Origin of the sequence: Edaphobacter flagellatus (assembly GCF_025264665.1) — a bacterium.
In the GTDB taxonomy this organism is placed as follows: domain Bacteria; phylum Acidobacteriota; class Terriglobia; order Terriglobales; family Acidobacteriaceae; genus Edaphobacter; species Edaphobacter flagellatus.
Map to the genome: position 1 here is coordinate 2,823,067 of NZ_CP073697.1, position 114,431 is coordinate 2,937,497.

Annotated in this window: 98 protein-coding genes and 2 tRNA genes (2 of these 100 only partly in view); 55 read left to right on the forward strand and 45 right to left on the reverse strand. The window is 58.0% G+C overall.

Features of this window, described 5'->3' with window-relative positions:
- Positions 1-611, reverse strand: the 5' portion of a protein-coding gene (locus KFE13_RS11815; protein ID WP_260703326.1) for a hypothetical protein. Its footprint begins 133 nt before the window's first position; only the first 611 of its 744 coding nucleotides appear in the window; the start codon lies at positions 609-611; the stop codon falls past the left edge of the window.
- A gap of 92 nt (positions 612-703) precedes the next feature.
- Positions 704-2,023, reverse strand: a complete 1,320-nt coding sequence (locus KFE13_RS11820) for an MFS transporter (RefSeq protein WP_260703327.1) — start codon at positions 2,021-2,023, stop codon at positions 704-706.
- Between the two features lie 58 nt (positions 2,024-2,081).
- Here KFE13_RS11820 and KFE13_RS11825 point away from each other — a divergent pair, with 58 nt between their 5' ends.
- The gene (locus KFE13_RS11825; protein WP_260703328.1) at positions 2,082-3,569 is read left to right on the forward strand and encodes a Cif family virulence factor; all 1,488 of its coding nucleotides are present in this window, start codon (positions 2,082-2,084) and stop codon (positions 3,567-3,569) included.
- An 84-nt stretch (positions 3,570-3,653) separates the two neighbouring features.
- On the opposite strand, the gene KFE13_RS11830 is transcribed toward KFE13_RS11825, so the two are convergent.
- Complete coding sequence (locus tag KFE13_RS11830) at positions 3,654-4,115, reverse strand: peroxiredoxin (RefSeq protein WP_260703329.1); 462 nt, start codon at positions 4,113-4,115, stop codon at positions 3,654-3,656.
- Positions 4,116-4,159: 44 nt separating this feature from the next.
- The gene (fabD, locus tag KFE13_RS11835; protein ID WP_260703330.1) at positions 4,160-5,164 is read right to left on the reverse strand and encodes an ACP S-malonyltransferase; all 1,005 of its coding nucleotides are present in this window, start codon (positions 5,162-5,164) and stop codon (positions 4,160-4,162) included.
- A 197-nt stretch (positions 5,165-5,361) separates the two neighbouring features.
- Between fabD and KFE13_RS11840 the strand changes: the two genes are divergently transcribed.
- Positions 5,362-6,417 carry an NAD(P)-dependent alcohol dehydrogenase gene (locus tag KFE13_RS11840; protein WP_260703331.1) on the forward strand — a complete coding sequence of 352 codons (1,056 nt, stop codon included), beginning with the start codon at positions 5,362-5,364 and terminating at the stop codon, positions 6,415-6,417.
- Positions 6,418-6,428: 11 nt separating this feature from the next.
- The gene (locus tag KFE13_RS11845) at positions 6,429-7,457 is read left to right on the forward strand and encodes an AraC family transcriptional regulator (protein WP_260703332.1); all 1,029 of its coding nucleotides are present in this window, start codon (positions 6,429-6,431) and stop codon (positions 7,455-7,457) included.
- A gap of 9 nt (positions 7,458-7,466) precedes the next feature.
- Here the strand turns inward: KFE13_RS11845 and KFE13_RS11850 are convergent, their stop codons facing one another.
- The 4 genes from KFE13_RS11850 to KFE13_RS11865 all read right to left on the reverse strand — a co-directional run bounded on the left by KFE13_RS11850 (position 7,467) and on the right by KFE13_RS11865 (position 12,909).
- Complete coding sequence (locus tag KFE13_RS11850; RefSeq protein WP_260703333.1) at positions 7,467-8,510, reverse strand: serine hydrolase domain-containing protein; 1,044 nt, start codon at positions 8,508-8,510, stop codon at positions 7,467-7,469.
- An 82-nt stretch (positions 8,511-8,592) separates the two neighbouring features.
- Positions 8,593-11,586 carry a ligand-binding sensor domain-containing diguanylate cyclase gene (locus KFE13_RS11855; RefSeq protein WP_260703334.1) on the reverse strand — a complete coding sequence of 998 codons (2,994 nt, stop codon included), beginning with the start codon at positions 11,584-11,586 and terminating at the stop codon, positions 8,593-8,595.
- Positions 11,587-11,779: 193 nt separating this feature from the next.
- On the reverse strand, positions 11,780-12,031 hold the full coding sequence (locus KFE13_RS11860; RefSeq protein ID WP_260703335.1) for a hypothetical protein: 252 nt from the start codon (positions 12,029-12,031) through the stop codon (positions 11,780-11,782).
- Positions 12,032-12,255: 224 nt separating this feature from the next.
- Positions 12,256-12,909: a DUF4230 domain-containing protein gene (locus KFE13_RS11865; RefSeq protein ID WP_260703336.1), complete on the reverse strand. Its 654-nt coding sequence runs from the start codon at positions 12,907-12,909 to the stop codon at positions 12,256-12,258.
- A gap of 107 nt (positions 12,910-13,016) precedes the next feature.
- Here KFE13_RS11865 and KFE13_RS11870 point away from each other — a divergent pair, with 107 nt between their 5' ends.
- A complete protein-coding gene (locus KFE13_RS11870; protein WP_260703337.1) occupies positions 13,017-13,418 on the forward strand; it encodes a DUF1801 domain-containing protein in 402 nt (133 codons plus the stop codon).
- Positions 13,419-13,466: 48 nt separating this feature from the next.
- Here KFE13_RS11870 and KFE13_RS11875 read toward each other — a convergent pair whose 3' ends face one another.
- Positions 13,467-14,045, reverse strand: coding sequence for a TetR/AcrR family transcriptional regulator (locus KFE13_RS11875; protein WP_260703338.1), 579 nt, complete (start codon positions 14,043-14,045; stop codon positions 13,467-13,469).
- A 129-nt stretch (positions 14,046-14,174) separates the two neighbouring features.
- Here KFE13_RS11875 and KFE13_RS11880 point away from each other — a divergent pair, with 129 nt between their 5' ends.
- On the forward strand, positions 14,175-15,083 hold the full coding sequence (locus tag KFE13_RS11880) for an alpha/beta fold hydrolase (protein WP_260703339.1): 909 nt from the start codon (positions 14,175-14,177) through the stop codon (positions 15,081-15,083).
- A 248-nt stretch (positions 15,084-15,331) separates the two neighbouring features.
- Here KFE13_RS11880 and KFE13_RS11885 read toward each other — a convergent pair whose 3' ends face one another.
- Together KFE13_RS11885 and KFE13_RS11890 are read right to left on the reverse strand one after the other, a co-directional pair.
- Positions 15,332-16,684, reverse strand: coding sequence for a Gfo/Idh/MocA family protein (locus KFE13_RS11885; RefSeq protein ID WP_260703340.1), 1,353 nt, complete (start codon positions 16,682-16,684; stop codon positions 15,332-15,334).
- Between the two features lie 189 nt (positions 16,685-16,873).
- The gene (locus tag KFE13_RS11890) at positions 16,874-18,550 is read right to left on the reverse strand and encodes a CTP synthase (protein ID WP_260706947.1); all 1,677 of its coding nucleotides are present in this window, start codon (positions 18,548-18,550) and stop codon (positions 16,874-16,876) included.
- Positions 18,551-18,762: 212 nt separating this feature from the next.
- Here KFE13_RS11890 and KFE13_RS11895 point away from each other — a divergent pair, with 212 nt between their 5' ends.
- The 4 genes from KFE13_RS11895 (at position 18,763) to KFE13_RS11915 (ending at position 22,136) form a co-directional block, all read left to right on the forward strand.
- Positions 18,763-19,071, forward strand: a complete 309-nt coding sequence (locus KFE13_RS11895; protein WP_260703341.1) for an ABC transporter — start codon at positions 18,763-18,765, stop codon at positions 19,069-19,071.
- A gap of 43 nt (positions 19,072-19,114) precedes the next feature.
- The gene (locus tag KFE13_RS11900) at positions 19,115-19,645 is read left to right on the forward strand and encodes a hypothetical protein (RefSeq protein ID WP_260703342.1); all 531 of its coding nucleotides are present in this window, start codon (positions 19,115-19,117) and stop codon (positions 19,643-19,645) included.
- A gap of 110 nt (positions 19,646-19,755) precedes the next feature.
- On the forward strand, positions 19,756-21,420 hold the full coding sequence (locus KFE13_RS11910; RefSeq protein WP_313900641.1) for a c-type cytochrome: 1,665 nt from the start codon (positions 19,756-19,758) through the stop codon (positions 21,418-21,420).
- A gap of 92 nt (positions 21,421-21,512) precedes the next feature.
- Positions 21,513-22,136: a DUF998 domain-containing protein gene (locus KFE13_RS11915; protein ID WP_260703343.1), complete on the forward strand. Its 624-nt coding sequence runs from the start codon at positions 21,513-21,515 to the stop codon at positions 22,134-22,136.
- A 217-nt stretch (positions 22,137-22,353) separates the two neighbouring features.
- Here the strand turns inward: KFE13_RS11915 and KFE13_RS11920 are convergent, their stop codons facing one another.
- Both KFE13_RS11920 and KFE13_RS11925 read right to left on the reverse strand, forming a co-directional pair.
- On the reverse strand, positions 22,354-22,854 hold the full coding sequence (locus KFE13_RS11920) for a DinB family protein (RefSeq protein WP_260703344.1): 501 nt from the start codon (positions 22,852-22,854) through the stop codon (positions 22,354-22,356).
- Positions 22,845-23,432, reverse strand: coding sequence for a YraN family protein (locus tag KFE13_RS11925; protein ID WP_260703345.1), 588 nt, complete (start codon positions 23,430-23,432; stop codon positions 22,845-22,847). The genes KFE13_RS11920 and KFE13_RS11925 overlap by 10 nt, the downstream gene beginning before the upstream one ends.
- Positions 23,433-23,546: 114 nt before the next feature.
- Here KFE13_RS11925 and KFE13_RS11930 point away from each other — a divergent pair, with 114 nt between their 5' ends.
- The 7 genes from KFE13_RS11930 to KFE13_RS11960 all read left to right on the forward strand — a co-directional run bounded on the left by KFE13_RS11930 (position 23,547) and on the right by KFE13_RS11960 (position 34,237).
- Positions 23,547-24,035, forward strand: a complete 489-nt coding sequence (locus KFE13_RS11930) for a hypothetical protein (RefSeq protein WP_260703346.1) — start codon at positions 23,547-23,549, stop codon at positions 24,033-24,035.
- 302 nt (positions 24,036-24,337) lie between these two features.
- Entirely contained in the window at positions 24,338-27,934 is a 3,597-nt protein-coding gene (locus KFE13_RS11935) for a TonB-dependent receptor (RefSeq protein ID WP_260703347.1), read from the forward strand.
- A 473-nt stretch (positions 27,935-28,407) separates the two neighbouring features.
- Complete coding sequence (locus KFE13_RS11940; protein WP_260703348.1) at positions 28,408-29,658, forward strand: GumC family protein; 1,251 nt, start codon at positions 28,408-28,410, stop codon at positions 29,656-29,658.
- 51 nt (positions 29,659-29,709) lie between these two features.
- Positions 29,710-30,906: a glycosyltransferase family 4 protein gene (locus KFE13_RS11945; RefSeq protein WP_260703349.1), complete on the forward strand. Its 1,197-nt coding sequence runs from the start codon at positions 29,710-29,712 to the stop codon at positions 30,904-30,906.
- Positions 30,907-31,112: 206 nt separating this feature from the next.
- Positions 31,113-32,360 carry a hypothetical protein gene (locus tag KFE13_RS11950; protein WP_260703350.1) on the forward strand — a complete coding sequence of 416 codons (1,248 nt, stop codon included), beginning with the start codon at positions 31,113-31,115 and terminating at the stop codon, positions 32,358-32,360.
- Between the two features lie 9 nt (positions 32,361-32,369).
- The gene (locus KFE13_RS11955) at positions 32,370-33,107 is read left to right on the forward strand and encodes a glycosyltransferase (protein WP_260703351.1); all 738 of its coding nucleotides are present in this window, start codon (positions 32,370-32,372) and stop codon (positions 33,105-33,107) included.
- A complete protein-coding gene (locus KFE13_RS11960) occupies positions 33,104-34,237 on the forward strand; it encodes a glycoside hydrolase family 99-like domain-containing protein (RefSeq protein ID WP_260703352.1) in 1,134 nt (377 codons plus the stop codon). Before KFE13_RS11955 ends, KFE13_RS11960 begins: the two co-directional genes overlap by 4 nt.
- A gap of 287 nt (positions 34,238-34,524) precedes the next feature.
- Here the strand turns inward: KFE13_RS11960 and KFE13_RS18700 are convergent, their stop codons facing one another.
- From KFE13_RS18700 to KFE13_RS11980, 4 genes are read right to left on the reverse strand one after another with little or no spacing between them, the layout of a single operon-like run.
- Positions 34,525-35,442: an NAD-dependent epimerase/dehydratase family protein gene (locus tag KFE13_RS18700; protein WP_390891558.1), complete on the reverse strand. Its 918-nt coding sequence runs from the start codon at positions 35,440-35,442 to the stop codon at positions 34,525-34,527.
- A 2-nt stretch (positions 35,443-35,444) separates the two neighbouring features.
- The gene (locus KFE13_RS11965) at positions 35,445-36,269 is read right to left on the reverse strand and encodes a class I SAM-dependent methyltransferase (protein WP_260703353.1); all 825 of its coding nucleotides are present in this window, start codon (positions 36,267-36,269) and stop codon (positions 35,445-35,447) included.
- Positions 36,259-36,834 (reverse strand): acyltransferase, encoded by a 576-nt coding sequence (locus KFE13_RS18610; RefSeq protein WP_313900642.1) that lies wholly within the window; start codon positions 36,832-36,834, stop codon positions 36,259-36,261. The genes KFE13_RS11965 and KFE13_RS18610 overlap by 11 nt, the downstream gene beginning before the upstream one ends.
- A 15-nt stretch (positions 36,835-36,849) precedes the next feature.
- The gene (locus KFE13_RS11980) at positions 36,850-37,791 is read right to left on the reverse strand and encodes a hypothetical protein (protein ID WP_260703354.1); all 942 of its coding nucleotides are present in this window, start codon (positions 37,789-37,791) and stop codon (positions 36,850-36,852) included.
- A gap of 233 nt (positions 37,792-38,024) precedes the next feature.
- Here KFE13_RS11980 and KFE13_RS11985 point away from each other — a divergent pair, with 233 nt between their 5' ends.
- Positions 38,025-39,353: a flippase gene (locus tag KFE13_RS11985; RefSeq protein ID WP_260703355.1), complete on the forward strand. Its 1,329-nt coding sequence runs from the start codon at positions 38,025-38,027 to the stop codon at positions 39,351-39,353.
- 81 nt (positions 39,354-39,434) lie between these two features.
- Here the strand turns inward: KFE13_RS11985 and KFE13_RS11990 are convergent.
- Positions 39,435-39,510, reverse strand: a tRNA-Ile gene (locus KFE13_RS11990).
- Positions 39,511-39,723: 213 nt separating this feature from the next.
- Between KFE13_RS11990 and KFE13_RS11995 the strand changes: the two genes are divergently transcribed.
- The 4 genes from KFE13_RS11995 to KFE13_RS12010 are packed head-to-tail and all read left to right on the forward strand — an operon-like array spanning position 39,724 to position 41,625.
- Positions 39,724-40,572: a tyrosine-type recombinase/integrase gene (locus KFE13_RS11995; protein ID WP_260703356.1), complete on the forward strand. Its 849-nt coding sequence runs from the start codon at positions 39,724-39,726 to the stop codon at positions 40,570-40,572.
- The gene (locus tag KFE13_RS12000; RefSeq protein WP_260703357.1) at positions 40,569-40,961 is read left to right on the forward strand and encodes a hypothetical protein; all 393 of its coding nucleotides are present in this window, start codon (positions 40,569-40,571) and stop codon (positions 40,959-40,961) included. Before KFE13_RS11995 ends, KFE13_RS12000 begins: the two co-directional genes overlap by 4 nt.
- Positions 40,961-41,227, forward strand: coding sequence for a hypothetical protein (locus tag KFE13_RS12005; protein ID WP_260703358.1), 267 nt, complete (start codon positions 40,961-40,963; stop codon positions 41,225-41,227). The genes KFE13_RS12000 and KFE13_RS12005 overlap by 1 nt, the downstream gene beginning before the upstream one ends.
- Positions 41,224-41,625: a hypothetical protein gene (locus tag KFE13_RS12010; protein WP_260703359.1), complete on the forward strand. Its 402-nt coding sequence runs from the start codon at positions 41,224-41,226 to the stop codon at positions 41,623-41,625. The genes KFE13_RS12005 and KFE13_RS12010 overlap by 4 nt, the downstream gene beginning before the upstream one ends.
- Before the next feature lie 403 nt (positions 41,626-42,028).
- On the opposite strand, the gene KFE13_RS12015 is transcribed toward KFE13_RS12010, so the two are convergent.
- Positions 42,029-42,199 (reverse strand): hypothetical protein, encoded by a 171-nt coding sequence (locus KFE13_RS12015; RefSeq protein WP_260703360.1) that lies wholly within the window; start codon positions 42,197-42,199, stop codon positions 42,029-42,031.
- Positions 42,200-42,473: 274 nt separating this feature from the next.
- A tRNA-Ile gene (locus KFE13_RS12020) sits at positions 42,474-42,551 on the reverse strand.
- Positions 42,552-42,708: 157 nt separating this feature from the next.
- On the opposite strand from KFE13_RS12020, the gene KFE13_RS12025 reads away from it, so the two are divergent.
- A complete protein-coding gene (locus KFE13_RS12025; RefSeq protein ID WP_260706948.1) occupies positions 42,709-44,040 on the forward strand; it encodes an MFS transporter in 1,332 nt (443 codons plus the stop codon).
- A 48-nt stretch (positions 44,041-44,088) separates the two neighbouring features.
- On the opposite strand, the gene KFE13_RS12030 is transcribed toward KFE13_RS12025, so the two are convergent.
- The 3 genes from KFE13_RS12030 to KFE13_RS12040 all read right to left on the reverse strand — a co-directional run bounded on the left by KFE13_RS12030 (position 44,089) and on the right by KFE13_RS12040 (position 47,229).
- Positions 44,089-44,874: an SDR family NAD(P)-dependent oxidoreductase gene (locus tag KFE13_RS12030; RefSeq protein ID WP_260703361.1), complete on the reverse strand. Its 786-nt coding sequence runs from the start codon at positions 44,872-44,874 to the stop codon at positions 44,089-44,091.
- Between the two features lie 155 nt (positions 44,875-45,029).
- A complete protein-coding gene (locus tag KFE13_RS12035) occupies positions 45,030-46,067 on the reverse strand; it encodes a galactitol-1-phosphate 5-dehydrogenase (protein WP_260703362.1) in 1,038 nt (345 codons plus the stop codon).
- 85 nt (positions 46,068-46,152) lie between these two features.
- Positions 46,153-47,229, reverse strand: coding sequence for a class I SAM-dependent methyltransferase (locus KFE13_RS12040; protein ID WP_260703363.1), 1,077 nt, complete (start codon positions 47,227-47,229; stop codon positions 46,153-46,155).
- 252 nt (positions 47,230-47,481) lie between these two features.
- Between KFE13_RS12040 and rfbB the strand changes: the two genes are divergently transcribed.
- Genes rfbB through KFE13_RS12060 form a run of 4 tightly spaced genes read left to right on the forward strand, consistent with a single transcriptional unit; the run spans position 47,482 to position 50,964 of the window.
- The gene (rfbB, locus tag KFE13_RS12045) at positions 47,482-48,600 is read left to right on the forward strand and encodes a dTDP-glucose 4,6-dehydratase (protein ID WP_260703364.1); all 1,119 of its coding nucleotides are present in this window, start codon (positions 47,482-47,484) and stop codon (positions 48,598-48,600) included.
- A complete protein-coding gene (gene rfbA, locus KFE13_RS12050; RefSeq protein WP_260703365.1) occupies positions 48,597-49,472 on the forward strand; it encodes a glucose-1-phosphate thymidylyltransferase RfbA in 876 nt (291 codons plus the stop codon). The genes rfbB and rfbA overlap by 4 nt, the downstream gene beginning before the upstream one ends.
- A gap of 2 nt (positions 49,473-49,474) precedes the next feature.
- Positions 49,475-50,395 carry a dTDP-4-dehydrorhamnose reductase gene (gene rfbD / locus KFE13_RS12055; RefSeq protein WP_260703366.1) on the forward strand — a complete coding sequence of 307 codons (921 nt, stop codon included), beginning with the start codon at positions 49,475-49,477 and terminating at the stop codon, positions 50,393-50,395.
- Positions 50,392-50,964, forward strand: coding sequence for a D-glycero-alpha-D-manno-heptose-1,7-bisphosphate 7-phosphatase (locus tag KFE13_RS12060; protein ID WP_260703367.1), 573 nt, complete (start codon positions 50,392-50,394; stop codon positions 50,962-50,964). The genes rfbD and KFE13_RS12060 overlap by 4 nt, the downstream gene beginning before the upstream one ends.
- An 83-nt stretch (positions 50,965-51,047) precedes the next feature.
- Here the strand turns inward: KFE13_RS12060 and rfbC are convergent, their stop codons facing one another.
- The gene (rfbC, locus tag KFE13_RS12065) at positions 51,048-51,611 is read right to left on the reverse strand and encodes a dTDP-4-dehydrorhamnose 3,5-epimerase (RefSeq protein ID WP_260703368.1); all 564 of its coding nucleotides are present in this window, start codon (positions 51,609-51,611) and stop codon (positions 51,048-51,050) included.
- A gap of 415 nt (positions 51,612-52,026) precedes the next feature.
- On the opposite strand from rfbC, the gene KFE13_RS12070 reads away from it, so the two are divergent.
- From KFE13_RS12070 to KFE13_RS12095, 6 genes are all read left to right on the forward strand, one after another.
- Positions 52,027-52,770, forward strand: coding sequence for a sugar transferase (locus KFE13_RS12070; RefSeq protein WP_260703369.1), 744 nt, complete (start codon positions 52,027-52,029; stop codon positions 52,768-52,770).
- 95 nt (positions 52,771-52,865) lie between these two features.
- Positions 52,866-53,135 carry a DciA family protein gene (locus tag KFE13_RS12075; protein ID WP_260703370.1) on the forward strand — a complete coding sequence of 90 codons (270 nt, stop codon included), beginning with the start codon at positions 52,866-52,868 and terminating at the stop codon, positions 53,133-53,135.
- Between the two features lie 11 nt (positions 53,136-53,146).
- The gene (gene gatC, locus KFE13_RS12080) at positions 53,147-53,464 is read left to right on the forward strand and encodes an Asp-tRNA(Asn)/Glu-tRNA(Gln) amidotransferase subunit GatC (RefSeq protein ID WP_260703371.1); all 318 of its coding nucleotides are present in this window, start codon (positions 53,147-53,149) and stop codon (positions 53,462-53,464) included.
- 26 nt (positions 53,465-53,490) lie between these two features.
- A complete protein-coding gene (gene gatA / locus KFE13_RS12085) occupies positions 53,491-54,939 on the forward strand; it encodes an Asp-tRNA(Asn)/Glu-tRNA(Gln) amidotransferase subunit GatA (RefSeq protein ID WP_390891561.1) in 1,449 nt (482 codons plus the stop codon).
- 538 nt (positions 54,940-55,477) lie between these two features.
- Positions 55,478-57,901, forward strand: coding sequence for an SLBB domain-containing protein (locus KFE13_RS12090; RefSeq protein WP_260703372.1), 2,424 nt, complete (start codon positions 55,478-55,480; stop codon positions 57,899-57,901).
- Positions 57,902-57,920: 19 nt separating this feature from the next.
- Positions 57,921-58,967 carry a glycosyltransferase gene (locus KFE13_RS12095; RefSeq protein ID WP_260703373.1) on the forward strand — a complete coding sequence of 349 codons (1,047 nt, stop codon included), beginning with the start codon at positions 57,921-57,923 and terminating at the stop codon, positions 58,965-58,967.
- 20 nt (positions 58,968-58,987) lie between these two features.
- Here the strand turns inward: KFE13_RS12095 and KFE13_RS12100 are convergent, their stop codons facing one another.
- Together KFE13_RS12100 and KFE13_RS12105 are read right to left on the reverse strand one after the other, a co-directional pair.
- Positions 58,988-61,585, reverse strand: a complete 2,598-nt coding sequence (locus KFE13_RS12100) for a capsule assembly Wzi family protein (RefSeq protein ID WP_260703374.1) — start codon at positions 61,583-61,585, stop codon at positions 58,988-58,990.
- A 540-nt stretch (positions 61,586-62,125) separates the two neighbouring features.
- Positions 62,126-62,320 (reverse strand): hypothetical protein, encoded by a 195-nt coding sequence (locus KFE13_RS12105; protein ID WP_260703375.1) that lies wholly within the window; start codon positions 62,318-62,320, stop codon positions 62,126-62,128.
- Between the two features lie 209 nt (positions 62,321-62,529).
- Between KFE13_RS12105 and KFE13_RS12110 the strand changes: the two genes are divergently transcribed.
- Positions 62,530-62,823 carry a hypothetical protein gene (locus tag KFE13_RS12110; RefSeq protein ID WP_260703376.1) on the forward strand — a complete coding sequence of 98 codons (294 nt, stop codon included), beginning with the start codon at positions 62,530-62,532 and terminating at the stop codon, positions 62,821-62,823.
- Positions 62,824-62,911: 88 nt separating this feature from the next.
- Here the strand turns inward: KFE13_RS12110 and KFE13_RS12115 are convergent, their stop codons facing one another.
- Positions 62,912-63,547, reverse strand: a complete 636-nt coding sequence (locus KFE13_RS12115; RefSeq protein ID WP_260703377.1) for an FmdE family protein — start codon at positions 63,545-63,547, stop codon at positions 62,912-62,914.
- Positions 63,548-63,648: 101 nt separating this feature from the next.
- On the opposite strand from KFE13_RS12115, the gene KFE13_RS12120 reads away from it, so the two are divergent.
- Complete coding sequence (locus KFE13_RS12120) at positions 63,649-64,308, forward strand: MarC family protein (RefSeq protein ID WP_260703378.1); 660 nt, start codon at positions 63,649-63,651, stop codon at positions 64,306-64,308.
- A 26-nt stretch (positions 64,309-64,334) separates the two neighbouring features.
- Here the strand turns inward: KFE13_RS12120 and KFE13_RS12125 are convergent, their stop codons facing one another.
- The 3 genes from KFE13_RS12125 to KFE13_RS12135 form a co-directional block, all read right to left on the reverse strand.
- Positions 64,335-65,273: an NADP-dependent oxidoreductase gene (locus KFE13_RS12125; RefSeq protein ID WP_260703379.1), complete on the reverse strand. Its 939-nt coding sequence runs from the start codon at positions 65,271-65,273 to the stop codon at positions 64,335-64,337.
- A 176-nt stretch (positions 65,274-65,449) separates the two neighbouring features.
- The gene (locus KFE13_RS12130; RefSeq protein ID WP_260703380.1) at positions 65,450-65,965 is read right to left on the reverse strand and encodes a DUF7674 family protein; all 516 of its coding nucleotides are present in this window, start codon (positions 65,963-65,965) and stop codon (positions 65,450-65,452) included.
- A 109-nt stretch (positions 65,966-66,074) separates the two neighbouring features.
- Complete coding sequence (locus tag KFE13_RS12135) at positions 66,075-67,001, reverse strand: Type 1 glutamine amidotransferase-like domain-containing protein (RefSeq protein WP_260703381.1); 927 nt, start codon at positions 66,999-67,001, stop codon at positions 66,075-66,077.
- Positions 67,002-67,136: 135 nt separating this feature from the next.
- Between KFE13_RS12135 and KFE13_RS12140 the strand changes: the two genes are divergently transcribed.
- Together KFE13_RS12140 and KFE13_RS12145 are read left to right on the forward strand one after the other, a co-directional pair.
- Positions 67,137-67,463 carry a PadR family transcriptional regulator gene (locus KFE13_RS12140; protein WP_260703382.1) on the forward strand — a complete coding sequence of 109 codons (327 nt, stop codon included), beginning with the start codon at positions 67,137-67,139 and terminating at the stop codon, positions 67,461-67,463.
- A gap of 11 nt (positions 67,464-67,474) precedes the next feature.
- Positions 67,475-70,108 (forward strand): ABC transporter permease, encoded by a 2,634-nt coding sequence (locus tag KFE13_RS12145; protein ID WP_260703383.1) that lies wholly within the window; start codon positions 67,475-67,477, stop codon positions 70,106-70,108.
- A 12-nt stretch (positions 70,109-70,120) separates the two neighbouring features.
- Here KFE13_RS12145 and KFE13_RS12150 read toward each other — a convergent pair whose 3' ends face one another.
- Positions 70,121-70,321, reverse strand: a complete 201-nt coding sequence (locus KFE13_RS12150; RefSeq protein ID WP_260703384.1) for a YqaE/Pmp3 family membrane protein — start codon at positions 70,319-70,321, stop codon at positions 70,121-70,123.
- 42 nt (positions 70,322-70,363) lie between these two features.
- Positions 70,364-71,065 (reverse strand): hypothetical protein, encoded by a 702-nt coding sequence (locus KFE13_RS12155; protein ID WP_260703385.1) that lies wholly within the window; start codon positions 71,063-71,065, stop codon positions 70,364-70,366.
- Positions 71,066-71,482: 417 nt separating this feature from the next.
- Here KFE13_RS12155 and KFE13_RS12160 point away from each other — a divergent pair, with 417 nt between their 5' ends.
- A complete protein-coding gene (locus KFE13_RS12160; RefSeq protein ID WP_260703386.1) occupies positions 71,483-71,995 on the forward strand; it encodes a bactofilin family protein in 513 nt (170 codons plus the stop codon).
- Between the two features lie 179 nt (positions 71,996-72,174).
- Here KFE13_RS12160 and KFE13_RS12165 read toward each other — a convergent pair whose 3' ends face one another.
- Both KFE13_RS12165 and KFE13_RS12170 read right to left on the reverse strand, forming a co-directional pair.
- A complete protein-coding gene (locus KFE13_RS12165; protein ID WP_260703387.1) occupies positions 72,175-72,567 on the reverse strand; it encodes a DUF2752 domain-containing protein in 393 nt (130 codons plus the stop codon).
- A 2-nt stretch (positions 72,568-72,569) separates the two neighbouring features.
- On the reverse strand, positions 72,570-73,259 hold the full coding sequence (locus KFE13_RS12170; RefSeq protein ID WP_260703388.1) for a DUF4339 domain-containing protein: 690 nt from the start codon (positions 73,257-73,259) through the stop codon (positions 72,570-72,572).
- Positions 73,260-73,377: 118 nt separating this feature from the next.
- Between KFE13_RS12170 and KFE13_RS12175 the strand changes: the two genes are divergently transcribed.
- Positions 73,378-74,010 carry a class I SAM-dependent methyltransferase gene (locus KFE13_RS12175; protein ID WP_260703389.1) on the forward strand — a complete coding sequence of 211 codons (633 nt, stop codon included), beginning with the start codon at positions 73,378-73,380 and terminating at the stop codon, positions 74,008-74,010.
- On the opposite strand, the gene KFE13_RS12180 is transcribed toward KFE13_RS12175, so the two are convergent.
- Positions 74,007-75,653, reverse strand: coding sequence for a rhamnogalacturonidase (locus tag KFE13_RS12180; protein WP_260703390.1), 1,647 nt, complete (start codon positions 75,651-75,653; stop codon positions 74,007-74,009). The genes KFE13_RS12175 and KFE13_RS12180 overlap by 4 nt on opposite strands.
- Before the next feature lie 120 nt (positions 75,654-75,773).
- On the opposite strand from KFE13_RS12180, the gene KFE13_RS12185 reads away from it, so the two are divergent.
- Positions 75,774-76,184 carry a response regulator gene (locus KFE13_RS12185; RefSeq protein ID WP_260703391.1) on the forward strand — a complete coding sequence of 137 codons (411 nt, stop codon included), beginning with the start codon at positions 75,774-75,776 and terminating at the stop codon, positions 76,182-76,184.
- Positions 76,185-76,244: 60 nt separating this feature from the next.
- On the opposite strand, the gene KFE13_RS12190 is transcribed toward KFE13_RS12185, so the two are convergent.
- The 3 genes from KFE13_RS12190 to KFE13_RS12200 form a co-directional block, all read right to left on the reverse strand.
- Complete coding sequence (locus KFE13_RS12190) at positions 76,245-76,793, reverse strand: DUF2059 domain-containing protein (protein WP_260703392.1); 549 nt, start codon at positions 76,791-76,793, stop codon at positions 76,245-76,247.
- Positions 76,794-76,798: 5 nt separating this feature from the next.
- A complete protein-coding gene (locus KFE13_RS12195) occupies positions 76,799-79,054 on the reverse strand; it encodes an OPT family oligopeptide transporter (RefSeq protein ID WP_260703393.1) in 2,256 nt (751 codons plus the stop codon).
- An 83-nt stretch (positions 79,055-79,137) separates the two neighbouring features.
- A complete protein-coding gene (locus tag KFE13_RS12200; RefSeq protein WP_260703394.1) occupies positions 79,138-79,725 on the reverse strand; it encodes a hypothetical protein in 588 nt (195 codons plus the stop codon).
- A 243-nt stretch (positions 79,726-79,968) separates the two neighbouring features.
- Here KFE13_RS12200 and KFE13_RS12205 point away from each other — a divergent pair, with 243 nt between their 5' ends.
- The 5 genes from KFE13_RS12205 (at position 79,969) to KFE13_RS12225 (ending at position 87,742) form a co-directional block, all read left to right on the forward strand.
- Positions 79,969-80,823 (forward strand): ComF family protein, encoded by an 855-nt coding sequence (locus KFE13_RS12205; RefSeq protein WP_260703395.1) that lies wholly within the window; start codon positions 79,969-79,971, stop codon positions 80,821-80,823.
- Between the two features lie 48 nt (positions 80,824-80,871).
- Complete coding sequence (locus KFE13_RS12210; protein ID WP_260703396.1) at positions 80,872-81,531, forward strand: HNH endonuclease; 660 nt, start codon at positions 80,872-80,874, stop codon at positions 81,529-81,531.
- Positions 81,532-81,596: 65 nt separating this feature from the next.
- Positions 81,597-83,537, forward strand: a complete 1,941-nt coding sequence (gene pabB / locus KFE13_RS12215) for an aminodeoxychorismate synthase component I (RefSeq protein WP_260703397.1) — start codon at positions 81,597-81,599, stop codon at positions 83,535-83,537.
- Positions 83,538-83,632: 95 nt separating this feature from the next.
- Positions 83,633-84,685, forward strand: a complete 1,053-nt coding sequence (locus KFE13_RS12220) for a DUF1338 domain-containing protein (RefSeq protein ID WP_260703398.1) — start codon at positions 83,633-83,635, stop codon at positions 84,683-84,685.
- Positions 84,686-84,784: 99 nt separating this feature from the next.
- A complete protein-coding gene (locus KFE13_RS12225) occupies positions 84,785-87,742 on the forward strand; it encodes an FAD-binding and (Fe-S)-binding domain-containing protein (protein ID WP_260703399.1) in 2,958 nt (985 codons plus the stop codon).
- Here KFE13_RS12225 and KFE13_RS12230 read toward each other — a convergent pair.
- Positions 87,739-88,881: an alpha-amylase family glycosyl hydrolase gene (locus KFE13_RS12230; RefSeq protein ID WP_260703400.1), complete on the reverse strand. Its 1,143-nt coding sequence runs from the start codon at positions 88,879-88,881 to the stop codon at positions 87,739-87,741. The two genes, KFE13_RS12225 and KFE13_RS12230, sit on opposite strands and share 4 nt — an antisense overlap.
- A gap of 525 nt (positions 88,882-89,406) precedes the next feature.
- Between KFE13_RS12230 and KFE13_RS12235 the strand changes: the two genes are divergently transcribed.
- Entirely contained in the window at positions 89,407-92,703 is a 3,297-nt protein-coding gene (locus KFE13_RS12235; RefSeq protein WP_260703401.1) for a TonB-dependent receptor, read from the forward strand.
- A gap of 114 nt (positions 92,704-92,817) precedes the next feature.
- Positions 92,818-94,353, forward strand: coding sequence for a M20/M25/M40 family metallo-hydrolase (locus KFE13_RS12240; protein ID WP_260703402.1), 1,536 nt, complete (start codon positions 92,818-92,820; stop codon positions 94,351-94,353).
- A 71-nt stretch (positions 94,354-94,424) separates the two neighbouring features.
- Here the strand turns inward: KFE13_RS12240 and amaB are convergent, their stop codons facing one another.
- Entirely contained in the window at positions 94,425-95,933 is a 1,509-nt protein-coding gene (gene amaB, locus KFE13_RS12245) for an L-piperidine-6-carboxylate dehydrogenase (RefSeq protein WP_260703403.1), read from the reverse strand.
- Between the two features lie 158 nt (positions 95,934-96,091).
- Between amaB and frr the strand changes: the two genes are divergently transcribed.
- Positions 96,092-96,676, forward strand: coding sequence for a ribosome recycling factor (gene frr / locus KFE13_RS12250; protein WP_260706950.1), 585 nt, complete (start codon positions 96,092-96,094; stop codon positions 96,674-96,676).
- A gap of 53 nt (positions 96,677-96,729) precedes the next feature.
- Here frr and KFE13_RS12255 read toward each other — a convergent pair whose 3' ends face one another.
- From KFE13_RS12255 to KFE13_RS12265, 3 genes are all read right to left on the reverse strand, one after another.
- On the reverse strand, positions 96,730-97,674 hold the full coding sequence (locus KFE13_RS12255; RefSeq protein ID WP_260703404.1) for an MBL fold metallo-hydrolase: 945 nt from the start codon (positions 97,672-97,674) through the stop codon (positions 96,730-96,732).
- Between the two features lie 74 nt (positions 97,675-97,748).
- Positions 97,749-98,228, reverse strand: coding sequence for a YybH family protein (locus KFE13_RS12260; protein ID WP_260703405.1), 480 nt, complete (start codon positions 98,226-98,228; stop codon positions 97,749-97,751).
- A gap of 44 nt (positions 98,229-98,272) precedes the next feature.
- Positions 98,273-98,875, reverse strand: coding sequence for a TMEM175 family protein (locus tag KFE13_RS12265; protein WP_260703406.1), 603 nt, complete (start codon positions 98,873-98,875; stop codon positions 98,273-98,275).
- 45 nt (positions 98,876-98,920) lie between these two features.
- Between KFE13_RS12265 and KFE13_RS12270 the strand changes: the two genes are divergently transcribed.
- The 3 genes from KFE13_RS12270 to bamA all read left to right on the forward strand — a co-directional run bounded on the left by KFE13_RS12270 (position 98,921) and on the right by bamA (position 105,253).
- Positions 98,921-101,053, forward strand: a complete 2,133-nt coding sequence (locus KFE13_RS12270) for a molybdopterin-containing oxidoreductase family protein (RefSeq protein WP_260703407.1) — start codon at positions 98,921-98,923, stop codon at positions 101,051-101,053.
- A 72-nt stretch (positions 101,054-101,125) separates the two neighbouring features.
- Entirely contained in the window at positions 101,126-102,106 is a 981-nt protein-coding gene (locus KFE13_RS12275) for a threonine dehydratase (protein ID WP_260703408.1), read from the forward strand.
- A gap of 336 nt (positions 102,107-102,442) precedes the next feature.
- Positions 102,443-105,253, forward strand: a complete 2,811-nt coding sequence (gene bamA, locus KFE13_RS12280) for an outer membrane protein assembly factor BamA (RefSeq protein ID WP_390891620.1) — start codon at positions 102,443-102,445, stop codon at positions 105,251-105,253.
- A 253-nt stretch (positions 105,254-105,506) separates the two neighbouring features.
- Here bamA and KFE13_RS12285 read toward each other — a convergent pair whose 3' ends face one another.
- Positions 105,507-106,922 carry an RDD family protein gene (locus tag KFE13_RS12285; RefSeq protein ID WP_260703410.1) on the reverse strand — a complete coding sequence of 472 codons (1,416 nt, stop codon included), beginning with the start codon at positions 106,920-106,922 and terminating at the stop codon, positions 105,507-105,509.
- 205 nt (positions 106,923-107,127) lie between these two features.
- Between KFE13_RS12285 and KFE13_RS12290 the strand changes: the two genes are divergently transcribed.
- The 4 genes from KFE13_RS12290 (at position 107,128) to KFE13_RS12305 (ending at position 112,896) form a co-directional block, all read left to right on the forward strand.
- Positions 107,128-109,638 (forward strand): LPS-assembly protein LptD, encoded by a 2,511-nt coding sequence (locus tag KFE13_RS12290; RefSeq protein ID WP_260703411.1) that lies wholly within the window; start codon positions 107,128-107,130, stop codon positions 109,636-109,638.
- A gap of 49 nt (positions 109,639-109,687) precedes the next feature.
- On the forward strand, positions 109,688-110,686 hold the full coding sequence (locus tag KFE13_RS12295; RefSeq protein WP_390891562.1) for a DsbA family protein: 999 nt from the start codon (positions 109,688-109,690) through the stop codon (positions 110,684-110,686).
- A 34-nt stretch (positions 110,687-110,720) separates the two neighbouring features.
- The gene (locus KFE13_RS12300; protein ID WP_260703413.1) at positions 110,721-111,815 is read left to right on the forward strand and encodes a SurA N-terminal domain-containing protein; all 1,095 of its coding nucleotides are present in this window, start codon (positions 110,721-110,723) and stop codon (positions 111,813-111,815) included.
- A gap of 79 nt (positions 111,816-111,894) precedes the next feature.
- Positions 111,895-112,896, forward strand: coding sequence for a Gfo/Idh/MocA family protein (locus KFE13_RS12305; RefSeq protein ID WP_260703414.1), 1,002 nt, complete (start codon positions 111,895-111,897; stop codon positions 112,894-112,896).
- A gap of 18 nt (positions 112,897-112,914) precedes the next feature.
- Here KFE13_RS12305 and KFE13_RS12310 read toward each other — a convergent pair whose 3' ends face one another.
- Positions 112,915-114,048: a DUF5715 family protein gene (locus tag KFE13_RS12310; protein WP_260703415.1), complete on the reverse strand. Its 1,134-nt coding sequence runs from the start codon at positions 114,046-114,048 to the stop codon at positions 112,915-112,917.
- A 161-nt stretch (positions 114,049-114,209) separates the two neighbouring features.
- Between KFE13_RS12310 and KFE13_RS12315 the strand changes: the two genes are divergently transcribed.
- A protein-coding gene (locus KFE13_RS12315) for a PGPGW domain-containing protein (RefSeq protein ID WP_260703416.1) crosses the window boundary here: on the forward strand, positions 114,210-114,431 show its 5' portion. It continues 63 nt past the right edge of the window; the window shows 222 of its 285 coding nt (coding positions 1-222); the start codon lies at positions 114,210-114,212; its stop codon lies off the right edge, out of view.

A 114,431-nucleotide genomic window follows, 5' to 3' on the forward strand; every position in this document is an offset into this window, starting at 1 on the left:
AGCGCCATCTGCACCTGCCGTTCGTTCATCCCCAGAATCACCTGGTGCGAATCGACCGCCTTCCAGATCTCCGGCCCCCAGTGCTTGTACAACTCGTGCGGGTCGTCGTAGAAGAAGATCTCGTCCAGATAGAACGTGTACCCGCCATTCTCGTGATACCCCACCGGCACACCGTAGACCTTGTCGGGCGTCTGCGAATTCGGCAGCGAGAACAGCATGACCACCTGCCGATCTCCTGGCGGGATGCGGCTGGCAACGGCCTTCGGCTTCACCTGCTCCACAAACCCTTTGACATCCAGCTTTTCCGCGCCCAGCAGCGTGCCCGAAACCTTCGAGAAATCAACATGCTTGCCGCTTGCCGGATAGTAGTCCATCTGGCCGCCGGCCGAAACCCACAGCGGCTGGCCCACCAGCTCCTTCGTGTCTTCCATCTTGTCCTGGCGCTTGTGCTTCAGGTAGACCAGATCGTCGTCGGCGATCTTCTCGCGTGCCGGAGCGGCAACGGGCTTCTCGGGAGCATTGCGTTCGCGATAGATCATGCCGACGCGAACGCCGATAACCGCAAGAAATAGCAGCGTTCCGCCAAGTGCAGCCTTCTTTCCGTTTTCCAATGTCCCTCCGCAGGCTGTTTAGCCGTCGCTCCGACGCTAATTGATGGAGCATTGTCTCTTCAAGTCCGCACAACGCTACGCGCCGCCGATACTCAATCCACCGGCTCAGCCGTAGCCAGTTCGCGTTCGGCCTCCATCAGCGCCTCGGCGGTCAGTTTGTCAGCCCGGCGCAGCCTGGGGAAGAGCAACGCCGTAGACACAGTGACCACCAGCGAGCCGATGCCACCGACCACAACGGCAGGCACCGCTCCCCACCAGCTTGCTGTCACGCCGCTCTCGAATTCGCCAAACTCATTCGAAGCTCCCACAAACAGCCAGTTCACCGCAGAGACGCGTCCGCGCATCTCCGGCGGCGTAGCCAGCTGCAGCATCGACGAGCGCACCACCACCGAGACCATATCGCTCGCACCCACAACAAACAGTGCCGCCAGCGACAGCCATATGTTGCGCGACAAACCGAAGAGAATCGTCGCCGCGCCAAAGATTCCGACACACATCAGCATCGTCGCTCCGGCCCGTCTTCGGATCGGCCGTACCACCAGCAGCAGCGAGACGAACAGCGCCCCCACCGAGGGCATCGCGCGCAGCATTCCCAGCCCGCGCGGCCCGGCATGCAGAATCTCCGTAGCGAAGATCGGAAGCAGCGCCGTCGCACCGCCGAGCATCACCGCGAACAAATCCAATGAGATGGAGCCGAGCAGCAGCTTTGTGCGCCACACATACTCCAGCCCCGCGAGCATGGTGCGCAGGTTGAACGCCGTCGGCTTCCTTTCTATCGGAACTGCCCGAATCATGCCGATCAGCACCAGATAGCCGCACAGCATCAGCAGCGTAAAGACATAGACGACAGGCGCTCCCCGTAGCGCTCCCGTGAAGGGCAGCGTAAACAGGATGCCTCCAACCGCAGGCCCCGACATGTTGGCGATCTGATAAACCGTCGCTCCCCACGTCACGGCGTTGACGAAGTGATCCTTCGGCACAAGTGACGGAAGCAGCGCGCTTGTCGCCGGTCCGCTAAACGCGCGGCCAATGCCGATGCCAATCAGGACGGTATAAATCGGCCAGACGCGCCCTCCTGCCAGCGCCCACCGGCTGAGCGAAAGCCATAGCAGCCCTGCCGTGCAGATGGCCTGCAGCCCATAGCAGCACAGGATGATGCGTCGGCGGTCGTAGCGGTCGGCAGCATGGCCAGCGGCCAGCATGCAGAGAATGCCGGGGAGAAACAGTGCCAGTCCGGTCAACCCAAGCTTCATCGCAGAATGCGTGATCTGGTAGACCTGCCACGCGACCGCGACCGATTGCGCCTCCGCGCCGAGGATCACGATCAGCCGTGCCCCCTGGTACAGCCTGAAGTTACGCGAACGAAATGCGTCGGTCGCCCGCAGGGGCGTTCGACTCTCTCCTTCTGCCATACCTCTATGCTGTCATACTTTCTTTAAGGCGTACGATGCCGAGCGGGAGAGGCTGCTTTTGAGATTTCGTGCATACGAGAGAATTGCCGGTGAGGACGCCAAGCGAGTGCTGGCTGCGCTCGAAGCTGTTCTGCGTACCGAGGTCGCCGACGTCGAGCGTCGCAGCAACCGGATCACCGTGCTCGGACTTGGCCCGGGCCCAACGCGCCGCGTCAACCGCCGCGACATGACCGTCATCTACGTTATTGATGATGACGGCACCACCGTCATCGATGCTGACGTCAGCTACCAGGCCTCGGCCTTTCTGGGTAACGTCAGCCAGGACGAGGTGATGCGTGAGCGCCTTATGGAGATATTCGCGCAGATGCGCGAGCTGCTCGCGTCAACGCCACCCACGCCTCCACAGGAACGCCAACCTGTGTCTTCGCAAGAGGCGGTTGCGATGGATCAGCCTGTGGCTCCGCACGAACCTGCCATTGCAGATCGAGTTGCGGCCCATCCAGAAAGTATTGCGTCGGAGCAGCTCGCGTCTCCCCCGGAAAGTGTCACTCCAGGCGAAGGCGAAGTCGTAGCCGAGGAACCCCCGCATTTTGTTTCTGCCGCAGAGCCCGCTGAGAAACAGGAAACACGCATTGCCGACCCTACCGCAGCACCCTCTGTACCGGAGCCAGCGCCGCAGACGCTCGAAGCAGCGGCCGAAGCGGCCGGAGACCCCGTCTCTGCTGTCCCCGAGCCCGTCGTCATCGACGAAAACGCTCCGCCGGACTGGGTCGTGCCTGCAGCAAAGGAGTCGAAGATCAAGCCAGTGGAATGGAAGCTCGAGCCTGTACCCGAGCCGGTCGTGACAAGCATACCTGCGCCCGTGGAGGCTTCAGCCGCCGATATTCCGAAGGCCCACGCAAAGGACGAAGCCGTTGCTCCAATTAAGGAGGCTCCTCCGACAGACGCAGAGACGACTCCCGCGGAAGAGCCTATAGCGGTGGAGGAAGAAGACGACACGGAGACATCCGGAACACAGCGCTGGTGGATCGTGCTCGCTGTCCTCGCAGCGTGTCTTGCCGCGGCGCTGCCTTTTGGCATGCACTATCTCTCGTCACGAAACGGCGGCCAGCAGAACCAACAACAGGCCGACCAGAAGAGCGCTCCCAGTGCTGCATCCGAGCAGCAGGCAGCCGTCGCGAAGCCAGAGGACCTGCTCCGCCAGTGGGAGGAGTCGATGCGCACCACCGATGCGGATACGCAGGCCTCGTACTACACCGACCCGGCTGAGCACTACATGTGGCGAGCCAATGCCACCCGCGCTCAGATCGCTGCCGATAAAAAGGCTGAGATCGCCAAACGCCATGGTGAGTGGACCTTCGCCATCGAGCAGCTGCAGATCGACCAGCAGGGCGATGCCGCCACCGTCAACCTCGTCAAGCACTATACCGAAAAGCAGCCAGACCGCCCGCAGCGCCAGTGGTATGTGCCGGCGGAGCTCAAGCTGAAGTATCAGTACGGCATCTGGTGGATCACCTCGGAGCGCGACCTTTCGCAACCTAAGTAGGAAGTGTCATTCCGAGCGAGCCGAAGGCGAATCGAGGAAGGCCCCGCATTCTTGGCAGGATGCTTCGCAGGAAAACCTGCATCCCTACTTCTGCTTCTTCAGCAGAGCAAGTACCTCTTCGGCGTGGCCCTCGGGCTTAACGTTCTCAAAGATGTGGATCAGCCGCTGGTCCGGCCCGATGAGATACGTGGTCCGCTTTACGCCTTTCACCATCTTGCCGTACATATTCTTTGGCTTGATCAGATCGTAGCGGTCGATGAGCGTCATTTTGTCGTCGGCCAGCAGGTCGTAAGGCAGGTCGTACTTGTCCTTGAACTTCTTCTGCGCGGCAACGGTGTCGCGCGAGATGCCGAGTACCACGATGCCCGCCTTCTTGAACTTGGTAAACGCATCGCGAAAGCCGCAGGACTCAATCGTGCAACCCGGCGTGTCGGCGCGCGGATAGAAGAAGAGAACGACAGGCGACCCCTTATAGTCCGAAAGCGAAACGTCTTTGCCGTCCTGATTCTTGAGTGTGAAGTCTTCTACGAGATCGCCGGGATTCATTCATTCTTCCTTGTGAATATTTGTTGGTTGCTTTGTCAGGATCGCTAGGCATTCACTGGATGCGCCAGGGTCTCCAGGGCCTTTTCCATCGAAACCACGTCATCGATATGCATTGCCGGAATCGTCGAGTCCTTCCCGAGAATCTGCCGATTCAAGCCAGTCAGCACCTTGCCCGGACCGACTTCGAACAGATGTGTCGCTCCCTGCGCAACCAGCAGGTGGACGCATTCGACCCAGCGCACCGTGCCGGTCACCTGGCGTACGAGACAGTCGCGCACATCGGCTCCCTGTGTCACCAGACGGGCATCGGCGTTTGAAGCCACGGGAATCGTCGGGTCATGAAACGTGATCTGCGGAAGATCGGCGGCAAGCCGGTCCTGCGCTGGCTGCATGAGCGGGCAGTGGAACGGTGCGCTCACATGCAGCATCACCGTCTTCTTCGCTCCGGCCTCTTTACACATCGCGGCAGCATGTTCTACGGCTGCAAGCGCGCCGGAGATGGCCGTCTGCGCGGGAGAATTAAAGTTCGCCGGGGCGACAATGGCAAGCTTCGGGTCAAAGTTCTTCGCATCCGGGCCGGGCAAAGGGGTCATCTGATCCTCGACCTGCTCGCAGATCTGGCTGATGAGTACGGAGTCAAGCCCCAGGATCGCCGCCATGCCGCCTTCACCCGCAGGCACGGCCTCCTGCATGTAGCGGCCGCGGTTACGCACCGTGCGTACGGCGTCGGCAAAGGAGATGGTTCCGGCAGCGACGTGCGCCGACCACTCGCCGAGTGAGTGTCCGGCAGCAAGGGCAGGCGTCACGCCATGCTCGGCGAGCACACGCGCCATCGCGACGGAGACCGTAAGTATTGCCGGCTGTGTATGTTCCGTCAGTTTGAGCTGGTCTTCCGGGCCTTCAAAAATCAGTTTGGAGAGGGGGAAGCCGAGGGCGTCATCTGCTTCTTCAAAGACGCTGCGGGCTACGGGATGGGTGTCGTACAGATCGCGCCCCATACCTACAGTCTGCGAACCCTGACCTGGGAAAAGAAAGACAATCTTGTTCATTTTGCTGCTCCATTTTACTTATGTCGTCTTAATTGCTGCTCCATCCTAAATGGTTAGAGCGGTATTTGTTGCCCGGGGTTGGGTCGTTTTTGAGCCTGCATTGCAGGCCGGTTAAATCGGCATCGCTGGCGTGTTTTGCATACGGTTTGGCGTGTTTTGCCTATCACGCTGCGTCGGCTGGGAGCTAGAGTAGACCCATGCCTAATGCAAAAGCTTATTCCGCTGCCAGTGCGACATCGCCGCTTGCTTCCTCCACGATCGTGCGGCGCGATCTAACTCCTGACGATATTCAGATTGAGATTCTCTATTGCGGCATCTGTCACTCCGACCTGCACCAGGCACGGAACGAGTGGAAGGATGTCTTCGCAACGGTGTATCCCTGCGTTCCCGGGCATGAGATTGTAGGCCGCGTGGCGAAGGTTGGTTCGGCTGTGACGAAGTTCAAAGTGGGCGATCTTGCGGCTGTGGGCTGCATGGTCGACTCGGACGGGACCTGTCCGGATTGCAAAGAGGGGCTGGAGCAGTTCTGCCCAAACTTCACGCTGACCTACAACTCGCCGGACAAGCACCTGGGTGGCGTGACGTATGGGGGCTACTCGGAGAGCATCGTCGTGCGGGAGAAGTTTGCGCTGAAGGTTCCGGCGAATCTTGACCTCGCGGGTGTGGCTCCGCTGCTGTGCGCGGGTATTACGACTTACTCGCCGATGCGCCACTGGGGTGTCGGGCCGGGTAAGAAGGTCGGCATCGTCGGCCTGGGTGGTCTGGGTCACATGGGCGTGAAGTTTGCGCATGCGCTGGGAGCGCACACGGTGGTCTTTACAACTTCGCCAGGCAAGAAGGAGGACGCGCTGCGTCTTGGTGCGGATGAAGTGGTCATCTCGAAGAACCCTGAGGAGATGCAGAGGCACCTGTTCAGCTTCGACTTCATTCTGGATGCGGTCTCGGCCGAGCACGATGTCAACGCCTATCTGCAGCTGCTGAAGCGCGACGGTCACATGGTGCTGGTGGGCGCTCCGGAGAAGCCTTTGCAGGTCGCGGCGTTCAACCTGTTGTTCGGACGCAAGAGCCTTTCAGGCTCGCCCATTGGCGGGTTGAAGGAGACGCAGGAGATGCTGGACTTCTGCGGCGAGAAGGGCATCACGTCGGACATCGAGCTGATCCCGATCCAGAAGGTGAACGAGGCGTATGAGCGTCTGCTGAAGAGCGATGTGAAGTATCGCTTCGTGATCGACATGGCTTCGCTGAAGGGGTAAGAGACAAGGCGATGAGCAAGCACTTCAGAGTTCCGGCGCGGAAGTTGACGAAGCTGAAAGAGGCCGGGATTCGTGCGTCGGATGTGTTGCGGGATGCGGGGCTGCCGATTGGATTGTTAGAGCAGCCTCGCGTCCAGCTGACCACCAACGAGTTCTTCGCGTTCTGGAAGGCAGTGAAAGAGGCAAGCCCCGATCCGACGGTGGGGTTGAAGCTGGGCACCGAGAGGCGCGTGGAGCAGCACGATCCGATTGGGCTGACGGCGCTTTCGGCGGCGACGTTTGGTGAGGCGATGCGTTCGGCGGCGCGATATAAGCAGATCACCTGCCCGGAGGAGATTGTCAGCGAGATCAGCGGCGGTGAGTGGACGCTGCGGTTCAACTGGTTGCTGGCTGCAGAGGAAGAGCCTCCTGTCCTGATGGATGTGTGCTTCGCCTGGGTGCTTTCGCTGGCGCGGAACGGCACGGGCGAGGAGATTATTCCGCTCCGCGTGGAGTATATGCAGCAGCGCGAGCATGTGCGGCTGTTCGAGCGGCACTTTGGCTGCAAGGTGATGACGGGCTGCAGCCGGAACGCCATCGTTTTTCGTGCGGAAGATGCTGCGCGTCCGTTTATAACGCGCAATGCAGACCTGCTGGCGATTCTGGCGCCGCAGCTTGACGAAGACCTGCGGCGTCAGCGCGAAGACCTGAGCTTTCCTGACCAGATACGGGATGCGATCCACCGCAGGCTGACGGGGCGGCGGCCGAAGATGACGGATGTGGCGCGCGAGATGCGCCTGAGTGTGCGCACGCTGCAGCGCCGGTTGCAGGAGAGCAGCCTGAATTTTCAGCAGATGCTGGAAGAGGCGCGGCACGAGTCGGCGCGTCACTATTTGAAACGTTCACCGCTGGAGCTGAACGAGGTGGCGTACATGCTGGGGTATGAGGACTCGAGCTCGTTTGTGCGCGCGTTTCGTGGGTGGGAGGGGATACCGCCTGCGCAGTGGCGTGAGTCGGAGCGGGCGAAAGAGGTTGTGCCGGTTCTGGATCAGGCTGTGTGATCTGGCTCTTCAGGGCTGCGGCTCGCCCGGTTTGTTTTCCATGGCGATGGCGGCGAGTTTACTGGCGATCTCGGGAGCGGGTGCGCCTCCCAGATTGGAGAGCACGATGACGATGGTTTTACTGTCGGGATAGTAAGCCATCTGTGTACTGAAGCCGGAGATGGTGCCGTTGTGCGCGATGAGTTTATGTCCGCCTTCGGTTCCGGTTGCGAGCCCCAAAGCATAACCGTTTTTGAAGGGTTTGGTCATGGCCTGTACGGAAGCCGGCGAGAGAAAGGTCCCGAAGAAGAGCGCCTGCTCCCAGCGGAGAAGGTCTTCGGTGGTGGAGCAGATGGCTCCGGCTGCGTAGGACATGGTGAAGCTGGGAGATGGCGTCTGAAGGGGTCCCTGGGGGCTGAGAGCATAGCCGGTCGCAAACTGCGGCATGATGGCTGTATCGGAGCCGAAGCGGGAGTGTGCCATGCCGAGCGGCTGGAAGATGTTCTGCTGGACGAACTCGCCATAGCTTTGGCCGGTGATGCGTTCGATGAGATAGCCGAGCAGGGCGTATCCGGAGTTGGTGTAGAACCACTTTTCGCCTGGCACGAAGTCGAGCGGGCGGTTCCAGAAGCGCGCGACGAGCTGCATGGGCGTGATGGGAAACGGATTGAGCATCTGCTGGTCTGCAAAGGTGGAGTAGTTGGGAATGCCGCTGGTGTGGGTGAGGAGATGGTAGATGGTGATCTTGTCCCAGGCTGGCGGCGCGTCCGGAAGGTACTTGCGGATGGGGTCGTGAATGTCGAGCTTGCCGCGCTCCTGAAGCAGGAGGATGGATGCGGCAGTGAACTGTTTGCTGAGAGAAGCGAGGCGATAGACCGTCGTGGGCGAGTCGGGAACCTGCCATTCGAGGCTCGCGTAGCCGTAGCCCTTGTTCAACAGAACGTGGTTATCGCGAGCTACGAGAACGGAGCCCATGAAATTACCGGACGCGACGTAGGTGGCGACGGTCTCGTCCATGCGGACGGCTGTGGAGTCTTGAGCCAGGCAGGAACCGGCGAGGAGAAGCAAGGCCAAGGCGTGAAGGATCATGGAGGGGACGATATACGAATAAAATCGTAGATGTCAACGAAGAATTTCGTAGATGGAGTGAGGGGAGCTATGCCTTGTACTGATCCTGGGGTTCTTCACAGGGCTCGTTGTAGAAGACGATGCAGTCGCGGCCCTGCGCTTTGGCCTGGTAGAGGGCTTCGTCGGCGCGGCGGATGAGGTCTTCGATGGTGGCGATGGTGGGTTCGAGCCAGGCGACGCCGAAGCTGGAGGTTACCTGAATCGAGCGGCCTTCGCAGGTGAAGGGTTTGCCGGCGATGGCCTGCTGCAACTGGTTCAGGCGGGTGTGCGGATCTTCGTAGGGCAGGCCGGGCAGGACAAGAAGGAATTCTTCACCACCGTAGCGGCCGAGGTAGTCGGAGGGACGGATGTTTTCTTCCATGCGCTCGGCGGCGTCGCGGAGGATGGCATCGCCGGTGAGGTGGCCGTAGGTGTCGTTGATCTGCTTGAAGTGGTCGACGTCGGCGAGCACGATGGCGAGCGATGCGCCGGAGCGGTGAGCGCTGTCCATCTCGCGGATGAGGATGTCGATGATGGCGGGACGGTTCCAGAGGCCGGTGAGGGCGTCGCGCGTGGCCTGCTGGCGAAGAGCTTCGCGGGCGGTGAGCAGCTCGGCTTTTTCGGCTTCGAGCTCGCGGGTGCGTTGGGCGACGAGCTGGCGGAGGATGCGCTGACGCTGAATGAGTCTGCGCTCGCGCAGGTGCCAGACGAGGATGGAAGCGATAAACGTGAGTACAGCGAGCACGAAGTAGAAGGGCGGGGTCCGCCACCAGGGCGGGCTGACGGTGAAGCTGAAGGAGGTAATGGCGGATCGTAGCTGACGGTCGAGGTCGACGGCCTGGAGCTCGAAGCGATAGTCGCCGGGAGGAAGCGCGGCGTAGTGCAGCGCGTGCAGGGTGGTCTCGTTCCAGGAGGATTCGAGGCCGGTGAGGCGATAGCGGAAGCGAAGCGCTCCGTTGCGGTGGAAGTTGAGCGAGGTAAAGCGGAGATCGAGCGGAGCGTCGTGCCAGCGCGCGAGCGTGTTGGAGGTGAGTGCAAGCTGGGAGCCACCGAGGCTGGCGGAGGTGATGCGCAGATCGAGCGGCGAGGTGTCGAAGATCTGTTCGGGGTGCAGGATGTGCATGGCGCCGCCGTTGGCGCCGATCCAGACGGAGCCGTCGCGGTCGGCGAAGAAGGCGCCTTCGTTGGTGTCGTTGGAGACGAGGCCGTCGCGCTGGGTGAGGAGTCTCCACTGTTTGCCGTCGAAGACGTTGATGCCGAGGTCGGTGCCGATCCAGAGCCAGCCACGCTGGTCGAAACGCACGATCTGCACATCACCGGAGACGATGTCGGGCGCGGTGACGGAGTCGAGCGTTTTGGCGTTGTTGCCTTCGATGCGCAGGTGCAGCAGAGCCGGGATGCCTCCGCCGATCCAGAGCGTGCTGTCGGGTGCGATGGCGAGGTTGCGCATCTGGCCACGTGTGGCGGTGTGGTCGAGCGCGATTTCGGTGTAGCGGTTGTCGGTGTGCGACAGGCGGTAGAGATGCTGGTCGGAGAGGAACCAGAGGTCGTGGTTGGGGCTCTCAGCAATGTCGGCGAAGCCATCGCTGGAGACGAGCGGGTCGCTGATCTTTTCGATTGCGGGGGCATTGGGGGTACGGATGACGTAGAGGCCATCGTTGCCGGCGATCCAGATGCGTCCAGCGGAGTCGGTGAAGGTGCGGAGGAGGCCGGAGACTTTGCCACGGAAGGTGACGCGGTCGATGGAGGGATCGTAGCGCTGCACTTCGCCGGTGATGAGGAAGGCCCAGAGCGCGCCGTCGGTGGATTGCTGCATGCCGCTGCCGTGCAGCACGGGCGTGCGCTCGAAGACGGGCGGCGTGACGAGACGGTGCGTGGCGTCGTCGAGGCGCGAGGCCTGGAGCTGGTCGTCGACCCAGAGGCGTCCCTGATGATCGCGGAAGATGAGCCAGGCGATGTCGTCATGCAGGCCCTGCGCGGTGGTCCAGTTTTCGACCTGGTCGTAGCCGAGCCAGCGGAAGACGCCGTGCCCGCGCGTAGAGAACCAGGGGCTGCCGTGGCGGTCGAAGAGGATGGTGCTGACGTCTTTGAAGGCGAGTCCGTTGTCGTGATCGAGGATGCGCCAGGCGGAGCCCTCCCAGCGGGCGATGCCGTTACCGGCCTGCGTGAGGATGCGGCCTGCGGGGTCTTCGGCGAAGGTGAGAATGCCGGAGCGGTGGTAAGCGGCGAGGTCGCCGGGGAGATCGCGCAGGTGGAAGGTATTGCTGTGTGCAGGGAGGATGGCGGTGTGGTCGAGACTGCGCGCCCAGAGGTTGCCGTGTGAATCGGCGAAGAAGCGCAGCCAGAGCCCGGCGGCTATGCCTTGCGGCTCGGCGAAGATTTCGACATGAGCGTGTGCGGGGTTGGCGGCGTCGCTGAGGTGGCAGATGGCGTCTCCGCAGCCAAGCCAGAGGCTGCGATCGGGAGCGACGAAGACGTTGTGCAGATGCGCGAGGTCGGGATGGGCGGCGAGCTGTGCCGTGTCGACGAAGGCACGCGAGGTCCAGTGCGTGCCTGAGTGTTCGATCAGGCGGAGCGAGCCGCGGGCGAGGAACAAGAGATGGTCTGCGTCGAGCGATGCGATGCGTTGTCCGGGGCCGAGTTGTGCGGGCTGGTCGCTGAAGGGGACGTCGATGAGGCGCGAGTTTTCGACATAGTAGAAATGGTCGTTGGTGTTGACCCAGATGCGGCCAGCAGGGTCTTTGTACAGGCCGAGGACGAGCGGCTCGCCGAGGCCGTCTTCGGGGCCGAAGCGTTGGAAGCCGGAGCCGTCGTAGCGGAAGAGGCCGTTTTCCGTGGCGAGCCAGAGCAGGCCGGAGTTGTCTTCGACGACGCTGAAGACGTCGAGATTGCGCAGGCCCTCGTCCTGCCCGTAGTGCGCGAAGGTGAACTGTTGTGCGGCGGTGAAGCGGGTTAGGAAGAGAAACGCGGCGAGGCAGGCGGCGAAGAGCGGTGTCCGGCGAGAGAATGCGTGTCTGTACCTGCTGGTCGGCGTACTGCTCAACGGGATCACCTGGGCCGTAGTTCGGAACCGCAATGATTCAGGACGGCTGCCGAAGAAGTCTGTCTGTTCTCAGGATGGTCTGAGGTGAAAGATCGCCGCAGGAGGACACGGCCAAGGCATTTCCAAAAAACACAATTCGGCTATGACACACAGCTATCGGTCTTGTACCGCGACGCTGCCGGTCGTGCGCGGCTTAAATCCCAAGGCCAAAATCAACGTCCTGTTGTTTGTCATCTCCGGAGTGCGAGTAGAAGTCGTACGGTGTGCGGCGATTGAACTTGTAACGCTGACGCAGCTCGCGGCCAAGGAACAGTCCAAGCGCAACTGCGCCCAGACCGGCCGAGATCCAGCCTACGGTCTTGATCAGCGTCGACTCTTCTTCGTGCTCCGGGAAGGGAAGGACGTTTGAAACGGGTGTTGCAGAATCTGTAGCAGCGGACTTCATGCTAAGGATGATAGCGCAGTACAGGCCCGACTGGCAGATAGCACCATCGGGGTATCTAAGGTGACTCCCATGTAAATGAGGTCCGGAATGGGAATTGATTGGTTCTTCAGAGGCATTCTGCATGGGCATCTGACTGGATGGACACCCCGGCACCCGGCTGCGCGACTTCGTCGCTTTGCTCGGAATGACGCATTGAGCGGTTTTCGATACGTATCTATTGGGACTTAGAGGACGTCTACCTTCTGGAAGCCCAGTCCGTAGAGGAGGGTGGCAATGGAGGCACGGGCGTTGCGGGTGGCGGCGTCGAGGATGCCGTCGGAGAGCGCGTTTTTTTGCAGCTGTTGCTCGGCCTTGGCGCGGGTTTCGGATTCCAGGTTCTGGTCGACGGGGACGAGGATGCCGGTGGAGCGGGCGTAGACGCGTGTGTGCTGGTTGTCGAGCGTGGTGGAGAAGAGCTCAGAGGGCGGCAGGTTGACGTGGATGGTGCGGACACCGTTGTTATCGGTGGTGATCTTGACGTCTTCGGGCTTGAGCTTGGCGAGGTCGATGCCGGCGATGGATTGGCCGTGGACGACGAGCAGGATGCGGTCGCCAGCGAGGAGATCGGGGAGCACGGCGCTGGACCTGGAGCCTTCGACGATGGTGTCGAGCGAGTAGACGACGGTTTCGAGCCGGCTGAGCCGCTGGATGCGCTGGACGACGGCGGGAACCGAGGTATCGAACGTGGTGGTACGGCCAATGATGCGGTCGGCGACGCGCTCCATGAAGCCGTTGGTGGCATGGCGGAGAAAGACGGCCATTGCGGCGGCGCCGAGGACAAGGGCGAGCAGGAAGACGAAGAAGCCTCCGGAGCGGCGTTCGTTATATTGCGTCGTCATAGCTGATTGGAATGGTACTTGAGGAGGCGCCGGCTGTCGTCTTCCCATGCGGGGTACTTTCGTTGGATGTTTCGTAACGGTATTGACTTCAGTATTCTGTGGCGGCGATGAAAACGGAGCTACTGCGATTCAACGGAACTGTCGAACGGGATCCTGCTATCGATGCGTGGATGCGTGCGCATGCAGGTGCCCTGGGATCGATTGCGGAAGAATGGTTTGCGGTGATGCGTCGCTGTGGGGACGAGGTTCGGGAGGCTTTGCATGACGGCTGTCCGGTGGCATGCCTGGGCGATGCTCCCTTTGGCTATGTGAATGTGTTTACGGCGCACGTCAACGTCGGATTCTTTCATGGTGCTGCGCTGCCGGATCCGGCCCGCATGTTGCAGGGTACTGGCAAGTTTATGCGTCATGTAAAGCTGCGGGCGGGAGAAACGACGAACGCCGCAGCGCTGGGAAGGCTCATCGATGCGGCGTTCGTGGATATCAAGGCGCGGGTGGAAAACGGTTAGTTCGACGATGGAGAACCGCCGATACTTCGACTCGCTGTGAGAGGCCATTCACTGAAACGCGCCGAGGGCGACGCGTGCGACCTGTTCGAGGGCCTTTTTGTCGGAGTCGAGCCGGGCCATGGCTCTCATGCCCTGGATTGTGACCACGAAGAAGCGGGCGAGGGCTGCGGGGTTGGCTGGGCGGGAGAGCTCTCCCTGTTTCTTCGCTCGCCGGAGCGCCTGAACGAAGATGGCTTCGACTCTGGCCTGGTTATCGCGCAGGAATGCGGCGACTTCCTCGTCTCCCGGATCGCGCTGCAGGTTGGCGCTAAGCAGGAGACATCCCCGCTCGTGCTGCTCCCGGGTTTCGCCTGCGAGGCCGTAGAGCAGCTTCGCGAATCCCTCTTTGATGGATGGAGCGGCCTGGAGCATGTGCTCCATCGCGCCGTTGGTCTGATCGCGGTAGTAGGCCAACGCCTTCAGGTACAACTGGCGTTTGTCGCCGAAGGTGTCGTATAGACTCTGCTTGGCAATGTCCATCTCTTCCATCAACAGCTCGATCGAGGTCTTCTCATAGCCGTTTCGCCAAAAGACATGCATGGCCTTGGCTAAGGCGCGTTCCGGGTCAAATTCCTTCGATCGGGCCATATCTGAAGCATCCAGTTTACGATCGCGGGCTTGACAGTGGTTATTCCAGACCGTATAGTCTGGAATCAATTTTGACTATAACCGGGATCGCCCGAAATCGCCAAGCATGATGTTCAGGAGGCAACGGTAATGAAATCTGCTCTTCGAGCTGGAATTGTCTTTGTTCTCTCCGCCGTATTCTTCTCGATCCTGCCGCGTGCGACGGCGCAGGTCGCAATCGACTCGCGCTCAGCCGAGGTGGACGGCGTAAAGCTGCACTATCTGGTGGCGGGCAAGGGGCCTGCGGTGATCCTGCTGCATGGCTATACGCAGACTTCCCGCATGTGGCGACCGCTAATACCGCGACTTGCGGAGCGGTTTACGGTGATTGCTCCCGACCTGCCGGGGATCGGTGATTCAGAGATTCCGAAGGATGGTCTTGATATGAAGACGGCTGCGATCCGCATCCATGCGCTGGCAAAGTCTCTGGGGATCGGGAAGGCGCGGGTGGTGGGGCACGATATCGGCCTGATGGTCGCCTATGCGTATGCGGCGCAGTTTCCGTCGGAGGTTGAGAAGCTGGTGGTGATGGACGCGTTTCTTCCGGGAGTCGCCGGATGGGAGCTTGCCTATGACAGCCCGGACTTCTGGCATTTCCGGTTCCATGGCCCGACGCCGGAGGCTCTTGTAGAAGGGCGTGAGAAGGTTTATTTTGCCTACTTCTGGAACGACCTGGCAGCGGACAAGACGCACTCACTTCCTGTCGCCGACCGGGAGGCATATGTCGCGGCGTATGCGCGCAACGGTCGGATGCGCGCAGGCTGGGCTTACTTCGCCAGCTGGCCAGAGACGGCGAAGCAATTTGCCCAGATGGCGCAGACGAAGCTGACCATGCCGGTTCTCTCCATTGCGGGCGAGAAGGCGAGCGCGGCGATCCTAAATCCGCAGATGAAGCTGGTCGCGACCGAGGTGAAGGTGATCGAACTGAAGGACACTGGGCATTGGCTGATGGAAGAGCGTCCAAAGGAGACGATGGATGCTCTGGTCGATTTTCTATAACGGGGTTGCGAACAAATGGCCCCGCATCTCAGAAATCGAGATGCGGGTTTACGGAAGACAATGCGTTCTTCACGTTTTTGCATAGCTTCCAGAGAGTATCGACCTGCGGTTTGGCTGTACGAGCAAGGCGGTTTCCATCAGGATCGTGCAAAAACGCAGGTTCCTCGGCTGTGCCGCTTCTTCATTGAAATAGTTGACAAATTGAAACGAGCCGCAAATCACTGATTCCGATCATTAGTCGATACAGCCTATGACATGGTGGCGATGGCGGAGGCGGTGCGTGTCTTCCAGGCTCCGCGGGTGAAGTCGGGGAAATCGAAGGGGGCAGAGCCTTTGGCGATGGAGGAGACACTGAGCGGGCCGACGGAGGCCCAGGCAGCGGCGTCGTAGACGTCCATGTCGGGTGGGAGTCCTTCGCGGACGCATTGGAGGAGGCGGTAGAGCATGAGGAAGTCCATGCCGCCGTGGCCGCCGGACTTTTTGGCAACCTCGCCCATCTTCGCCCAGAGGGGGTGGATGTATTGCTCCTTGTACTGGTCGAGTGAGGTGTAGGCCTCGTTCTTGTCGCCGTCGAAGTAGATGCGCGGTGGGTAGTCCTCGAAGATACCGTTGGTACCGGCAATCATGTTGACGCGGCTGTAGGGGTTGGGCAGCGAGACACAATGCTTGACCGTGATGGTGAGTCCGTTAGCGGTTTTGATGAGCGAGGTGTTCATGTCGCCGCAGACGTACTTTTCGGCCATGCGCGGGTCGTTGGGCTGAAGGTGGGCCTTGCGATAGGCGTCGAGGCCACGCTCGGGCGTGCTCATGGAGACGATGTAGCCGAAGCGGTCGCCGCGGTTGATGCTCATATAGTTGGCGACGGGGCCGAGTCCGTGAGTGGCATAGAGATTGCCGTTGCGCTTGGTGTGTTCGTCGCGGCGCCAGAGGCCTTCGCCCTTGTCGGAGAAGAGTTCGCTGCGGAGGTCGTGGCGGTAGGCTCCCTCGCCGTACATCAGATCGCCGAAGCGGCCCTGGTTGGTCATGCGCAGGACGAGGGTTTCGTTGTAGCCGTAGCAACAGTTCTCAAGCATGATGCAGTGCTTGCGCGTCTTTTCGGAGGTGTTGACGATGTTCCAGCAGTCTTCGAGAGTGACGACGCCGGGAACCTCGATGGCGACGTCTTTGCCGTGGGTCATGGCGAAGAGAGCGACAGGAGCATGCCAGTCCCAGGGTGTGGCGGTGATGGCGAAGTCGATGTCGTTGCGCTTGAGCATGTTCTCGAAATCATGCGGGCCGGAGGTGTAGAGATCGGGGCGCTTTTGGCCATCCTTTTCGACGAGGTTGGCGGCGTTCTCGGCCTTTTCTTTGACGAGGTCGCAGACGGCGACGATCTGTGCGTCGGCGGCGAGGAGGTTCTTCAGTAGCGAGGTGCCGCGGCCTCCGACACCGATCATGGCGATACGGGGGTTCCGCTTGGCAAAGGCGACGTTGATCATGGTGGCGTTGCCGGTGGGTGCGGCTGCGGCCTCAAGGGCAGGGTTGATGCCGGCGGCGAGAGCGCTGGCGGCTCCCAACTGTACGAACCTGCGACGCGACCAAGGATTGCTGCCGAGAGTCATGAATGCCTCACTGGATGGGGATTTACTGAATGGAAGACACTATAGCGATTGTTTTAGATCGTTTTCAACTTAAAACAAGATATTTCGTAAATATTCGAAACTGAAAGGTCGATGACTGTTTTAAGACAGAAAAGACGCCGCTGCTATAGAAGCGAGCCTGCGGCGTCTTTTGTGGAGGGTTTGGAGAGCTTATGCGTTGTGAGCCGGAACGTGCGCTTGCGATTCGGAGGAGGCGGTGGCGCGGGTGCCGCGGTTGCGGTAGCTGGCGGCGACGAAGTCGCGGAAGAGCGGGTGTGGCTCGAGCGGTTTGGATTTGAATTCGGGGTGGAACTGGCAGCCGAGGAAGAAGGGGTGGCCGGGGATCTCGACGATCTCGACGTAGGTGGCGTCGGGGGTGGTGCCGGTGAGGCGCAGGCCGGCTCCGGTGAGGATGGCCTCGTACTCGCGGTTGAACTCGTAGCGGTGGCGGTGACGTTCGGAGATTTCGGTGGTTCCGTAGGCCTTGGCGGCGAGTGAGCCGGGTTCGAGGACGCAGGGCCACGCGCCGAGGCGCATGGTGCCGCCCATTTCTTCGACGCCGGTCAGCTCGCGGAGCTTGTAGATGATGCGGTGCGGCGTGGCAGGGTCGAACTCGCCGGAGTTGGCGTCCTTGAGGCCGGCGACGTTGCGGGCGTACTCGATGCAGGCGGTCTGCATTCCCAGACAAATCCCGAAATAGGGCGTTCCGGTTTCGCGGGCGAAGCGGATGGCGTTGAGCATGCCTTCGATGCCGCGCTTGCCGAAGCCGCCGGGGACGAGGATGCCATCGAATCCGGTGAGCTGGTGGGCGAACTCAAGCGTGGGCCGGCCTTCTTCGTCGCGGGTCTCGAGGCCCTCGGCTTCGATCCAGGTGACGCGGAGCTTGAGGTTGTGGGCGAGCGCGCCGTGGACGAGGGCTTCCTTGAGCGACTTGTAGGAGTCTTCGTACTCGACATACTTGCCGACGATGGCGATGGAGACTTCGTCCTGCGGATTGTGGGCGCGGTAGACGATGTCCTGCCATTTGGAGAGGTCGGGTGCAGGCGCGTTGATGTGGAGGTACTTGAGCGCGAGCGCGTCGACGCCCTCCTGCGCGAAGTTCAGCGGGACCTCGTAGATGCTGGGGACGTCTCGGGCGGCGATGACGGCGGCCTCTTCGACGTTGCAGAAGGCGGCGATCTTCTGCCGCATCTCGCGCGGAACGGCGCGGTCGGTGCGGCAGAGGAGGATGTCGGGCTGGATACCGATGGAGAGCATCTCCTTAACGGAGTGCTGCGTTGGCTTGGTCTTGAGCTCCTGCGCGGCGGCGATCCAGGGGATGAGCGTGACGTGGACGAAGACGGTGTTTTCACGGCCGAGGTCCTGGCGCATCTGGCGGATGGCTTCGAGGAAGGGGAGCGATTCGATGTCGCCGACTGTGCCGCCTATCTCGACGATGGTGACGTCGGTGTCCTGCGCGACCTTGCGCATGGCGTTCTTGATTTCGTTGGTGACGTGGGGGATGACCTGAACAGTTTTGCCGAGGTAGTCGCCGCGGCGTTCCTTGGTGATGATCTGCTCGTAGATGCGGCCGGTGGTGAGGTTGTTGTCGCGGGAGAGCTTGGCGTGGGTGAAGCGCTCGTAGTGGCCGAGGTCGAGATCGGTTTCGGCGCCGTCGTCGGTGACGAAGACTTCGCCGTGCTGGAAGGGCGACATGGTGCCGGGATCGACGTTGAGGTAGGGGTCGAACTTCATCAGGTTGACGCGGAGTCCGCGGGCCTCAAGCAGGCAGCCGATCGAGGCCGCCGCGAGCCCTTTTCCTAACGAAGACACAACACCGCCCGTTACGAAGATGTACTTTGCAGACATTTCCGCGACCTCTTGAAATGGATTGGAAGTTTGTGCGTGGTGTGCACGATTAAGTATCGCAGGGTTGAAGGCTGGAGGCAAGGGTGGATAGATGGTCGGCGATTGAAGGAGCAGGAAAGAAAGATTGGGTGGTATGGTCAGGTGGGAGTTAATCGTCCGATCGAACTTATTGGAGGGGGTAGTCATAGCTTCCGATGTACTTGGAACTGGCCATGAGATACCAACTTGTTTTACAGTTCTGTGCTTCAAGCAAGGAAGACTTCGATGATTTAGTGGCTCTCGAAAAACTGCTCGTCGATAAGCTGCCTCTTGATGCCGAGGTCGACGGTCATGACTTTGGTTGTGACGAGTTCAACATCTTCGTGTTGACTGCTTATCCGAAAGAGACCTTCAATGCTGCCGAAACAATCATTCTGCAGCAAGGCCTTCAGCAGCAGGTAAGGGCTGCCTACCGCGAACTCAATAATGATGACTTTGTCCTACTTTGGCCTCCCAATCTGCGTGAGTTCAAGGTTGTTTAGCGAGTGAGGTTGTAGACACGTGGATGGTAAAGACAGAGCGAGGGTGATTCGGCGGATTCGTATCTGGCTGAGTGTGGTGATTGTTGCTTTGTTGGTGAGTGGAGTGACGGCTTTTCCGTTGGAGACGGAGCTTAGCTGGATTGTCCGGCATGTGGGCTGGGTGCCGTTGCCGGGGCTGGTGGCATGGCTGGAGCGAGTGTACGGCGCGCTGGCGGCTACGAATCGGGAGTATCCGTTTCTGGCATATGGAACAGACTGGCTGGCGTTTGCGCATCTGGTGCTGGCGGTGCTGTTCCTTGGGCCATGGGTTGATCGCCTGCGGCGGGGTTCTGCTACTGGCTCTGATTGCAGGGCCTGTGCGGGAGATTCCGTTCTACTGGCGGCTGATCGATTGCAGTTTTGGCGTGTTTGGCGCATGGCCTCTGTGGGTGTGCCTGAGGGATATTCGCGAGCTGGAACGGGAGTAGATTGGCAAAGTGCGCCAGATGCAGCCTGGAGGCGTGCTTTTACGTCCTATATCCAGCTTTCGGAAAAATTTGTAGGACCCTTGGCTTATGCCGACGGTGGCTTCTAGCTGATAAAGTGGCTGGTGAAATCTTCCGGGGATGTTTCCCGAACAAATTGGTAGGACTTCAGCTCCATTCTGTTTCGCAAACGGCTTTAACTTAGCAAAGAGAGGGACACTTGAAATCGAGGACATCTGTCTCAGTACTGGCCATCGCCGTTTTTGCGGCGGTTGGCTCCCTGTCGGCCCAGAGCTTCCATAATGCTCCGGCCGATGCTGACGCCAAGGAACCGCCGAAGGTTTCTCCTGCGGATGTGGATGCGGGCAAGGCTACCTATGCGCAGCGTTGCGCGGCCTGTCATGGCGCGACGGCCAAAGGGCAGGGAAATATTCCGGCACTGGCGACCGGGCCGACGCAGACGGCCAAGCCGGGCGAGGTCTTCTGGTACATCACGAAGGGCGACCTGATGAACGGCATGCCTTCGTGGGCCGGTGTACTGACCGACGAGCAGCGCTGGCAGGTGGTGGCGTATCTGAAGTCGTTGGGCAGTGGAGGGGGAGCTGCTGCTTCTTCTTCAAACGGCAAGAGCGCGGTGAGCGATGTGCCGTTCGAGGCTCCGGCTCCGGTGGCTCCGTTTACGGATTTTCGTTATGAGAAGCCGGGCCTGACGCGCAAGATTACGGTGGCCGATCTGCCGCAGCCGTTTGCGACGGAGTCGGCGGGCAATCCGCCGAAGCTGGTGGACCGGCCAGAGGGTGCGTGGCCCGTGGCTCCCGAAGGTTTCAAAGTGGAGCTTTACAAGACAGGGCTTGAGAATCCGCGTCTGATCCGCACCGCTCCGAACGGCGATTTGTTTGTGGCGGAGACGGCGAAGGGACAGATTCATGTCTTCCGCGGCATTACCGCAGACGGCAAGCCGAAGGAGGAAAGCGTATTTGCGACAGGGCTGAATCGTCCTTTCGGCATCGCGTTCTATCCGCAGGGGGCGAACCCGAAGTGGGTGTACATCGGCAACCTGGATTCGGTGGTGCGCTTTGCGTACAAGAACGGCGACCTGAAGGCTGCGGGTGCACCGGAGCACATCGCCGATATTCCCGGAGGGCGCGGGCATACGACGCGCGATGTGCGTTTCTCGCTGGACGGCAAGAAGATGTGGGTGTCGGTGGGCTCGGGCTCGAATGTGGATGACCCGGACACGACGCCTGCGGAGAAGAACCGCGCCGACGTGCTGGAGTTCACGCCCGAGGGCAAGAACATGAAGGTGTATGCCTACGGCATTCGCAACTGCGTGGGGGAAGAAGTCAACCCGAAGACGGGCGAGCTGTGGTGCTCGGTGAATGAGCGCGACGCGTTGGGCGACAACCTTGTTCCCGACTACATTACGAGCGTGAAGCCAGGCGGTTTCTACGGTTGGCCGTGGTGGTATATGGGGCCGCACCAGGACCCGCGTCATGCGGGGAAGCATCCGGAGCTGAAGGACAAGGCGATTGTGCCGGATGTGCTGCTGAACCCGCATAACGCGTCGCTGGAGATCACGTTCTATAACGGCAAGCAGTTTCCGTCGGAGTATGACGGCGACATTTTTGCCGCGGAGCATGGCTCGTGGAACCGGTCTGCACGTGTGGGGTACGAGGTGATTCGCGTGCCGCTGCATGGGACGGGGCATGCGTCGGGTGAGTACCAGGACTTCCTGACGGGCTTCGTGCTGCCGAGCGGGCAGGTGTGGGGACGTCCGGTAGGCGTGACGACGGCACAGGATGGTTCACTGATGGTGACGGACGATGGCACGAACTCGATCTGGCGCGTGAGCTACACGGGAGCGGGGAAGGGTTCGGGCAGGTAAGTATTCTGCAAACCCATTCGATTTGTTGAGGGCCCGGCTTTGAGCCGGGTCTTTTTTGGGCAAGACTATACTTGACGCACCGAGAGCCGACCATGAGAACGCACAAAGTTGAGAGTACGTCTGTCTTCTTCGCGACCACATCAATTGCGTGCTTCACGTACGCCGTCCTCGCGCTGCTCCTTTTGCATATACTTCGGCCTGATTATGCTCCGGCCCATCACATGATCAGCGACTATGCAGTCGGCCGCTATGGCTGGGTCATGACGACTTGCTTCCTGGCTATGAGTTGCGGATGCCTGATGTTGCTGCTTGGACTGCTTCGCAGCGGCCCCGTTGTGATCGCAGCTCGTATCGGCGCGTTGCTGTTGGGAGTCGCGTCGGTCGGCCTGGTGGTTTCAGCGATCTTCCCGACCGACGTCCAGCTGCCACAGACCCGCGCGGGTGAGATTCATGACATGAGCTTCCTTGTGAACATCGGGAGCACCGTCCTTGCAATCGTACTTCTGTCCGCGAGTTTCGGGAGTCAACCACGTTGGCGCCCTTATCGACGCACCGCCTTGGTACTAGCCGGACTGGTTGTACTCTCTGTCGTTCTCCAGTTCCTTACGCTTCACAAGGGCGCGCCCTACGGTCTCGCGAATCGGCTGGCTGTGACTATGCTTTTCGCGTGGCTACTCGGAACCTCGATCCGATTGCGTGCAGTGGCGCGTGACTGAGTGTGTTTGGGCGGAGCCGGTCCGAGGCTGCTACGCATCAAACTTTAAGTGGGTGAGTCAGGTATGTTGCCACCTTTTTTTGTCAGGTCGGATGCGGGAGGTTTTATGCTCCATCCTGGAGCAGGAGTACAGCTACAGGCAAAATGCGGGGGTTCCTCGACTCGCTGCGCTCGCTCGGAATGACACTCTTCTGGCCGATCCGGCTTCACTTGGAATGTCAGGCTTCGCCGGGGGTGATCCAGGTTTTGAGGGCGAGGAGATGGTGTTGCATGTGGGCGATGTAGTCCTCGATGAGGAAGCCGAGGGTGAGGACGGAGCCGGCGACGGAGGCCTGGTTGGAGAGGGCGCGTTGCGGGATGTGGCGGACGGTCCAGACGATGTGTTCGTTGAGGGCGAACCAGAGGGCGAGGACTTCGGCCCACTCGCGCTGTCTATAGTGCTGGATTTCGACCCAGGCCTCCTGCGCGTAGCCGGGCATGCGTTCGGGGCCGATCTGCATGCGAATGATGCGGGAGAGGTTATTGATGGCGGAATCGGTGAGGTGGCCGATGGTTTCTTTGGCGGACCACTTGCCCTCGCGCTCGGGGAGGCTGGAATCGGCGTTAGAGAGGGTGACGAGCCAAGGGACGGCGTTGCGGAGAGTCGTGGCGAGGTGTTCGCTGAGTGCGGTGGGATCGAGACGTTCCGGGTCGGTTGGTTGTGTATAGGTCAGGCCCATCCGAAGGCTCCTTTGTTAAGAATGATGCTGGGGTCGGAGTGGGGAGATGGTTGCGGGTGTCTTTCTTGTACTGATTCAGAGATGCGGGTTTCGGGTTGCTTGGGAGCGCCATCGAGGTATATGGAGAGGACGTCGAAGCGTGCAGGGACACCGCGTGCAGCGGGCGGGAGACGGCGAATATAGGAGCGGGCGAGCTTGCGGAGGGTCTGCTGTTTGTCGGCGTCAATGGCGGCTTCAGCTGGGATGGCGTCATGGCGGGAGCGTGTCTTGATTTCAATGAAACAGAGCGTGGGGCCTTCCCAGGCGATGAGGTCGAGATCGCCGCGGAGCTTGGGGTTGCGCCAGCGGCGGGCGACGATGGTGTAGCCGTGCAAGCGGAGAAAGAAAATGGCTTCGCGTTCGCCGTCGATGCCGGTGACGAGATGTGCGGGCGCATGTCGGCGACGGCGTGCGAGCGTGGCGAGGCGGCGCAGGGCGCGGGCCTGGAGGCCGATCCATGCGCGGCGCACGAGGCCAGGCCGGGAAGAGGAGATTGGTAGTGAAGAGCCTGGCCGTGCGGTGTGCGGCGAGGAGTCCATGGGCCAAGGATATCGCAAGAAGGTTTCGATACGAGTGTATTGGAGGCGCGCGGGAACGTTTTGATAGCGGGGAAGCGTCTAATATAGCGAGGAAAGGATTGAGGTGGAGAGACGATGACGCTGCTGAATGCTCCGAAGTATGACGCGGGAAGCGAGAGACGAAGGACGGGCCTGATCTTCGGAGGCATTGGTGTGGTGTTGCTGGCTGCCGTGGTGGGCGTGCTGGGGTTTCTGCTGGGGCATGGGTGGTTCTTCACCAACCTGGGAGCGGAGCATACCGTCGACCGATTTTTCACGGCGCTGGAGCAGAAGGATTACAGCGCGGCGTATGCGATCTGGATGAACGATCCGGACTGGCAGAAGCATCCGGAGAAGTATGACTACACGCTGAAGCGCTTCACCGAAGACTGGACGACGGAGAGCCCGGTGGGGCCGATCACGTCACATCATGTCGACATCTCGAAGACAGACGGTACGGGGACGTTCGGGACAGGCATCATTGTCGCGGTGCGGGTGAATGGCGGGAAGAAGATTTTTATGTGGTACGAGAAGAAGGATAAGACGCTGACGTATCCGGCGCCGCATGAGCTGGAATACAACTGAGCGCGATCTAGTTACAGAGATAGGTTTAGCGAACGCTGCAGGAACGGAAGCTCGCCCGGGCGGGTTTGTGGGCCTCCGTGCGTGCGAGGCATTTGTCCTAGCTGTTGTTAGGGCGATACGTGATTTTCTATGTTTCACGTGATGAAAAGCCGCTTTCATACTTGACAGTGATGTATCCGGTTACATAATTTGCCGAGCTGAAAGATTTCTGCGACAACTGCGTGGCTCAAAAGAGTTTGGCCTTCGAGATTGCGATGGACTTCGCGACGCGCTGTGCAGGGTCTTCCATTCAGGGAGGCGTAATGCGATACCACAGAATGATCTCTTGGTTTCTTTCCTTCGTCGTTGTTGTCGCTCTTACGACGAGTACGCTGCTGGCTCAGCGTACGACCGGCGTTATTAACGGAACGGTCAGCGATCCGGAGACGCGCGTGATTGAGGGTGTCGCCGTCACGTTGACGAACCAGGACACGAATGTTGTCAGCCGGGCTACGACGAACGGCAGCGGTTCCTTCGTTTTTCTGAATATCGACCCCGGTCCGTATGTATTGAAGTTCGAGCGGCAGGGATTCAAAACGTTGACGGTGCCCACGTTTACTCTCACGGTTAACCAGACGCTGACCGAGAACGAGACGATGGTGGTTGGCGCTACGACGGAGACGGTCGAAGTAACGGCCGATCAGGTTGGCATCATGCTGCAGAAGAGTAACTCAGAGCTGGGCAACGTGATTCAGGCCAAGGAGATTCAGCAGCTCCCGCTGAATGGAAGAAACTTTACGTCGCTGCTGGTGCTGTCGCCGGGCGTGACACCGGTATCGACGGCGCAGGGATCGGGCATCAGTACGACGGACGCCGGCATCAGTGCGATTCCGGGAACGCAGTTCTATAAGGTTTCGTTCTTCGGGCAGCAGAACCGCGAAACGCTGTATCTGATGGACGGTATCGTCAACACCGACCTGCGCGGAGCAATCTACGGATTTCTGCCGATCATCGATGCGATGAGCGAGTTTAAGGTGCAGTCGCACATTGACAGCGCCGAATATGGTGTCGTGACGGGCGGCATCGTTAACATGCTGTCGCGGTCGGGAACGAATAAGTTCCACGGCTCGGTGTGGGAGTTTGTGCGCAACAACCTGTTCGACGCGCGCAACAGCTATACCGACTTCTGCTCGACAGGGCGCTGTGCACCGGGGACTCCGACGACAACGCCTGCTGCGCCAGGGCACTATACGCAGAACCAGTTTGGTGCGTCGCTGGGCGGCCCTATCTTCAAGGACCGTGTCTTCTTCCAGGGAGCCTACGAAGGCTGGCGTTACACGAAGCCGACGCTTTCGACGACGCTGGTTCCGTCTGCGCAGGAGCTTGGCGGGGACTTCACGAACAGCTTCTACACGCAGAAGTTCTACAACCCATATTCGACGGTATGCGCCGGAGGCAACTGTACGGTGCAGCAGTTTCAGTGCGACACAGCGGGAAATCCGTTAGCCGCTTCCAACAATATTCAGCCCGCAGGCGTTCCGTGCGCCAAGCTTCCCGCGTCCATGCTGAACCCAACGATGCTGAAGTACATCCAGACGTACTACCAGGCAGCGAACTCTCCGACGACGTTGTCGGCCGGTTATAACTTCGTGGAGAACCGGGCCCAGATCGATAACAATAATTCCTATCAGGCGCGTATCGACTTTCACCTGAGCGACAAGAACTTCGGCTTCGGCCGTATCAGCCAGATGTGGGTTTATGACTCGCAGCCTGTAGCCGGAACGATCGAATCGAACATCTCCAACTATCACGCGTATAACTTCGGCGGAGGCTTTACGCATGTGTTCACCCAGAATCTTCTGCTGGATGTACGCGGTGGCGCCATGTTGAAGCCATACACGTTCAACTCCACCGTTTCAGCGGCGGGAGCTCAGGGTGCTGCGAGTGCTGGTTTTCAGAATGTGACGCAGTATGGCGGCATGTATATCAATCTGGGTTCGCCGTATTCGACTGCAAACGCTGGAAGCTCCGGAGATTCGCAGCGCGGCAATCCTGTTGCGAATGGAGGCGGCAGCGTCTCGTGGATCCACGGCCGTCATACCTTCAAGGGCGGCATCGATTATCTCTACCAGAATCGGTTGCAGCGCAATCTCTACCAGCAATTTACCTTTAGCGATGCTGTCACAAGCAACGTCAACCGTCAGGATCCGGTGACCAAAAAAGCGACGGGTAACTCGCTTGTGTCCGCTCTTCTTGCGGCGCCAGCAACCTTTACCGCGCAGACGCCGATCAATGCCGAAGTGTTCTTCAACATGCAGCTCTGGTCGGGCTATGTGCAGGACAGCTGGAAGGCCACACCGAACCTGACATTGAACTTCGGCATTCGGTATGAGTATCTGCCCAGGATCCAGATGCTGGACAACCGATTGGCGAACCAGCTCGACTTCCCCAACCAGACCTATACCATCTCTGCCAAGTCGGTTCCTGCCTGCACGACGACTTTTGTGAATCCATGCATTCCGGGTGGGATCGCATCTGTGCCGTACAACAGCAATATCAAGTTCGGCAACGGGGACCCGCTCTCCGGGCCGTCGATCAACGACAATATCGGGCCGCGATTCGGCTTCGCTTATGCATGGGGTGAAAAGACCGTCATCAACGGTGGCGTAGGCATGTTCTATGACACCATCACGGCGCGCAGCCAGTGGGTTCAGAACAATATCGAAGGCCCGACGTGGCCGTGGACAACAGGCATTTCGAATCAGCAGACCAATATCCAGACGAGCGGAAACTGGCCTGGCAGCCCACAGAATCCTGTGACGTTGATTACGAGTCTCGAAGGCAACTTCCCGAATCCAGTCGTCGCTGCAAGCCCCTGGCTTGTCGCCGGAGCCTATACTTCGAAGCCCAACTATAAAGATCAACGCGCCGTTGAGTGGAACCTGCAGGTGCAGCAGCAGCTTGCTCCAACGACACTGTTCTCGTTGGGTTATGCAGGATCGAAGAGCACTCGCCTGAACTATACGGGCTTTGCGAACACGGGGCGCAATGCGTCGAATTCGGCAACAACGACCGCATCTCAGGTCGACGCAACGAAGTACATCCCCTGGATGGCTCCGACATGGCACTACTCCACCGACACGGGCTATGCCAATTATCATGCGCTGCTGGCAAGCTTCCAGAAGCGGTTTGCTAACTCGCTGAACACGATCGTTTCGTATACCTGGTCGAAGTCGCTCGACAACAGCAGTGGATGGTTCGAAGCGGAGAACGGTACCGGCGGAGGCTCTGTGGTGCAGAACTACTTTGACCCGCGGAATGCCTATGGCACTTCGTCGTACGACATACGCCACTTCTTTTCGTGGAGCACGGTATACGCACTTCCGTTTGGCCGCGGGCAGAAATGGTTGCAGACCGGCATTGCCTCGTATGTACTCGGCGGCTGGAAGACAAACTATCTCTTCCAGACTCGCTCTGGGCAGCCTTACAACCTGAATGTCAACGGTGATCCGGCGTTCATCTCGGGCAACAACGGCTCGGTTAGCGGCTACTCGCGGCCGAACGTTGTGGGCGATCCACGCACGGGAACCTGCGGCGCAACTCCAGTTGGCAAGCGTGGTCCGGGCGGGTTCTGCATGATCAACCCCTCCGCGTTCTCGGTGCCTGTCGCTTCGTTTGGCAATATGAGCAAAATGGCTTACCGTCTCCCTGTTTCGAATAACCTCGACTTTTCACTGGTCAAGGAAACGCCGATCTGGGAGAACGTGAACCTCGAGCTGCGCGCCGAGTCCTTCAACCTCCTGAACGTCGTACTGCCGGGGAATCCGGGAACGACGATCGGCAACGCTTCCGCAGGATTGGCAACAACACAAGGCAATAGCCCACGGCAGCTTCAATTGGGAGCGAAGATTCTGTTCTAAGGGGAGGTTACGGGCATCGGTTGCAGGATCTTCTGGATAACGTATGCCGGGAGATTATGAGTCGAATTAGTATTTCTATCGATGCATACGTAAATGGTTTAGGATTCCACTCAAGTACTAACCTAATCGATTTGGGCCAAGATAATCATGGGATTGCGATTTGCCACGGATCGTCGGCCGGCCTGAAAACTAGAGTCATGTTCAGTCCCCTGCTCAACAGTGCTCGTGATCAGGATAAGCACTATTGTACGTAGGCTGCGTGCTCAGTCGTGGGCGTTATTTATCTCAAGAGGCAGTGCGATCAATAAGTTATAGGCTTTTGTTCGCAGGGGGATGCACTTTGCGTCGCAGCTTGTTCTATCCTGAATTGGGTTGATCGCTAATTCTAGATTTGATAGGAGAAGACGGCCCAATCGTAAACTCGTTTGGGATAGCAATTGCTGCAGCTAGCGGTGTCTTTAGGAAATAAAATTATGTTGCAAGAACCAGTACTGAGCCATCTCGACTCGCCTACCAGCGGAGAGTCAGCTTTTAAGACGCAACAGCCAGGCTTGGAAGAACCCCCAAAAATCGACCCATTAAAATTATCCCTGATACTGTTGCAGGGTAAGAAAACAATCTTGCGATTTGCGCTGGTCACAATAGTGCTAACCGCTGGTTTGGTGTTTTTCGTCTTGAAGCCCACTTATACTGCCGAAGCCGTCTTTCTTCCACCACAAAACTCACCGGGTAGCAGTATGGCTCAAATAGCAAGCCAACTGGGCTCACTCGGAGCCATCGGAGCGTTAGGAGGATTGAAGAGCCCAGGAGATTTATATATTGGGATCCTTGGTAGTCATACGATTGCGGATACGCTTGTAAAGCGGTTTAACTTGCAAGAAGTTTATAAAGCTAAGAGACTTAGTGATGCCGAAAGAGTACTCAGAAGCAATAGCAAATTTGTTTCCGGCAAAGATACGCTAATTACGGTATTGGTGGAAGATCATGATCCCAAACGCGCTTCTGATATTGCAAACGGTTATCTAGATGCTTTGTATGAACAAAATGGTCGGCTTGCACTAACCGAAGCAGCGCAGAGAAGAGCCTTCTTTGAGGAGCAGCTTCAGCATGAGAAGAATGCTTTGGCAGATGCTGAAGTTCAGCTGAAAATTACACAGGAGCAAACCGGTCTGATTTCTCCGGTTGGTCAGGCTCAAGCAGAGATCCAGGCAATTGCGGAATTGCGGGCTCAAATCACTAGTCGCGAGGTTGCCCTCGGCTCTTTGAAGCAAGCGGCTACAAGCCAAAATCCAGAAGTAGTTCGATTGCAGACAGAGATTTCTGGGTTACAAAATCAGCTTCAAAAGCTTCAGAACGACAACCAGAAATTCCAGCCGGGCGACATACAACGACCAACGGCTAAGATACCTCAACTGGCCTTGGAGTATGTACGCCGACAACGAGAAGTTAAATATCACGAAGTTTTATTTGAACTAATTGCAAAGCAATACGAAGCTGCGCGACTAGACGAATCGCGGGAATCCCCGTTGTTGCAAATCGTTGATCGAGCAAGAATTCCAGATAGAAAGTCAGGACCGCCAAGGATGCTGCTTCTTTTAGCCGGAGCCTTTTTCGGAATCGCTTTGGGGGTGATTTATGTTCTCCTGCGACACGCATTTCGAACGATGCAACAAGATCCGGTAATGGCAGAACAACTTAAGGCGTTGCGCCAAGCGGCCTTATAAGCTAGACCAGATCTAAGGCAGACAAACATGTCATGCCGACAAGGAATTCCAATGAACACGGACAGATACTATAGAGTAGGGTTCGTTCTCCATTCTAATCTCTGGGTTGGCGGACAGAATTACCTGAAAAATCTGTTTGCGGCAATTCATGCTCTACCATACAGTGTGATCAAGCCAGTAGTGTTTACTGGCACGAAGGCGGATATAAAGTTTGCCGAGTTCCCACGAGTTGAAGTAATACGAACACGGATCCTTGATCACAAGGGTTCCGCTTGGTTTCTTCGTGAAGGAATTGGGAAGGTCACCAAGTACGATTTTTGGCTGCGAAGGCTCTTGCGTCGCCATCATGTGTCTGCACTTTCGCACCTTTTTAGCCTGCGCTCCCGATTGCCGGTTCCAACAATAGGATGGATACCCGATCTCCAACACGTCTATCTCCCAGAGTTCTTTAGCGTTGAGGAACGTAAACGACGAGATCGAGAGTTCATGGAGTTATGTGTGAATTGCGACAAGGTAATTGTCAGTAGCGAATGCGCAGGAATTGATCTGCAGTCCTTTGCTCCGGAATATACATATAAGACAGAGTTGTTGCGATTTGTAGGCAGTCCAGTCCTACCTCAACAGTCCATCCATTTACAGGAACTGCAGAAGATATATGGTTTCGAAGGCCCCTACTTCTTGCTGCCCAATCAATTTTGGGCGCATAAAAATCATCGCGTCGTTATTAGCGCACTGAATCTTTTGAAGAGTAAAAACAAGCGGGTGTTAGTTCTCGCCACGGGATCGACGCAAGACTATCGCCACCCTACCTTCTTTTCGTCTCTTATGCAATATGCCGGAGAATGCGGTGTGCTGGACGCGTTTAGGGTTTTAGGACAGATTCCGTACGACCACCTCGTAGCTCTTATGCAACATGCAATTGCTTTAATCAACCCATCTCGATTTGAAGGATGGAGCAGTACTGTCGAGGAGGCTAAATCCATTGGAAAACAGATTGTGTTATCGGATATACCGGTGCATCGAGAGCAAGCCCCGCAACGTTGCTTTTTCTTTCCCCCAGATGATCCTGACGCTTTGGCAGATCAAATCCTCGCTGCTTTGAATCAATTTGACCAACGTCATGAAGCCCTAATGCAGGAAGCGGCTAGCGCTCAGTTCTCTGCCAGGCAAAAGGCTTACGGAGAGAGGTACGAGCAGATTGTCTTAGATGTATTGAAGAATTTAAATTCTAATTCATCAATGAGTTAGATCGTTCCAAACCTTGTGTGCGAAGACATAGAATACCCATGATTGTACTTTTAGAGATGGCAGCATGAGCTAAATAGTCAGTTAGTTATCTGATAAATGACCACATGATTGTCAGGAAGCCAAATGATTGCTCGGCCCGGAGTCGAAGCATCCCTAATGCTTGCGCATAATGCGAGCGAGCACGCCAGTAATCCAAGTAGAAATAAATGTTGATAGCCTATCACAGTATATTCCAAGGGATACCGTATATCGTTCTTGTTATCGCGGTGTTATCCCTCACTTCATTGATCTTCCAAAAGCGTTCTTCGATCGCTAGATCAATTTTGTTTTCATTTGGTTTTTGGTTGGCGCCTTTATTCTACCTGACGTACGTTGTTTTAGTGCATCAACTATCAATAGAGATAGCTGGTGCCTTCATTGTAGAATTTGTAATTCTTATTAGTTACCTAAGCTTATTTTCAAGATTACTAACGATCGTTAGCGAGGGTAAGTCGATAGATACCAATCTAATGATGAGATGGCTCAAAACTGGTCTTATCGTGATTATTATTCTCGCCAGCCCGTTGCTCCTTACAGGGAGTTTTGGAATCTTCTCAGAGACATCGAGAAATGATTACTTAGCAGATTCAAGGTGGTATCTGTACTCTCTCTATGCATCAATTTTGATACAGGCGGCAATGGTTCCTGTTGTTGCATCAATTCTAAATAGTCAAAGACGATGGAATAAACTTGTTATATTTTATCTGGTCATAATATCAACGTTCTTGTTGCTTGGAGGATCCAAAGGAGGGGGGATTTTATCGTTTATCGCGATATTTAGCTTGGTTAGACTGCAAAGTCTAAGAGAGTACGTCAGATTTTTCCGAGTACCGTTGCTAGGTATGGCCGCTGTCGTCTCTTTGTCAGTTTTTGTGTTGGGAAAATTTCTTGCTCTAGACCCAATTCAGATGCTCTTGCTGATGCTTTCAAGGATATTTATAAATAATGATGCAAGGGCCTTAGCGATTGATCTTTCGGGCTCTCCTAATTGGCATAGTGTCTCGCTCTTTAGAGAATCTTTCCGATCCTACGCAACGCTTCTCGGAACTTCTCCGGCTTATCCCCCGTTGGGGCAATATCTGTATATGTGGGCATTCCGAAGTAATGGTTTCGTTGGCGCAAACACTTCCAGTACCGCTTTAATGATCTTATATGGGAGTGGAGTTGAAAAAATTATATTTTCTATCGGGATATGCATGCTAGCTCTTGGAATTTGCCTGTTCTCGCGCATACGTGGCCAGTATTCAATTATCAGACTTGCTATCGGTATTTTCCTGCTATCTTCACTGTCACAAGACTTTCTAGCATTTCAATTAGCGGTAAACATTCTAATGTTAGTAGCCATTCTATTCCTTCTATTTAGTTTCGGCAGATATTTACTTATTTATTGTACGAAACCAAGCTTGGTCTCATGAAGGTTGTTCGTGTCTAAATTATCTGCGGCAGTACCTCAAGTTTCTATAATCCTACCTGCATTGACGGTGAATAGTGACTACCTTCGTTGCCTATATTCAATTCGCGCCGCCCTCTCGGGAAAAGTTAGCTACGAAATCATCAGTATCGTTCGCGATATAAAAGCATTCACTAACTTGGCAAGTCCCGATCTACGCATCTTTTTAGAAGAAGGCCCTGGAATCTACCGCGCCATGAATCTTGGTATCGATAGAGCTGCAGGAGAATATATCTATTTCATCGGGCAGGACGATATTTTACTGCCGGATGCAGCCGCATCTGTCGTTCGAGGTAGCGCAAGAGAAGCAGATGTGATTCTTGCTAACGTGTTCTGGGGCAGTGGGCGGATTCATAGAAATTATGTGCTAAGACAATCTCTCGTGTGGACAAACTGGTGTCATCAGGGTGTCTTCTATAAACGGACCGTATTCGTGAAAATCGTCGGGTCATTTCCTTTGGAGTACAAGGCTCAGGCAGATCACTATTCAAACATTGTTTTGAGTACGAATCGAACAGTGAGAGTCGTTAAATATAATGGGTGTATAGCTTGGTATTCAGCCACCGGATTTTCCACGCAGTCGCCGGACCTTGTTTTTAGAGCAGCTTTTCCTGGGCTCGTGCGCGAGCACTTTGGATTAATATCGTACTGCTCGGTAAAGCTGAGGCGAGCTTTGTTGAAATGTATTAAGCTCATGCTGAAGGCCAAATGAAACGATACGCAATTTTCTTTCCACAGTTTCATCAAGTCAAAGTCAATGATCTTGCCTGGGGGCATGGATTTACGGATTGGGCACTCGTTGCTGCAGCCAACGCGTTCAATAACTGGATACGTCGTGCTCCGGCTTGCGGTTTTTATGATCTATCTAAGGTCGATGACATTAGAGATAGGCTCGAAACTGCAGCGGCTGCTGGATTAGACGGTTTTGGGATATACCACTACCGATTTGATGACGGCCCGGAGCTCGATGCGGTCGAGAGGTATCTACGTCAATTTCCTACGCCTGCCGGATTCAACTATTTTTTTATTTGGGCTAATGAAGACTGGTCTAAGCGGTGGGTAGACAACGATACTAAGATTCTCAAGTCTATGCCAACTGAACTTAGTAGAGAACAAGTTGCCGATCATGTGGCTTACCTTAAGCCATTTATGGAATCCGAGGCGTATACGAAATTGGCGAATAAGCCTATGTTCGTTATATACAGACCCGACTGGTTTAAAGATACAGCTACCGTCGTGAACCTCTACAGGCAAGAATTCGAACGTACTGGGTTGAATGTGTCGATAGGGTTCTTCGCCAAAAATACACTTGACGCGGAATATTCGAAACTCTTCGATTTTTGCTATATCTTCGAGCCTAGAATGTTCTTTAATTTTCAAGGACTGCGAAAAAATGTAACTCTAATCGGTATCTACAGTAGATTACTCAAGTTAATGCCACGCGAGAGAGGTGAGTGGCTTTCTGAACATATCAACCGATTCTCGAGAAAAAGGTCTAACAAGTTTTCATTTGCAGATTTTTTGTCATACTTTAAGTCAAACGAGCGCCAACAATTCATTCGTTCGATTGATTGCCCTGTGCAAAATATTTTGACCGCTGGCTGGAACAATACGCCACGATATCGTCAGTACTTTACTCAAGTGGATGTCCCCAGTGCTGAACAATTCTCGTCTATGCTTAATTGGTCTCTCGGTGATCGCCAGTACTCCGAAGACATTCCATTGTTATGCAATGCATGGAATGAATGGTCGGAAGGTGCGGCAATTGAGCCATGCGCTTATCTAGGAGATGTGTTGCTGAAAAACTACCTTGAAAGTGCCGAGGAGAACCCACTGGTCTAAATACGTACGTATAGATACACCGGTAGCGCAGCGGATTTATAGGAGGGGATTTGAGGACGTCGAGACTAGGAACTTCCCAAGCCGCCTCCACTCACTACGATGGAATGTTGGATAACTTCGACCTTATAAAATCTCCAGAAACTGCTTCAGTGTTTCCTGTGAAACTATGGAAGTCAATGGATTTCTTGTAGCGTACGGATAGCAACAAAATCGCACACAGTTTTGTTTGCCAAGCAATCTATTGCGGTCAAGAATTAATCTGATCCGCGTCCTCTCCCCTCCTGGAATCATAGGAAGTTCCTCTTCCACCATGTGACATATTCCTCTACGCCCTCTGCCCACTGACGTGTCGGTAGCCATCCCCATGCCTTTGAACCCTGTGTATCTGCAATATACCGGGTGGGGTCGCCTGTCCTCTGTGTTCCCGAAAAGGTCGGCACACCTTTAGTTTGAAGGATGCTGGTCAAGTGCAGGAGTACATCACGTACGGTGACTCCGTGTCCGCTTCCCCCATTAACTGTCGGGCATGTGGGGGAGGCATGTTCGGTTGCCGTCATAAGAAGTGTGGCAGCGTCTTCCACGTGAAGCAAGTCTCGTACTTCGTTGCCAGTGCCCGTAAAGACATAATCATTATTTGAAAACTTGCGGCAAGCATCCCACAACAGTTGTTTACGCAAACCACACCCATATACAGAGAAGAGGCGCACAATGGCTGCGGATGTTCCGAACTGTCGAGAGTAAGATGTCACCATCTGTTCAGCCATTAGCTTGTGGGTCCCGTACTGCGAAATAGGAACCGTGGGGCACACCTCTCGTATGGGAATGGTTTCCGCATTTCCATAAACGCTCGCGCTGGAAGGGTAAACAATCCGGCAAGAAGGTGCAGACGTACGGACATACTCGAGGACATGTGCTGTGGTTTCAACTGTTCGCTCAAAGTCGGCAAGTGGGTCTTGGATGGAGAAGGGCACTGACCCGCTACCTGCGCAATGAACGATGGCCGATGGCTCTCCAGCATATTGCTTAAGCGCCTGAAGCGTAACATCGGAGCGTTTCCACTCGCTCAGGCCCCAGAATTTCCAGTCTTCTTGTAACCATTCTCCGTGGCCTATCCCCAGAACAATATGGCCTTGTTTGGAAAGACAACGAGCCACGTGACGTCCAAGAAATCCGTAAGCTCCAGTAACAACTATCGTTCTACCCATATCTAGATATCGAGTTTGTGGCCAAAAAATGTGTATAGTCGTCCGGGTTGATTCATTAGAGTGCCTCTCAAGGAAAGCAGGGAATCCGGAACGAATTTGGCGGCAGAAGGTATTCGAAGCTTTCGGGCTATCTGGGCTTTCACCGAATTGCGTGTCTCAGGATATAGATTAATATCGGATGAAAGCGGATTCAGCACCTTAGAGAGCTTTATGCCAGCGCCTTCCATGGCATCGAGATAGTCTTTAAGCAAAAACGCATTTTCCCCGCCGTAAAGAGCATGCAGGGGATGGCGGTTGAGGAATTCTTTTAAGTCCCGCCGATGTGAGAGGACATGTTCACGCGTGGCGACCATCATGCCCCCAGGCTTGAGTACGCGCCCAATTTCACGGCAAAGCTGGGTCAAATCACGAGCGTGATGTAGAACCTGCCTTGCATGTACCAGATCGAACGACCCATTCTCGAACGGTAGCGATTCACCCCAGGTCTCGACCACATCAATGTGAACGCCACCCTCTGCAGCGACCCTGCGTATCGCTCCCGTGCCCACGACTTGGCTTCTGTCGGGTTCAAGTGCGACGGTATCCCACCCATCCTTCGCAAGCGCAAAAGACGAAATGCCTCTACCGGCGCCAATATCCAAAGCCCTTCCTCGAGCGCTGCCAATGAGTTTCTGGATAGCATTCCATTCGGTACTCGAATAAAAACGCTCAGCAGCTGCAAGGAGCGGATCATCATAAAAACATGCTTTGACTAAAGCATCTTGATCCGGTTGGGATTTGAGCCATAGTACTGCTTGCTCCCAGGTGAGTTGCCTGTTACCGCTCATTACTGGGAATCTCCCGAATCACTTTCGCGGGGTTGCCGCCAACAATAGTCCACGCCGGTACGTTCTTGACCACGACGGAGCCAGCAGCCACAATCGCACCCTCCCCAATTTCTACACCTTTCAAAATTATCACGTTCAATCCCAGCCATGACTTATTGCCAATCTTGACTGGTTTGATTTCGACAGGAGTCCAATCCTTCTTGCCATCGTACCAATCCCTGACATCATGCTTACGCTGCGTCCAGCCGATCGCATGCGAGTTGTGATCTACGATAGTACAGCCCCAAGAAATAAGGACATCGTCGCCAATCTCAATTCTTGTGGCGCTAGCAACGATTGAGGAGCCAATGAAAGTATTCCGTCCAATAATGATTGTCGCCCCTTCTCGTTCGGCGACCAGGCTTCCTTCAACAATACTGCCAGCCCCAATCTCCAAGCTGGATTCGGGACGGAATCTCACGCCCCTGAAATTCACTTTGGCCGTCGCATCGATTTTGACTCCTGAGCATTGCATCAAGAGCCTTCGCGCTCTATATTGAAGAATTCGAACGATCAGCTTGCGCACGGATAATTTGAAGTCCTATGAAATTTTACGGTTGATAATTCGTTTAGAAATGCTCGCAATTTTTGCGGCAATTCGATCAGTGATAGATGACGTACGCAGATCCTGAAGAATGCGGTCCATACTTCTTAAAGGGATGAAGCTAACTGGATGTCGGAGCGGCAAGTCAATTGGGTTTGTCGGCAAGCTCAATCGAGCATTCTCGCTTTTGGTGTGGGTCGCGTCCAGCCCAAAACCAATATTGGTAACCAAATTGACGCGGGGGACGATCGCGAGTGAATTGTTTTTCAAATGAGTATATAGCCACTGATAATCCCAAGCATTCCGGCCATTATTTTCGTACATGTCATCGAAAATTCGGGTCCAGTACGTAACCATCTTCGGTTCTTCGAAAATCTCTGAGAGAGCTCCTGCGTGCTTAAGCTCGGGCCATTCTTCCATATGCCTGTCAAAGCGTTGCCATTCAGATCTCCAGGTCGCCCATCCCCAATTGCCTCCAATTTGGGAGAAAAAATAACTCGCATCTGTATTATGCAGATAATCAGCAATCAGGTTAGTGCCGGAGATCGAGGCTACGCGGCTATCTCCTCGATATCTTGCTAGCAGTTCCTGACAAAAAGGGAAGAAGGATGGATCCGGAAGGCAATCATCTTCGAAGATAATTGCTTCTTCGACCAAGGAAAAAACCCAATCCAAACCACTGATAACGCGCTCTTGGCAACCAAGATTGTTATCCGCAAAATTCTGCGATACATTGCATGGCCAATCGATACGGCTAATAATTTCACGCACTTGTCGGCAAGCATCTATCTCGCCCGCCTTGTCAAGTCTTGGCCCATCCGCTATAAGCAGCAACCTTGCAGGTCGAATTTTGGCAATGGCTTCGAACACTCGACGGGTAGTGTGAGGTCGGTTAAAGACGAACAATGCCACCGGAGTTTCAAATATTTCTGTCTGCATCAGCTGAAGTTGCTAACCTGTCTGCAGTAAGGGTGCGCAAGCTTTAGTGCGATTAACTATCGCAATAGTCGAAAACTAGATTAAGCGTCCCATCGCAGCTTTAGGATAGTATAAGGCTGCAAGAGACGTTGACGCCAGTATGGTCTTGATGAGATGGAAATATCTCCTTTTGGCTAGCGTATAGCTTGGATTAGTGGTATTCCTCCGATCAACGCGATTGAAGGGCGCAGAGTTTGAAGAAGCAGGCGCTTGGCGCACGCATATCAAGAGAGCTAGACAAGATTGGCCCCGGTCTCCGCAAGATCATTGGGAATACGGGCTGGCTGTTCGTTGATCGCGTTGTGCGTATGGGAATGGGACTGTTCGTTGGTGTGTGGGTTGCACGGTATCTCGGCCCAAACCAATTTGGCAGCCTGAATTTTGCTCTTTCATTTATTGCGTTGTTTAGTACTGCGACGACCCTTGGTCTGGAAGGGATCGTAATTCGAGAGCTGCTGCATAATCCAGAAGGTAAACGAGAAATTCTAGGTACAAGCCTCGCACTTCGTGGCTTCGGTGGGCTTCTGTCAATTTTTGTATCGGTTGCCATTCTCCTGCTGATTCAATCCCATGATAAGCAGTCACTCCTGCTGGTCAGCATCCTTTCGCTCACGCTCGTCTTTCAGGCCTTCGATACGATTGATTGTCTTTTTCAATCGGAAGTCCGTTCCAAGATAACGGTATGGGCAAAGAATTCGGCTTTTCTCATTTTTGCGGGTATCAGGGTGGTGCTTATCCACCTAAAAGCCCCCGTTTGGGCATTTGCTGCGGCGTATACAGGCGAAATCGCTCTTGGCGCGATCGGTCTGGTATTTGGGTACCGATTGTCAGGCGGTCGAATATTCTCATGGCGTGTTCAAAAAACTACGGCCGTTCAACTTCTCAAGGAGAGTTGGCCAAACATCTTCTCCGCATTGGCCATTATGGTTTATATGCGACTTGATATGGTCATGCTCAAGATGATGCAGGGAGATTTTGCGGTTGGTCTATATTCAGCAGCAACCAGAGTGTCGGAGGTCTGGTATTTCATCCCGATGGCGATCGTCTCCTCCGTCTCTCCGGCTATCATGCGAGCAAAGGATACTCCGGAACTCCTCTATGACAGGCTTCGTAAGCTCTTTTCCCTGATGACTGTTACAGCCTATGGCACGGGCTCAATCATGGCACTCGCTTCTCCCGTGATCATCCGAATTCTCTATTCGAAGAGCTATAGCGGTGCCGCGCCCGTTCTCGCTGTTCACGCCTGGGCATCAATCTTCGTTTTTTTGGGAGTTGCGCAATCACCGTGGAACTTGTCCCAGAATCTGCTGAAGCAATCCCTGTACAACACTCTCGCGGGTGCAATCATCAACTTCGCAATGAACCTGTATCTGATTCCACGATATTCGGCGATGGGGGCGGCTATCGCAACGGTTGTTTCGTATGCGATTTCGGGGGTATTTGCAAACGCGTTCAGTAGTCGGATGAGACCTATTTTCTATATGCAGGTAAGGGCACTTATTCCAGGACGCTTTTGGGTCTAAAGATTGCGAGGGGTGTTAAGTGCCGCCCCATGCAGTATCGCAATCCGGTACTGTACTTCAAATCTGTGCGTTTTGTAGCTTTGGTGGGCCCGGAGGGATTTGAACCCCCAACCAAGGGATTATGAGTCCCCTGCTCTAACCGTTGAGCTACAGGCCCGTAATTTCTTGAGTTTAGCAGACACTCGGATGCCGATATAGGTGTCCAGGAGTGTCCAATGTACGAAAAAAAAGGCATGTACTTTGCAGACTGGCGCGATAAGAAGGGCGTCCGTCATCGCAAATCGTTCGCAACCGCAGAGGCCGCTCTGCTCTATGAGGCGGCGCAGAAGCCGAAACGCCTGGGAAAAACGGAGGGCCGTCCGGTCTTACCGTGGCGGCCAGAGTCCAGCAATATCGAATCGCGCCTGGCACTCATCACGGATGGGCTGCGCGCGCTCTGGTCGGAGCTTGTGGAAGTCTGCGGCCTTCTCAACTCACCGCCCGAGTCGTCCGCCTCGTCAACGGCCACATCGAAAACTCAGACAACCACTTCACCCGAAAGAACCGCTCCAACGCTGTCCGCTGGCTCCTCCGCAAGCTCGAAAACGAAGGTGCCCCACCCCTCGCGCAAGAAGTCGTCACCGTCAACCAACCAAGGCCGCGCAACGTCACATCCACCGAAGTCGAGCGGCAACGTATCCTGAGCGCCGCGCCGCCGCATCTTCGGTGCTGGCTGTTGCTCTGCTCGGACTTGGCCATCCGGTCAGGCACGGCGGCGCGGCTGACGCCGGAAAACTACGACCCGGTACGGCGCGAACTGATCTTCACCACGAAGTATCAGGCCCGCCAGCGGCTACCAGTCACGGCGGAACTCGCAGCATTGCTCGACCGCTGCAAAGAACCGGCCGTGCCGTTCGTCGCGCAGCTTCCTCGCTCAACGGCAACGCACCAACAGCCGCTCCACGCTCTCGGCCACATGGACGCGAATTCGCTACGCAAGCTGTTCGCCAAGCTGCGGCAGAAGCTAGGCATCAGGCGCAAACTCACCGCTCACGACCTCCGCCGCACAACAGCGACGCGCGTCTACGACGCGACGCGCGATGTGCGACTGGTGCAAGCCCTCCTAGGGCACGGCGATCTGGGTTCGACGCTGTGGTATCTCGATCACCATCTGACGCCAGTTCCAGTGTCCGCGCTCGAACTCGCCAAACTCAACACGGAAACGGAGACGATTCAATGACGCAAAGAGACAGAAAGATTGCGGGCCTCGTGCATGATCTGCGCGCAGTGCTCGACGGCAGAAGGGTAGTAACGCTGATGGCGTCGAGCGGCGAGTTGTCGATGGTCGTCGCAGTCGAAGACGCCATTCAGCATTGTGTTCGCACCGCCAAGAGCACGTACGACGCCAGCATCGCGGATCACAAGTCCGAGATTGACGCAAAGACGGAGGCGGCAGAGGCGTACGTCTTCGCGCTGCCCGAGTTGAACAACGTGGCCAGCGTCCGCTGCTTCATCGCGGCAGTCGCTGCTGGTGTGCGGCGCGGCTTCATCCCGGGCCAGCAGGCGCGTTTGCTGCTCTATACCGCGCAGCTTCAGCTAGCGGCCATGACGCGGAAGGTGGTGGCCTGATGCTCACAGTCACAGCGTCTCTTTGGTTCGTCACCAACTGCGCCGAGTGCTGCACTGAGGTCGAGAAGGTGACACGCGCCGCGATACGCGACGCGCAGGTTACCAAGCTCACCATCTCTGCCGGGCACAAGCACTGTCACCCGGTCGAAGAGAGCAAAGGCAAAGACCTAGCGCAGCCGCCTTCGGCGGCCGCGCTCGAAGCTGCCGGGCAGCAGACGCTACCCGGCACACTCGACGGCTCGTTGCCCTACGTGGAGGGCCAATGATTCGCGCCGTGCTGCCAATCGATCTGCCGGAGTCGCTGGCGCGTCTGGTGGACGCGACCGATGACGTAGTCACGGCAGCGGAGAGTGTGGCGAACAGCTACAGCGCAGGCGGCGGTTACACCGCCAATCTGTCGCTGAACCTGCGACGGCTCGAAGCCGTTGTGCGTGTGTGGCGGGCCGCGCTTGAGGCCATGTCGCTCGACTCTGACACCAACGGTTTCGACCGTTCAACGAGGTATAGCAATGGGCAAACTTTCGACGCTGCAAGCAGCGACAGTGAGGGTGGAGAAACATCCGGCGAGCGGTGGGCCGAAGGAACGGCCACCACGGAGCGCAAGCCGCCGCACCGCGCATCAACCCGCGCGTCCGCACAACCGCGCGGCTCCGGAGCCACGTAGTAAGGTGCACAAGCCCTGACCATCAGCCCTGCCCCACGGCAGGGCTTTTGCTTGGACGCATCGCAGGGCCTATGGAAAGTGAGCAAGCGCGTGGCGGGCCATCAGGGCGCGAATACAGAGGGGCGCTCGCACACTTCCCACAGGCCCGACGACGATCTCACTCGGCATCGGTGGCGACCGAAGCGAGCCGGGACACATCCGTGGGCGGACTCGCGCCGCGCTGTCGCCTGTGGCGAGGACACAGTGTCAGCAAAATGTGCTCCTCCTTATCTCCGCTGCGCTTGCGCTCCGCTCCGTTCGTCGTCGGGCATCGCCGCCAGCGCGGGGCCCCTGCCCCGCCCACGGCAGGCCACGCGCCACGGCCAAGTGCGCGCCGTGTCACGCGTCCCGCGTGGGCCCTGCGCTACGCTCCGGTCGCTGGCGGCTCCCGGCTGCGGCTGTGCCTCCGCTGCGTGGCACACAACGCCACGCGCTCCGGTGCCCGCGCTCGCGGTGCTCGCGCGGCTACGCCGCTGCCGGGCCGGGCGCGCTGGTTCCGCGTGCCTGCGGCAGCGCGGTGCGCCCGTCCCGTCACCGCCCTCCCGCTTCCGCGCGGGGGCGCGTGGGCCGCAAGGCCCCCCACGCGCTCAACTGCCCGCGCGTCCCCCTTCGGGGGCCCCGCGCAAAAACACCCCACCCCACCCCAAAGAAAAACGGCGGCGATGAGGTATCCGCTGCCTCACCAACCGCCGCCGCGCGTGACTCACTGCCGGAAAGAAATGGGAACCGCCAGTGCTGAAATCGAGCCTAGCAGAGAGAGAAAAAACGCAGGTGTCCACTTTCTTTTGGACACTAGCGCGAGTACGAAGTTATAAAAGGAATCGGCAGATGTCCGGGTGTCCCCCAACCAAGGGATTATGAGTCCCCTGCTCTAACCGTTGAGCTACAGGCCCTTTGATTTTCGCTGCGCTTGTAAGGCGGGTCGAGAGCCTTTGGTGCAGAGTTCGGCTCTTCATCGATTGTAAATGTTTCCTGCTAGCTGGCTTGCGGCGATATGCTGGCAGCGATGATTCTTGATGGAGTGGGTGGGTTCTGATGCCGCAGATGCGTTGGGATGAAGCTCGCGGCGTGGGTGCGATGCGTGGTGTTCCTGGGCGGCGATGGGGGATTGCGTGGCTGCTGGGGATCGGCGTGCTGGTCAACTACCTGGACCGCGTGAATCTATCGGTATCGCATGCGGCGTTGTACTCGGCGTTTGGGATCTCGAATATCACGTTTGGATATCTATCCGGTGCATACAACTGGACGTATGCGCTGTGCCAGCTTCCGATCGGCGTTTTGCTGGATCGCTTCGGCGTGAAGAAGGTAGGGCGCATTGGAACGTTTCTGTGGAGCATCGCGTCGTTTCTTGCTGCGGCTGCACCGAGCATTGGCTGGCTGTTTGGGGCGAGGCTGTTGCTGGGTGTAGGCGAGGCACCGACGTTTCCTGCGAATGCGAAGGCAGTCGGTTCCTGGTTTCCGCCGGAGGAGCGCGGGTTTGCGACGTCGATCTTCGATGCGGCGGCGAAGTTTGCCTCGGCGGTGGGCGTGCCGGTGCTGGGCGTGCTGCTGCTGAAAGCGGGCTGGCGGTGGAGCTTCTTTATCACGGGCCTGGTGAGTCTTGCGTACTTTGGTCTGTTCTGGAAGCGGTATCGCGATCCGGGCGAAGACCCGGAGTTGAAGCGAGCGGAGCTGGAGCATATTCGCGGCCGCTTTCTTACGGACCCCGGTGCGCCTTCATCGCTGCTGCCAGAAGAGAGCTCATCGCTGAGTTATTTGCTGACGCGGAAAAAAGTGGTTGGATTGGCGCTGGGGTTCGGATCGTACAACTACGTCTTTTATCTGTTGCTGACCTGGTTGCCGACCTATCTCTCGACGGAGCTTGGTATCGATCTGCTGCACTCGTTTCTGTACACGGGCGTGCCGTGGCTGTTTGCGACGTTGACGGATCTTGCAGGCGGATGGACGGCAGACAGACTGATTCAGAGCGGCCGCGATGCGAGTGCGGTGCGCAAGGCGTTTCTGGTGGCTGGGCTGGCATGTGGAGTGGGGATTGTTGGTGCAGCACATGCGCATACGGCGATGCGTGCATTGCTGTGGATCAGTATCTCGCTGGGTGGGTTGGCGGCTGCGGCTCCAGTGGGCTGGTCGGTGCCGTCGCTGATTGCGCCGCGTGGAAGTGTGGGCTCGGTGGGCGGGATTATCAATCTGTCGAATCAGCTTTCGGGGATTTTTGCCCCGATCATTACGGGGTATGTCGTGACGAAGACGCACGCCTATGCGTGGGCGTTTGGGATCGCGGCAGCCTATCTGCTGGTGGGGATTGCCGGGTACATCTTCCTGCTTGGACGGATTGAGCAAGTGCCGGCGGAGGGTTCGAGCTTCGCTCGAACTTGAAAAGCAGATTCCTCGACTTCGCCGGAATGACAAAGGGTGATGAACGAACTACTTCTTCACGGTGGCGCGGGTTGAGCCGGTGGTGATGCCTCCGTCGACTAACAGCGTCTGGCCGGTGACGTAGCGGCTGGATTCGGAGGCGAGGAAGACGACGGCTCCGTCGAGGTCGTTGGGTTGGCCGGGTCGCTTCATGGGAATGCGGTCGACGAGGTACTCGACCCAGCCCGGGTCTTCGTACATGACGGCGTTCTGCGCGGTCTTGAACCAGCCAGGGGCGAGGCAGTTGACGGTGATCCCGTGTTTTCCCCAGTCGTCGGCGAGGCTCATGGTGAGCTGCTTAATGCCGCCTCGGCTTGCGGTGTAAGGAGCGAGACCCGCGTAGCCAAAGACACTGGTGACGGAGCCGATGTTGATGATGCGTCCGTAATTGTAGGGGACCATCTGGCGTGCGATGTGCTGCGCCACGAAGAAGGCTCCACGCAGGTTGGTGTCGAGGATGAGGTTCCAGTCGTCCCAGGTGACTTCGAGCGCGGGCTTGCGCACGTTGCAGCCTGCGTTGTTGACGAGGATGTGAATCTGCGGGAAGGCCTTTGCAGCCTCGGCGGCCATGGATTCGATGCTGTCTTTGTCGCGTACATCAAGTGAGAGAGCGACGGCTTTGCGTCCGAGCGATTCGATCTCGGCGACGAAGGCGTCACAGTCTTCTTTATGGCGAGCGGTGACGATAAGGTCGGCTCCGGATTTGGCGAGTGCGCGGCCGAGGTACTGGCCGAGTCCGCGGCTGGCTCCGGTGACGAGGGCGACCTGGCCGGTGAGGTCGAAGAGCGGGTTCATGGGTGGGTGATCTCCGTTAGAGGTCGTGGCTGGTTAGGTACTGTAAAAATGCGGGGGTTCCTCGACTCCGCGACTGCGTCGCTTCGCTCGGAATGACACATCCAAAAACATCAAATGGGACATCAAGAACGTCGAAGACACATCAAAAAACTGCATCAGGCGCGTGGGTCGAGGACGATCTTCATCAGGTTGGGCTCGCGCGCGTGCAGGCGGTTGAACCACGATGGGCCGTCGGCGAGTGGAGCGATGGCGGTGATGAGCGGCGCGACTTTGATCTTTCCGTTCGCGATCAGCTCGATGGCCTGCGGGTATTCGCCTGCGGAGGCGCAGGAGCCTTGCAGGCGGATCTGGCGCGAGACGACCTTCTGCAAGGGGAGCGAGACGGTGGGCGTGATGTTGCCGACGAGAGCGACGGTTCCGCCCTTGCGTACAGAGTCGATGGCGGTGGCGATGGTCTCGTCGCGGCCGACGGCTTCGAGGACGACGTCGACGCCGGTGCCGCTTGTCAGCTCGAGAATCTTCTGGGTGAGGGTTTCGCCTGAGGCGAGCAGCGTCTGGTCGGCACCGAGGGAGGCGGCGAGCTTGAGGCGCGTCTCATCGATATCGGCGATGAAGATGCGGGAGCATCCGGCGGCGCGTGCCGCCTGCAGCAGGAGAAGGCCGATCATGCCTGCGCCGATAACGAGTGCGGTCTCGCCGCCTTTGATTTCGCTGACGGCAACACCGTGCAGCGCGACGGAGACTGCTTCGAGCATGGCGGCGTCGGCGAAGTTGAAGTTGTCGGGAAGGCGATAGGCGATGTGTGCGGGAATGGCGAGATACTCGGCGAAGGCCCCGTGGCGGCGGTACTCGCCGCAGGAGACGCCGATGACCTGGCGCGCGTTGCAGAGGTTGACCTCGCCGCGTTTGCAGAATTCGCACGTGCCGCAGTAGACGGTGGAGTCGAAGGTGATGCGGTCGCCGGGTTTGTAGCCAGTGACGCCTTCACCGACGGCGGCGACGATGCCGGCGGCTTCGTGTCCCATGACGATGGGCGGGATGCGGCGGCCGGAGGAGCCATCATAGCCGTGAACGTCGGAACCGCAGATGCCGCAGGCGGCGACCTCGACGAGCAGCTCGCCGGGCTGGGCGACGGGAGCAGGTATCTCGGTTAGTTCGAGATGGTTGTAGCTGGAGAGCAGAAGCGCCTTCACGAAGTGTCTCGACTTTCGTTTGGACTACTGCTCTCTATGGTAGGGCCAATGGAGCCACGCCGTCATTTGACGTGATGCAGGTTCTTCAGGCGCGTGCTTCAAAGACGAGGTTGAAGGGAGTTTGCGCGGCGCGGCGGAAGGTCCCGAAGCCTCCTTCTGTGACGACCTCGCGCAGGCGAGCTTCTCCCGCTTGCGCGCCTAGCGCGAGGCCGACCTCTTGGGAGCAGGATGCAGGGGTACAGAGCATGGTGGAGGCCGAGTAGAAGACGCGGCCTACAGGGTTGAGGTTGTCTTCGACGTTGTCGCCGGCGAAAGGCTCGACGATCATCCAGGAACCTCCGGGTGCGAGCGAGGAGAGGACGTGCGCGGAGGCGCCGACGGGGTCGCCCATGTCGTGCAGGCAGTCGAAGAAGGTGACAAGATCGTAGTCTTTGCCGGGATAGGTTTTGGCGGTGGCGGTGTGGAAGGTGATGCGGTCGCCGACACCGGCTTCTTTAGCGGCCTTCTGCGCCCACTCGATGGAGGCAGGGTGGTAGTCGAAGCCGAAGAAGGTGGAGTTGGGATAGGCCTTCGCCATCAGGATCGTCGATGAGCCGTGTCCGCAGCCGACATCGGCGACACGGATGCCGGACTTCAACTTGTCTTCGATGCCGGTGAGCGCGGGAATCCACTGCGAGATGAGATTGGCGGCGTAGTTCGGGCGGAAGAAGCGTTCGGTGCCCTGGAAGAGCTCAGGGTCATGCTCGTGCCAGCCGACGCCGCGGCCGGTGCGGAAGGCGTCGATGATGGTGGGCGCGTCGCGCATCATGGCGCTGATGATCTGGAAGGCTCCGGGAAGGAAGGCGGGGCTGTCGTCCTTGGCAAGCGCGAAGGCCTGTTCGGGCGGCAGCGTATAGGTCTTCGTCGCGGCGTCGTAGGTGAGATAGCCGCTGGCGGCATTGGCGTTGAGCCACTCACGTACGTAGCGCTCACGTGTGCCGGTTTTAGCGGCGAGCTGCTCGGGTGTCAGCGGGCCGGCTCCGGCCATAGCTTTGTAGAGGCCGAGTTTGTCGCCGACGAGGACGAGAGTGGCGTGCATGGCGGCGCCCATGTCCATGACGGCTTGATTCATGAAGGCATTGAGCTTGGTTTCATTGAGGGGAGAAGTCGCTAGGGTGGCCATAAAATCCCTTCCTTCTACCTTGGTTTGGCAAGGTCATCGCTGGAATAGGCCCGATTTTGCAGCGCCGACCATCTTGCTCCCGCGGCAAGAGATTTGGCAAGAAGAAGGCAGGACAGCCCGGGAAGTTGTCCGGGAAAAGAAGGCGGTTGCGGTACTCTTGTGGTGGTGCAAAAAGGGGATTGCTGGCCCTGTACGCGACTCAGCGATGATGGATTTGGTTGGCTTTTGTGTGAGGGGAGTTCAGGACAAGCGATGGATTCAAAGCAGGCAAACAATGTGAAGGCTCCGATTCTGGTGACGGGCGGAGCGGGGTTTATCGGCTCGAACTTTGTGCTGGAGTGGATTGCTGCTGGCAAAGGGCCGCTGGTGAATCTGGACAAGCTGACGTATGCGGGGAATCCCGAGAATCTGATCTCGGTGGCCGATAACCCGGCGTACACCTTTGCGCACGGCGATATCTGCGATGCGGAGTTTGTCGGCAAGCTGCTGCGCGAGCACAGGCCGCGCGCGGTGGTGCATTTTGCGGCGGAGAGCCATGTGGACCGGTCGATTCATGGGCCGGAAGCGTTTCTTAAGACGAACATCGACGGCACTTTTACGCTGCTGAAAGAGGCACGAGCCTACTACGACGGGTTGGAAGGCGAGGAGAAGGTGCAGTTCCGCTTCCTGCACGTCTCAACCGATGAGGTGTATGGGACGCTGGAGCCGAACGATCCGGCGTTTCACGAGGATACGCCCTATGCGCCGAACTCGCCGTACGCGGCTTCGAAGGCGGCGAGCGACCATCTGGTGCGGGCATGGGTGCACACGTATGGGCTGCCCGCGATGATTACGAACTGCTCGAACAACTATGGGCCGCACCACTTTCCGGAAAAGCTGATTCCGCTGATGATCGCCAATGCGCAGAAGGGCAAGCCGCTGCCGGTGTATGGCGACGGGCAGCAGGTGCGCGACTGGCTCTATGTTGTCGATCATTGCAAGGCGATCATGACGGTGCTCGAGAAGGGCAAGCCCGGTGAGACGTACAACGTGGGAGGCGGCAACCAGCGGACCAATCTGCAGGTGGTGAACACGCTTTGTGCGCTGCTCGACGAACTGGTGCCGGATTCGCCGTACAAGCCGCACGCGCAGCTGATCAAGTATGTTGCGGACCGCCCCGGTCATGATCGCCGCTATGCGATCGACGCGCGCAAGATTGAGAGTGAACTGGGCTGGAAGGCCGAGGAAAGCTTCGAGACGGGGCTGCGCAAGACGGTGGAGTGGTATCTGGCCAACAAGGATTGGGTAGAGCATGTCACGAGCGGCGCATATCAGCAGTGGGTGGACAAGAACTATGGCTCGCGCGAAGGCGTAGCTGGAGGTGCTCGATGAAGGGCATCATTCTGGCTGGAGGCTCGGGGACGCGGCTGCATCCGGTTACGCAGGCGGTGTCGAAGCAGCTGCTGCCGGTGTACGACAAGCCTATGATCTATTACCCGCTGAGCGTGCTGCTGCTGGCGGGGATACGCGAGATTCTCATCATCTCGACGCCGGAGGACACGCCGCGATTCAAGCAGCTTCTGGGCGATGGCAGTCAGTGGGGAATCAGCCTCGAGTATGCCGTCCAGCCCTCGCCGGATGGACTGGCGCAGGCCTTTCTGATCGGCAAGGAGTTTCTGGCCGGGGGGCCGTGCTGCCTGGTGCTGGGCGACAACATCTTCTACGGGCATGACATGGTGAAGATGCTGCGTTCGGCGGCAGCAAACAAGGACGGCGCGACGGTCTTTGCGTATCCGGTGCATGATCCGGAGCGGTATGGCGTGGTCGAGTTCGACGCGAACCGCAAGGCGATTTCGATTGAAGAGAAGCCGGCGAAGCCGAAGTCGCGGTATGCCGTGACGGGCATCTACTTCTATGACGCACAGGTGGTCGGAATCGCCGAGAACCTGAAGCCTTCGCCGCGAGGCGAGCTAGAGATCACGGACGTGAATCGCTGGTATCTGGAGCGCGGCCAGCTGAAGACTGAGGTGCTGGGCCGCGGCATGGCATGGCTGGATACCGGCACGCATGACTCGCTGCTGGAGGCGGCAACGTTCATCCACACGATCGAGCAGCGGCAGGGGCTGAAAGTGGCTTGTCCGGAAGAGATTGTCTACCGGCTGGGATACATTAACGCCGACCAGTTGAAGGCGCTGGCGGGCAAGATCGCCAAGAGCACCTATGGGCAGTACCTGCTGCGCCTGCTGGAAGAGACGGTGTACTAACGATGGCCGAAGCGGAGAGCAACAGACGCATCCTGCTAACGGGAGCTTCGGGACAGGTCGGCGGCGAGCTTCTGCGCACGCTGGAGCCGTTGGGCGAGGTCGTTGCTCCTGGACGTGACGCGATGAATCTGGCCGATGCGGATGCGGTGCGGCGTGTCGTTCGCGAGGTGCGTCCCCGATGGATCGTGAATCCTGCGGCCTATACAGCGGTCGATAAGGCTGAAAGTGAACCGGAGCTCGCTTACGCCATCAACGAGCATGCGGTAAGGGTGCTGGGTGAGGAGGCGCGGAAGATCGGCGCCGGGGTGATCCATTTCTCAACCGACTATGTGTTTGAGGGCATTGGCACGAGGCCGTATGTCGAAGACGATGCGACGGGTCCGGTGAGTGTCTACGGGGCAAGTAAGCTGGCAGGCGAGAAGGCGTTGGCAGCGGCGGGAGCAGGGCACATGATCTTTCGCACGAGCTGGGTCTATGGGGCGCAGGGGAAGAACTTTCTGCTAACGATTCTGAAGCTGGCCCGCGAGCGCGAGAAGCTGCGGATTGTGGCCGATCAATATGGCGCTCCGACGTGGAGCCGCGACCTGGCGCGGATGACGCAGCGGGTGATCGACAGGGCGGAGGCTTCGGCGCGAGGCCGGGAGCTGAGCGATGCACTGACTGGGGTATCGGGGATCTATCATGCCGCAGGCTCGGGCGAGACGACCTGGTATAGCTTTGCGGCTGAGGCGGTAAGGCTGGCGAAGGAGCGCGAGCCGGGAATACGGTTCGCCGAGTTGGAGGCGATTACGACAGCGGAATATCCGACTCCGGCGAAGCGGCCTGCGAATTCGCGGATGAGCGGCGCAAAGCTTGAGGATCGGTTTGGCTGGCGGATGATGGACTGGAAGGAATCGCTCGAGAGGGTGATGGCCGAGCTATGAAGGATGGGCTGACGCCGATCAATGGGCCGCAGCGGGCGCTGTTTCTGGATCGCGATGGGGTGGTGAACGAGGAGATCGGGTATCTGCACAAAGCTGAGGATGTGCGGTTTGTGCCGGGGATCTTCTCATTGTGCCGGACGGCCATGCAGCTGGGTTATCGGCTGGTGGTAGTCACCAACCAGGCGGGGATCGCGCGGGGGTACTACACAGAGGCCGACTTCGAGGCCCTGATGCAATGGATGCGTGAGGAGTTACGAGCTGAAGGCGTAGAGCTGGATGCGGTGTACTACTGCCCGTACCACCCTGAGCATGGCATTGGAGAATATCGACGTGAGCATGAGGACAGGAAGCCGGGAACCGGGATGCTGCGGCGGGCGGTGAAGGAATTTGGAATCTCGCTGGTAGATAGCGTGATGGTGGGGGATCGGTGCAGTGATATTGTTGCTGCGAACAGGGCCGAGTTGAGGCAGGTATTTCTCGTTGCAGGTATAGAGTCGGGTTGCGATGGCAACTACTTGAAGGTGAACGGTTTAGATGAGATAGAACAGTGGCTGCTGACTCAGGGGTGAAGATTCAGCTAGTCCTAGAAAGATCAAAAGCCTTCCCATTTCAGGAAAGCTCTTAATGATTTCCTGAAAACTTGTGCCTTGGATTAAGGCAGTTCTGCCGAGAGGAATGGTTGGCCCTGGGCATCCTTTGCACTGACAGAGGGAGTCATGCCGGCAAGGGCATCGAGCGGCCAGCCGATATTGAGAGTGGGATCATCCCAGAGGATAGAACGCTCACCTGCGGGGTAATAGGTATCTGTCGTCTTATAAAGGACTTCCGCAGTTTCTGAGAGAACAAGAAAGCCGTGGGCAAAGCCTTCAGGTATCCAGAGCATCTCAAGTTCACCGGTGTCGGTATGGGGCTTGAGGTGAAAGCCGGCCCATTTGCCGAAATCGGGGGAGTTGCGGCGGAGGTCAACGGCGACGTCCCAGATATGCCCGGAGAGAACGCGTACGAGCTTTCCCTGAGGTTTACCAAGCTGATAATGCAGGCCGCGGAGCACTCCGCGGGCAGAGAAGGATTGATTGTCTTGAACAAAGGTAGAGGGCAGGCCGAGAGAGGCAAAGGTGTTGGTATTGAAAACTTCAGTGAACCAACCGCGACTATCCCCAAAGCGTCGGGGTTGAATCAGTTTGACGTCGTTTAAAGGGGTATGGATGACCTGCATTCTGCGATTCTAACGGATGCCAGATGAACGGGGTTGACCAGGTGATAACGTTTGTGCTGGTCGGAATGTGTTACAGAGAATTTGCTGTAAGTATGATAAAAGGGAGTGGTTAGTGTAGGGTTGAACGGTTATAGATTTCCCAGGGATCGAGGTATCGCGCGACAGGCAAAGCAGGATCGAGAGCCGCTACAAAGGGCCGAAAAGAGTCACATAGAGTCTTGATGATGAAGAAGTAGACGCCGAGTATTTCTGAAAAGACGCATCCAAGCATGGAATTGGCTGTAGGACTGGATTTGTAGAACTGATTATTTCCTATGAGGTTACTGCCGCAATCCAACCACGCACGATCAACCGTATGACGATGGCCAGCTCATGGATTTGAGCGAGGGTAAAGTTATACAGACACGGGATTTCAATGCAGGCTGAATATCAATCTCCCGAATCGCGCAACGTCGCGGTGATCGAAGATTCTTATTCTTATGTCGAAACGCTGGAAAGCACTCCATCGCGCTTTCGTTCGCGCGAGCAGTTTCCGGCGCACCTGTTTCGTTACAGGGTGATCAAGCGGTGTCTTGACGTTGCTCTGATTTTGCTGGCTTCTCCTTTCTTGTTGTTGACGATGGGGGTGGTGGCTGTCGTGGTGATGCTTAGCTCGCCCGGGCCCATCTTCTATTCGCACCGCCGGATACGCAAGGACGGGGCATTCTTTTCCATGCTCAAGTTTCGAACGATGTGTGTGAACAGTACGGAAGTACTGGAAGAGTACCTGACACGCCATCCCGAGGCACGTGCGGAATGGAACAAGACCCACAAACTGCGTCATGATCCACGAATTACCGCGGTGGGTTCGTTTTTGCGCCGCTACAGTCTGGATGAGCTTCCCCAGATGTGGAACGTTCTTCTCGGGCATATGACTCTGGTCGGTCCGCGTCCGATTGTTGCGGCTGAGGTTGAAAAGTACGGCGATTCGTTTGAGTGCTACTGCAGGGTCAAACCAGGCCTAACGGGTTTGTGGCAGGTCTCGGGGAGAAGCGAGCTGTCCTATGGAGAGCGTGTTGCTCTGGATTGCCAGTATGTTAATCAGTGGTCGCTGGCGAAGGACTTCAAGATTCTGGCAAAGACCGTCAATGTAGTTATCCATCAGGATGGCGCTTTCTAAATCTTTTCTCGTAATCAGGGTGTGAACCTCGGTGTGCGGCTGGCTTTCGCTTCTGCTGCTTCTAACTCAAAGGCGGGAGGTTAGCTATGGAGGCCATGCGTGATCTTTTGAAGACCAGCATGGGGAGAAGCCTGCGTGCGTTGAGCGAGAAGGACAGGCTGGAGGCAGCGTGGCTGATTGCCTGTGGCCGTATTCTGGCTGAACACGGCTCGATCGTGAGCTATGAAGCAGGCAGGGTGGAGGTCGAAGTCCACAGTGGGGCTTGGCTGGAACATCTGACAAATACGAAGGCCCATCTTGAGAGTGAGCTGGCGAGGATCGCCGGTGTGCCCGTAACCGGGATACACTTTGTAGTGAAGAGGTAAAAAGCAAGCAGATGAGTGGAGTCACGATTGAGGATGTGCGGCGTGTGGCGGAGTTAGCCAATCTGGAGCTGACGGCCGAAGAAGAGCCGCGGATGCAGCGCGACCTGAACTCGATTCTTGGGCATATTGCGCAACTGAATGAGTTGGATACGAGTGCAGTTGCTCCGATGGCGCAGGTTGGCGAAGTGCTGGGCAGCACAGTTCATTATCATGGCGAGACGCTGCGTGTGGATCTGGTGCAGCCTTCGATCAACCGGGCCGACGTGATGGCCTCGGCTCCGGAAACGGATGGACGGTTCTTCAAAGTCCCGAGGGTGATTGAGCGGTAAGTTGCCGGTAGGCCAAGCGGAAGAGGATGAGTTTGACGGTAGACGGATTGACGATCGATGACGTGCGTTCGGCGGTGGCTGCAGGCAGCACCACTGCTACGGCGCTTGCGGAAAAGCACTACGCGAAGATTGCCGATGGCGATGCGAAGATCAACAGTTACCTGTCGCTGAGCAGGGAACGTGCGCTGGAACAGGCGGCGAAGATCGATGCTATGGCGCAACGCGGTGATGTACTGCCTTCGCTGGCAGGTGTCCCGGTGGGCATTAAGGATGTGCTGACGATGCGAGGCGCTCCGGCTACGGCTGGCTCGCTGATTCTGAAGGGCTACAGGCCGCCGTATGATGCGACCTCGGTGTCGAAGCTGGAGGCAGCAGGCGCTGTCCTGTTGGGCAAACTGAATTGCGACGAGTTTGCCATGGGCAGCTCAAATGAGAACTCCGCGTATGGTCCCGTGCTGAACCCGCGGGCGCTGGATCGGGTGCCGGGAGGCTCGAGCGGCGGCTCAGCGGCAGCGGTGGCAGCAGATTTTGCGGTGGCTTCGCTGGGGACGGATACTGGTGGTTCCATTCGTCAGCCTGCCGCGTTCTGCGGTGTAGTGGGTGTGCTGCCGACCTACGGCCGTGTGAGCCGGTATGGATTGATTGCATTTGCTTCGTCGCTGGATCGTGTGGGGCCGTTCACGAAGAATGTCAAAGACGCAGCAACGATGTTGGAGGTGCTGGCAGGACACGACGCGATGGATGCGACCTCGTCGGACCAGCCGGTGGCCAGCTATGTGAAGGCTTTAGAGCAGCCGGTGGAAGGGCTACGGGTCGGAATTCCCGAGGAGTACTTCGGCGAAGGCCTTGACCTGGAGATACGGGCAGCGATCGAGAGAGTTCTGGACAAGTTAAAGGCTGCCGGTTGTGTGCTGAAGAAAGTAAGCCTGCCGCATACGAAATATGCGATTCCGACCTACTATGTGATTGCGACGGCTGAGGCTTCGTCGAACCTGTCGAGGTTCGATGGAGTACGATACGGGCTTCGCGATGCAGAGGCGAAGTCGCTGTCTGCGATGTACCGCAAGACACGCGATGAAGGCTTCGGTCCTGAGGTAAAGCGCCGCATCCTACTGGGGACCTATGCTCTCAGTGCCGGTTACTACGACGCCTATTACAAAAAAGCACAGCAGGTTAGAACGTTGCTGACACAGGACTTCCTGTCGGCCTTCAACGAGGTGGATGTGCTGGTGGCTCCAGTGACACCGACGCCAGCATTCAAGCTGGGCGAGAAGACGGATGACCCGGTGAAGATGTATCTCGAGGACATCTACTCGGTGGCGGCAAGCCTGGCAGGTATCTGCGGAGTAAGTGTGCCATGCGGAGTAACCAAGGGAGCTCTGCCGATCGGAGTACAGGTGTTAGGTAAGCACTTCGATGAGGCTACGATGCTACGGGTCGCCAAGGCTGTTGAAGAGGGGCAACGCTCAGTCTAGTGAATTCCTTTGCAGGGGTATCGGGGAAGCTGCGTCCGATAGCTTTTTGCTGGCCTCCGGATGGTGTTTCAGTATGCTGGAATCAATGATTTCTGGGGAAATCTGCGGTGTCGAGAGTGGAGCCCAGGTTTATGCGCGGATTCCTGATTGCGGCAAGATTAGGCTAGAAGTTTTACAAGATTGAGGATGACGGCAGATGCAGTCTGGTGTAGTTAGAAGCTCCCTTGTTATTGGTGCGATTTTGTTGGTTTATGGAGCGGGAACCGCTTCAGCGCAGCTGTCGTCCCCCCTACTTACTCAGGGGCTCGGTGGGAACGGCGGCCAGCAAAGCACTTGCAGCCCTACCGATCCAAGCTGCTCGGATTACAATACGACGCGTCCTGCGGCACCGGTGCCTGATACGCAAAACCGATCGGGCATCAATCTTAATAATCAATCCGGGCAAGGCACAAATACACAGATTCAAACTCAGCCGCAACAAAACGCACAGTTGCAGGAAGTCAATCTTCCACTGGATCCCCCTACAGAATTTCAGCAGATGGTGGCGAACTCTACGGGCAAGATGCTGCCTATTTATGGTTCAAAACTATTCCGTACTTTACCTTCAACCTTCGCGCCGGTGAACCAAGTTCCAGTAACGCCGGATTATGTGATTGGTCCAAATGACGAGCTTCTGATTCAGTCCTGGGGCCAAGTTACGTTGAACAATCGCTTCGTCGTCGATCGCTCGGGCGGAATCTATATTCCTCAGGTTGGAAACATTCATGTAGCAGGTGTTCGATTCGATCAGTTACAGCCGTTTATCAAGTCTCAGATGAGCAGGGTTTTTCGCAACTTTGATCTGAGCGTCAATATGGGGCAGTTGCGTTCGATTCAAGTTTTTGTCGTCGGCCAAGCACGTCGGCCCGGTACATGGACTCTAAGCTCCTTGAGCACGCTGGTAAACGCGATCTTTTCTTCGGGCGGCCCCGCACCGCAAGGAAGCTTACGGCATATTCAATTGCGTCGTGGCAATCAAACAATTGTCGACTTTGACTTGTACGATCTGATTCTGCATGGGGACAAGTCGAAGGATGTGGCGCTGCTTCCTGGTGATGTGATCTACATCCCACCCGTGGGCCCGCAGGTAGCCGTTGCAGGCAGTGTCAACACTCCAGCTATCTATGAGCTGAAATCAAACGGAGACACGACAGTCGGAGAAGCGCTGGAACTAGCTGCCGGTCTGTCGACCGTTGCCTCGGGTGGAAAGATACGTCTGGAGCGTGTGGATGAACGCCGGCAACGTAGCATCGTCGAAGTGCCGCTTACGGCAGAGGGCAAATCGACGCTCCTGCGGGATGGCGATCTGGTCGAAGTGGTTGCCGTTGCAAGTGTGTACAAGGATGCCGTTACGCTACGGGGCAACGTAGCAAACCCTGGCAGGTATGCATGGAAACAGGGAATGCATGTTCGAGATCTTCTGCCGAACAAAGAAGCGCTAATTACGCGTGATTACTGGTTGAAGCGTAGTCAATTAGGCCAGCCAACGATGACCTATGTACCTACCTGTCAGCCGTCGACACCATACGGCATTCCAGGCTTGCGATATGGCATCCCCGTCGGGGATGAAGGGGATGACCCCTATTGGCGTTATTCCTCCGTGAGGAGTCAAGGATCGACGAAGTTGTTGGGCCTGCCGATGGCAAACAGCGAAATAACCCAAGGAAGCAACACCGAGCGACCAACAAATTCAGTATTTGGCGATGCCACAGCGATTGATGGTCAGATCGGAACCGATGGTGGTTTGGACTGTGGCCGACAGTCTACCCTGCAGGGCTATACCCCTGTATTCCCAACTGATATGACACCTGGGGGCCAGCAGCTTTCATCTTCTCAAATTCCGGCACAGCAAACTGCGACCAGCAACCGGATGAGTAATGCGAATGCCAGCGTCGGTGCAACGGTGAGCAATGCTTCCGCAGGGCAGTTTCTCCCTAAGAACGATGTCAAGATGGTTGAGCCGGACATCAACTGGGCGTATGCCGTTATCGAGAGGCAAAGCAAAGAGAATCTGACGACATCTCTGCTGCCTTTCAATTTGGGCAAGGTTGTTCTTGAAGGCGATGACTCACAGAATCTCGAGATCTTGCCTGGCGATGTGATCACGATCTTTTCGAAGGCGGATTTCCGCGTTCCGCAGCAGCAGCAGACGCGTTTCGTCCGGCTGGAAGGTGAATTTATATCGTCCGGTGTTTACAGTGTGAAGCCGGGGGAGACGTTGCGCCAGCTTGTTCGCCGCGCGGGAGGGTTTTCTTCCGATGCTTATCTGTATGGATCGGAGTTTACGCGCGAGTCGACGCGCCGAGTACAACAGCAGCGATTGAATGAATATGTCGATCAGATTGCATTGCAGGTAAGTACGAATGCGACAAACAGTGCGAGCCGTGCGATCAGTTCGACAGATGCGACAGCGCTTGCTGCACAGCAATCGCAGACACAGAACATCATTGCGAATCTGCGTAATGCCCGCGCAACGGGACGTATCGTGCTTGAGGTGGCTCCGGATGCGAGCGGAGTTGATCAGTTGCCCGATCTTCCTTTGGAAGACGGAGACAAATTTATCGTGCCTCGCGTGCCTTCAACCGTGAATGTGGACGGCGCAGTATATAACCAGAACGCATTTTTGTATGATCCGCATCGCCGCCTGGGAGACTATGTGCAATTGGCGGGCGGAGCGAACCGGGATGCCGATAAAAACCGCGCATTCGTCATTCGTGCTGGTGGCGCCATTATCAGCAAGCAGTACAGCTCTTCCCTACGTGGACACGGATTTGATTCGGTACGCCTCTATCCGGGAGATACCGTTGTAATTCCTCTTAACCTGGATAAGGGCAAGACACTTCGCACAGTGGTTGATATAGCGCAAATCGTTGGTCAGTTCGGTATTGCGGTTGCTGCAATGAATACAGTGTTGGGTAAATAGCGCACTCGCTTCGACCACGATGTCCCATCTGCTTGAATCAAAAGGAGCAGACCAAGTCATCTATGTTTTAGAAAGCCCCGGCATTTTCGATCAAATCAGCCCCAACCGACTGATACAGATGACATACGATAAACAATCTGCCACTGAAGGTGTGCCGTTGAGCTCAGTCCGCATTATTATCCCGACTCTGAACGCTGGGCTTGAGTGGAATAAAGTATTGTCGGCTGTTTTGAGCAATGTACCTGCTGAAAACGTCTTGATTCTCGATTCTTCTTCGATAGATGCAACGGCAGAGATTGCGCGACAGATGGGATGCAAGATATCTGTCCGGCCTCGAAGTGAATTCAATCACGGAGCTACTCGTCAATTGGGTGTCGTGATGTCAGCTCAATACGAATTTGTCGTATTTCTAACGCAGGATGCTGTCCTGCAGGGGCACGATGACATCCAACAATTGATCGCGAGTTTTAAAGATTCTGGGGTAGCTGCGGCGTATGGACGGCAGTTACCAGCCTTGGAGGCGGGAGCTATCGAAGCCCACGCGCGCATCTTCAACTACCCTCCGGAATCGTCCGTAAAAACACTGGCAAGCAAACAGGAGCTTGGCTTCAAATCTATTTTCATCTCTAATTCGTTTGCAGCCTATCGTCTATCCGCGCTCAATCAGGTTGGCGGCTTTCCTGGGGATGTGCTCTTTGGCGAAGACACGGTGACCGCGGCCAAACTCTTGTTGGCAGGCTGGAAGATCGCTTATGTAGCTGAGGCAAAGGTCTACCATTCCCACAGCTATACCTGGATCCAGGAGTTCCGCCGGTATTTCGATATTGGCGTACTGCATTCTCGCGAGAGTTGGTTGCGCCAGGAATTTGGAGGAACAGGTGGAGAGGGAAAACGATTTGTCCTATCCGAGATGCGATTCCTTTGGTCGAGACAGTGGTGGTTGTTGCCCTCAGCGCTGATAAGAACGGGCTTGAAGCTTGCAGGATATCGACTAGGCAGTATGGAAAGAATCTTACCGAAACCGTTGAAGCGGCAATGGAGTATGAATAAAAGCTATTGGAAATAAATCACGAACCTAGCCAGTCGTTATTTCTGGATGGAGAGGTTTGGATTCCATGTGATCTGCAGCCAACCGCTGGTGTTGCGTTGCGCTCCTTGCATGTATGACGGAATTAGGAAGCGTTCATGTTGAACGAAAGCCTGCGCGGTCCAGTGGCGATTGAAGGCAAATGAGCCAGTCAGGAAGCCATCTGTGATAGTGCCTCCGCCAGGGAGAAATCCATTTGCGGTTTTGTTCTGTCGATATCCGCCTTCGACCCTGGTTTTTGCCGAGAACCAATATCCAAGGCGGCTCTCGATTGCCCGGCTGTCGCGGCCGATTGCATTCCCGAGAAAGAATCCTTTATTTGTGTTGCTGTCCAGGTACTGGTTGTTCATGAAGAAATGCGTTCCGCCGAAGTCGCGAACTAGCCCTTGAGAGCTGACGGCCTCAACACGCAGATCCATGTGGGGTAACCAAGGCAGGCGTGCAAAGTAGATTCCTGGATTCCAGGCAGCACGTCGTGGTGCGTCGATGGGGTTAGGATCGTCGTCGGAGTAAGCATCCGCGTAGATTGTGACTGCTCTGCCGAAGTAGGGGAGCCGGTAGCGGAAATCGAAGTTGCTCTTGCGGTCACCGGGATCGTTGCGATCTCCAAATGGGGCGGCACCGTTTCCAACATAGCTTCCGGTGGAATTAAAGCTGAAGAGGTTTTCTTTGAAGGTGTGCAGTGTGATCGGATGGCCCACACCCCAGAACACCGACCAGCGCGTAAAGCTCATTTCGAGGTTATCGCCGATGTTGAATGTGATTTTTTGCCCATTGAACCAGGGTCGCGCAGGGTAACGATGTCCCGAAAGTTTGCCCAACACAACATCGAAGCGGTAGGTTCCCCATGATGGGACGAGTGGCAGTGGATGCGGTCTGGTCGAGACTAAACGGAAGTTATATGTTGCTTCGGCATTACTCGACAGCGAAAGCGGCCCCATCGTCGTCGGTCCCCAATAGAGTTGTTGCTTGCCAAAGGCGAGGGCATTACCGGCAAGGGCGACACCAGCATAAAGCTCCAGAGGACGTTGGCGTGTATAGGCAGAATGGCCCGGGATTGGTTCGTTGTAAGGGTCAGTGGACTGGATGCGATCCAGTGTTTGAAAGAGTTGCGTCAGCTCTGGCGATTGCTGTGGGCGACCAGGGCCTTGCTGCATCTCTTCGCGAGCATAGAAGAAGAGGCGGCCATAATGGGCGCGGGTAGAGAAGCCGAGGAGAGTGCTGGAGCCTCGGCCTAGCGGTCGGCCAAAGTCGTTCCACCATGTCTGGCCGAAGTGGAAGCTGTCATAAAGTGCGGGGCCTGCGATGGTGCCGAAGCGTGTGTAGGCTGATTCGAGTGCAAGCTCCTGATAAGTGGTCGATTCTTCTGCAAGCTCGCGGTCGAGGTCGGTGATCAGGCGCTTTGCTTCTTTCACTAGGTTGGGATGGGTAGAACTGATTTGGTCGGCGAGGTCTTCGGCCTCGCGAAGCTGGCGCAGGCATTCCTGACGTGTCCAGGGGCGTATGGAGACATTTTGCGTAGGAATGAGGCCGAGCGAGCCGAGGCGTTCGAGTGCGGGATAGATCCAGCTGTCCATGGGCACGTTGGTGGAACCGATGCGATCAGGATCTCCGTCGTAACGCACGGGCGCGCTGTGTACGATCAATGGCTTTTGCGAAGGAAGTGTGAACTGCGGTGGGAGCGTTGCTGGGAGAGGAGGGCCGGCGGCGGGCGTGTTGCTGTGCGCGATGTAGTTGTCGGGCAGCGGCGCATCGTAAGGGTTGATGGTGACGTCGTGGTGTGCGTGATAGACGTAGCGTCCGATGAGCCAGCCGGCGACAGAGCCAACGACGACGTCGGAGGGGAAATGTTGCTCAGCGAGGACGCGGCTGGCACTGACGGCTCCGGCGAGTCCGTAAACGGCGCCGCTTGTGAGCCAGCCGGGATATTCCGAGGCGACGACGGAGGCCATCGACCAGGCCATGATGGCGTGGTTGGAGGGGAAAGAAGAGTTTCCGGGTGAGGATCTGAAGAAGTTGCCTGCGGCGTTGTTGGTGAGTGGGCGGTCGCGGCGGAAGGTGACTTTAAGGACTTCGTTGACGGCGAGGCTGTTGATGAGTGCTTCGCCCGTGAGCAGGCCGGTTTCGTGCGCTTGCGGAGCGTGATTGAAGAGGCTCCACATGTAGCCTGCGGCCGGGACGGCGGCGAGGGCGGCGACGCCTCCGGTCGAGAAGGTGTTGGCTTTCTTCTGATCGTTGGGGCTGATCTGCATGGCGTGGTTCATCGTGTGCGTGTCGCTGCCGATGAGCAGGCCGGTTGCGATGCCGAAGGGTGCGAGCCAGATGCCGTCCTTGGGGCGGAGGTGCGCGGGGCTAGTCCAGATGGCTTCCTGATCGCGAAGCAGGCGTTTGGGCATGCCGATCAGCGTAATGTCTTCTTTTGGTGTGAAGGCGGTGGAAGCGTTCGGGGTTGGTGGTGCGGGGAGGTTTTGCGGCTCGGGAGCATCCGGGAGCGAGGAGCTGGAGAAGGTGTTTTGTGCGATGGCTGGCGAGATCGCCGACAGCAGGACGCCAGCGACGAACAGAGGAAGCAGAGACCTTTTCCGGATCACGTCCATAGGGGAGTCAGAGGCGGCCACGCCTCGGAACGGCTGCAACCCCTGTGAGGAGGCTACCACAGCGGAGAGGCGCTTTCGGATGGGGAGAGCCTGAGGAGGCACCCTGGCACCCCTCCCCTTCATATTTGTGCAAAGTATTCATTCTTTTGCGGTTATACGGACGGTCCCGGCGCAAAGTCCTGCCTGCACAGGGGTCTGATTCGCAAAGTATTGCAATGAAAGGAGATGGTATCGAGGGCGAAGTCCTCGGAGGGGCTTCTTTTAGATTACATCTCCAGTATACCAAGCGGACGGGAACTGATCGGCAATTCCATCTGATTGGAAATAAAAAGCTTATGGTGTGGTGGGGCTTGACAATCGATTTTCAGGGGATTTCAGGGACGAGAGAGGTGGTCTTGACATGCAAGTGGGTGCAGCAAGCCGTCGTTTGAGAGGGATTTCGCGGGTACGCTTCCGCTCGGAATGACACTCCGTTGGGTGAATTGTAAAGGCCCTCCATGTGGAGGGCCTTTGTGCTTGTATTGGAGAGCGAAGAGTGGGTTAGCCCTGCGATTCGCCTTCGCCCTTTTTGCCGAGGAGGTTTTCGAGAGCATTGGCGACGACGCCGGTGCCTTCGAAGCCGGCGACAGCGGCTGCCCCTTCCTCAAGAATGTTTGCATTCGGATTGATCTTCTTGGCGCCTTCAACGGCGGCTACGGCACCTGCAATCTTTTCAGCTTCGTCCATCAGACTCATAGGAATCTCCTTTTCAACATCGATTGATACACCCTTCGGGAGGTGTCTCAGGATATCTGACGGATGAGGTTTCAGGGGCTGAAAGATGCCTGTTGGAAGGGTTTATTTGTGTGCGGCCAGCGGGCTCACAGACACGGATTTGCAGGGGAAGTTTCGCGCAACCAGGGCGCTGAATGGGGGTTCAGTGTGATTGTAGTCAGGAGGTCGTTATGAAGACCACATTGAAGTCGTTCGTAGCGAAGGGGATGATGGTTGCGTTGGTTGCGGGTGCTCTGGCGGTGGCGGGTGGAAGGAAGGCCGAGGCGCAGGTGAATATCGGCGTGCAGTTTGGGCAGCCTCCGGTGTATGCGTATGGAGCTCCAGCGTATGGATATTATGGGCCGGATTATTATGCTCGTCTGCGCTGGGAGCGCGAGCGTCGCGAGGCGTGGTTGCGTCATGAGCAATGGGAGCGCGCGCGCAGATACTACGCGTGGCGCGAGCATGACTGGTACCGCCGGTAGGTTCGACGTTCATGCGGATTGTTTGCGAAGTTGAGGAAGGCCGGCTGCGGATTCTGTCCGTGGCCGGTTTTGTTTGCGTGGTGCGTGTTTAGTTGAGGGGCTGGTAGTAGCGGGTCGCGGGTGAGGCGCAGGCTTCACAGAGGAGGAGGGTTTCTCCGTTGCGCGTGGTGCGGATTTCGCGATCGTAGTTGATGCCTTCGCCGCAGTGGGCACAGGCGATGCGTGGTGATTTGTAGCCGGGCATCTCGCGTGGGTGGATGGGAACGCGGACCCACTGTTCGGTGAAGAGCTCGGCGTCAGGGAGTTCGCGGTAGGCGAGCATCTGCTGCTGGTTCTTGTTTTCGATGTGCGGGTAGAGCTCGCGGGCGCGCTGTTTGGAGGATTCGCGAGCGGCGATGCGGATGCCTTTGTAGGTGGGTGTGCCGTCGGGCGGAGGCGCGAGTGGCTGGTTGAGGTCGATGAAGGTGGCAGCCATTTTCCCCCAGTCGCGGAACTTGAGGGCGCGCTTGCCGAGGCGGCAGCCGGTGACGACGGCGATGGCGTCGGTGGCGCAGCGGTCGATTTCGACGAAGGTGACGAGGCGTTTGCGATCGGCGGTGTGCGGCTCGGCGATGTTGAGGCGCTGGCAGCCGAGCATGGCGAGCCGCACACCGAGGATCTGGCCGGCGCAGAGGTGGCCGTGTGCGATCTCGGCCTGGCGGAGGAGATCGGGGAAGGACTCCATAGAGTGATGATACGGCGGCTGGGTGCGGTATTGTTGCTGCAGGCCGTGTGACTGCGAGATGGCTGGAGGCGTACGTGGGGATTTTGTGGAGGCACTTTGCTTTGGGATTCAGCGCGCTGCTGCCCGTGGTGAATCCGCTGGGCTCGGCGCTGGTGTTTCTGGGTGTGGTGGGATTGCAGCCGAAGGCGGTGTACAAGTCGCTGGCGCGGCAGATTGCGATCAACATGCTGCTGTTCTTTTTCGCGACCGAGCTGGTGGGGTCGTATGTGCTGTCGTTCTTCGGGATCTCGCTGCCGATTGTGCAGTTTGCTGGAGGTGCGGTGGTGGCGGCGATCGGCTGGGGTGTGCTGAATCAGCCGGATTCGGACAAGGAGAAGGAGAGCGCCGGAGCGCAGGCGACGGGGCGCGAGGATGTGGTGGAGAAATGGTCGAAGAAGACGTTTTATCCGCTGATGTTTCCGATCACGGCAGGGCCGGGATGCCTGGTGGTGATGCTGACGCTGGGCGCGCACGCGATGGAGCGTGACAGCCTGGCGGAGACAGCTCTGGCACATGCAGGGCTGATGCTGGCAGTCGTTCTGCTGAGTGTGCTGGTGTATGTGTGTTATGCGGCTGCGCCGCAGATCACGGCGAAGATCGCTCCGTCGACGGCGCAGGGAATTGTGCGGGTGGTTGCGTTTATTCTGCTGTGCATCGGTGTGCAGATTGCATGGAACGGGCTGGAGGCGTTGTTGAAGCCTCTGCTACAGCATTCGAAATAAGAAGATGTAATGCGGTTCTGGTTTGTCTAAGGCTGCGCAACGGCGACGACGAGTTTGCCGTGGCCGAGGCGTTTTGCGGGTGAGCCGGTGTAGGCGAGGTTGGCTTCGGCGAAGGGGACGACGGCATCGACGAAGGTGCGAAGCTTGTGCGTGTCAATAAGGGCAGCGATCTCCATGAGCTGGCGCTGGTTGGGTTCGACGATGAAGAAGGCTTCGTGAATACGCGGGTCGGTGGAGGCTTCGTGGTCGGAGGTGATGGTGACGGCGAAGCGTCCGGGGCGGATGAGAGGAAGTGAGCGGAGGAGCATGTCGCCGCCGATGGTGTCGAAGACGATGTCGAGCGGCTGGTGGATGAAGTCTTCGAAGCGTGCGCCGCGTGAGTCGATGACCTCGTCGGCGCCGAGCTGACGGATGAAGTCGAAGTTGGCGGGTGAGGCGGTGGCTATGACGTGCGCGCCGTGTAAATGCGCGATCTGAACGGCGAAGAGGCCGACGCCTCCGGCTCCGCCGTGGATGAGGACGCGGTCGCCGGGGTGGAGGTGTCCGCGATAGAAGAGGCCCTGCCAGGCGGTGAGGGCGCTGATGGGAACGGTGGCGGCTTCGGCTGGTGTGAGCGTGAGCGGTGCGGGCGCGATGGAGGTGGCGAGTGCGAGGCAGTACTCGGCGAGCGCACCTTGCTGGAACCAGTCGTTCATGCCGAAGATGGGCTGACCGATCGTGAAGTCGTGGACACCTTCGCCTACGGCGGCGACGGTACCGGAGAATTCGTGGGCGGGCACGGCCCCAGTGCGGGTGGCTCCGGCTTTGGTGTGCGTGGTGGGGTACCAATTGAGCTCGGTGCGGATGACGCCGGCGGCGGAGACGCGGACCAGGACTTCACCGGGGCCGGGCTGCGGGGCGGGGATGGAGGCTTCGACCAGGGTGGTGGGGGACGAGGCAGCTTCTGCCAGACGCATCGCTTTCATGTGCTCTCCGGTGAAAGTGGTTTGGAGTGACTGACGTAGCGGTGGTGGATCGTTCTTTGCTGTTGGCCTAGAGTGTCTTTATTTTTAGCAGATACGAGGCGAGGAGACGAGCTAGCGGAAAGCTTTTCGCGCGCAGTGCAAAATAGCTTCCTATAAGCCGACTTTGCAGGAGCTATCTACTCGCGAGTGATCTGCTCAATGATTCTTCGTAGCTCCGGATTCTCTACATCCTTTAGCAAATCCTTTGGAGACCTTCGCTTTCGACTCTTCCAAAACTGCCACCACGGGGGACGTAGTGTCGCGCCAGTTTCCGCTGCGACCACCTGCGCAAGACTTTCCTTTCCTCGCCAAACTTCCATCAGTTCAGCCCACACAACTCTAGACTTGGCTCCTAGAAACTCCTCGAATGCGGCCATCCCGCATTTCCGATGGGATGCCACGTTCTGAACCGTTTCAAGAAAGCCAAGGGTAGCTGCGTCGCGCCCTGCTGGGAGAGGAGAAGTAAGCAATTGCTCGGCTAAGTCGAATGCGAGACGAACGCCGTGAATGTCGCCAGTTTCAAAAAGATCGACGCTGTGGGAAGCGAGTTCGCCCATCATGCGCAGGTCCGATGCCCCTTCAGTTGGCTGGAAGATTGGGTTGGTCGCAAGAGATGGATACCTCGTTATGATGTTTTCCCTTATCAGCGACATGGGGCAGATGATACCAAAGCCGTCGGTCTCAGTGCTGGAGCCTCCTGCGGGTTACTCCCGCAAAACGCCCTTCGCGCCAAGTGGGTTTTCCTGAAGAGATGCCGACTTGTCAGGACTCTCTACGCACTGGATCAAATAGTTTCCAGTGTCCCTCGGAGACTATCTCGACATTGCCGTCGATCACCTTGATAGCGGTCTGATCGTCGATCGCATAGACCGGGACAGAAAGCTTAGCAGCCCATTGTTGGGCATTCGCGAGAGAGGCGTCTGGGTGCTTCTCGTTGTCAAGATGCGGGATCAATGCAAAGTTAGTCATTCCCGCTCCATGGGCCGTGACCAGCAGCCGGTCTATTGCGCCGTGCGGGCTAGAGAACACGACGGTTTCCGATGTGAGTACGTCACGGCTGCCACTGGGCGGACTTGTATAGGTCTCTGCAAACGTAGTCGATGCGGCCATGCTCCCGGCACTCACACCGACATAGACTACTTCTCTCCGGAGCGAGGGCAAGAGACTGGTCAAGCCGGACTGTCTCATCCAGTGGGACAGGTAGACAGGATCCCCGCCCCAAACCAGCAGGGCATCCGCTTCCTCTACCATCGGGACCCAATCTTTCCGATCGAGACTGGGCAGCGAAGTGAGCTCCAGAACCCCCAGTGACTTCCATCCCAAGTCGCACAACGGCCCCCCTGCTTTTCCGGAGAACGCCTGCCATGCCGCCGCGGCATCGCGCGGGAAGGCGTACATGCCGGTGGGAATGAAGAGTGCTCTGCAGTCGGAAATCGGTTTACTCAGAAGTTCGACCAAAGCATTGTGAATTGTCTTGTTGCTGACGCCGGAGGATGTGAGAAGAAGTTTGATCATGGCATTCCGCGGGTTCTGCCCTGTTGTGTGCCCATCTTCTGCCTGCTGCGTCGCCGCGTGGACAGAATGGCTGCCAAAGTGAAATGTTGCAGACTCGAAAGCTGCCGAAGTGCGTAATAATCTGGCCGGCAAGGTAGCTGCGGAGGCAGATACGATAAAAGTTCTTCGATCCATGCATGCCTCCTCAACAAAGCTAGTTGACCTTTTTTAAGCCGTCAATCTCCCCGCCGCGCGGGAAATTGACGGCTTGACATGCCTAATCGTCTAGGTGTACGGTCCAACCCATAGCTGTCTATGGGTGAGTGAATCATGGCGAAGAATGATTTGCAGGGGACGCTGGACCTGCTGGTGCTGAAGACGCTGGCGCAGATGGGCGAGCTGCATGGCTACGGGATTGTGCTGCACATTCAGCGTGCTTCCGATGAGTTGCTGCGCGTGGAAGAGGGATCGTTGTATCCGGCGCTGCACAGGATGGAGCAGAGCGGCTGGATCGCCTCGACGTGGGCGTTGACCGAGACGAACCGCAGAGCGAAGTATTACAAGCTGACCGCAGTGGGCAAAAAGCAGCTGCAGGAGGCGGAGAAGAGCTTCGAACATCTGGTGAAAGGCGTGCGCGCTGTTCTGCGCCACGCGTAAGGAGTTGAGCTATGTCGCTACTTCGACGTATTTCGAATCTCTGGCTGCGTTCGTGTGTGGACCGTGAAATCGACGAGGAGCTGCGGTCGCATATCGAGATGAGGACGGAAGACAACATTGCGAGCGGGATGCTACCGGAGCAAGCGCGTCGCGATGCGGTGCTGCGTTTCGGGAATCCAGTGGCGACGAAGGAGAGTGTCGTGGGTGCAGATGCGGCGTTGATGCTGGAAGGAATGTGGCGCGACCTGCGGTATGCGCTGCGGCAGTTGTGGAAGAATCCTGGGTTCTCGCTGACGGCGATTGTGGTGCTGGTGTTGGGGATTGCGGCGAGCGTGGCGATCTTTGCGTTCGTGGATGCGGTGCTGATCAAGCCGCTGCCGTATCAGAATCCGAAGCAGATCGTGGGGCTGTTTGAGAGCACGCCGCTGGGCCAGCGATTTCATCTCTCGTATTTGGATTATCTGGATTGGAAGCGGCAGAATCATGTTTTCAGCGCGATGGAGGCGTATGACATTCAGGCGATCTCGTTGCGAACGCCGGCAGGAACGGAGTTTGCTTTTGGCGCTACGGTGACGGCGGGATTCTTTCGCGCGCTGGGTGTGACTCCTGCGTTGGGTCGCGATTTTCGTGCGGGCGAGGATGTGGCCAACGGGCCGCGTGTGGTGATGCTGAGTTATGGAACGTGGCAAAACCGTTATGGCGGTCGAGCTGATCTGGTAGGACAGACGATTTCTCTGTCGGGTTCTCCGTATGAGGTTGTTGGCGTGTTGCCGCAGGGATTTCATTTTGCTCCTGTCGGTACGACGGAGTTCTGGACGCCTGTGCAGATATCGTTGGACCCGAATGGGCGAGGCGAGCATGGGCTGCTGGGGATTGCGCGGCTGAAAGATGGAGTGACGTTGCAGCAGGCTGCAGGCGATGTGAGCGCGATTGCGGCGCGGTTGGAGAAGCAGTATCCGGACTCGAATGGTGGGCGCGGCGCGACGGTGATTCCGTTGACGGAGCAGATCATCGGCAATCTTCGTCCGATTCTTTTGTTGCTGCTGAGTGGCGCGCTGTTGCTGCTGCTGACGGCGTGCGTGAACGTGTCGGGGCTGCTGCTGGTCCGGTCGGAGGGCCGCAGGCATGAGATGGCGGTGCGCGGTGCGCTGGGGGCTTCGCGTGCGCGGCTGATGCAGCAATTCGTGATTGAAGGATGTGTGCTGGTTGGGATTGCGGGCTTGCTTGGCGTTGGTTTGGCGAGCGGTGTGGTGCGCGTGTTGCGGCTGCTGATTCCCACGAACATGCTGGCGGAGATGCCGTACCTCGATGGCCTTGGGTTGAATCTGCATGTGTTTTTGTTTGCCGGTGCCGTGGTGCTTTTGGCTGCAGTGCTTTCGTCGATGCTGCCGTTGCTGCGTCTGTCTCTGACGGACCTGCGTGATGGCTTGATGGAGGGAGGACGTGGCGGAGCGAAAGCGGTGTGGCGTCATCTTGGCTCGAACCTTGTTGTGGTGGAGCTTTGTGTTGCGATGGTGTTGCTGGTGGGCGCGGGGTTGCTGGGCAAGAGCTTCTACAGGCTGCTGCACGTGGACATCGGGATGCAGCCTGAGAGGCTGGCGACGATGCGAGTGCGCGCTCCGTATGCAAGTTATGGGAAGAACGAGCAGCAGGTTGCGCTGGCACGTCGTGTAACAGACGAGGTGAGCCGTTTGCCGGGTGTGGAGTCGGTTGCGGTAGCGCATCAGATTCCCGTGTCTAACGTTGCGGGCGGGAATACATCGTTTCTTGTGATCGGCAGGCCGGAGAACAGCAGCGCCAATAATGAGGCGAACAGCCGCAATGTGAGCGCGGAATATTTCAAGACGATTCAGGCGCGGCTGGTGAAGGGACGCTACTTCACCGAGGACGAGGATGCCACGAAGCCGAGGGTCGCGATTGTGAATGAGGAGTTCGTGCGCCGATTCTTTCCCGGCGAGGAGGTGTTGGGTAGACAGATGCGATATGACATGTCGACGCCGGTGATGGAGATTGTCGGGATTGTCGGCGATCTGCGAGAGGGGCCGCTGGATGGCGAAGCGACGCCTGCGATCTATACACCATTCAACCAGGAGCCGGATACGACGTTCTATGTGATGGCGCGAACGGCGCAGGCTCCGCAGGGTTTGCTGAAGCCGATGGAAGCAACCGTGAAGCGTATCGATCCAAATATTCTGCAGCTCACGGCGGAGACGATGGAGGACCGGATCGGTAGCTCACAGTCGTCGTATCTGCATCGGTCGTCGGCGTGGCTGGTGGGCGGGTTTGCACTGACGGCGCTGCTGCTGGGAATGGTCGGACTGTATGGCGTGATTGCGTATTCGGTGAGCCAGCGGACGAAGGAGATTGGTGTGCGGATGGCGCTGGGAGCACAGCGCAGCTCGGTGTATGGGCTGATTCTGCATGAAGCAGGAAAGCTGATGACGGCGGGCATTGGTGCAGGGCTGGTGTGTTCGATTGGCGCGGCGACGCTGATGCGCAAGCTGCTGTTCGGCACGGCTCCGTGGGATGTGATGACGCTTGCGGGAGTCGCTGCAGGGTTGGCAGTTGCGGCGATGCTGGCGAGCTATCTGCCGGCGCGGAGGGCAGCTTCGATTGATCCGGTGGAGGCTTTGCGGGCGGAGTAAAGCTTCGTTAAATCAGCGTGGGCGCATGGTTCGCTGCATGTGGTGAATCTTCTGATCGGTCTTGTACTGGCTGAGTGCGTAGACGGCCCAGATGGTGGCTGGAATCCAGCCGAGCACCGTGATCTGCAGGATGAAGCAGAGGATACCGGCGAATGGGCGGCCGATGGTGAAGAAGGTCAGCCAGGGGAAGATGAAAGCGATGAGCAGTCTCATAGGGGCGCGCCTCGGCTCTTATTTTAAGCCAACCGTGCAGCACTAATTGCTGTCGTCGTTGTCTCCCTCTTCGATGATGGAGGAGGTTCCGACGACGTTGTAGGTGGTGGCTTCTCCGCCGGTGGGCTGGATGGTGACGCGCAGGGGTTGGCGCTCCCATTTGGCGGGTTGGCAGACGGGGATGAAGTGGTTGGGCTGCGGCCACTTTCCGATCAGTTTTTGCACGACGGCGCGTCGTGAGCCTAACTGCGCGACGATGACGTAGAGGTTGCCGCCTTTGGCCGTGGTGTTGGTGCCGCAGTAGGCGACGTAGTCGCGGAACCAGACGGCGTTGGAGACGACGGGGTCGAAGTAAGGCAGGTGCAGTGCGGTGATGTGGCCGGTGACGCGGTCGACGGTGATCCAGGGGCCGGGCTGCCAGATCCAGCGCTGCGCGGAGTCGGTGGGCAGTGCGTCGTTGACGTGCAGGGCGCGGCGGATGGCGAAGGTGCGGTCGGTGATGTCGTGGAGCTCGCCGGTGGTCCAGTCTTTCTGGCGGTCGTCGACGAAGAGCGGGCGGACTTTGATGGAGGAGGTTTCGTCGGACCTGGCTTCGGCGGTGGCGTCGGGCTGCGTGTAGGGGACGCGGCGCACGGCTCCGAGCGAGACGGTGTGGACTTTGGGGGCTGCTGCGAGAAGTTTGCCGGGGAGGGCGGCAGTGGAGGTCAGAAAGCTCAGCGAGAGAACGAAGGCGCGAATTTTCACTTGAGAGAAGCTCTGCGGTTGCAAGTGAGCGATGTGAGCCGGCCCGATGAGTCTGTTGCCTGCAGGGCCGGCTGTTGATGTGCAGGCACGGTGTTTATCCGTGTCCAGATGAACCAAGTGTTGCCCATGCTACAGCAGCGATATAGGCGATGGAGATGAATAGAGTTCAACTTTTGTGGAATGGAATAAAAGACGTTAATGATGGAAGAAAGTTCTTAGGGTGCGGGAAGACCTTCCTGGAGTGCTGAATGAGGTTCCGGGGCTGTGGAATAGATTGTGAATCCTGCGTAATCCGCAGTGTGTTGCGGAGTAGTATCGTGGACAATAGACGTGCGGACGCGTGTGCGTTTTGTGCGCTATGACGTGGAGCCCGCAAGAGGGGTCATCTCCAGCAGACAGGAAAGGAAACATACGAATATGTGGAAACCGAATCAGCCGGGAAGCAACAGCCCCTCAACGCCTGAACCGACGCGGCCGACTCCTCCGGCGCCGAGCTACGAGGCTCCGCGTGCGGCGGCAACCGGCGCTGGACCCGTCACTACGACGGGTGAGCAGGCGACGATCGGCAAGTCGCTGGTAGTCAAGGGCGAAGTGACAGGATCAGAGTCGCTCTACATCGATGGCAAGGTTGAGGGTGCGATCAACCTGCCGGGCAATCGCGTGACGGTTGGCCGCAATGGTCAGGTCGCGGCAAACATCGTTGCCCGCGAGGTGGTCGTTCTGGGCAAGGTACGTGGCAACTGCCAGGCGAGTGACCGCGTGGACATTCGCAGTGAAGGCTCGCTGACGGGCGATGTGATCGCAGCGCGCATTTCGATTGAGGATGGCGCGTTCTTCAAGGGCGGCATCGACATTCGCAAGCCGGGCGGCACGGACCTGAAGGGTGGTTCGGCGCAGCCTGCAGCGGAGCCGGAGAAGGTCGAAGCGTAAATATTCAGTAAAACTGGAAGACGGCCCCGGCGAAAATGCCGGGGCCGTTTTGCATCTGGGGGCGAGGAGAAGCCTGCAAAGAAATGTGGGGATCTCTCTCACTCCAACGAGCAAGCGCGTCGGGGACCCGATCGCCTGCCTACGCGACTTCGTCGCTTCGCTCGAAATGGCACATCTGACTAGAGATTGCGCGTGACGGTGAAGAGAATCGCTGCGGCGAGTGTGGTGTAGATGGCCAGTGGGGGTGGCTGAGGCCAGCGAAGCGGCTGACGGCTCACGAAGCGCAGGTAGGTCTTCACCAGATAGAAGAGTGCGATCGGGAGCGTCAGCGTGAAGAAGGCGTTGAGCCGGAGAGCCTCGTTTGCATTGCCGTGAAGAAGTGCGGCTAATGCGCGTGTGGCTCCGCAGCCTGGGCAGAGGAGGTGCAGGTAGCGGTAGCTGGGGCACTGCGGATAGAAACTGTACTGCTCAGGCGGAAAGAAGAAGAGAAGAAGCGCAGCCGCAAGGACAGGGGCGACAGGCGCAGCCGCTCGCATGAAGGAGGCGATGCGGCTGCGTGTCGCGTGCGTCATGATCAGTATCCGCGGTAGCGTGTGGCCTGTTTGATCTGATTGATGCGGTTGATGTGGTACTGGAAATAGAGTCCGCCGAAGAAGAAGGTCATGACCGGGCCGAGACGCAGTCCGACGGGCTCGACGGTGTTGTAGAACTGCTCGAGCGAGTTCTTCATGGCGAAGCGATAGAGGATGACGAGTACGAGAGCAGCAATGCTCAGAAGCGCGGATGCTGGAGATGTATGGGGTACGTGCCCGGATGCCATCGCAGCGCTCATGCCGGCGGAGACGCCTCCGTTGAGGAAAGAGCATACGGCGTAGCCGATGAAGTAGGGGAAGGCTTTGGTCTGCGGCTCGACTTTGCGCATCCAGAGCACCTGGACGAGGTCCCAGATGATGAAGAAGAGTCCACAGGTGCAGATGCCGATGATGAGTACGAGGACCCAGCTGAGATTGGGCGGGTCGGGATAGGGAGAGGTTGCAACAGGATAAGCAACGGCAGGAGGCGGGGCTCCGTAGGCCGGGGTGGCTGCAACAGGCGGCGGGATGGTGCCGGGGTTGAGGATCTGGGCAACGGGGATCCATTCGGTAGCGTCGTCGGACTTGGCCATGTCGGTAAGCAGAACGTTGCCGCTGGCGACGTAGCGTTGCAGGTCTTCAAGGGTATATGGGCCGTAGGTCTGGCCTTCGCGTGTGACGTGATAGGGCATCAGTGGCTCCTGGATGTGCTTGCAGAACCGATGAGAACACGGAGCGCGTGTAAGTACAAGAGAGTACAGCATCTAAATAAGGCAGTAGGATGAATGCGGAAACAAGGGGTATTGCCTGGTGGATCGCCGAGCACATTGGGAGAGCGTTTATCGCGAGAAAGAGTCGACGATGGTGAGCTGGTACCGGCCGCATCTGGAGACATCGCTTGAGTTGATTGCGCGCTTTGCTGGTTCGAAGCAGGCGGCGATTCTGGATATCGGCGGTGGGGCATCGACGCTGGTGGATGATCTGCTGGCCGCCGGGTACGATGACGTCTCGGTTTTGGATATTGCGGACGATGCGCTGGAGGTTTCGCGGCATCGGCTGGGTGACGGTTCGGCCCGGGTGCATTGGGTGGCGGCGGACTTCCTCAATGCAAAACTGGAGACGGAGCGATACGATCTATGCCACGATCGCGCGGTCTTTCATTTTTTGACGAACGATGGTGAGAAGTCTGCGTACCTCGAACAGGTGGCGCGGATTCTGCGGCCGGAGGGTGTGCTGGTGCTGGCAACGTTTTCTCCTGACGGGCCGGAGAAGTGCAGTGGGCTGGAGGTTTCGCGGTACGGCGAAGAAGCTCTGAAGATGGTGACGGCAGAGAGGTTTGTGCTGGTGGAGTCGCGCAGCGTCAGCCATCACACGCCAACGGGTGCTGTACAGGAGATGATGTACTTTGTGTTGCGAAAGACATCATCTCCTGCAATTGGTTAGAGAGACTGGTTATCGGCAGTTGCGAGTTGTGTGTCCTTTGCTGCGCGGCTGATGGCGATGCGCAGATCGGTGACCTTGTTCAAGGCAAAGGCCGCCGGGCTGGTGGGTGCGGTGACTGCGATAAAGTCGGCGCGATTGATCCCGTCGAGGTAGAAGCTGGGCCGCGCGTCAGGAGTGGCTGGCTGGACTTCGACGTGGCTCATCTCAAGGTTATTGATATGGCGGAGGAAGAAACCTTGTGAGGGGGTGTCGGTGCCGAACCTCTGGGGGTCAGGGTATAGGTCGATGCCTTCGGGGATGACGATCTTGGCGTGCTCGGCGGTGCCTCCGCCCTGATGGTGGATGTAGATGTTGGAGAGTTTGAGGTCCTGAATGGGATAGTTGGGGATCCCGCTGATGATGGACGAGATGTGCGAGACGGTGTTGAAGCTCGAGACGTTGTCGACGAGAACGCGGCGCAGGGTTCCGGTTTTGGTGGTTTCTTTTGGCCCACGAAGACGCGCTCCGAGGCGGAAGAAGAAAGGTGCACTGACGACATCGCGCATAGTGATGTTGGAGATGGCGATATCTTCGCAAAGCGCGCCATCCACGCTTTCAAGTGCGATGCCGCGGGAACCTTCGACGACGCAGTTGGAGATGGTGATGTTTTTGAAGCCGCCGTTGGATTCGGTTCCGCATTTAATACGGCCATTGCGCGGAACCTTGAAGTCGGGGGCAAACTTCTTGAAGGTGCCGTCGAGGAAGGTGCCGAGTTCGTAGATTCCGGAGACATAGCAGTTGGTGATCGTCATATTCTCGGTGGCACGGGCGTAGCCGAGAGCGTAACTGGACTTGGGGCAGATGCCGTCATCCCAAGGCGAGTTGACGTAGCAGTTGGAGACGCGGACGTTGCGGCAGCAGTCGATGTCCATGCCGTCGCGATCGGTGTCGATGGTGATGTTGTCGATGGTGAGGTTGTCGACGCCGGTGAGCAGGAAGCCGAAGTGTCCACCCTTGAGGAGCGAGAAGTCACGGAAGAGGACATTGCGGCAGTTCTTGAGGGCGATGGCCTTATTGCCCACACCGGCCTGTTCCGCAAGAAATCCCGGAGCACCGGCAATGGCGCTGCTTCGGGTTCCACGACTCAGCCCCTTGCCCCAGATGAGGCCCGGGCCGGTGATGGAGACATCGTTGATGCCTTCTCCCCAGATCAGCGAGTTGTGCCAGTGGTTGTGGCCGTAGTCCTGATAGGGGGTCCAGGGATCGTTGGGTTCGGCGGCGTCGTAGGTTCCGCCGTTGTAGCCGGTGGTCTCGCCGGGTTTGGGAGAATCGGCGGAGAGGATGGTTGCGCCCTGCGAGAGATGGAGGTTGACATGGCTCTTGAGGCGGATGGAGAAGGAGAGCCAGGTTCCGGCGGGGAAATAGACGGTGCCTCCCCCGACGGAGGCTGCTGCCTCAATGGCCTTGTTGATGGCAGGTGAGTCGACGGTCTTACCGTCGCCGACTGCGCCGTAGGTGCGGACGTCGAAGATGGCTCCGGCAGGAAAGGTAGCGGAGGGTTTGGTGGCGGCGTAGGCAAAGGGAGCGGCTGTGGCGGCTGCGGCGGCAAGCCCCATGCTGCCTAGTTTGAGCAGTTCACGACGAGCGGTGTTAGGAGTGTGCATAGGTTCGCAATCGTAGCAGAGAATTGGTCGGACCAAAAGGGCTATCACTTTTTGCATCAAAGAAAGCAGACGGCTGGACGGAAGCGAGGTTCAGCGGAAATCAGGCTAGAGGATAGAAAATTGCCAATAACGAGGCCGTGCTTTCTGGTGGTAGACCGGGAGTTCCCGGGGAGTATCTCGACGCGAAAACTGGTGATCGAGACGGCGAAGTTCAACGTGATTACGGCGTACAGCGGGCAGGAGGCGCTGGAGGTGATGCGTCGGTTTCCAGCGATCGATGGCGTGGTGATGGATGGAGAGCTGGACGATATTCCGGCGGAGTATCTGACGCAGGAGCTGAAGAAGCTGGAGCCGAAGCTGCCGGTAGTGGTGATCTGCGCTCCGGGTTACAGCGATTGTCCGAGTGCCGACGTGCAGCTGGAGTCGTTTCAGCCGCAGAAGCTGCTGGAGGCCCTGCGAAAGTTGAAGCCACGTGAGGCCGATGAGATCGAGAAGCACGATGAGGACATCAGTACAGAGCGGCCAAACTAAGGGAGCACGGCAAGCTCGTCGCCGCCGCTGTCGACACCATCGTAGCTAACTCTGGTGATGCTAGGGTTTTTGGGATGAGTTCGGCGCGGTGGATGACGAGGGTGCGGGCCCAGTGGCTTTCATCTTGCGGCCGAAGTCTTCGGCGGCCTGCTGGATCTGCGGTTGTATGGTGACCATCTGCTTCTGCATCAGGTCCATCGTCCGCGTCATGAGTTCAGGCGATTTTGCGATGAGGGCTTGGCCGGCGGGTGAGTGGTAAAAGCTGATGATGCCGTCGAGCTCGTCGTCGGTGTAGGTTTCGCTATAGACCTGGAGGATGACGGGCTTGAGCTTGTCCCACGAGATGGCGCCCTGAATGATCTGCTGGACCTTGGCCTGGAAGTCGTCGATGAGCTTCTGCTGCTCGGGCGTGGCCTGGATCTGCGCGGTCTGCTGGGCGGTCATGGCCTTCATGCGGTCCGACATCTGACCCATCACCTTGTCCATGAGTTGATCCATCTTGGTGATGCGGACCAGCTCTTCGGCCTTGGCGCGTTTGGAAGCGTCGTCGGCGTGTGCGGCGGCGGGAAGGGCGAGCGCGAGGAGAAGTGTGAAGGCGATGCGTTTCATTGGGGTTAGTCCTTGTTCTGGTCGAGCGGTTTGCGTGCGAAGTAGTAGAGCGAGAAGGCCAGCAGGCAGAACATGATGACCGAGACGATGTCGTGATGGAGCGGGTTGTGGTCGCTGAAGCGCGGGAGTGTTTTGGGCAGACTCCGCATCCAGGGTTTCGAGGCGCTCTCCATGGCTGATTCGTAGAGTTTGACGCCGACGCCGAGCAGGCCGACGATGCCTCCGGCGGCAATGAGTCCTGAGGCGTAGAGCGAGCCGGAGGAGATTTCGGATTCGGTCTCGGACTGTTGGATGCCTTCTTTGGCCATGGCGCGGTCGACCATCCAGCGCATGACGCCGCCGACGAAGATGGCGAGCGTAGTGCCGATGGAGAGGTAGGCTCCTACGGCCAGAGTGAGGCTTCTGATTCCCAATAGCTCGATCATGATGACGAGCGCGACTCCGAGGAGGACGAGCGACCAGGGCAGTTTGCGGCTAAGGATGCCGTTGATGACGGTGGCCATCAGACGTCCTTGCGGCGCGGCTGCTTTTTCGCTGCCGATGCCCTGCGTCCACTGGACTTCGATCTGCTGCGTTGCTGGATTGTAGAGATACTTGCCGTCGGCGAGAGTGGAGGAGCCGATGCTGTTCAGCAGAATGTAGCTGCGGGCGTCAGTCAGTTCAGCGTGGTTGGATGAGGAGTCGGCGAGTGTGACGCGGTCGCGGGTGAAGTTGCCCTGATTCTGCACGCCGTCGGGAAGAGCGGAGAGCGAGATGGCGATGGGCTTGGGCAGGCGCTGGAAGCTTTCGAGGCCTTTGTTCATCGCGTTGAGTGTGGTGCCGATGGAGAGTACGGAGATGATGACGCCGATCATGATGGCGAGCTGCTGCTTCCAGGGCGTGGCTCCGATGAGGTAGCCGGTCTTGAGGTCCTGCGCGGTGTCTCCGGCATTGGAGGCCGCGATGCAGACGATGCCGCCGATGGTGATGGCGAGAGCGCCGAAGGCAGGGGCTGTCCAGCCTTTGACGAGGAAGATGGCGGCGGTGGCCATGAGGGTGGCGATGGTCATGCCGGAGACGGGTGAGGCTGACGAGCCGACGATGCCGACGATGCGTGCCGAGACGGTGACGAAGAGGAAGCCGAAGACGACGACGAGGAGCGCGGCTGCGAAATTGGCGAGGGCTCCGACCTGCGCGCCGGGCACGGGCTTGAACTGGAGGAAGACCCAGAGCAGGATGACAAGGAGAACGGAGCCGCCGATGACGACCGACCAGGGCAAGTCGTGCTCCGTGCGGGGGACGCTGGTGGTATTGCGAGCGCCACCTTTGTTTTTACCGATGGAGCGGAAGCCTTCGGCGAGCGCAGCGAAGATGGTCGGCGCGGTGCGGAGGAGGGTGATGAGGCCGCTGCAGGCTACGGCTCCTGCGCCCATGGGCCGGACGTAAGTACGCCAGAGGTCGGAGGGCGACATGTCCTTGATGAGCGTGGTGCCGGGGTAGAGCGGTGTGGTGAGGTGCGAGCCGAAGAAGTAGATGGCCGGCATCAGCACGAGCCAGGAGAAGACACCGCCGGCAAGCATGACGGCGGCGACACGCATGCCGATGATGTAGCCGACGCCGAGGTACTCCGATGTGACGTCGGCGCGGATGGCACCTCCTTTGAGGAGGTGTTGTTCTCCCATGTCGAAGGAGCGGTCTGGGGTGGAGGGGAAGAGGCCGAAGAGGTTCTCGTTTTGGAAGAGGGTGTAGAGGCCGCCGAGGCCGAGTCCGAGGAAGACGCGGGAGGCGAAGCTCCCGCCGCGTTCGCCTGCCATGAGGACGTCGGCGCAGGCGGTGCCTTCAGGGTAGGTGAGGGTGCCGTGCTCTTCGACGATGAGCTGGCGGCGGAGCGGGATCATGAAGAGGACGCCGAGCCAGCCTCCGAAGAGGGCGAGGGCGAAGATGCGCGTGGATTCGAGGTCGAAGCCGAGGAAGATGAGCGCGGGAAGGGTGAAGATGACTCCCGAGGCGATGGACTGGCCTGCGTTGCCGGTGGTCTGGACAATGTTGTTCTCGAGGATCGACGCTCGGCCGAAGGCGCGGAGGATGGAGATGGAGAGCACCGAGATGGGGATGCTGGCGGCGACGGTGAGTCCGGCACGCAGACCGACATAGACGGTAACGGCTCCGAAGAGGATGCCGAAGAGGGCTCCGAGGATGAGGGCGCGGGCGGTGAATTCGGGGCGCGACTCGGTGGCGGGGACGAAGGGGGTGAAGGTGGGCTTATTGCTTGTTGTGGACATAGTTCTTGATCTCTCCGCTCAGTTTCTCGCTGCGGCTGGATGAGTGTATCAGCGCGAGGGCAGAGAAGAACGTCTCGTGTTGTTTATTCGGCGGAGTCGTCGGTGAGGGATCTGTCGGGGCGATTGAATGAACCCGTGATCGAACGCCGTATGTGGACGGCGAGTGCGCAGGCCATCAGGAAGAGCATGGGGCCGGTAAAGAGGAAGCGGTCCTGCGCCCATTTGCTGTCGAGCAGGATGGGCGTTTGCGCGTTGAAGTTGCCGAAGAAACGCGCGAGGCGGCCTGCGGTGTTGTTGCCTCCGAGGACGCTGGAGTTTCGTGACTGCCAAGTGAAAAAACGCACAAGGAAGGCGAAGGTGACTGGCACCCAGGCCCAGAGGATGGCGGGGACGCTGTCGGGTTCGACGAAGGGTGCGGCTCCGGGTGCAAGCTCAAGAACGGCTTTGCTGAGACGGCCGAAGGGAATGAGGCCGAGGATGAATCCGGAGGCGGCGAAGATGGGCAGGAAGTAGTTGAGCAGAAAGACGAATCGCGTCTGCGTCGTCCAGTGAAGCTTGGTCGCTGTGGCCCAGGCGGGGAGAACGAAGATCCATGCCAGCTTGCTTGCGAGAATCGCTACGAGGACGTACAGAAAGAGGCACTTGGCGCACCATGTGACGACGCGAAACATGGTTTCAGGTGTAGCACAGCGGGGTGCCGGGGCGCATCTTCGGAGGTGCAGAAATCTTGACTCGCGGATAGGATCGAGGACTATACTGCGCATAGTGGTGTGGCGATTTCCACACACAAACGAGTGAGGTGAGTCTTCAGCCAACGCTGGATGGACAATTCGCTCGACAGTAACACTGGGGTTCCCCCTGGTCCTCCCGGTGGCCCGCCTGGCGGGGTGGAGGAATGGCGCGCAATCTCTCGCGTGCTGAAGAGTCCGGGGCAAATCGTACGATCCGTTTTCGATGATCTGATAACAACTTTCTTTCCTGGCGATTGCAGGGCCTGTGGGGGGCCGCTGCTGAAAGCCGGAACCTCTCCGTTATGCAATGAATGTGTTCGTGAGCTGCGTGAGCAGTCGGCGACGCTGTGCGTTCGCTGCGGCGAGGCGCTGGATGTGGATGGGCTGCACTACGAGCGGCAGTTTGGGGCGGAAGCGTTGTTGTGCTCGCCGTGTCGGATGACGCCTCCGGAGTTTGAGCGCGCTGCGGCGTGGGGCTTATACGAGGACGGGATGCGCGAGCTGATCCACCTGCTGAAGTACGAAGGGGTGGAAGGCGCTGCGAAGCCGCTGGGACAGTTGCTGGCCCGTGTGATGGTGTCGCTGGCCGAGGGAGGCATGCCACGCGATCTTGCAGTGATTGCCGTGCCTCTGTTTCCGGCGAAGCAGAGGCTGCGTGGTTATAACCAGTCAGCGCGGATTGTGGATGAGGTGTCGGAGGAGCTTCGTCGAGCAGGCGGGTGGACGCTGCGGGCAGCGCATGGTGCTCTGCGCCGCATACGCGATACAGAGAGCCAGTTTGGGCTGACGGCGAGCGGGCGGCGGAGAAATCTGCGCGGAGCGTTTGTGGTGGCCGATCCGGCGGCTGTGGCGGGGCGCGAGGTCCTGCTGGTGGATGACATTTACACGACTGGGGCAACGGCGCGGGAGTGTGCTCGCGTGTTGCGGCAGGCTGGAGCGGCGAAGGTGTGGGTGGCAACCGTGGCTCGCGCGCAGCGAGAGATGGTGGCGCGATGGGGGGCGGAGGCTGAGGCCTCCGCGATGCATTGGGAGCAATAAACGACCTGGGCGTAGTGCTGAACGTATTTGACGGAGGCAGGGAGACAGATGCAATCGGGCAAGATGCGGAAGCAAGGACTAACTGGAAAGCGGCATGCGGGGCACCTGCCGGGGCACGCGATGAGAGTGGCTGCGGCTGAAGATCCGCGGGCCGGGGTCTTTCGGCAGCCGGTGATGCAGACGCCGGTGCTGGTGCTGAACGCATCGTACGAGCCGATCAATATCTGCGGGGCGAGGCGAGCGTTGGTCCTGGTGCTGAAGGGTGTGGCGCGCACGGAAGAGGAGCAGGGGCAGCAGCTGCATGCGGCACGGATGCAGGTGGCGATGCCCAGCGTGATCCGGCTGCTGGAGTATCGCAGGATTCCACACCAGACGCGCGCGCTTTCGAGGAAGAACATTCTGCTGCGCGATCGCAACTGTTGCCAGTACTGCGAGACGGTGCTGACGGCGGCGGAGCTGACGCTGGATCATGTGATTCCGCGCTCGCGTGGCGGTACATCGACGTGGGAGAACCTGGTGGCGTGCTGCCATTCGTGCAATCGCAGGAAGGGGAATGCGATGTTGCACGAGCTGACGGATATGAAGCTGAAGCGCGAGCCGAGGCCGTTTTCGCTACACACATCACGGCACATTATGAGGATGATTGGCAGTGCGGACGCGGCTTGGCGCAAGTACTTGTACTTCGAACATAACGAGTCGGCGGCTTGAGTAGCGGGCGTTGATGTGTTGCACGGTCTTCCGTGAAAGAATTGCAGCAGGACTGAGAGTACGTCTTGCCTGCCTGGACCCATCTTCCCGCGTATCTTCGAACGTTGGCTGCAAACTCGCGTGGCGGCGTGCTGCTGGAGACTGCGCGGTTCGACGAAGGCAATCGATATAGCCATCTTTTTCTTCATCCTGTAGAGACCATCGAGGCGCGCTCTCTGGATGAGATCCCTCGGTTGTTTGAGCGCCTGGAACGTGCGCTTGCTCAGGGCAGATATCTTGCGGGTTATTTGAGCTATGAGTGCGGCGAGCACTTTGCGCTGGCTCGTGGGCAGCGATGGCAATCTAAGGTGTCAAGAGACGCGCTGCCGCTGGCCTGGTTTGGCGTGTATGAGCGGCCTTTTGTCTTCGATCATGTTGCGGGCGGGTTTGTGGGGGAAGCTCCTCATTCCGATGTCGTGGTTGAAGCTATTCCTGAGAAGGCTGTTGAAGATGCAGCGCCGAAGCTCGAGATCGCAGAGCGTGCGTATGTACAGGCGATTGAGACGATCAAGCGATATATCGAAGCCGGAGATACCTACCAGGTGAACTTTACGGACGCGGTCACGGTGCGGCTGCCGCATTCGGCTGCGGCATCGTTCGGTGCGCTGATGGAGGCGCAGCCTGTGAGCTATGGCGCTCTGCTGCATGTAGAGGAGAAGCACATTCTCTCGTTATCGCCGGAGCTGTTTTTCTCGGTAGATGCAGGCGCTGCGCGACGTATTGTGACGCGCCCGATGAAGGGGACGATGCCGCGCGGAATGGATGTGGCAGAAGATGCGGCGCAGGGGGCGAGGCTGGCGGCGGACGAGAAGAACCGCAGCGAGCACATCATGATCGTCGATCTGTTGCGTAACGATCTGGGCCGCATTTGCCGTATGGGTACGGTGCGCGCGGATGAGTTGTTTCGCGTGGAGCGTTACAGAACGCTGCTGCAGATGACCTCGACAGTGGAAGGTGTGCTGCGGGATGGACTCGGCTGGTACGAGATCTTTCGAGCGGTGTTTCCTTCGGGATCGATCACGGGTGCACCGAAGATTCGCACGATGGAGATTATTCGTGAGCTTGAGCGCGGATCGCGTGGTGTCTACACGGGGGGGATTGGCTATATCGCTCCTACGGGAGCGGCTGCGTTCAATGTTGCGATACGCACGCTGGTGGTGGAGAACGGTGAGGGGGGCATGGGAGTGGGTGGTGGCATTGTGGCAGATTCCGAACCAGAAGCGGAGTATCGCGAGTGCCAGTTGAAGGCTCGTTTTCTAACGACTCCCCGGCGCGAGTTTCAGCTGATCGAGACAATGCTGGCTGCTGGAGGCGATGTGAAGATGCTGCCGCTGCACATGGAGCGGCTTGCGGATTCGGCAGCGTATTTTGATTTTGTGTTCGATCGTGCAGCAGTAGAGAAGCAGGTTACTGCATACGTGTGTGGATTACCTGATGGTGCGCGGTATCGTGTGCGTCTGTTGCTCCATGCTTCCGGAGTAGCGACGTTCTCTCATTCGGTGCTTGCGGAGGAAGATGCGCGTGATGTTGCGGTGAAGATCTCCGATAAGCGCGTGAACTCGAAGGATGTTTTTCTCCGCCATAAGACGACGCTGCGTGCGCTCTATGACGAAGAGTTTGCCAAGGCGCGGGCGGAAAGGTTTGACGAGGTGCTGTTCGTCAATGAGCGTGGGGAATTGACGGAGGGAGCGATCAGTACGGTGTTTCTTCGTTGCGAGGGAAGGCTGCTGACGCCGCCGCTTGAGTCGGGTGTGTTGCCTGGCGTCCTGCGTAGGCAGGTGCTGGCAACGGAGCCTGCGGAAGAGTGCGTTTTTCGCATTGAGGATATTGAAAATGCCGAGGTGTACATCGGCAATTCTGTTCGCGGGCTGCGGCGCGTTACCCGGATAGAGATGGCAGAGGCAAGTGCGATCAATGCTTTGCAGAAGACGGTTCGGCATAGGGTGCCCGGTAACCTGGACGGTTAGCGGACGGCTATTGCAGAGTTTCCCTCCATTGACGATGATGGATGGTCGCTCGGCGTATTGGGGCGGTGTACGTCTGAAGTGTAAGGAGTTGGCTGATGAGATCGCAGGACGGCGTGTTGTGGCAACTACTGGAGTCGCTGGCGGGGCAGGAGCGTTGCGCCCGCCTTTTCCGTGTGTTGGTGATTCATCAGGATCTGACAGGTGATCCGGGACCTCGTGTTTCGCGCGCGGTGCTGGCGCAGGCGTTGAACATGCTGTTGTTTGAAGACCTGCTGCATCGCGTGCCAGCGGCAACACTCTATGTGGACCGCTGTGTCGCGCAGGGGCGTACGGTGATGCACGATCATGGCGCAGTGCGCACGGTAGCGTTGCAGGGAATGGGTGCGCTGCCGGCAGGACAGGAGGCGATTGTGCGCATCCTGCGACCGTTGGGGTATGGGCTGAATGGGGTGTATCCGCTGGAGAGGCTGCGTATGACGGGCCGCTCGTATGCGCAGGCCGATTATCCGGAGGAGATTGCGCAGTTCTTTATCAGCGAGCTGCATGCGGAGCGGTTCTCGCCAGACTTTCAAGCTGCGGTGAAGCGTGTGACGTCGACCTCGAAAGATCCAGTGACGCCGGAGGCTGTCGAGCTGCTGAAGAAGCTGGAGAAGGAGCGCAGCCTGTCATTGGAAGAGGCGCAGGAGCTGTTGCCGGTGCTGGTGAAGGTCTTCGACCGGCAGCATGACGATCCGGCGCTGGCCGACTACCAGGTACTGCAGGCTGAATCGCCGGAGATGGCATGGATTTCAACCGAGGGGAATGCCTTCAATCATGCGACGGATCGTGTGGAGGATGTCGACAAGCTGTCTGATGAGTTGAAGGCATTGAAACAGCCGATCAAGGAATCGGTGGAGACGTCTCAGTCGGGCCGGGTACGGCAGACGGCGTTTCAGGCGGCGCGGGTACAGCGCAGCTTCCGTTGTGCGGATGGCAGCATGATTCAGAAAGAGGTGCCGGGCTCGTTCTATGAGTTCATCACGCGACTGCACATGCCCGAGAAAGATGGAAAGCGGCCGCTTGACCTGAGTTTTGACAGCTCGAATGCGCAGGCGATCTTCAAGATGACGGCGAGCACGAAACCGACTGCCGCGGACGTAAAGCAGTAGCTTCATTAGCAAAATTTGTCCAGATGCCGGGTTGGGCAGGTGTCAATCCTGCCACGCGCGCAGTAGCATGAGACAAAACGACGAAAAGAGATAGTCCAGTTGTCCACGACCACGACTTCCGCATCCGCCTCACCCTTTGTGCTTCTTCCCAGCTCGCATGCGCGGGCGCATGACCAGTTTGACGGTGCTGCAGCGCTGGAACAGGCGCTGAAGCAGAAGATTCGTGGCGAGGTACGTTTCGATGCTGCTTCGCGCGCGCTGTATGCGACAGACGCCTCAAATTACAGGCATATTCCTATCGGCCTGGTGGTTCCACTGGACGAAGAGGATGTGATTGCAACGGTGGCTGTCTGTCGTGAGTTTGGTGCGCCGGTGTTGTCGCGTGGTGGCGGAACGTCGCTGGCCGGGCAGACGACGAATGCGGCGGTGATTCTCGACTTCTCGAAGTACATGAACAAGATGGGACCGGTGGACCCGGTGAGCCGCACCGTCCATGTACAGCCCGGTATTGTGCTGGACCGCGTGCGCGAGGCAGCGGAGAAGTTCGCCCTCACGTATGCGCCTGATCCGGCAACGCACAGTCGCTGCACGATTGGCGGCATGATCGGCAACAACTCCTGCGGTGTGCATGCGCTGATGGGCGGCAAGACGGTGGACAACATCCATTCGCTCGATATTTTGCTGTACGACGGTACGCGGATGACGGTGGGTGTGACGAGCGATGAGGATCTGCAACAGAAGATTGCTGCCGGTGGCCGCGTGGGCGGCCTGTATGCGGGGCTGAAGGAGATTCGAGATCGCTATGCTGATCTCGTCCGGCAGAAGTTCCCAAATATTCCGCGGCGTGTCTCCGGTTACAACCTGGATGAACTGCTGCCGGAGAACAGTTTCAACGTGGCTCGCGCGCTGGTGGGCAGTGAGGGCACCTGCGCAATCATTCTTGGAGCGACGCTGAACCTAGTGGAGAGTCCGCAGTTCCGTACGCTGGTGGGAGTTGGCTTTGAGGATGTTTTTGTTGCGGCGGATCATGTCCCGGCGGTACTGAAATTCAAGCCGATCGGATTGGAGGGCATGGATGGGCTGCTGCTCGATTCACTGCGCTCAAAGCAGAAGGCGCTGAACGATATTCCCCTGCTGCCGGAGGGGCGGGGATTTCTGCTGGTTGAGTTCGGCGGCAACTCACAGGTTGAAGCCGATGAGAAGGCGCGTGCGTTTGCGGCTGCCTTTGAATATGCAGCGGAGTCGCGCATCTATAACCACGATGAGGCGCATCGCGTCTGGGCTATTCGAGAGTCGGGTCTGGGAGCAACTTCCTTCGTGCCGGGCAAGCGCACCGGCTGGGAGGGGTGGGAGGACGCGGCGGTTTCGCCGGAGCAGCTTGGCTCGTACCTGCGCGCCATCTTTGCGTTGATGCAGGAGTATGACTACTGGGCTCCGATGTACGGCCACTTCGGACAGGGTTGCGTGCATATGCGGTTGAGCTTCGACCTGGAGACGCCGCAGGGCATTCTCAACTTCCGCGAGTTCATGGACAAGGCTGCAGACATCGCTCTGGCGCACGGCGGCTCGCTCTCGGGCGAGCACGGCGATGGGCAAGCACGTGGTGCTCTGCTGCCGAAGATGTTTGGGCCGGAGCTGATCGAGGCTTTCCGCAAGTTCAAACGGCTTTTTGATCCGGACTATAAGCTGAACCCACATAAGCTGATTGATCCTCATGAGATTCACGAGGACCTGCGGCTGGGCGTGGACTACAAGCCCTGGGAGCCGAAGACGCACTTCGCTTTTGCGGAGGACAATGGTTCATTCGCTCGTGCCACGCTGCGATGTGTTGGCGTGGGTGCGTGTCGCAAGGCCGATGCAGGCACGATGTGTCCGAGTTACATGGCGACGGGCGAAGAGCAGCACTCGACGCGTGGGCGAGCGCATCTGCTGTGGGAGCTGATGCAGCGCGAGGTGTTGCCGAACGATTGGGCGAACGAACAGGTGCGGGAATCGCTGGACCTGTGTCTCTCGTGCAAGGCGTGTAAGAGCGAGTGTCCCGTGAGCGTGGACATGGCGACGTACAAGGCTGAGTTTCTGTCACATCATTACGAGCATCACACGCGGCCGCTGGCGCACTATGCGTTTGGGCGTATCGACCAGTGGGCGAGGCTGGCGTCGATTGCTCCGGGGATTGTGAACGCGATCAACAATGCTCCGGGGATTTCGAGCCTGATCAAGCGTGTGTTGCATATTCATCCCAGCCGCAGTTTTCCGAAGTTTGCCAAGGCGTTTACGCCGGATCGCCGGATGGCTCGCGATGCGCGGCGCAGGCGTGGCGATCGCAGGGAGCCGCTTCCGGCGGATGCGCCGAAGGTTTTTCTATGGGCCGATACCTTCAACAACTACTTCCATCCAGCGACAATGCGTGCGGCACATCAGGTGCTGACGACGGCGGGTTTTCGCGTTACTCTACCGAATCATCATCTGTGCTGCGGTCGTCCGCTGTACGACTTCGGCCTGTTGGATACGGCCAAGAAGTATCTGGTGAAGGTAATGGATGCGCTGACCGCTGAGATTGAAGCAGGCACACCGGTTGTTGTACTGGAACCGAGCTGTGCTACGGTCTTTCGCGATGAGCTGGTGAATCTGTTTCCGAACGATCCAAGGGCTGCGAAGCTGCGATCGCAGATCTTTCTGCTAAGCGAATTTCTTGTGCGTTATGCACCGGAATATGAGCCGCCGAAGATTGAAGGCAAGATTGTTCTGCATGGGCACTGCCATCACAAGTCCGGCCCTGGCATGGCGGATGAGGTGAAGGTGCTGCGTGCGACTGGGGCTGAGGTGGAGCTGCTGGATTCCGGCTGCTGCGGCATGGCGGGGCCGTTTGGATTCGAAGAGGATAAATACGAGATCTCGCAGACGCTGGGCGACCGTGTGCTGCTGCCGGCTGTGCGTAAGAACAAGAACGCCATCATTGTTTCGGACGGCTTCAGCTGTTGCGAACAGATTACGCAGAATACGGATGCACGACCGAAGCATCTGGCCGAGGTGCTGGCTGAGGCGGAGCAGGATTAGTAGCGAAGCTCTCCGATGAAGACGCCGAAAGGTGGTAGCGTCATGCCGTCCAGATGCATGCCACCCATAGCGTTGTCGGAGCGCAGTACGGTGCGGAGAAAGCTTCCCTTGAGCCGTAAGCGCTGGATGTCAGCCTTCAGCGAGATGGTGACCGGTTGCGCAGAGAGATTCTCGACGACAACGATTGCTGGTGTAGCGGGTGACACAGCCTGCGGTTTGCGAACCCACGCGAGGACGTTCTGGTCGTCGTGATTGAGTGTCATCATCGCGCCGGAGCTGATCGTGCGATTGCTGTGTGTCAGCGCGCTGAGCTGGCGGTACCAGTTCAGCAGCGATGCAGGACTGGCGTTGCCTGCGGCTACGCTTCCTGGAGCCGGCTGTTGGCCTTTCTTCGGCTCATCAAAGAAGACTTTGGAGTCGTCTTGCGTTGAACCTGTCAGGCCAAGCTCCTGACTGTAGAAGAGCATGGTCGCGGCGCGTGTCGTTAACAGCATGGTGGCGACCTGTTTTGCGATTTCGACGTTGTGTGTGCTGTCGCCATAGCGTTCGATGCTGCGTTTGAGCGCGGGCGCATCGGAGAAGAGCAGCGGGATGCTGCGACCCTGATCAGCCAACTGTTGCGTGGCTTCGAGAGCGGGGCGCACTGCCGATGCGGTGAATTTTTCCTGGGTTCCTGCGCGTCCATCGGCTACGAGCTGCGAAGCGTCGGAGCCTCGCGCCTGCGCGTCGATTGAGGCGAGGTCGGAGATGACGATGCGCTGTCCTGCGAAGCTGCTAGCGGCGCGACGCACTTCAGCGAGTTGCGCTGAAGATGCTCCTGGGATGTAGAAACCGGCAACGCCGTGAGCGAGCCAGAGTCGCGAGGTTGCGTTGAGATCGGCGGCGTGGGGATCGAGCTGGACCAGCACGCGGATATTGAATTGACTGGCATTGCGAACGATCTCATCGAAATCATCGAGCGTTCCGAGTGCCGGATCGATCGCCTGTGTGACATTGTTGCTGAGTGGAGTGAGCAACAGCGCGTCGACTCCGATGGAATGGATGTAGTCGAGATGCGTGGCGAGCGAATGCAGGCCGTCGAAACCGCGAGGATCGGCCTGGTAGATGACGCTGTGTTTCCACCACGGTGCTGAGGTCATACCAGAACCTGCCCATCCGGGGCGAGCCAATGTTTGCGCAGGTACAGCGATGGAAAAAGCGAGAGCAGAAGCAAACGCAACGGCTCGTAGGATGTGGCGGGTAAAACGTAGGCTCGGCATAAGCGGATGGTCCGATTGTTGCTGTGCTTCAATCTGCGGACTCGGCCGTCTGAGCCTGCGTTTGTCTCTATTTACGATGCTACTCCGATCACAGATGATTGCTTTGATCGATAGAGTATGGACGAAGCGGGAAGTGTAACCGTACCAGCATTTCGAGAAATTATGAGGGTTCATTCATTCATCTGCTTCGAAAGAAGCTCACATTGAGCTTGTCAGACCACGCCTTATTCAGTACATTCAAACAACACGGTATACAAATGACCCGGTTCCAGTACATCCATGATGATGTAGTCTGTTGCCCCTCCTGTTGTTGGGGTACCGAGCGTCTGTCCGCATAACTGAGACCCCAAGTCTGAGTCTTAGTCTTGTTCCTTTTCCAACTGAATAAATAGGAGAGCCCTACCTATGAAGTACCTTCCGAGGTATATCTATCTCTTCCTTTTGGTGCTGGTGTCTGCGATGACGCCGTACCTGGGAGCCCAGACTTTCCGCGGCGGTATCGCGGGAACAGTGCAGGATGCAAGCGGTGCAGCGGTTCCCGGAGCAAGGGTTTTGCTTACCGGTACAGATACCGGCTTCAAACGCGAGATGGCCACGACCAGCTCGGGCGATTACACCTTTCAGGATATTCCGCTGGGCAACTACTCGATTGAGGTTTCCTCACAAGGATTTGCAACTCGGCGAGTCGAAAAGATTGTTGTAGGCGCCGGTCAGGTCTATGCGCTCGACATCAAGCTCAGTGTTGCATCAGCAACCGAGCAGGTGGATGTGAGTGCCGACGCCGTCGCTGTGGATACGCTTTCGACAACGAATACCGCGATTGTTCCCGGACAGGCCGTGGCGAACATTCCGCTGAACGGACGCGATTTTACGCAGCTGATCAAGATCACTCCCGGCTATAACGGCGCTGGCTCCGTGAACGGGGCCCGTACAAACCAGAACAACTGGCAGATCGATGGCGTCGATAACAACGACATTTTCCATAACTCGGTGGGCGCGAACCAGGGCGGCGTCTCCGGTGTCGCCGGTGTGACTCTTCCAATTGAGGCGATCGATCAGTTCTCGGTTCAGTCGCAGGGAAATGCCGAGGTGGGACGCAATGGTGGCGGCCTGATCAACATGGTCGTCAAGAGCGGAACGAATAAGTTCCACGGCAGCGCCTACTATTTTTTCCGCAATGAGTACTTCGCTGCGAAGAGCGACTTCCTTGCTCCTTCGGCACGCAAGCCGAAGATCCGCAACAACCAGTGGGGCGGTTCGCTTGGCGGTCCGGTGATTCACGACAAGCTCTTCTTCTTCCTGAACTACGAGCATCAGAAGTACATCATCGGTGCGCAGTCGGCGGCGACGGAACCAACAGTTGACTGGGTTGCCAAGGCGACCACTCTGCTGAATAACCACAATGTCCCGGTCAGCCAAACCTCGCTGAATCTGTTGACGGCCTTGTGGCCGCAGGGCAACAAGCCAGGTCCTGCAACGGTGAACAACTTCACCGATTCGCGTCCGCAGACGGGATACAGCGACAATGCCGTTGGCAAGATCGACTGGAACATCAACTCGCGACAGACGCTTTCGGCGCGAGCCTTTATCGGTTCGGGGCGGCAGCTTGGCAATGCGGGCGTCAACATCTGGGAGTATTACCAGCTTGCTCCAACGCACGTACACAACTATGCCGTTACGCATAACTGGGCGATCTCTAATCAGCTGTCGAACCAGGCTCTGGTCGGTATCAATTACTTCGGGCAGACCTTCAACGACAACGTCCACAATCAGAACATCCCAGCGCTTGGTTTGAATACCAGCGTTACCAATCCTGCGCTCTTCGGCGCTCCGTCCATCAGCTTTCCGAATGCCAACTTCGATTCGATCGGCGTAACGCCTCCGCTTGGCCGTCAGGACTACACCGGCCATGTCACCGATACGGCGACCTACATCATTGGCAAGCACCAGTTCCGTTTTGGCGGTGAGTTCCGCAGAAACTATATGAATCTGCTCTACCAGCGCAACGTCCGTGGCGGCTTTACCTTCGATGGCCAGTCGTCGAAGTCGCTGGCAACTGGCTCGAGCACACCGTATTACCTGGACACATCGTTGGAATCGAGTCCGACGGATCAGTCCGTTCGTTCTCTGGCGGATTTCCTTGCAGGCTATGCAGCGACCGGCACGATCGTCCGTGGTACGCTGCAGCGCGATGTGTGGGTCAACCAGTGGGATATCTTCGCGCAGGACCAATACCAGCTTCTGCCGTCACTCACGTTGAACTACGGTGTTCGCTGGGACTACTCCGGTCCTGTTTACACAACGAACGGAACGCTCTCGAACTTCAATCCGAACTCCACGAGCGGATACTCGGTCGTCGGGGCGGACATCTCCACTCTTTATCCACGCCGTTATACCAACGTTTCGCCACGTTTCGGCTTCAGTCAGAAGGTCACAGAAAAGCTGGTTGTTCGTGGAACGTATGGGCTGTTCTTCGATCTGCCGAACCTGAACGGCTTCTTTGACAACCGTCCTGGCAATGGAGCATCTGTCGGTGTTCAAGCCAACGATGCAGGTCCGAATCCTGTCTTTACGGTTTCGAAAAACACTCCATTTGTGATCGCCACTGGCGTCGATCCTTTACCGTCGTCGCCGACGTCAGGTGCAATCTTCGGTGTTTCGACGGTTTCGCCGAGCTTCAAGAATGCTTACCTGCAAAACTTCAACCTCAACACGGAGTATCAGTTAAGCCGCAGCACCATCGTGCAGCTCGGCTATGTCGGTTCAGTTGGCCGCCATCTGTTCAATGTGCGCGATATCAACCAGGCTGCGCCGTCAGCTTCTCCCAACACATCCGTCAACGCCAGCACTGGTGCACCGTGCGGCTCGTCGACGAACTGCGTTACGGCGTTGCAATACTCGCGGCCCTACTTCAGCAAGTTTCCCACCTTTGCTGCGATCAATCAGTTTGAGTCCAGCGCAGGGTCCAACTATAGCTCGCTGCAAGCAATGATTCGCACCAGCGGTTTCCACGGCCTTACGGCACAGGGTTCTTACACCTATGGCCACGGACTGGATAACGTGTCGGGAACCCGTAACCTCTCGCCGCAGGATTCACGCAATCTTGCCGGTGAATATGGAAATGCGGATTTTGATACGCGGCATACCTTCAACGGTTATATCGTCTATGAGATCCCAACCTTCGGCAGCTTCAAGCCGCTAACGCAGGGCTGGGAGGTGAATAGCTTCCTCACCTTCTTCACGGGCAAACCTGTTACGCCGAAGACCAGCAGCAACAATAGTGGTACGGGAGAGAAACAGGATCGTGCGACGCAGATTGCAAATCCGAATACCAGCAATCGCACCTTCACGCGCAACTCCTCCGGTGCCGGTTATGTTCAGTGGTTTTCACAGGCCGCCTATACGCTGCCTGCAGCCGGTACTTTTAGTCCGACTCCGCGTGGCTCGGTCTACGGACCTGGCTTCGGGACGGTGGATGCTTCGCTGGTGAAGAATACGACGCTTTACGAGAACGTCAAGCTTCAACTTCGCGCGGAGATGTTCAACATCTTCAACCGGTTGAACCTTGCTCCCGTAAGCGGCAGCTTCGGCTCGACGAACTTTGGCCGTGCCACTACAACCGTTGGTGATAACGCTGGCGCTCCTGGACTTGGTTCAGGCGAGCCGTTCAATGTACAGTTTGCGGCGAAGATCGTTTTCTAATCGCAATGATCTGTCAATAACAACACGTTGTGCAGGCTGAGAGTGCGAAACCACTCTCAGCCTGCACTTTGTTACGGCTGCTTTGGCCACTCAAACGATCAGGAGAGTTCTACGATGAAGCGTTTTGCTGCTGTTGTTGCATCGACCGCCTTGCTTGCGACGCAGGTGTGTTTTGCTCAGATGGGTGCTCCCGGTGAGCGTCCGGTCGCGCTGCCTGCCGCTCCCGGCCCATTGGCTGCGAAGTATAAGACGGACGCCGACAAGATTATTCAGGCTGCGTTGGCCGATGACGATGGCTATGCCGCGCTGGCGTACCTGACCGACCACATCGGCAAACGTCTCAGCGGCACTCCGCAGTTGAATACGGCTGTTGAGTGGGGTGCCGCGCTGATGAAGAAGGCCGGTCTTGAGAATGTCCACGTGCAGCCGGTCAATGTGCCGCACTGGGTGCGTGGCGCGGAGTCCGCGACGATCACCTACAAGGGAGAGGCAGGCACGATTGTGAAGCCGCTGCACATGCTTGGCCTGGGCATGAGTGTCGGTACGCCGAAGGGAGGTATCACGGCACCCGTGGTTTTCGTGCATACCTTTGAGGAACTGGACAAGCTGCCCGACGCCGAGGTGAAGGGGAAGGTTGTCGTCTTCAACCCCGGATGGCATGGCTACGGTGTGGGGTCGATGTATCGTACGGGAGGTCCGTCGCGCGCTGCAGCACGGGGAGCGGCAGCGGTGCTTGTGCGTTCCGCGACCGGTTTGGCGTTGCAGACGCCGCATACCGGCACGCTGCGTTATGACGAGAAACAGCCGAAGGTGCCCTCTGCGGCGATCAGTGTTGAGGATGCATTGTTGATTGAGCGGCTTACCAAAGAAGGTCCGGTCACGGTGCATCTTGAAATGGCCGCGCATATGGAGCTTGACGTGAAGGCCGGCAATGTCATTGGAGAGATCGTCGGCTCGGAGCATCCGGAGCAGGTGGTTGTGCTCGGCGGACACATCGATTCGTGGGATGTCGGCCAGGGAGCACAGGACGACGGCTCGGGTATTATGGCGACCTTCGAAGCTGTCTCGCTGATTCATAAGCTGGGACTGAAGCCGAAGCGCACCATCCGCGTCGTCTTCTGGGTGAATGAAGAGAATGGCGGAGCTGGCGGCCGCGCTTATCGTGAGTGGATCGGCGACAAGATCGGTGATCAGGTAGCTGCGATTGAGATGGACGGTGGAGCAGAGAAGCCGCTGGGTATCGGCTATGGTGGTTTTGGCGGCCCACGGCGGCCACAGCCTCCCACTCCGGGAGCTGCACCTGCTGCGCGTCCAAGCTTCGACCCGAGTTCGCTCTCGCCTGAGGAGCAGAAGTCGTTCGCCACGCTGCAGGACATCGTCTCACTGTTGGGAGCGATTGGTACCGATACGGTCTCGCCGGGTGGCGGCGGCTCGGACATCGGGCCGATTACGGCGGACGGAGTTCCATCGCTCAGCCCACGCACGGTTGGGGAACACTACTTTGACTGGCACCATACTGAGGCCGATACGCTCGACAAGGTGGACCCGGATTCGTTCAGGAAGAATACGGCGATGCTTTCTGTCGTCGCGTACGTGCTCGCCGATATGGATGGCAAGCTGGCTGGGCGAAAGTCTACCTTCCGCGAGTAGTTTCTTCGAGCAACGAAAAGCGGCTGCCTCGAAAGGGCAGCCGTTTTGTATTTGTGCGCGGCGTCTGTGGGTTAGTCGATATCGAAGACGACGCCTTGCGCCAGCGGGAGGTCTGTGCCGTAGTTGATGGTGTTGGTGGCGCGGCGCATGTACTGCTTCCAGGCATCCGAGCCGGACTCGCGTCCGCCGCCTGTCTCCTTCTCGCCGCCGAAGGCTCCGCCGATCTCGGCGCCTGAGGTGCCGATGTTGACGTTGGCAATGCCGCAGTCCGATCCAGCAACCGAGAGAAACCGCTCGGCCTCACGCATGTCCATCGTGAAGATGGCCGACGACAGCCCCTGCGGCACATCGTTATGCAGCGCGATGGCGTCGTCGAAGTTCTTGTAGCGCAGGATGTAGAGAATCGGCGCAAAAGTCTCATGGCGCACCGTGTCGTTCTGCTGTGTCATTTCGACAAGTGCGGGCCGTACGTAGAAGCCGTCCGAGCAGCCTGCTACATTAACACGTTCGCCACCATCTACTTTGGCACCGGAGGAGCGCGCGTTGGTGAGTGCAGACTGCATTGCATCAAATGCCTGCTGATCGATGAGCGGGCCAACCAACGTGCCTGCCGTGCGTGGGTCGCCGATACTGACCGACGCATACACCTTGCGCAGTTGTGACAGGAACGAATCGTAGACCGAATCATGCACGATCAGCCGCCGCAGCGTTGTGCAGCGCTGGCCGGCCGTTCCCATCGCTGCAAAAGCGACTCCACGGAGCGCAAGTGCGAGATCGGCCGAGGGGCAGATAATCGCTGCGTTGTTGCCCCCAAGCTCCAGGATCTGGCGTGCGAAGCGCTGTGCCAGACGAGGCCCGACAGCGCGTCCCATCGCTGTCGATCCCGTAGCCGAGACAAGAGGCACCAATGGAGAATCAACCAAAGTCTTGCCTACGACGGCATCGCCGATCAGCAATGACGCCAGGCCGGCCGGAACATTGCCGAATTTCGCTGCTGCTCGCTCGAAGATCGCCTGCGTGGCCAATGCTGTGAGCGGCGTTTTTTCTGATGGCTTCCACACGATGGAGTTTCCGCAGACGAGTGCGAGTGCCGCGTTCCAGCTCCATACGGCGACAGGAAAGTTGAAGGCCGAGATGACGCCGGTGACGCCGAGTGGATGCCACGTCTCCATCATGCGGTGCCGGGGACGCTCTGACGGAATGGTTTGCCCGGCAAGCTGGCGCGACAGGCCAGCCGCAAAGGTGCAGATGTCGATCATCTCCTGCACCTCGCCTAATCCCTCGGAGACGATCTTGCCTGCTTCGAGCGTAACCAGAGTCCCCAAGGCCTCGCGCTCGGCACGAAGCTCTTCTCCGAGCAGGCGAATCAGCTCACCGCGTCGTGGCGCGGGAATCTCACGCCATGCAAGAAAGGCCGTGTGCGCCTCGGCGATTATCTTGTCGACATCGTTGGTCGTGCGCACATTGGCGATTATTTCGCCGTTGATGGGGGAGCGCACCGCAAGGCTGCCTCCGGTGTAAGACTCTGCGGGAACTCCCAGGCGGCCCAGTAGCTTTTCAACTTCAGCACGTATCGTCATACGCGGGTAAGCCTAAACTGCCGCCATCGCCGTGGCAAACGATGGAGGGAACCGGTTTGCGCGAAATCCTCGTTCCGTGGGCTGGGCGAACTTCTGGCTGGACGGTGTTTTCCATTAGAATCAGCGTTGGCGCAACCGCGCATGAGGACGGCAGGATTATGGCATCGGCAATGGCAGGGATTGCAGCATTGAAGGGTACCCACCAGGAGTTGAAGTCGAGGATGGAGAAGTCGGTGGAAGACTTTCGGGCGCATCTGGCCTCGGCACGTACCGGACGCGCCAATGTGCACATGCTCGACCAGGTAAAGGTGGACTACTACGGCACGGAGACTCCCGTGGCGCAGCTTGGCCAGGTGTCGACGCCGGAGCCGACAATGATCCTTGTGCAGCCCTATGACAAGGCGATGGTTTCGGCAATTGAGAAGGCGATCCGTACCTCCGGCACGGGGCTCAACCCCATGTCCGACGGTACGGTGGTGCGTGTGCCTGTGCCTCCGATGACAGAGGAGAGGCGCAAAGAGGTGGTCAAGCAGCTGCAGAAGACACTCGAAGATCATAAGACGGCGATCCGCAATATTCGCCGCGATGGCAACGATCAGATCAAGAAGGCCGCGAAGGACAAGCTGATCTCTGCCGATGATGAGAAGCGCGCCAGCGAAGAGGTGCAGCAGCTGACCGATGCCGAGATCAAGCGCATCGAGGATCTTTTCAAAGCCAAGGAAAAGGAAGTCATGACCGTCTGACAGAACAGGGTATTGATTAGAAGAGGCCGCCAGTTGTTGGCGGCCTCTGATTTTTAAACGCCCTGATACACAAGACGCACAAACATCTCGGGCTTCACAAAGCCGTTTCCATATTTCGCGTCGAAGGCGGTGGTCGGCTTCAGCGCAACGGCCTCTTCTACTGTCTTGCCTTGCTTCTTAATGTCAGCGATTTTGCCGCGAAGCGTGGTCAACATCTCCAGCGTCGCGTCGAGGTCGGTCTTTTTGCCGACTGGACCGTGACCGGGAATAACAATCGTCGAGGTGGTGCCAATCTCCAGGCTCTTCTTTGTGGCGCGGATCATGCCGTCGATATGTCCTCCCGTCGACGCGTCAAAGAACGGATAGGCCCCGCTGAACCATGTATCGCCGACATGCAGCACATCAAGGTCGCCAAAATAGACCGAGATATCTGTATCTGTATGCGCAGGATCGTAGTGGCTCAGGGCTATAGCCACGCCATTCAGCTTTAGATCGTCTGCGTCTGTAAACACCATCGTTGGGCGCCCATCCTCCGGGACCGGAGGAAAGACGGCATTGAAGAGCTGTATCGTCTGCGGCGTGCTCAGGCGTTCGCGTGTTCTGCGATGCGCAATAATCGTTGCTCCTGCGCGATGAAGCCACGGATTGCCGTCAGTGTGATCCCAATGCCAATGTGTGTTGATCAGGTGCTGCACCGGATCGGCGCTGATGGCACTGAGGGCCGCTGTGATCTGCGGTTGCGACGTCGAGACACCCGCATCCACCAGTAGCTTGCCCTGCGGCCCGGAAAGCACGGCGATATTCCCGCCTGAGCCCATCAATACATTCAGATTGTCACGCAGCTTTTGAGTCGTGATCTTCGCAGTGGCAGCCTGGGCACGCCCCTGGATCAGCATCTCCGGAAGGCTCGTTTCCTGGCCAAAGAAGGTTCGTGGTGCGAAGGATGCAAATGCTGTAGCAGCTCCCGTTGCAAGAAAACGGCGACGTGTTGTGATCATATTTTTGCCTTCTTTTCGATCTGGTTGTTTCAGCTCTATACGATTCGCAAATTCAGCTTGTGATGCAAACACGGTTAACCGGTTGTGTGATCGACGATAATCTTCCAGCCTTTGTCGGTCTTTTCCAGTATCAGCGAAAAGATGCCCGAAGCTGGGCCGCCGTCCTTCTTGCCGCGCTCCAGGTGATACTTGCCGATGACAACGGCGAAGCGGTCGTCCAGCGGTCGTACCTCCAGCTCTGAAAAACCGAGTGTACCCATCGTGGCTTTTGTGGGATAGTCGCGTTTGTATCCTTCGGCTATTCCGGCAAACCCCCGGTTTACCGTTCCCGCGATGAATAGGGTATCCGGCGAGTCCTTATAGCTCTCAGCAAACGCCTCAATATCGCCGCGGTTCCATGCAGCTTCCTGTGCCAGCAACACTTTGACAACGTCAAGCTGCTGCTGCGGTACGGTCGTAAGCTGTTGCTGCTGGCTCCATGCAGGAACGGTCAGCAACGCGGCAGCAAGAAGAGGCAGAACGGGACGAAGGAACACAGCAGCACCTCGGAGCATCTGGGTTCACTCTAACAAAACAGATTCCGCTGCCTGCTAACCCTTTAGCGGGGTGTTTTGTCGGGACATGGCGCAGCGAATGCAGTCGGCACAATCCAAATGATGGTTACAAGCGAGATTACGCCCAGAGCGATGCGCGGATGAACGTGTGCCAGCGGAATCGCCGCGATATACAAGACCAGGCTCGCGAGGTGCTTGCGCTGCGTAGCCGTATCTTCCTGGCTCAGATCGCCGGTTTCTTTTAACAGGCTCTGAATAGCGAGACGGAGCAGAAAAAAGGTAATGCCCGTGACGATCATCGACGCCGCATACAGGGCGACGGAAAACGAGTTCATATCGTTCTCGATCACATAAGCGGTGAAGAAGGGAAGCAGTGAGGACGCGAAAAGAAACGCCAGGTTGGCGTAGAGCGCCCAGTGACCACACTGCTCGACCCGGCCAATGAGCTGGTGATGATTCACCCAGTAGATTGCAATAAATGTGAACGACAGCAGGTAGATAAACAACATCGGTGCAATTGAAAGAAGACCGGGAATGCCAGCCTCGTGTGGCACTTTCAGCTCAAGCACCATGATGGTGATAATGACGGCAAGCACGCCGTCGGAGAAGGCCTCGAGTCGCGTCGTGGGGAATCGTTTTTGCTGCATGCGCCGAGCATACCGCAGAAGTCGGCGCGGGCATAAAATGAATGTATGAGCGAAGAACGGGCATCGACACGCACCGTGCACGCAGTTTGTTCGCACGATTGCCCTGACTCCTGCGGTGTGCTGGTTACCGTCGATCAGCTTACGGGCCGCGCCACAAAGATTCAGGGTGACCCGTCCCATCCGGTGACGCGCGGCTTCCTCTGCGGCAAGGTGGCGAAGTATCTCGACCGCGTCTATTCGCCCGATCGCCTGCTCTACCCCATGCGCCGCAAGCCCGGCATTCCCAAAGGGCCTCTGCCGCAGGGCCGTGAGGCAGAAGCCTTCGAGCGCATTACGTGGGATCAGGCGCTGGATGAGATTGCTGCCCGCCTCACGACGATCGCTGCCGAGTATGGCCCTGAGAGCATCCTGCCCTACAGCTACGCCGGTACGATCGGTCAGCTGGGCTATGGCTCGATGGATCGGCGCTTTTTCTACCGCCTCGGCGCCTCGCAGCTTGATCGCACTATCTGCTCCTCGGCTGGCGGTGCTGCGCTCTTAAGCGTCTATGGCATACGGCTTGGCATTGCGCCTGAATATTTTGCCCACTCAGGACTTGTCATTGCCTGGGGAGCGAATATCCATGGCAACAACATCCATCTGTGGCCCTTTATTGAAGAGGCCCGCCGCCATGGCGCCCGTCTGATCGTCGTCGATCCCTACAAGACGCGTACAGCCGCGCTTGCCGACGAGCATCTCGCAATTCATCCCGGAACAGACACTGCGCTTGCGCTGGCTATCATGCATGTCATCCTGCGCGATGGCCTCGAAGACAGTACATACATTGACAGTTGCACACACGGTTTTGCTGAGCTCAAAGCGCACGTGTTACGGCCGGAGCACTCTCCAGCGGTCGTTGCAGGCGTCACCGGTATCGATGCCACGATCATCGAGCGCTTCGCTCGCGCCTACGCTACTGCAGGGCGCAACGGCAGCCGTCCGGCAGCGATTCGCCTCAACTATGGCATCCAGCGCAGCGAAAACGGCGGCACTGCGGCGCGCGCAGTCGCAATGCTTCCTCTGCTGACCGGTTCGTGGCAGTACAAGGGAGGCGGGCTGCAACTCTCCACTTCGGGTACGTTCCCCTTTAAGAGCGCGAGACTGCAGATGCCTGAGCTGATGCAGGCCAGCTCGCTTGGCCGCGATGCACGCATCATCAACATGAACCAGCTCGGCGAAGCGCTGACGACCGATGATGCAGGAGTCGGCGGCCCGCCGGTGAAGGCGCTCTTTGTCTACAACTCCAACCCCGGAGCCGTCGCGCCTAACCAGAACGATGTATTGCGCGGCATGCGGCGTGAGGATCTTTTTACGGTCGTGCATGAGCAGTTCTTTACCGACACGACCGACTACGCCGATATTGTTCTTCCGGCAGCGACCTTTTTGGAGACGAAGGACGTGCAGGGCGCGTACGGGCATCTCTATGCGCAGCTTTCGGAGCAGGCTATCGCCCCGCTGGGCGAAGCACGCAATAACGTCCGGCTCTTCGGAGAGCTTGGCCGGCGCATGGGCTTCCCCGAAGCCTGCTTCGATGACCGCGAGGACGAGCTGATCGACCAGGCCATCGATACCGGAGCGCCGTGGTTTGCAGGTATCACCCGCACTACGCTCGAGCGTGAAGGTCACATTCGTATCGCCATGCCCGAGAATGCGAATGGCGATGTGTTGCCGTTCTCTACACCTGAATGGTTCAGGACGCCAAGCGGACGTGGGGAGCTTGTCCCAGTCCCTGTTTTCAAAGCGCCGACAGAGTCGCGTGCCAATGCGCGCGAATATCCTCTGGAGTTCCTGCCGCGCAAGGCCGATAACTACATGAACTCGACCTTCGCCAATATCCCCGTGCACCAGCGCATGGAGGCGAAGACAGCTGGCATTCTCGAGATGCATGCCTCTGACGCCACGTCTCGTGGTATTCAAAGCGGCGATGAGGTTGAGATCTTCAATGCGCGCGGCGTGATCCGGCTGCGCGCCCACGTCAATGGCCATGTGGGTGCAGGTGTCGTTGCTGCGCGCCTCGACTGGAACAAGCTCTCGCCCCATGGCTCGAATATCAATGCGCTTACGAGCGAGCGGCTTACGGATATCGGAGGTGGAGCCACCTTCTACTCCACCCTTGTCGAAGTTCGTAAAGCTGGATGAGCCGGACTCTCTTTTCGAAGCCGGACTTCGGTCCGCATCATCGTATTGCTAACCATAAACTTGGAGTCGGTGATGGAGAAAGGTCTTCCTACTCTTGAAGAGATACGGCGGGCGGCTGCGCTTGTCTACCAGACGATGCCCGCGACCCCGCAGTACACGTGGCCTCTGCTGAGCGAACGAGCTAATGCGGAAGTATGGGTCAAGCACGAGAACCACTCCCCCGTCGGAGCTTTCAAGATTCGTGGGGGTCTTGTCTATATGGACTGGCTTCGGCGCGAACGTCCTGACGTAACCACGGTCGTCACCGCGACCCGCGGCAATCATGGCCAGTCCATTGCCTTGGCTGCCACCCGAAGCGCCATCCGCTCCGTCATCGTGGTGCCGCGTGGCAATAGTGTCGAGAAGAATCGCGCCATGCAGGAGCTGGGGGCAGAGCTGATTGAAGAGGGCGACGATTTTCAGGCTGCGCTCGAGCATGCCGTCCGGCTGGAGCGCGAGAACGGCTGGCACTGGGTTCCCAGCTACCACCGCCTGCTGGTTACCGGAGTCGCCACGGCTTCATTGGAGTTCCTTTCCGCGGCCCCCGAGCTTGACACCGTCTACGTTCCCATTGGGATGGGCTCAGGCATCAGCGGCATGGTCGCCGTGCGGGATGCCCTCGGGCTCCGCACCCGCGTCGTAGGTGTCGTTTCGAGCCATGCTCCGGCCTTTGCCCTCTCCTACGGTGCGGGCCGAGTGGTGGAGCATGCCGTGGCCACCCGTATCGCCGATGGGGTCGCCTGCCGCAAGCCTACCGAAGAGGCTCTTCAGGTCGTTCTTTCCGGGGTCGACCGTGTCCTTCAGGTCTCCGACGACGAGGTCGAGGCAGCCATGCGCGCCTACTTCGCCGACACCCACAATGTAGCGGAAGGAGCCGGGGCTGTCGGTCTTGCCGGCCTGCTTCAGGATCGCAAGGCCCGGCCATTGGGGGTTGGAGCGCGTGTCGGCACTGTACTTGGCGGTGGCAACGTCGATACCGACGCCTTCGCCCGGGTGCTCGCGGCCTCCGCATAAATTTCCTTGCCGGGAGCGGGTGACCATTCGTAGTGTCGTCGGTCAAAAAGTCACCGCATTTGGTCAGCTTTTCGCGGTGAACTGTGTCCGATAACCTGTTTTTTGTGCAATGTAACCTGCGGGCAAACTCGCTAAGCGCCCGTACGCTCCCATATAATCAAGACTCCCCTTCAGGAACCGGCGGGGTCTGATTTTTCTAGCAGTGAGGGTGTGCGTATCTTTACCGTAAATCGAGAGAGCGGAAGCTCCCTGAAGAGCAAGACAAGGCCTGTGCGCGCATGCTCCAGCTGCTTCCGCATCGTTTATTCCGTGTCGTTTCTCGCATTCGCCCTTGCGATGGTTCCGTCGCTCCGGGCGCAGGATGCCTCGGCCAACACAGGCAATCCGCAGACACTCTGCCAGCCGCAGGTTGTCGGTAACCGCAGAATCCCCAAGGAGTCTGTCCTCGCTCGCCTGTTCTCACACCAGGGCGATCTGTACGATCCGCAGGTTGTCGAGCGGGACTTCAACTCGTTGTGGAACACCGGCTACTTTGATGACGTCCGCATCGAGCGCGTCGACGGCGCCAAGTGCGTTCAGCTCGTCGTCTATGTCCGCGAGAAACCCACCATCCGCGAAATCAACTACAAGGGCGTCAACGCCATCTCCCAGTCCGACATTATGGATGGCCTGAAGAAGGCAAAGGTCGGTCTTTCGGTCGAGAGCCAGTACGATCCAACCAAAGTGAAGCGTGCCGAAGTCGTTCTGAAGGAGATGCTCGCTGCCCACGGCCATCAGTTCGCCACGATCCGCACCGAGGTTAAGACCATTCCGCCGGCGGCCGTCGCGCTGACCTTCAACGTGAAGGAAGGCCCGACCGTGAAGGTGGGCAAGATTCAGTTTGACGGCAATGTCAGTGTTTCCGACCGCGCCCTGCGTGCGTCGATGAAGAACCTCAAACCAATCGGCATTCCGCATTCGATCATTCTTGAGAGTCTCTTCCCCCGTACCTACGACGCTACCAAGCTTGACGAGGACACCGAGCGCGTCCGTATGGCGTATCGTGATCGCGGCTACTTCAAGGCGCTCACAGGCCCCGCCGAGACTCACGTCCGCGATGCAGGCGGCCTTAATCCGCTCACGCTGCGCCCGTCCAAAGGTAAGCGCGTCGACATTCTGATGCCCGTTGAAGAAGGCTCCCGCTACCGTCTGGGCGGCATCACCTTTACCGGCAACAAGAACCTCACCAATGCCAAGGCCTTGCGCGCCCAGTTCGCGCAGAAGGACGGCGAGTTCTTCAATGCCACTCTCTTCGGCAAAGGCCTGGAGGCTCTGCGCAAAGCCTATGGCCAGTATGGCTACATCAACTTTGTTGGAACGCCGGTCCCGCGTATCGACGAGGCCAAAAAGCTGATCTATCTCGATATCGACATCGACGAAGGCAAGCCCTTCTACGTGTCGCGCATTGAATTCCAGGGCAACACCATCACCCGTGACAAGGTTATCCGTCGCGAGCTGCTGCTCGACGAAGGCCAGATATACAACTCGCAGTTGTGGGATCTGTCCATCATGCGCATCAACCAGCTGAACTACTTCGAGCCCCTCAAGGCTGAGCAGGATTCTGAGAGCCGGCAGAACGCCGACGACGGAACCGTGGACCTGCTGCTGAAGGTCAAGGAGAAGGGCAAGAACTCCATCGGTCTTAACGGTGGTATCAGCGGTCTGCAGGGAACCTTTATCGGTCTCAACTACGAGACCAACAACTTCCTCGGTCTTGGCGAGACGCTTTCCGTACAGGCCAACATCGGCGACCTGTCGCGCAACCTGAGCTTCGGTTTCACCGAACCTTACTTCCGCAACAAGCCCATCTCGCTTGGCCTGCAGGTCTTCACCAGCAAATACGACTTCAATCCGGCCAAGAGCTATGCCATCACCAAGGGGCAGAGCGAGAACCTGACCACGGCACAGCAGTCGCTGCTGACGAATTACAACCAGTCTTCCACCGGCATGACGCTCTCGCTCAGCTCGCCGCTGCGGCATCTCTGGGCTAACAAGGGCGTCACCCGCGTCGGTGTCTCCTACGCACTGTCGCGCTCGTCGGTCACGACGTTCAACGACAATACGCGCAACGTCTTCCAGACTCTCGCGTTCCGTGCTGGCGTTCAGGGCCAGAACCAACTGAACGGCATCATTACTTCGACAATCACGCCAAGCTTCAGCTTCTCGAGCATCGATCGCGCTGTGGGGCCGCACTCCGGACGTGACGTCAATCTTGCTGTTCAGATCGCTGGCGTCGGTGGCAACGTCAAGTATGTTCAGCCGATCATTACCTATCGCCAGTTTTATCCCATCAAGGGTCTAAAGATTAACCGCGAAGGACACAACGTACTCGCGTATCGTGCTCAGCTCTCGCACATCACCGGCTTCGCCGGCGAGGTAGCTCCGCCAACCAACCGTATCTACTCCGGCGGCGAGATGGATGTGCGCGGTTTCGACGTTCGCTCGTCTTCGCCGTACACCTTCATTCCCAATCGTGTGCTCTTCAACCTCACGAATCCCGATGGCACCACGGTTCCGCGCGATCCATCCAACCCGTCGCTCGGCAATGTGCAGATTCCCCTGCCGCTTTATCGCATGGTCTCGATCGGTGGCGACACCAGCTTTACCGGGAACATCGAATACCGTATTCCCATCGTCAACCAGGTTACGTTTGCCTTCTTTACCGACTTCAATATGACCTTTGACGTTTATCCGGATCAGCTTCGCCAGAGCGTCTCCGGCCAGCAGGAGATCTCCAGCCCGCTTTACGGATGCCCTACCTTTATCAACGGCGCCTGCTATGGCGGCAAGCAGATTTCCTTTCCCAACCCGCTCAAGGTCGTGCCTGGCACCAACTATGTGCCCCGCATGTCGAACGGAGCTGAGTTGCAGGTCATCCTGCCGATCGTCAACGCACCGTTCCGTATCTTCTACGCCTACAACCCACTGCGCCTCTACAAGACGGTGCCGCAGCAGCTGGCTACGGATGGTGCTACGTTCCGCAGCTTCTTCCCGGACTCCGGGGCAGGCCAGTTCACCTACCTGCAGGCCATTCAGCTCTATGGAGCCGACTACATCCTGCGCGAGCCGAGAAAGACCTTCCGCCTGACGGTATCGACTACCTTCTAGGCGAAGTTCTAGCTGTAAGAATGAAAGCGGCTATGCCAAATGAGGCATAGCCGCTTTCTTATACTTGCCGTCTGATTCGGATCGTAGAGAAGGCTCCGTGTCCGGTAATCCGGCCGACGGTGACCTGATCAGGCTGGCAGCTTCTGCAACGCGGCGCCTGCGGCTCTGTGCGTCGGAGAAGGAGGCTAGATCACAAGTGCTTTGGGGACTATGCGCGGAAATATCTCAAGCAGCTCAACCCTCGAAAGCGGATTTAGTAGCTACGCTGATACATCCGAGAGATATGGTCGTGCCAGCCCAGTCCGTCGCTGTCAAATAGCGTCCAGATCAGGCCCAGGCCCAGCGGTGCTGCTGAAAGCACAAGAGCAAAGGCGCGGCGGCGCATCGCGGCGCGTGTCGGGTTCTCATCCGAGAACGTGCACAGCCCGATCCGCGCATAGCGCATGCCCGGAGTGGCATCAGAGAAGGTAAAGAACAGGTACTGATAGGCAAAGCCAAGTACAACCAGGGCACCAACGGAGCTCAACGCTGCCGTCTGCAGGTTTATGTGCAGCCCATTCGGGGCGAACTGTGATGCCGTCAACACGAGCGCGGCAATAAAGACAAGGAATGCCGCCACAATCGCGCATCCGTCGACAGCCGCCGCCATAATGCGCAGATTCATAGGAGCGACCTGAAAGGACGCAGCATAATGCCGCTGCGCTTCTTGCTGCTGCGCAGCCGATGTAACACGGGCCTGCCGTGCGTAGCCCGCATACTCGTCTGTCTCTGTATGGGCGACAGCCTCTCCGCGAGGTTGCGCGTCCAGAAGGATCGATGTCCATTCCGGCGCAACGGCGTCGACCGCAGGAGCCGGAGAGAGCTGCTCGGGCTCCACTTCGAAGATGCGAAGCTGCGTCGTATCGTGCTGTGCGTCATCCTCCTCGCGCAGCGGTCCCTCAGCCAGCCTTGGACGGGCTTTGCGCGCCGCAACAAGCTGGCGCGGAAACTCGATCAGGTTCGCCGGAATTTCGACCGTAGGCTCGAGAACTTCAAAGATCGGCGCCTGGCGGAAGGCGATTTCCTCATCCAGCGAAAGCGCTTCTTCAGGGTCGATCGTCTCAGCATCGAGTTCCTCGTGCGCTGTTCTCAGGGCACGGAGAGCGGCCTCGCTGTCGGGCAGGCGAATATCGTTGCCTAGACGTACGGTGAGTGAGGATGCATCAAACTTCGGCTCAGGAGCAGCATGCAGCTCAGGCGTCTCGGCCTTTGGCGCAGGCGGAGCCGGAACGAGCATGGGGGCCGGTTGCGGCTCCGCGGCGTACTGGTCGAGCGTCTCCAGCAGCTCGTATTGGGCCTGCGCGACGGCCTGTGCGTTCAGGGCAGCTACCTCGGCTGCGGCCTCGGCCTGTTGGATTGCCCGCTCGGCCTCTTCGGCCAGAAAAGAGCGGTAGCTCTTGGAGTGCGCATAGCGTTCGGCGACGGCAGCAGCGATGCGCGACGCCCGCTCACGTGCCGGGGTAGCCGGGGCAGGTTGCTCGACAGCAGTGCCGACCGGCCGCACTTTGCGGCTGCGGTGCGCCGCAAGACGCTCGGCCACCTGCTGCTTCAGAGCAAAAGGCTCCAGAGGCAACTGGTCTGAAGAATCGGGTGTGGTCGTCGCCTGCTGTAATTTTCGCTCTGCGCTCATGGTGCCTGTGAAAACCTCGAACCCGCTACGGGTCAATTCTTGTTAGCCTCAAAGAGTGGTGCCAAGTTCTACACGTTACGATGCAGGGGCCCGGGAGCGGTGTGGCCAGTTTGCCGGTTGTATATCAGGCCTCGGCTTCAAACCCACCTTTGGCAAAGGCGACTGCTGGCGCACCCTGCACATAGTTTACTTCCTGATAACTATCATGCTGCTGCTTGCAAATCATCCACAGTCGATTGCGCAGGAGTTATCTAATCAGGCACCTGCCATAGCGACATCGCAAACGCTCCCTGACGAACCCGGGGCGACGGCCATAAAGGAAACTCAACGTTATCCCGAAGCGTTGATCGTGCCTCCTGCCGATGATGGCTCGACCGTGGTGATTGAGAGCTCCGGCCCGCAGACGAAGACAGGCAGCCACTACACACTCGACCGCGACGTCGTGATCACCTATAAGGACCGCCGGGTCGAGGCCGACCACATCGACTACGACTCCGAGACCGGAGAGCTCAACGCAAATGGCCACCTGAAGATCACCGGTGGCCAGAACGATGAGATGATCTCTGCAAGCCACGGCTCGATGAATCTGAAGACGCAGACCGGGCGCTTCTTCGACGTGAAGGGATCCGTCGGCCTCAGGCCAGGGCACAGGCCCATCTACGACAACGGCCAGCCATTCCTGTTCGAGGGCAAGGTCGTCGTGAAGACCGGGCCGCAGGAGTACGACGTCTATGACGGCTCGGTAACGTCTTGCGAGCTACCGCATCCCGACTGGCAGTTGTTTGCCAGTAAGTTCAGCGTAGGCAGTGATAAAGCGACGGCCCATAACAGTATTTTCCGCGTACTCAACATTCCGCTCATCTATCTGCCTTATGTCACGCATCCGGTCGGCGGCGATCAGCGGCAGAGCGGTTTCATGATTCCCGTTGTTGGCCAGTCTTCGACCAAAGGGCTGGTCTTAGGCGAGCAGATCTATGTCGTTTTGAGCCGTAGTTCCGATATGACAGTAGGTGTGGAGTATTTCTCCAAGCGCGGCTGGTCGCAATCCGGCACCTATCGCTATCGCGGTCTGGGGCACAACTTTGCGCTTGCCCATTACAGCGGCCTGCTCGACCGCGGATTCACGAGCGGCGGACAGCTCATCAACCAGGGCGGTGAAGATGTGGTCTTCTCCGGACGCTACGATCTGAACTCCAAAACACGCTTGGTCGCCGACCTGGAGTACCTGAGCTCGTATCCCTACCGCGAGGCCTTCACCGAAAACTTCAACCAGGCGGTTTCGAGTGACATCCTCTCCATCGCTTATGCGACGCATCAATCGAACGGCTATGTGTGGGACGTTCGCTCCGACCGCTACCAGGGGCTGAAGCGCGCCGGCACGCCCACGGTCTCCGAGCAGCAGATTCGCATCTTTCACTCTCCCGCGATTGATCTGTTTACTACGGAACACAGGTTAGGCCAGACAGGTCTTCTGTGGAGCGTGGATTCCTCGGTGACTGGTTTGAAGCGCGTTCAGCCCAATTTTTCGACCACCGGCCTCACCAACCGCTTCGACCTGCGCCCCCAGCTCTTATATCCGCTCGGAGGACGGGGTTGGTTCCTGCGCCCGGCCGTGGCTGTGCGCGAAACGATCTACAGCCGCAGCCGTATCGCTTCCAATGCTTCCCCGCCGGTCGAAAGCTCCGAGGCCGTCAACCGTGCCGACGTCGAGTTTGAGGTGGAAGGCCGGGCTCCGGTGCTGGAGAGGACCTTCTCCTCGCCGTTCGTACACAAGCTCTTCGGCGCCGACCTAAAGCACACCATCGAGCCTGCGGCGACGTATCGGTATGTGACCGGCATAGATAACTTCAAGCAGATTCTGCGTTTCGACGATACCGACGTTGTCAGCAACACAAACGAGGTGCAGTACGGACTTACGCAGAGGCTGTTTTTGCGGCAGCCCGAAGATAAGCCCTGCGAGACTCCGGTCGATACCAACGCTAACGGCAGTGCGGCATGGACAGGGGCTGCGGCGCCGGGAATGATGGGCGGCGTCTCTGACAATGCAGCGTCCGATGCAGGCTATACTGCCGAGCCTGAGGTCTGTGGCAGCCGGGAGCTGATCAGCTGGCGCTTGTCCCAGAAATACTTTATCGATCAGCGCTTCGGCAACGCCATCGTTACGGGCAGGCGAAATATCTTCGACACCACGCTTGCATTCTCCGGTATCGCCTTTCTGACAGAGCCGAGAGCCATCTCGCCGCTCATCTCACGTCTGCGCTGGAAGACCTCGCAGCACTTTGAGGTCGGGTGGGACTTCGATGTGGATACGGGCGCGAAGAAGTTCACGTCCAACAATGTGCTGGTGAACTTCCGCGAGGGCAATATCTTCTCCGGCTTGAGCTACGCCCGGCTGAATGCACCGGGTCGTTTCAATACGGCGGGCTTCTCCTCTGCCGTCTCGGACTTCACCCAGTTGAGGGTTCTGTTGGGGTACGGCGGTCCTGCGCGGCGCGGCCTGGGCGTCGCGGCAAATGCGGGGCTCGACCTGAACAGCGGGCAGATTCAGTATGGAGCTTTGCAGACGCAGTACAACTGGAACTGCTGCGGTCTGAGCGTGGAGTACCGCAAATATGAGCTGGGCTCGGCGCGTAATGAGAACGCCTATCGCTTTAATTTCACCCTGGCCAATATCGGCAGTGCAGGTAATTTGCGTCGGGCCGAAAGGCTCTTCTAGGGGTGTGGGAACCCATTCTGGCGCGGACAGCGTGAGATAATGGAGTACTGTGTTGAATGCTGTCCGACTGTCCCGCCCCTTCCTGTTTGCCCTGATGCTGGCCACGGCCGGCTGCCACGCCCAGCCTCCTGCCGGAGACAAGCTCTCTCCTGAGCTTGCGCGACGGGTCGAGATCCTCATCCGGTCGAAGACGAACCTACCGCCGAGCTACGACATTGTCGTGGGACCGCGTACGCCTAGCGACGTCCCGAACTTCGATGAGATCACTGTCCTATTCTCGGCCGAGGGCAAGACGTCGAAGCCGATGACGTTTCTGTTGTCAAAGGATGGCAAGACACTGGCGCAGTTCTCGAAGTTCGATATCAGCAAAGACCCCAAGACGCTGGTGAGCGACGCAGGACGCCCAGGACGCGGTGGTCCGGCGAATGCTCCGGTGGTGATCGTTGGCTTCGACGATCTGGAGTGCCCGTACTGTGCCAAGATGCACGCCCAACTCTTTCCCGCGTTGCAGGAGCGTTACAAGGACCAGGTTCGCATCGTCTACCGCGACTTCCCGCTCAATGAGATCCATCCGTGGGCTCAGCGTGGGGCCATCGACGCCAACTGCCTGGCAGCGCAAAGCGTTCCGGGCTACTGGAACCTCGTAGACTACATCCACGCCCATGCCGGCGAGATGGGCGGTACCGAAAAGACGCTGGCCAAGGCCAACGAGACGTTGGATAAGCTGACCCGGGAAGAGGGCACAAGGCAGAAGGTCGACGCGACGGCATTAAATCAGTGCATCGAAAAGCAGGACGATACGGCGGTCAAGGCGTCTATCAGGGAAGGGGCCGAACTGGGGGTTGAGGCAACTCCGGCGCTCTATATCAATGGAGAAAAGCTGGAAGGCGCGCTCCCAATTGAGTATGTGTACCGTATGATCGACAGTGCGCTTATCGCGGCGGGCCAGACGCCTCCGCCGCCGGTTGCTCCGGCGGTTCCGGCGCAGCAGGCTACGCCGGCGGCTGGTGTATCAACCCAACCGGCCAACCGTGCTGGCAGCCAGTAACAGACAAGTCCAGGTAGATCGAGGAGAGCTTCGAGTGAGGAATGTGTTAATCGCGAGAAATGGTTCGATGATGGTGCGCCGGTTTGGCCGCGCCTCTCGCCCTGCTGCGACGCTATTGGTGGCAGCCGCACTGGCAGGTTGCAACCACGGGCATAACGCCGACGTGATGGCCACGGTAAACGGCAAGGCCATCATGAAAGCCGAGATGGATAAGGCCTATCAGGCACAGCTTGGTGATGCGCAGCAGCAACAGCAGCCCACCGCCGTGCAGGCCGACTCGCTGCGGCTGAATGTGCTGCGTCAGTTGATCGACGAGGAGATTGTCGAGCAGCGCGCTACGAAGATGAACCTGACGGCGACCAATGAAGAGGTCGATGCGAAGATCGCCGAGATGAAGGCGCCATATAGCGACGAGCAGTTCAACGAAAAGCTGAAGGCGAGCAATCACACACTGGACGATGTTAAGCACGATATTCGCCGCTCGTTGACCTTCAACAAGCTGATCTCGAAGGAGATCGATTCGAAGATCACCGTGACCGATGCGGACGTCGCCAATTACTACAACGCACACAAGTCGGAGTTCAACCTGATCGAGAACCAGTACCACCTGGCACAGATCCAGGTGACGGCGATTCCTTCGGCCCAGCCCGGTAACCTGCAGAACTCGAAGGCTACTAACCCGGCTGAGGCGCAGAAGAAGATTCAGGCTCTGAAGAACCGCCTCGACTCGGGAGAGGACTTCGGTGCATTGGCGATGAACTTCTCCGAGCGCCCTGAAACGGCATCGAGCGGCGGCGATATCGGTTTTGTTTCTGAGTCGCAGATGAAGGCCGATCCCGCAATCTTCAACGCGATCGTGAAGCTCAAACCGGGCCAGGTCACGGAGATTCTTCCCCTGCTCGATGAGCAGTCCAAGAAGCCTATGGGCTATGCGATCTACAAGCTCATCTCGCGTGAGCCGGCCGGACAGCGTGAGCTGAGCGATCCGCGCGTGCAGCAGGCCATCCGGCAGCAGCTTCGCGATGGTCGTTCGCAGCTGTTGAAGAGTGCATATCTCGAGATGCTGCGCGATCAAGCGAAGGTGGAGAACTTCTTTGCCGAGCAGATCTTCAAGAACGAAGCTCACTAAATCTGCCGCTAAACGCCGTCGAGTTACAGTGCGACTGGCATAGAACCGCATCGATCGAATTGTTTCAGGAGAGACGTGCATGAATGCGCCTGTGCGCTTTGCGATCCTCGGTTTTGGCAATCACGCCGTAAGACGTCTGCTGCCCGCATTCGCACGAACCTCACGCGTACAACTGACCGGCATGTGGCGGCGCGACCAGAGCACTGCGCAGAAGAACTGTGCCGAATACAATATCCCCCACTGCTTCAGCACGCCCGAGGAGCTTTGCAGCTCACCTGAAGTCGATGTCGTCTTCATCACATCGCCCGACGCCATGCATCACCCTGACACCCTGCTCGCCATTCGCAATGGCAAAGCTGTGCTGTGCGAGAAGCCCGTCTCGATGAGTGCTGCTGAAGCGCGCGAGATGGCGGACGCAGCGAAGGGCGCAGGTGTCCTCTACGGTGTTGCACAGAACTTCCGTTACAACCGCAGCTTGGACTGGATGCGCGAGCAGATTCACGCCGGCAAGATCGGAAAACCGCAGCTGGCTCAGTCTGAATTTTGCTACCCCGCCGATCGAGCTCCGCGGAAGTGGATCATGGACCCCACGCTTGCTGCCGGCGGCCCCATCGCCGACGTCGGTGTGCACTGCATCGACGCTTTACGCTACGTACTTGGGGAAGATCCATTGAGCGTCAGCACGCTTGCCGTCAAAGGCCATTCTCAGGACAATGTCGAAGCCATCGCTTCGCTGCAGATGGAGATGACCGGCGAAGTGCTCGCCAATGTCACCGTCGACGCACGCGCTCCGTACCGCACTTCCATCTCGATTACCGGTAGCAATGGTGTGCTTGTCGCCGAGAACGGCTTCACTGTCGATCGGCCGGTTGAGGTCATCCTGCGCCGTGCCGGTGAGGTCGTCGAAGCAGTTACGCTGGACAACAGCGACGGCTACACGCGCATGCTTGAGAGTTTCGCCGATGCTCTACGCACCGGTTCCGCTTTCGCCGCAACCGGTGAGGATGCGGTGCGCAACATGGCTGCGCTCGATGCTGCTTTCCGCAGCTGGCGCACCGGCGCCCGCGAGCGTGTTGCCTAGCGTAAATCCGGCTGGCGTTTAGTGGATTGCAGCAGCCAGAACCGCAGTCCTGTTAGAACGCTCTGCGATCTCACGCTTCGGTGCCGCAGGCAGATACTTCTTATAGACGCTGATGTGGAAGCAAGCCTGCTGGAACTCTTCTTCGACATCGATCCGACCCTGCTGCGAAAGCGGCAGCAGGTAGCCACGCAGCCACGCGATCTCAGTCATCGAGAGCCCATGCTTGGCCAGGTCGATTGCCTGTCCCGTCAGATGCGGCGAGGCTGTCTCGCCTTCTGCAGGAGCAGCATTGCCATTGGTGCGCAGCAGCCGCTGCTGGAACTCGACCGTACGCACGGCGGAATTGACCTGCAGGGAGGTGTGGAAGCGCGCATAGTGTGCCCGCGCCAGGGTTGCCAGAAATTGTGCCGTCCACGGTCGCGTATAACGCCGATTCGCCGGAAGCCGATCGTCGACGTCAAGCGCATTGCTAACGGGAATTGGAACCAACAGCCGCTGGTTCCGCATCCGCATCAGATCGTCGTCGTCCTGTACGCGCTCCAGCCCATCGCGGTCTGCAACAACATTCTGCCGCACAAGAATCTCATGCGAGCCACGCAGCGGTGGAGGAACAATCAGGCGTCCGTGCTTGTTGTACAGAGCGGGCAGAATCACCGGAGTCGTCGCTTCCTGCTCCACGCTGTCCAGCTGCGGCTTCATTGAAGCTGCAGCGCTCTTCATCACTTCTGACTTTGTACTCTCTACATTTTCCGCCGTATTGATAGGTGCGTGCGTGCTTGTGTCACGCGCACCAGCAGCCCTCAGAAAATCATCCGAAGTCGCTTTGCGACCTTTGCTGTGCTCATTCGCACGTGCAGACTGCAACATCGGAGCGGCCTTCGATCTGTTTGTGCGAGACGAACCGTGAACGCGCTCGATCGTTGGCGGTGGAACGTCGTCCGCGACCTGATGCCGCTTCCCCTTGCGCTTGCCGTGTTTCGTCGACGCAGCACCGGGTGCAGACTTCTTGCCCTTGTGGTGCTTGACCTCAGACAGAGCAGCAGCATGATGCGCAGCGGTGCGATGCACCGTGTGCGATGCGGCCAGCAGCGTCTGTCCGGAAGACAACAGCGCAAGAGCCAGGGGGGCAGAGATGAAAGTATTCAGGCGCATCAGAATTTCAAGAGGCGCGGGAACACCAGAGCATCTTCTACTCTAGGCTGCACCGCAGCACAGGGTAAGTAACGAAGAGGGTTCTGTATGTACTCTTCGATTAACGGTAAGCGATTCATTATTTTCAACGCTCCCAAACACTGAAGATGCGTCTAAACGCTATGAATGCGCCAGACACAGACCGGAGCGGCTGGATTCGCAAGGCAAGCGGATGGGCGTTGCTGCTGGCAGGCATTGCTGGTTGCATTCTCCCCGTCATTCCGGGCGTTCCTCTCCTGCTGGCCGGCCTGCTGATCCTGGCGCGCGATTACCGCTGGGCCAAAAGTATGCTGCACCGGGTTAAGCGATGGGGCGTCCGCGCCCGGCGCAAGGCGCGCGAAAAG

What these genes read in the sequence shown, in the direction of transcription:
- KFE13_RS12010 (WP_260703359.1), top strand. Translation starts at nt 41,224, where the DNA reads ATGATTCGCGCCGTGCTGCCAATCGATCTGCCGGAGTCGCTGGCGCGT.
- KFE13_RS12240 (WP_260703402.1), top strand. Translation starts at nt 92,818, where the DNA reads ATGAAGCGTTTTGCTGCTGTTGTTGCATCGACCGCCTTGCTTGCGACG.
- KFE13_RS12190 (WP_260703392.1), bottom strand. Translation starts at nt 76,793, where the DNA reads ATGAAACGCATCGCCTTCACACTTCTCCTCGCGCTCGCCCTTCCCGCC.
- KFE13_RS12070 (WP_260703369.1), top strand. Translation starts at nt 52,027, where the DNA reads ATGCAGGCTGAATATCAATCTCCCGAATCGCGCAACGTCGCGGTGATC.
- rfbB (WP_260703364.1), top strand. Translation starts at nt 47,482, where the DNA reads ATGGATTCAAAGCAGGCAAACAATGTGAAGGCTCCGATTCTGGTGACG.
- KFE13_RS12275 (WP_260703408.1), top strand. Translation starts at nt 101,126, where the DNA reads ATGGAGAAAGGTCTTCCTACTCTTGAAGAGATACGGCGGGCGGCTGCG.
- KFE13_RS12135 (WP_260703381.1), bottom strand. Translation starts at nt 67,001, where the DNA reads ATGGATCGAAGAACTTTTATCGTATCTGCCTCCGCAGCTACCTTGCCG.
- KFE13_RS11960 (WP_260703352.1), top strand. Translation starts at nt 33,104, where the DNA reads ATGAAACGATACGCAATTTTCTTTCCACAGTTTCATCAAGTCAAAGTC.
- KFE13_RS11830 (WP_260703329.1), bottom strand. Translation starts at nt 4,115, where the DNA reads ATGAATCCCGGCGATCTCGTAGAAGACTTCACACTCAAGAATCAGGAC.
- KFE13_RS11860 (WP_260703335.1), bottom strand. Translation starts at nt 12,031, where the DNA reads ATGAAGTCCGCTGCTACAGATTCTGCAACACCCGTTTCAAACGTCCTT.
- KFE13_RS12105 (WP_260703375.1), bottom strand. Translation starts at nt 62,320, where the DNA reads ATGAGTCTGATGGACGAAGCTGAAAAGATTGCAGGTGCCGTAGCCGCC.
- KFE13_RS11820 (WP_260703327.1), bottom strand. Translation starts at nt 2,023, where the DNA reads ATGGCAGAAGGAGAGAGTCGAACGCCCCTGCGGGCGACCGACGCATTT.
- KFE13_RS12090 (WP_260703372.1), top strand. Translation starts at nt 55,478, where the DNA reads ATGGTGGCGAACTCTACGGGCAAGATGCTGCCTATTTATGGTTCAAAA.
- KFE13_RS11950 (WP_260703350.1), top strand. Translation starts at nt 31,113, where the DNA reads ATGTTGATAGCCTATCACAGTATATTCCAAGGGATACCGTATATCGTT.
- KFE13_RS11925 (WP_260703345.1), bottom strand. Translation starts at nt 23,432, where the DNA reads ATGGACTCCTCGCCGCACACCGCACGGCCAGGCTCTTCACTACCAATC.
- amaB (WP_260703403.1), bottom strand. Translation starts at nt 95,933, where the DNA reads ATGACGATACGTGCTGAAGTTGAAAAGCTACTGGGCCGCCTGGGAGTT.
- KFE13_RS12180 (WP_260703390.1), bottom strand. Translation starts at nt 75,653, where the DNA reads ATGCACACTCCTAACACCGCTCGTCGTGAACTGCTCAAACTAGGCAGC.
- KFE13_RS11930 (WP_260703346.1), top strand. Translation starts at nt 23,547, where the DNA reads ATGACGCTGCTGAATGCTCCGAAGTATGACGCGGGAAGCGAGAGACGA.
- KFE13_RS11840 (WP_260703331.1), top strand. Translation starts at nt 5,362, where the DNA reads ATGCCTAATGCAAAAGCTTATTCCGCTGCCAGTGCGACATCGCCGCTT.
- KFE13_RS11980 (WP_260703354.1), bottom strand. Translation starts at nt 37,791, where the DNA reads ATGCAGACAGAAATATTTGAAACTCCGGTGGCATTGTTCGTCTTTAAC.
- KFE13_RS11920 (WP_260703344.1), bottom strand. Translation starts at nt 22,854, where the DNA reads ATGGGCCTGACCTATACACAACCAACCGACCCGGAACGTCTCGATCCC.
- KFE13_RS12040 (WP_260703363.1), bottom strand. Translation starts at nt 47,229, where the DNA reads ATGGCCACCCTAGCGACTTCTCCCCTCAATGAAACCAAGCTCAATGCC.
- KFE13_RS12230 (WP_260703400.1), bottom strand. Translation starts at nt 88,881, where the DNA reads ATGACCTCAGCACCGTGGTGGAAACACAGCGTCATCTACCAGGCCGAT.
- KFE13_RS12305 (WP_260703414.1), top strand. Translation starts at nt 111,895, where the DNA reads ATGAATGCGCCTGTGCGCTTTGCGATCCTCGGTTTTGGCAATCACGCC.
- KFE13_RS11890 (WP_260706947.1), bottom strand. Translation starts at nt 18,550, where the DNA reads ATGTCTGCAAAGTACATCTTCGTAACGGGCGGTGTTGTGTCTTCGTTA.
- KFE13_RS12310 (WP_260703415.1), bottom strand. Translation starts at nt 114,048, where the DNA reads ATGCGCCTGAATACTTTCATCTCTGCCCCCCTGGCTCTTGCGCTGTTG.
- KFE13_RS12200 (WP_260703394.1), bottom strand. Translation starts at nt 79,725, where the DNA reads ATGTTTCGCGTCGTCACATGGTGCGCCAAGTGCCTCTTTCTGTACGTC.
- KFE13_RS12255 (WP_260703404.1), bottom strand. Translation starts at nt 97,674, where the DNA reads ATGATCACAACACGTCGCCGTTTTCTTGCAACGGGAGCTGCTACAGCA.
- KFE13_RS12260 (WP_260703405.1), bottom strand. Translation starts at nt 98,228, where the DNA reads ATGCTCCGAGGTGCTGCTGTGTTCCTTCGTCCCGTTCTGCCTCTTCTT.
- KFE13_RS12100 (WP_260703374.1), bottom strand. Translation starts at nt 61,585, where the DNA reads ATGGACGTGATCCGGAAAAGGTCTCTGCTTCCTCTGTTCGTCGCTGGC.
- KFE13_RS11965 (WP_260703353.1), bottom strand. Translation starts at nt 36,269, where the DNA reads ATGAGCGGTAACAGGCAACTCACCTGGGAGCAAGCAGTACTATGGCTC.
- KFE13_RS11935 (WP_260703347.1), top strand. Translation starts at nt 24,338, where the DNA reads ATGCGATACCACAGAATGATCTCTTGGTTTCTTTCCTTCGTCGTTGTT.
- KFE13_RS12290 (WP_260703411.1), top strand. Translation starts at nt 107,128, where the DNA reads ATGCTGCTGCTTGCAAATCATCCACAGTCGATTGCGCAGGAGTTATCT.
- gatC (WP_260703371.1), top strand. Translation starts at nt 53,147, where the DNA reads ATGAGTGGAGTCACGATTGAGGATGTGCGGCGTGTGGCGGAGTTAGCC.
- KFE13_RS11845 (WP_260703332.1), top strand. Translation starts at nt 6,429, where the DNA reads ATGAGCAAGCACTTCAGAGTTCCGGCGCGGAAGTTGACGAAGCTGAAA.
- KFE13_RS11875 (WP_260703338.1), bottom strand. Translation starts at nt 14,045, where the DNA reads ATGGCCCGATCGAAGGAATTTGACCCGGAACGCGCCTTAGCCAAGGCC.
- KFE13_RS11880 (WP_260703339.1), top strand. Translation starts at nt 14,175, where the DNA reads ATGAAATCTGCTCTTCGAGCTGGAATTGTCTTTGTTCTCTCCGCCGTA.
- KFE13_RS11895 (WP_260703341.1), top strand. Translation starts at nt 18,763, where the DNA reads ATGAGATACCAACTTGTTTTACAGTTCTGTGCTTCAAGCAAGGAAGAC.
- KFE13_RS12115 (WP_260703377.1), bottom strand. Translation starts at nt 63,547, where the DNA reads ATGGAGTCCTTCCCCGATCTCCTCCGCCAGGCCGAGATCGCACACGGC.
- KFE13_RS11885 (WP_260703340.1), bottom strand. Translation starts at nt 16,684, where the DNA reads ATGACTCTCGGCAGCAATCCTTGGTCGCGTCGCAGGTTCGTACAGTTG.
- KFE13_RS12160 (WP_260703386.1), top strand. Translation starts at nt 71,483, where the DNA reads ATGTGGAAACCGAATCAGCCGGGAAGCAACAGCCCCTCAACGCCTGAA.
- KFE13_RS12005 (WP_260703358.1), top strand. Translation starts at nt 40,961, where the DNA reads ATGCTCACAGTCACAGCGTCTCTTTGGTTCGTCACCAACTGCGCCGAG.
- KFE13_RS11915 (WP_260703343.1), top strand. Translation starts at nt 21,513, where the DNA reads ATGAGAACGCACAAAGTTGAGAGTACGTCTGTCTTCTTCGCGACCACA.
- KFE13_RS12220 (WP_260703398.1), top strand. Translation starts at nt 83,633, where the DNA reads ATGAGATCGCAGGACGGCGTGTTGTGGCAACTACTGGAGTCGCTGGCG.
- KFE13_RS12140 (WP_260703382.1), top strand. Translation starts at nt 67,137, where the DNA reads ATGGCGAAGAATGATTTGCAGGGGACGCTGGACCTGCTGGTGCTGAAG.
- KFE13_RS12170 (WP_260703388.1), bottom strand. Translation starts at nt 73,259, where the DNA reads ATGCCCTATCACGTCACACGCGAAGGCCAGACCTACGGCCCATATACC.
- KFE13_RS12285 (WP_260703410.1), bottom strand. Translation starts at nt 106,922, where the DNA reads ATGAGCGCAGAGCGAAAATTACAGCAGGCGACGACCACACCCGATTCT.
- KFE13_RS12110 (WP_260703376.1), top strand. Translation starts at nt 62,530, where the DNA reads ATGAAGACCACATTGAAGTCGTTCGTAGCGAAGGGGATGATGGTTGCG.
- rfbC (WP_260703368.1), bottom strand. Translation starts at nt 51,611, where the DNA reads ATGCAGGTCATCCATACCCCTTTAAACGACGTCAAACTGATTCAACCC.
- bamA (WP_390891620.1), top strand. Translation starts at nt 102,443, where the DNA reads ATGGTTCCGTCGCTCCGGGCGCAGGATGCCTCGGCCAACACAGGCAAT.
- KFE13_RS12075 (WP_260703370.1), top strand. Translation starts at nt 52,866, where the DNA reads ATGCGTGATCTTTTGAAGACCAGCATGGGGAGAAGCCTGCGTGCGTTG.
- KFE13_RS12145 (WP_260703383.1), top strand. Translation starts at nt 67,475, where the DNA reads ATGTCGCTACTTCGACGTATTTCGAATCTCTGGCTGCGTTCGTGTGTG.
- KFE13_RS12095 (WP_260703373.1), top strand. Translation starts at nt 57,921, where the DNA reads ATGTCCCATCTGCTTGAATCAAAAGGAGCAGACCAAGTCATCTATGTT.
- KFE13_RS12025 (WP_260706948.1), top strand. Translation starts at nt 42,709, where the DNA reads ATGCGTTGGGATGAAGCTCGCGGCGTGGGTGCGATGCGTGGTGTTCCT.
- KFE13_RS12150 (WP_260703384.1), bottom strand. Translation starts at nt 70,321, where the DNA reads ATGAGACTGCTCATCGCTTTCATCTTCCCCTGGCTGACCTTCTTCACC.
- frr (WP_260706950.1), top strand. Translation starts at nt 96,092, where the DNA reads ATGGCATCGGCAATGGCAGGGATTGCAGCATTGAAGGGTACCCACCAG.
- KFE13_RS12030 (WP_260703361.1), bottom strand. Translation starts at nt 44,874, where the DNA reads ATGAACCCGCTCTTCGACCTCACCGGCCAGGTCGCCCTCGTCACCGGA.
- KFE13_RS11945 (WP_260703349.1), top strand. Translation starts at nt 29,710, where the DNA reads ATGAACACGGACAGATACTATAGAGTAGGGTTCGTTCTCCATTCTAAT.
- KFE13_RS12000 (WP_260703357.1), top strand. Translation starts at nt 40,569, where the DNA reads ATGACGCAAAGAGACAGAAAGATTGCGGGCCTCGTGCATGATCTGCGC.
- KFE13_RS12265 (WP_260703406.1), bottom strand. Translation starts at nt 98,875, where the DNA reads ATGCAGCAAAAACGATTCCCCACGACGCGACTCGAGGCCTTCTCCGAC.
- KFE13_RS11870 (WP_260703337.1), top strand. Translation starts at nt 13,017, where the DNA reads ATGAAAACGGAGCTACTGCGATTCAACGGAACTGTCGAACGGGATCCT.
- KFE13_RS12195 (WP_260703393.1), bottom strand. Translation starts at nt 79,054, where the DNA reads ATGTCCACAACAAGCAATAAGCCCACCTTCACCCCCTTCGTCCCCGCC.
- KFE13_RS12125 (WP_260703379.1), bottom strand. Translation starts at nt 65,273, where the DNA reads ATGAAAGCGATGCGTCTGGCAGAAGCTGCCTCGTCCCCCACCACCCTG.
- gatA (WP_390891561.1), top strand. Translation starts at nt 53,491, where the DNA reads ATGAGTTTGACGGTAGACGGATTGACGATCGATGACGTGCGTTCGGCG.
- rfbD (WP_260703366.1), top strand. Translation starts at nt 49,475, where the DNA reads ATGGCCGAAGCGGAGAGCAACAGACGCATCCTGCTAACGGGAGCTTCG.
- KFE13_RS12235 (WP_260703401.1), top strand. Translation starts at nt 89,407, where the DNA reads ATGAAGTACCTTCCGAGGTATATCTATCTCTTCCTTTTGGTGCTGGTG.
- KFE13_RS12210 (WP_260703396.1), top strand. Translation starts at nt 80,872, where the DNA reads ATGCAATCGGGCAAGATGCGGAAGCAAGGACTAACTGGAAAGCGGCAT.
- KFE13_RS12165 (WP_260703387.1), bottom strand. Translation starts at nt 72,567, where the DNA reads ATGACGCACGCGACACGCAGCCGCATCGCCTCCTTCATGCGAGCGGCT.
- KFE13_RS12130 (WP_260703380.1), bottom strand. Translation starts at nt 65,965, where the DNA reads ATGTCGCTGATAAGGGAAAACATCATAACGAGGTATCCATCTCTTGCG.
- fabD (WP_260703330.1), bottom strand. Translation starts at nt 5,164, where the DNA reads ATGAACAAGATTGTCTTTCTTTTCCCAGGTCAGGGTTCGCAGACTGTA.
- KFE13_RS12270 (WP_260703407.1), top strand. Translation starts at nt 98,921, where the DNA reads ATGAGCGAAGAACGGGCATCGACACGCACCGTGCACGCAGTTTGTTCG.
- KFE13_RS12060 (WP_260703367.1), top strand. Translation starts at nt 50,392, where the DNA reads ATGAAGGATGGGCTGACGCCGATCAATGGGCCGCAGCGGGCGCTGTTT.
- KFE13_RS18700 (WP_390891558.1), bottom strand. Translation starts at nt 35,442, where the DNA reads ATGGGTAGAACGATAGTTGTTACTGGAGCTTACGGATTTCTTGGACGT.
- rfbA (WP_260703365.1), top strand. Translation starts at nt 48,597, where the DNA reads ATGAAGGGCATCATTCTGGCTGGAGGCTCGGGGACGCGGCTGCATCCG.
- KFE13_RS11865 (WP_260703336.1), bottom strand. Translation starts at nt 12,909, where the DNA reads ATGACGACGCAATATAACGAACGCCGCTCCGGAGGCTTCTTCGTCTTC.
- KFE13_RS11940 (WP_260703348.1), top strand. Translation starts at nt 28,408, where the DNA reads ATGTTGCAAGAACCAGTACTGAGCCATCTCGACTCGCCTACCAGCGGA.